This window comes from Arthrobacter sp. Leaf337, assembly GCF_001423745.1.
Classification (GTDB): domain Bacteria; phylum Actinomycetota; class Actinomycetes; order Actinomycetales; family Micrococcaceae; genus Arthrobacter.
Window position 1 is genome coordinate 283,099 of sequence record NZ_LMPC01000029.1, and the last position, 113,493, is coordinate 396,591.

The following is a 113,493-nucleotide window of genomic DNA, read 5'->3' on the forward strand; positions in this document are numbered from 1 at the left end:
TCGGCGATTCCGGACAGCCCAAGGCCCAGTTCCCGCAGCAACAGGATTCGCTGAAGCTGAACGAGAGACTGCTGGTCGTAGTGCCGGTATCCGTTGTGGGCGATCCGGCTCGGCTTTAGCAGGCCGATCTCGTCATAGTGCCGCAGCGTCCGGCTTGTGGTGCCCGCGATCCTGGCGATCTCTTGGATCGACCAGTCCATCTGTTGCTCCTTCCGCGCCAGTGTCCGTCCAATAATCCGACTCTAAAGGTTGACGCTGCGGCAAGGTCAAGAACCGGTTCGACTCCGGGAAGAACGGGGTCGGGTTTTGCGCGAGAGGAGCCTCGCGGACAGGACGACCAGGACGGTCGTTACAGCTCCGGACAGGAGCACCTCGTCGAACGAGAGCCCGTCGATGTTCGGCTGCAGCTCCTCCTCGGTGGCCCAACCGAACCACACCTCGCTGGTGAACAGCCCGATGCCGAAGCACGCGACCACCGCGAACGCCATGGTCCACAGCCGGTGCACCGCTATCCTGCCGACGGCCAACCCGGCGACTACGCCAAACCCAAGGGACAGGGCAAGGAGCAACGCCAAGCCCTGAAGTCCCAGATCCCACTGCACAACGCCGCCTCCCTTCGCCCAGGTCCGTCTCACTCAATCGTCGGCCCGGCACACCCGCCCGAATAGGGGCGGAATGCCCGGGGGTCCCTCCCGCCACGGAATCCGTGACAGTTGGAGGGAAAGTTGGCGGGCTAGTATGTACCCGTGCACGTCCGAGCCAATGAATGGCACCCCTCAGGCAACGTTTCCGAGCAGGCACCTGGCGTCTTTTTCGTCGAAGGACCAGCGTCCAACTGGATCGTGGTTGGCGACGAAACCGGCTTCATGCTCATTGACAGCGGATATCCCGCCGACCGCGCGCTGGTCCTAGGGTCCATCCGCCACCTGGGCTTGCATCCAGCCGACGCCCGGGCGGTGCTGATCACCCACGGCCATGTCGACCACACCGGCTCCGCGGCCTACTTCTCCGAAACATACGGAACGCCGGTCCTGTGCGCCCCGGAAGAACTGGCCCACGTCCAGGGGCGGGAAAAGCACCAGGTCACATTCGGTCAGGTCATCCTCCGGGCCTGGCGGCCCCGCGTCTTCCGCTGGATGGTCCATGCCATCAAGGCAGGATCCCTGACGGCAAAACCTGCAACCAACGCCGAGGCCTGGAACACCGAGAGGCTCCGGAGCCTGCCCGGCAGCCCTGAAGCGATCGTGCTCCCGGGCAACACCCCGGGCAATGCCTCGGTCCTTCTTCCCGAAGCAGAAGTGATCGCCGTAGGTGACTCCTTTGTGAGCGGGCATCCTCTCAGCCGTAGAACCGGACCCCAGATGCTCCACCGGATGTATCACACAGAACCCACAGCGGCGCTGGAGGCGACTCACCTACTGGACGGCGTTAACGCCTCTGTCATACTTCCCGGCCACGGACCGGCACTCCACATGCCCCTTATCGAAGCGCTGACGGCGTTGCGGCACTAGGACACCGGGCCATGTCTCGCATCTTCATCACCGGCTCGACCGACGGGCTCGGCCTCGCCACCGCAAGGACTCTCTTGAATGAAGGCCACGAGGTCTTGCTGCACGCCCGTTCCAAGGAACGCGCCGCCGTCCTCGATGAAATCGCCCCGCAAGCGGCCGGCGTCGTCATTGGTGACCTCAGCAGCGCCGCCGAAACGCGGAGCGTCGCCGATCAGGTCAACGCGCACGGGCGGATGGACGCCGTCGTCCATAACGCCGGCGTCTACCTCTCGTCGGGGCGCGACACGACCCCGGAGGGACACTCTTACACCCTCGCGGTGAACGTTCTCGCCCCCTACATCCTCACCGCCCTGATCGACAGGCCCGGCCGCCTGGTATACGTCAGCAGCGGCATGCACCACGGGGCCGCCGGCAACCTGCAGGACATTGACTGGACCGAACGACGCTGGAGTGCCAGCACCGCCTATTCCGAGAGCAAACTCCACGTTTCCGCGCTCTCCGCCTCGGTGGCCCGCCACTGGCCCGCGGTGCTCAGCAACGCCGTTGACCCCGGCTGGGTACCCACCAAAATGGGCGGCTCCGGCGCCCCTGACGACCTGGCCGAGGGCCACAAAACCCAGGCCTGGCTCGCCGTCAGCAATGACCCCGCCGCCCTGGTCTCCGGAAGTTACTGGTATCACCGCCGGCAGCGGCCGCCAGCGCCGGAAGTTACCGACGCGACGTTCCAGGACAGGCTCACCGACAAACTCGCCGAACTCACCGGCATCACGCTTTTCTGAAGCGCAGCGGCGGCCATGTCCGCAGCAGGCGCTTTTCTGAAGCGCAGCGGCGGCCATGTCCGCAGCAGTCAGATGTCAGTAAACTGGGACGCATGACCGAGCAGGAACCTGCCCCGTTCAGGGCGGCTGTGGCTCCCGACGGCGTGGACACGTCCTTGCGCAGCCCGGAACAGCGGTCCCGCACGTTCGCCGGGATCCTGGCGAACACCGCCCTGGCCAACATCACCACCAGCTACCTCTGGTTCGCCCTGACGTTCTGGGTGTATCTGGAGACGCGCAACGTGATCGCTACCGGCGTGATCGGCGGCGCGTACATGCTGTTGATCGCCCTTTCCAGCATCAGCTTCGGCACCTTCGTTGACCGCTACCGCAAGCTGGCCGTGATGCGTTTCGCAGCCGGCTTCACCCTGGTGATGTTCATACTGTCCGGGGTAATGTTCCTGCTAACACCCGCCACCTGGCTGCTGGACCTGACGCAGCCGTGGTTCTGGCTCTTCACCCTGATCATCCTGGTCGGCGCGGTGGTGGAAAACATGCGCAACATCGCCCTCTCCACCACGGTCACCATCCTCATCGAGCCGGATCGGCGTGCGAACGCCAACGGGCTGGTAGGCATGGTACAGGGACTGATGTTCATCGTCACGTCGGTGCTTTCCGGTCTGTCGGTCGGCCTGCTGGGCATGGGCTGGACGATCGCGGTCGCCTTGGCACTCACGGCGCTGGCATTCGCGCACCTGGTCACGCTGCGTATGCCCGAGGAGGTGCGCGCTGCTGCCACGGACGCACACGGCGGTTTCGACCTGCGGGGTTCCCTCGCCGCCGTGCTGGCCATTTCCGGGCTGTTCGCGCTCATCCTGTTTTCGACGTTCAACAACTTCATCGGCGGCGTTTACATGGCGCTGATGGATCCCTACGGCCTCGAAATGTTCCCCGTGGAGCTTTGGGGGACGTACTTCGCGCTGGGTGCCACAGGATTCATCGTCGGTGGCGCGCTGATCGGAAAGTTTGGACTCGGGTCGAATCCGCTGCGTTCCATGCTCATCGCCGTGATCCTGATGGGCGTACTCGGTGCGGTGTTTACGCTGCGGGAGTGGGCATGGCTCTACATCGCGGGCATCTGGCTATACCTGGTCCTGGTACCTTTTGTGGAGGCCGCGGAGCAGACGGTCATCCAGCAAGTGGTGCCCCTGCACCGTCAAGGCCGGGTGTTCGGATTCGCCATGGCGTTCGAGTCTGCAGCAGCGCCAATCACCGCATTCCTCATCGCGCCAATAGCCCAGGTCTGGATCATCCCTTACGCGCGGTCCGCTGACGGCGCCGCCCAACTGGCCCCGCTGTTGGGCGAGGGCACTTCCCGCGGCATCGCGCTGGTGTTCCTGGTCGCCGGGATTACCATGATCGCGGCCGCGCTGCTGGCGTTCCTGACCCCGGTCTACCGCCGGGTCTCGGCGTCGTATGCGGGTGCGGAAACGTCCGCCACCCCGTGGACGGCGCCGTCAGCCTGAAATCAGGTCCGCGTGCTGCACCGCGACGACGTTCGGGTGGGCCCGAAGCCGGTAGCGAAGGGCGTTGTCCCCGTACGTTTCCAGAATCGGGCTGTTCGTCGGGTCAACCGACAGGCCGCGCGCTTTGACCTGAAACTCAGGGCTCACCGCGAGCTGGGGCATCTTCGCATCCAGCGCCGGGTTATAGAAGAAGGGTAGGGAGATCCTATCGGTGCCGCGAGGCGGCGAGATCACGCGATGCAGGGTCGCCTTGAGGTAACCGTTCGTGGCCAGCTCCAGCATCTCGCCGATGTTGACTACGAAGGCTCCGGGCACCTGAGGTGCGTCGATCCATGTCCCCTGGTACTCGACCTGGAGGCCACCCTTGCCAGGTTCCACCAGAAGGAGCGTCAGCACCCCGCCGTCGCGGTGGGAGCCCACCCCCTGCCCGGGTTCCTCGTGGGATGACCCCGGATAACGCACAACCTTGAGCACCGGGAAAGCCCGTGCGGCGAATGCGTCATCAAAGGCGTCTTCGGGCGCCCCGAGGGACACCGCCAGGGCCCGCAGGAGAGTCAACGAGACGGCACTCAGCCGCTCCATCCACTCGGCGGCGATCCCCCGCATTTCAGGCAGCGCCGCCGGCCACAGGTTGGGCCCTTCGAGGCGCCAATAGTCCGCGACGCCCGGACCCGGCGCCACCGCGGGGCGTTCAACTCCGATGTCGATCTGCTCGCGCCAGTCGACGGCGCCGTCGGTGAGTTCGCCGCCGACGCGGGTGTAGCCACGGAACTGGGGGCTGTGGACATTCTCAATGTGGAGCTTCTGTTCTTCCGGCAATTCGAAGAAGCGGCGGGACACGTCCAGCATGGCGTCCGTGAGCTCCGGCGGGATGCCGTGGCCGGCCAGGTACAGGAAACCGACCTCATGCAGGGCGTTGCGCAGCTCGTCACGGAAGTGGGCAGCCTCCTCCGCGCCCGCGTTCAATCGGGAGAAGTCGACTACGGGCAGTGTTTCGAGTGGCAACGTCTCGAGTCCTTTTCAGCGAACTGGCAACCCCGCGCAATTATCTGCTTCCATGGTACGGCCGGGCCACTGCGTTGGGCAGGCTAGTGACGAATATCTGCGTCCTGACCGGGTTGCTAGAGGTAGTCGCCGGCCCGTTCGCGGGCGATTTCCAGCAGGGTTGAGTGGAACGCCACCTCAGCAGGAGCGTAGACCTTGTCCTCACGCTGCGCCAGCAGTACCCGCCGCAGCGGGGCGGCGGAACCCAGGCTCAGCACCTTTACGTCAGGATGCTGGAGCGCCACGGCGGTCTTGGGCACCATGGCCACACCCATTCCCACGCTGACCATGGCCTGGGCCTCCTGGTAGTCGTTGGCCAGGAAAGCAATTTCCGGCTCGAATCCGGCGTCGTGGGCGGAACGCTGCAGAACCTCCACTACCGGGTGGGCCTCCGCACGCACGATCCAGGACTCGTTGCGCAGGTCCTCCATGCTGACCTGCTCGCGGTCGGCGAGCGGGTGGCTGCGGGCCACCAGGATCACTGTGCTTTCCCGGAAGACCTCTGTTACGCGGACGGAATCGTCCCGGAAGGGGTTCCAGGGGTAGTCCCAGAGCAGGCACAGCCCTGTGACCCCGGAGTGCAGATCCGCCACGAGTTCATCAAAACGTGCGCTGCGCAAGGAAAGCCCGATGGCCGGGTAGCGCTTCTTGAACGTCCGGATGACGAGGGGCAGGAAGGACCCGGCCAGGGTTGGGAAGGTTCCCACGGTCAGTGACCCGCGTTTCAGGCCGGCGATCTGGTCCAGGTCTGACCGGGCTGCCCGCATCTGCCAGACGATCTTTCGGGCGTGGCCGGCCAGCACCTGGCCGGCCTCGGTGGGCACCACACCGCGGGAGCGGCGATTGAGCAGAGGCTGCCCCACCTCCTGTTCAAGCTTGCGCAGTTGCTGTGAGACGGCCGAGGGCGTGTACATCATCAGCTCGGCCGCGGCCGTGATGGATCCCTGCTCCACTACCTCAAGCAGCAACGCAAGCCGCCTTATGTCGAACAAATCCTGCTTCTCATCATTAAGCAACGCTTCACCCTTCTGCAAACTTGGTTCATTCCCTGCCGGGAGACGACTTCAACCCGCGATATCGGTGGCAGTCTCCGGGACGCGGGCTGAAAACAGTGCGAATAATCCCTTGGGCTCTCCATGAATTAAGTAACTCTACATCCCCCCTCGAAAATCCAACATTGTCTAAAATTGTGATCTGGCTCAATCTCTTTTCAGGCCCTCATCCAAATCTGAGGCACGAGGAGAAGTGGGAACCACCATGAAGATCGAAGCGCAATGGATGCGCGGAGGCACCAGCAAGTGCTGGGTGTTCGAAGCAGAGCACCTTCAGGAGGGCGGCACCAGCCTGGACTTGCTGCTGCCGCGGCTGTTCGGCAGTCCCGACCCCCGCCAGATCGACGGCGTAGGCGGGGCCACCTCGACCACCAGCAAAGCCGTGATCCTGCACCGGCCGGTCGGCGACGACGTCGACGTCGAGTACACCTTCGCCCAGGTGGGCATCGAAGAGGCCGCCGTGGACTGGGGCAGCAACTGCGGGAACGGCTCAGCCGTTGTGGGCCTGTACGCCATCGAGAAGGGATGGGTGCTCCCCAGCGGAGACGTCACCCGGATCGTCACCCGCAACACCAACACGAACCAGATCATCGTCCAGCGCGTGGCCACCCCCGGTGGTTCACTGGCCAGCGTTCCGGACGCGCGGATGCCCGGCGTGCCGTTCCCCGGCCACCCTGTGGGGCTCGGTTTCCAGGACCCCGCCGGCAAAACCACAGGTGCGTTGCTGCCCACCGGCGCGGCCACCGACACCATCACCGCGGGGGGAACCCGCTGGACAGTTTCCATGGTCGACGCCGGAGCGCCCGTGGTGATTGTCCGCGCCGAGGAACTGGGCCTGGACCAGGCCCGGTACGACAGCTGGGGCGCCAGCCTGGAGCTACAGCTGGACACCCTGGAGCAGATCCGGCGTCAGGCGGCGGTGCGGATGGGGCTGGCTCGCTCCACCGCTGAAGCGGCACGGGCCATCCCCAAACTCGCCATCGCCGCCGCCCCCGCGGCCACGGATCAGACCTGCGACGTCAACGTCATGATGCTCTCCATGGGCAAGCCCCACCCGGCGCTGGCCATCACCGGCAGCATCGCACTGACTTTGGCGGCCCGCACCCCCGGCACCTTGATGCACGGCATCACGGGTGACGCTCCGGGGAGCACGCTCCGGCTCCGCACCCCTGCCGGAGTGATCGAGACGTGGAGTCAGGAGCATAACGGGACGCTCCTGGTCGGCGTCGACCGCACAGCCCGCACCATCGCCACCACCATCATCCATCTCCCCGAGGTTCCCGGCAGCGCCGTCGCCGCCTTCCTCGCGGGAGCCACTCGCTGAGGAGACCACCATGACCAAGACTGAGAACCGCGCCGCCGCCGCTGCGGCCGAGACCCGGGACAAGGGTCCCAAGCGTCCAACCCGTCGCCGTATCCTACTGGTGGCGGTGGCCGCCGGTTTCGCGATCCTGGCGTTGATTGCCCTCCTGCTGGGGGGTGACATGTTCAGCCCGGCTGCCACCTCGGAACCGGAGCACACCATGACAGCAGTCCAGATCATCCCGCTCGTCATCCTCGTCGTCATGTTCGTCGTCGCCACGAAATGGCCGCTGAACATCGGGGTAATGGGGCTGGTCGCCTCCTTCGGCGTCGGCTACTTCATGCTTGGAATGACCGACAAGGAAATCCTCAAGGACTTCCCTGCCAGCATCGTCCTGACGATCATCGGAGTCACCTACTTCTTCAGCATGGCCCAGCGCAACGGCACCATCGACATCATCGTCCAGTCCTGCGTGCGCCTCGTCAGGGGCAAGACAATGCTGCTCCCCTGGGTCTTCTTCCTGATCGCTGCCGCGCTGACGTCACTGGGCACCTTCTCGCCGGCCGCCGTCGCACTGCTGGCACCGGCAGCCATCGGGTTTGCCTACGAGTCCCGCATCCATCCTGTCCTGATGGGTGCCTTCATCATCAACGGAGCCCACGCCGGCGGTTTTTCCCCGCTGTCCGTGGCCGGTGTGCTGGTGCACGACATCGCCCTTAAGAACGGCTTTCCCATCTCCCAGGGCGCACTCTTCACTGCCAGCTTCGCCCTGAACCTCATTCTTTCCGCCCTGACCATCGTCCTGTTCGCTCTGATCGGCCGTCTCCGCGACGGAATAGGCGGCCAGCAGGCCGACGTCGACACCGCCCGAACCATCCGGCCTCGCGGACAGCAGATCCTCACCCTGGCCCTGATCGCTGTCATGCTGCTGTGCACCCTTGGCTTCCACATGCCGATCGGCTTCGTCGCTCTCTCCGCCGGGCTCCTGCTGGCACTGGTCAACATCAAGGAACACCGGACCTTCATCGGCGGCGTCTCCTGGTCCACCGTCCTGCTGGTGGCCGGCATGATCACCTACGTCTCACTGCTCCAGCATGTAGGCGTCATCGACACGCTCGCCGAGCAGGCCCTGGCGCTGGGCGCACCACTGCTGGTCGCACTGGTCCTCTGCTACGTCATCGGCGTCGGCTCAGCCTTCGCGTCCTCCACGGCATTGCTGACCGCGTTCATTCCGCTGGCCGGTCCGCTGCTGGCCACCAGTTCGCTGAGCGCTTCCGGAACTGTCGCGGCGCTTGCCATCGCTGCCACCGTGGTGGATGTCTCTCCGTTCTCCACCGACGGTGCGCTGGTTGTCGCCAACGCCCGGGAGGACGACCGGCAGCGCGTCTACAAGCAACTGATGGCCTATGCAGGCGGAGTAGTGCTGGTGGCCCCGGCCCTGGCCTGGGTCCTGCTGGTACCCACCGGCATCATGTGACAGGCCCCGCACCTCATCCAACGGCCTGGGCGACGCCGATGAGGGAAATCTGCCTGTCCCGCATACCGCCGGACTCAGCATCCGGCACGCGTGCTGCCGTTCCCGCACTTCATCGCAACAGGTAGCCCGAAAGACGGGCGCGGGAACTGCGCAGCACGCAAAGGAGGCGGGGTGACCACGAGGTCGCCCCGCCTCCACTTTCCGGATCCCCGACAACTGAACCAGAGCTGGCCACTATCGTTCCGGAAAACCACACCGTAGTAGAACCAGACGAGGTGCCCAGGGTCAGTTCCAGCTGAAATCGATTTAGGCCTGGGTAGTCTTCAGCCGTGGAAACAGCGCCTCGGAGTTGTTGCGGTCTATCGCAGCGCGCAGGATGGGGCTAAGCGGGTAGTTCTCGTACTGCGCATTCAGTAACCCGACCGCCATCGACGGGGCGAAGGGAAAGTCAGTGCCGTACGTGATGCGGCCAGGGTCAGCGACCTCGAGCAGGCTGGGTAGCGCGGACGGGCTCGCGGACAGGGCGACGTCGTAGTAAAACCGCCGCAGGATTGATTGCTTCTCGTCTATCAACGCTGCCAACGCGCTGAGGGCAAGCCCTTTGTCGTTGAGCATCGTGAGCAGGATCCTGAAGGCGATGTACGGCACGAACCCGCCCGCGTGGGCCAGGAGGAACTTGATTCCCGAGTACTTCTCCATCGCACCGGACAGGATCAAGCTGATAGCGGTGCGGGTAGTGTCGAGCAAGAAATCCGCGGCGAAGGCGGGGATGCCCGGCACCGCCGGAGCGGGGAGCTCGCCAGGGTGAATGAACACTACGGCGTGCCGGTGGTGCAGGAACTCCAGCAGAGGCACGAAGTCCGGATCGCCGAGGTAGCGGCCCTCGTTGTTGGCCAGCAACACGATGCCGTCCGCATGCAGGCTGTCCAAGGCGTATTGCGCCTCCGCCAGGGCGCCTTCCACGTCCGGCAGCGTAAGTGTCGCGAAGAACCCGAATCGTTCCGGCCGGCTGGCTACGACCTCTGCGCTGTACTCATTGACCTCCCGTGCCCATCGCCGCGCCTCCAGAGCATCCCCAAGGTAGACACCGGGTGTGGACAGGGACAGGATGGCCGTCTGCACATCGTGGCTGTCCATGAACTTCAACGCGGAGTGCTCCGACCAGGACGGCAGGCGCAAACCCCCCGGGCGGATGCCCTTCCCGTTGAGCCAACGCGCATACGCAGGCGGAACGATGTGCTGGTGAGTATCAATGCGGTGCGGCCGACTCATCCAGATCCCCTGCCCAACGTACTCTGTGCGCCGACCCAAGCCCTTCAAAAATCAGCAGATGCCAACAATCTACTCGCTGTCCTCAGGTCCGGCTCTTGTATAAGGGATTTATCTTCCTAGGAGACTTTCGCGTGCCATATTCTGGGCACGCCAGCCTGCGGCCGAAGGTGAACAAGGCGGAAAGCAGGACACAAGACGTTTGGAAGGGACCAGCCATGCTGATCTGCGCAACCTGCGCCGTCGAACGCGACGAACCGGCCCCGGAGCTCTGCCCGATCTGCACCGATGAGCGGCAATACGTGCCCGAGGAAGGACAAAGGTGGCTCACGCTGGACGCGCTGGCGCAGGAGGGCCAGCAGATATCGCTGAAGGAGAATGAGCCGGGACTCATCGGGATCAGGACGGAGCCAAAGGTCGGGATCGGCCAGACCGCCCAGCTTGTGGTGACACCCCAGGGTTCGCTGCTATGGGATCCGGTCGGATATGTCGACGACAACGCTGTGAAGGCGGTCCTCGAGCGGGGCCCGGTCCTGGCGGTCGCCGCCAGCCATCCCCACATGTTCGGTGTGCAGGTCGAATGGTCGCATCGGCTCGGTGGCGTCCCTGTGCTTGTGGCAGTTGCAGACCGGCAATGGCTGGGCCGCACCCATCCGATCATCGAATACTGGTCCGGCAGCCACACCATCGCCGAAGGTTTGGCACTCCACCAGACCGGGGGGCACTTCCCGGGCAGCGCGGTGGTGCACTGGGCTGCAGGAGCGGGCGGCCGGGGAGTTCTGCTGAGCGGTGACAGTGTGTATCCGAATCCGGACCGTCGCTCCATCGCTTTCATGCGCAGCTACCCGAATCATTTGCCGCTTTCCGGTGCGGTGGCCTTGCGAATCGCGGCGCAACTGGAAGAACTTGAGTTCGACCGCATCTACGGCAACTTCAACAATGCAATCGCGTCCGGAGCCAAGGCCGTTCTGCACGATGCAGCCCAACGGCACGCCGCCTGGGCGCGAGGCGACTTCGACTACCTGACCTGAGCGTCCATTTCCCCGTGAGCTCCAGTTTGGTGTCGAGTCGAGGGTCATGCTCCCCCTTACAGTAAGTAGGGTGAGCAGCAGAATCAGCACGTACGAGGCATGGCAGCGGCTCCTTGAGGGCAACGAGCGTTTCGTTGCGGGAGCTTCGCTGCACCCTAACCAGAACGCCTCCCGGCGCAGCGAGCTGGTGAACACCCAAAATCCGTTCGCAGTCATCTTTGGCTGCGCGGACTCCCGCCTCGCCGCGGAGATCATCTTCGACGTCGGTCTGGGGGACGTTTTCGTGGTGCGCACAGCCGGACACGTGATCGACGACGCCGTTCTCGGCTCGCTAGAGTACGCGGTCTCGGTCCTCCATGTCCCGCTGATTGTTGTTCTCGGGCACGACAATTGCGGAGCAGTCACGGCCGCGAAGGAAGCCGTCGAAACCGGGGAGTCGCCCCAGGGCCACATCCGCGACCTGGTAGAACGGATCACACCGTCGGTGCTGAGGTCGATGCGCGAGGACAAGACGGAGGTCAACGACATGGTTGTCGAGCACGTCAAGCAGACCGTCCGCCGGCTGCTGGACAGTTCACGGATGATCTTCGACGCAGTGGACAACTACTCCGCCGCGGTGGTCGGCGTCGCGTACCGGCTGGAAGAGGGCCGGGCGCAGCTCGTCTCCACGGCCGGCGTCCTCTAAAGCCGGCGAGGCCTGCACCTCCCGTGCCCGGCTTGGCCCGCGTCATGCGACGCTTTCCAGCAGCCCGCCCGGGACGGCACGCCGTCGAAATACCCGCCCTTAGAGAAAGCAGCGGCTCCGCACCGTCCCGCGCGCCAAGGGCACGGACCGCCCCCACCACGATGGTGTGGTCGCCGCCGTCGGACTCCTGGTGCAGTTCGCAGTCCACCCAGGCGAGGGCCTGATCCAGCACCGGATTGCCCAGCGGGTGACGCCGAGCTTTCAAGGCCGGTAGACCAAACCAACCACCCGCCCTGCACCGCGTTCAACCGGGGCTGAAACGCACCGACGCGCAACGCAACCTTGCTTCACGGCCAGAAGCCAAGGTAACGAACGAGGACGTGATCCGACGTCCAGGGGAAACGGAACCGACGTGCATTGCTGGCCCGGGGACTCGGGCCCGGCGTATCGTGGACATCGACGGATTGAGGGTGAGCGGGGGCCGCGTCGTATGGCCAACGATGGTGAACGCAACGAAGCGCAGACGGGAAGCGTGGCGCTTGTGACAGGCGCGAGCCGAGGCGTAGGCCGGGGCGTCGCGCTGGGCCTTTTGTCGGCGGGCTTTCGTGTGTACGGCACGGGGCGCTCAATCGACCAGGCGGATCTGCCGAGGGAGGTTCGGCGAGTACGCTGCGACCATCTCAACGACGAGGACACCGCCCATGTCTTTGAAGTGATACGGTCCGAATGCCGCGCCCTCGACCTCGTCGTCAACTGCGCCTGGGGCGGCTACGAGAAGATGGTCGAAGGCGGTGCGTTTACGTGGACTGTGCCGTTTTGGGAGCAGCCGATGCACCGCTGGAGCGGCATGATGGACGCCGGCGTCCGCGCGGCCTATGTTTGTTCGGCGCACGCGGCGCGCATGATGACGCCGCGGCACCGCGGCCTGATAGTCAACATCAGCTTCTGGGCCGCGCAGCGTCACCTCGGCAACACTATCTACGGCATCGCAAAGGCGGCGACGGACAAGATGACGTCCGACATGGCGGTCGAGCTGAAGCCGTTCGACATTCCGGTGATCGCGCTCTACCCCGGCCTGGTTCGAACCGAGGCGGTTCTGGCGGCGGCGGAACGTGGCGCGTTCGATCTCTCGACCAGCGAAAGCCCCGAGTTCATCGGCCGCGTGATCAATGCACTGTTCCGCGACCCGAACCTGATGTCGCGCACCGGCCGGGTGCTCGTCGCCGCCGCTGCTGCGAAGGAGTTCGGCGTACTGGACATCGATGGAAGTTCGCCGCCAGTGCTGACTCTTGCGGACATCTGATTCGGTGACTGGACTGGACTGGGTTGATAGCCCCAGCCCTCCCCCGCGGACCAACTCCTCGATCTTGCGATCCGATGCTGCGTGCTGGCCAGGTTCCTTGAGGTGCAGAATATCCCTATGAGCGATGGTTCGGGTATTTTTGCTCTCGACGCGACCGACCTGGATCCGGAAGCGGGCCGACTCCACGAGGATGGCGTTCGACTGGTCATCGGATCGATGGTGAACGCGGCCGGAATCACGCTTGCCAAGAGCGTCCCGGTGGCCCGGGTTGGCGCCTTCCACCGGGCAGGCATGGGTGCCGCTCCGGTCTGGCATGTGTTCTGCATCGACGGCGAAATCGCCTTCACGGACAGCATCAGCGCCGTTGGTGACCTGCGCCTGAGGATCGATCCCAACGGGTTGCGCAGTCTCGGCGGAGGCCTGGCGTGGGCGCCCGCGGACATGTTCCTCCAGGACGGGAGCCGGGATCCGGCCTGTCCGCGTGGCACGCTGGCCCGCGTCCAGGAGCGGGCCGGGAACGCCGGCTATCAGGCACTCGTGGGCCACGAGCTGGAGTTCGTGCTCGTCGCCGCCGACGGCACGGCGCTCGACGACGCCCCCTGGGCTCCGTACGGGCTGACCGGATTGCTTGACCGCGAGCAATTCCTGGCCGAGTTGCTGGCCGCCCTGAAGGATTCGGGTGCCCAGGTTGAACAGCTTCACGCGGAATACGGCCGCAACCAGTTTGAGCTCTCCCTCGCCCCGAAGGATCCACTCGCGGCAGCGGACACCGTGGTGCTGGCAAAGATCATCATCGGCAGGGTCGCCCGTTCACACAAGCTGCAGGCCTCCTTCTCTCCCGCACCCTTCCCCGGCTCGGTCGGCAATGGCGCCCACCAGCACTTCTCCTTCTCCCGTGGCGGTTCACCCCTCTTCAGCGGCGGCGCCGGCCCGTACGGCATCACCGAGGAGGGCGGAGCCACGATCGGCGGAATCCTCCGGGGGCTTCCCGAGTTGCAGGGGCTGCTCACCGGTTCCATCCTGTCCGGTATCAGGCTCGCGCCCGGAGCATGGTCCGGTGCATTCTTGTGTTGGGGCCTGGAAAACCGTGAAGCATCGGTCCGTTTCGTCGAAGGCGGTGTGGGCAACCCCCACGGTGCCAGCGTCGAAGTCAAGGTTATTGACCCGTCCGCCAACGTATACCTGGCCTCCGCCGCCATCCTTGCCCTCGCGCTCGAGGGCATCACCAGCGGCAGTCGCCTGCCCGATGAAGTTCCCGGCGACCCAACGCGCCTCACCGCGGCGGAACGGCAGGCTGCGGGGATCGGCACCGTGTCGGACTCGCCGTCGGCCATCATCACATCGCTGGCCAACTCCGCCGACGCCCGTCGGCTGCTCGGCAACGAGGTGGTCGACACCACCGTTGCGGTGCGGCGCCATGAGCAGGAGACGCACGGGTCCAAGGACCCCAAGGAACTCGGCGCCCTCTTCCGCCTGGCATGGTCAATCTGATGGCGGAGTCATTCGCCGGGTTTGTCGAGCACGTGAAGCTCATCGACCATCACGTGCACGGCGCGTATGGGGTCGACGGCGACGAAGAACGCTTTCAGAATTCGCTCAACGAGGGCAACAGCGCACTCCTCGCCGAACCCTCGACGGCCTACGACTCCCAGCTGGGGTTCGCCCTCCGCCGCTGGTGCGCCGAGATCATGGACTTGCCCCGGCACGCCACGGCCGAGCAATACTGGAAGCGCCGCACCGAACTGGGCGAACTGGAAATCAGCCGACGGATGACCCGGACTGCCGGAGTCAGTCACTGGCTGATCGATACCGGGTTCAAGACCGGGGCCCTGCTCGATCCACCCGGGATGGCGGAAATTACCGGGGCCACGGTCCACGAGATCGTGCGACTGGAAACCCTCGCCGAAACCCTGATCCAATCGGACCAGGACCCGGGCGGCTACTTGGACGCGTTCACCGGGCTGCTGGCCGGCCTTCCCCCTATTGTTGTGGGAGCGAAGTCAGTTCTTGCCTATCGGACCGGCTTCAAGCACGACCTTAGCCGGCCGGCCGACCGCGACGTCGCTGAGTCCGCGAAAAAGTGGCGGCAGCGGATCGAGTCAGGTGGGGCGGTGCGCCTTGATGACCCCACCCTCATCTGTTTCGGCCTGCACTGCGCCATCTCACTCGGGCTACCACTCCAACTCCACGTCGGATTCGGGGACCGGGAGCTGGACCTTGATAAGGCAAACCCTTTGCTTCTGCTCGAGTTTCTCCGGTCTGTGGAGGCCAGCAAGGTTCCCGTCCTGTTCCTGCACTGCTACCCGTTCGAGCGTGAGGCCGGCTATCTCGCCCAGGCCTTCGACAACGTCTACCTCGACGTCGGCCTGGCGGTGAACCATCTCGGCGTCCGTAGCCGGAGCCTCATCGCGCGCTCCTTCGAACTCGCCCCATTCAGGAAAATCCTCTACTCGTCCGATGCCATCGGCCCGGCTGAACTCCACTACCTCGGCGCGCGGCTGTGGCGCAACGCGATCACAGCCATCGTCGGCCGATGGATTGACGATGACGAGTGGTCGGAGGCAGATGCCCGCCGTGTGGTCCAGCTTGTCGCGCGGGACAACGCCCGAAGGGTCTACGGACTGTAACGGCCATCACCGGACCCGAAGATGGCACCATAGGGATATGGTGCCTGCTCACGGTTTTTCCGGCCTCTTTCGGCGTCCCCAACCCATCAAACCCAAGGCCGGTCAAGAATCGGTGTGGGACTACCCGCGTCCGCCGAGGGTCGAGCCGCGATCCGAACGAGTCACCGTGAGGTTCGGCGGGCAGGTGATTGCCGACACCACCGATGCGGTGCGCGTCCTGGAGACCAGTCATCCGCCTGTCTACTACCTGCCAATGGACGCGTTCCCCGGAGGCGTTCTCGTCCCGGTCGAGGGCACCAGCTTCTGCGAATTCAAGGGAGTAGCGCACTACTTCGACGTCGTTGCCGGCGGAGTCGTCGTTCCCCGTGCCGGCTGGACCTACCCGGAGCCCACCCCTGGCTTCGAGGCGCTCAGCACCCGTGTGGCCCTCTACCCGGCTCACATGGATTCCTGCGAGGTCAACGGCGAGCAGGTGACCTTCCAGGACGGTGACTTCTACGGCGGTTGGATCACCAGGCTGATCGTTGGTCCGTTCAAGGGTGGCCCGGGCACGGCCGGGTGGTGAGGACATCCCTCTTGCGCGCCCGCAGGACTTGCCTGGCTTGTCAGTGCGCTGCGGGCGTTAGTGCTCGGTCCCTGCCGCAGCAGCCTTCCTGGCGTTCTTCTCGGCGTCCTTCTCGGCGCGCAGAGCCTCCGCGTCGTGCTGTTCCGCGGCTTTTTCCTGGTGAATGACCTGAGCGAACAGCTTCTCCATCTCCTTGGCCACGCCGGCCGCTGAGGCCGGGTTCTGACCGGTCACCAGCCGGTCGTCAACCACGACCTTCTCCTCAAAGACATCAGCGGAAACATGGGTGGCGCCCTGTTCCACAAGTCGGTCTGCCAAAAAGAAGGGGATCACTTTGTCCTTCCCTACAGCCACTTCCTCGTCATTGGTGAAGGCGGCCACCTTCCTGCCCTCGACGAGGCGAAGCCCGTTCTCCAGTTCCACGTTCAGCAGGCCGGCCGGCCCGTGACAGACCGCGCCCACCAAGCCGCCTGCGTTGTAGACGCTGGCTACGAGGTTCTGCAGGCCTTCGTTGTCCGGGAAGTCCCACATGGTGCCGTGGCCGCCCACAAGGTATACGGCGTCGTACTGGTCGGGATCAACGACGTCGACGCGGGCGGTGTTGTAGAGACCGGCCCGCGTGGCCTCGTCCTCCGTGAAGGCGACCTGGATGGGATCTTCTGAGTCCACCTCGTCGCGCGGAGGCTGGCCTCCCTGGATGGAAGCGAAGTCGACGAAATGCCCGGAATCCTTGAAGACCTTCCAGGGATGTGCAGCTTCGGCCACGTTGTAACCGGTCTTCTCTCCGGTATCGCCGATCTCGGAAACGCTGGTCAGAACCATGAGGATTTTTTTCATGAAGTGCTCCTTTTGTCTCACTTCCACCCTACGCCCAGACCAATTCAGGCAGGCACAGACGGCGGCCAGAGCCAGAGGACCCCTAAAGCCGGACGCCGGGTAATTCCCTGCGCACGCCCGAGTCAGCCAACCGCTTTCTCGACGAGCGCACGAATCCTGGCTTCCGTCGCAGCATCCAGCGAGGTGATGGTCCACGCGATTGGGTGCATATGGGCATCCTCCTCCCGTGCGGGGTTCACAACTTCGCCAAAGCCGAATGCGATGAAGTCCTTATCCGGCTTGATGTAGCAGATGTCCTTACCGTCCTTCACATAGAACGGCAGTCCCCAGCGCACGTACGCCCACCCAAATCGAAACAGACCCGGCGCAACAGCCCGCGCCCGGGGTAGCGGCTTCTTTCCTGCCGGCAGCTGCCGGTCCTCAGGCAAGCAGGTTGAGCGTGAGTTCCACGGCGCCGAGGAAGAGTGCCAGAACCGACGTGCCAAGCCCGGCCACCAGGAGCAGGCCGGGGTGGGCGAGACCCACCACAACGCGCCGGAGTTGGGGCGAATCCCGCAGGAATCTCTTGGGCAGCCGCGAATCTTCCGGGTTCTGGCGCCAGCCGCGTAGACGGCGCAGGAACCACGCACAGCGCACAATAAGGGCCATCCACAACACCGAGACAACCAAGGGGACGGCAGCCAGGAGCAGGTTGAACCCCAACGACGTCACCTCACGCTCCGAGTTCCCGGCCAGTGCCTGCACCGTTGTGGAAATCGAGGCGCTGGCCACCACGGAGAGGCCCCAAACCATAAACGCTGCCGTCAGCGCGAGGAACCGGACAAAGAAGTGGGCAAGCACCGATTCTTTCTGCGGCTTGAGGTAGCGGCGGGGTGTCGCATGGAGCACGGCCACAGTGCAGGCCAGTGTGGGCAGCGCAGCCATCCCCACAAGCACGTACCAGGTCCAGCCGGCCAGGTCCACGAACTCGTCAACAATGATCAGCAACGCCCAGAATGCCGTCCACGTCCAGCCAGCATGCAACGGATTCCGGACTAGCCAGGCGGGCAGCCGCTGAGGCAGCGGGACAGTCGGCGCGATAGGAGGCCGGGAAACAGGATTCCGTACCCTCCTATTGACGGGCGCAACAGCAGCCGGACCGTCGCCGACCGGGCCGTCCGGCAGGGCCCCGGCATTGCCGTCCGGCGGGTTTTGTTCCCCTCCAGCCATGCTCATGGGCTCACTGTAGCGGGAGGCGGGCCCGCCGTCGTCCGTCGACGCTGTTAGGTACGGCGCAGGGGCAGCGGAGATTCGCTGGGTATCGCTAAACGGGACACCGGATGCCCGCGCCAGGATCTGTCTGCGAGCAATGTGTACTGTACTGATATGGCTTCTCCGCAGACGCTAAGCGAGGCCGAGCGCCGCGTTGTCGCGACTTGGGCCGCCGACTGCGCTGAGCGGGTCGTCGCCCTATTTGAGGCAGAGGCACCGGCGGATGGTCGCCCCCGCGACGCCATCGCCCGAGCCCGGGCCTTCGCTCGCGGTGAGCTCAGTGCCGCCGAAGAGATCCGCCGGCGGTTTGTTGCTGGCCGTGCCGCACGAGAGGTGACGAGCCCTGCTGCGGTGGCTGCCGCCCGGTCTGCAACGCAAGCCGCAGCCGTCGCCCACATGGGCGCGCACGCCTTGGGGGCAGCCGCGTATGCCGCTAAAGCGGCGGGACTGGCAGCGCCCGACCGGTCCCTGACGGTCGACGACGAGGTCCGCTGGCAACTCGAGCACATGACTGCCGAAGTCCGGTCCGCGCTTCGGCAGTTGCCACCGCTGGGTGCGAATTCCGCCGGTCCGCTGGGGTCGGGACTTCTCGCGTCTGGAATCCTTGCCGCGATCATCCGAGCGATCCAGTCCGATCTGGCTCGCCCTGACCACTCTGGCTCCTCCAGCTGAATCTGCTGCCAACAAACCGTCCCGCAGGGTTCAGCGCTTCCCGCCCCCGACACCCGGCACGGACGCGACCTGCTTCATCCACGCCGCGATCTGGCGTTCGTCGATGTCGTCCAAGGATTCGATCTCCACACCCCGCGTCGACTTGCCCATTCCCACCGGTGTTACCGGCGGTACGGGCTCGAGCGCCGCGCCATTGACAAACATGAGTTTTACATGGCCCGCAAAACCGCCGCAGCTGAAGCACCACCCGTCGCCAACCCCGTAGTACGACATACCCCACTTCACTGAGCGCCGGAGGCCGGGCAGCGTCTTTGCCGCCAAGGCATCCACCGTTTCGGCAATGCCGCGCTGCGGCTGGGGCAGGCTGGCGATATACGCGAAGACCGGCTTGTCCCCGACGGCCGCTTTCGCGGGGCTGGCCCTGCCGGTCATGGCTTCCGGCAGCGTGATGGCTGCATCGCCATCTGCCGCTGCGCGCGCGGCCGGCTTTCGGGCTTCGCTCTCGCTGATCTCCCCGCTCGTCATGGAGAGCATTATTCCGCACCAGCGCGAGAAGGCGAAGCGACTATCTCCAGGGTGGCGAGGGCTCCGCCTCCCCCGAGGACCGATCAATGTGGCACGTGCTTCCTGAGCGTTCTCCTTTGGTTCCCAATGACCTCCACTGAGCCCCAGTAATTCTGAGCAGAGCGCTGGGCTAGGCTGAATGGGAAGATTCCCCTGTTGCCGCACTCGGGGGAAATGCCGCTTCGTCAACGGGGGGATTGGGGCAATGATCTGTGTGCCAACAGCGGCGGTGCCGGGGCTGTGAGCTGTTCCGACGTACCGGGGCGTTCAAGAATCAGACGGTCCTGGCTGTGCATCGCCGGGGTGATGAGCGTTGTGCTTGGGTTGAGCATTCGGACGCTCCGTGATGCGGCGTGGACCGGTCCTGCAGGTGATGGCCTGTACGCAGTTCTGGTCTATGTTCTCGTGGCCATCCTGATTCCGTCGAGGTCCAAGGCACTGATTGCCGCCGCAGCCGTCACGGCCTGCCTGATGATCGAGTTGTTCCAACTCACCGGCCTTCCTGCCAGTCTCGGAGAATCCTGGCCACCCCTTCGTCTGATCCTCGGAACCACGTTCGGCGCCGCGGATGTGTTGGCCTATGCCTGTGGCGCTGCCGTGGCGTACGCGGTGGATCGAACGACGGGCACGGTGGTGGACTGCAGCCGCTATCACGGGCCGCTCACGATCCAAAGTTTGGTTCGGCGCTCCGACCCAGCGGTGAGTCCCGTATCAGATCGACGCACAAATCTGACGGACAGGCGATGATTGGAGTGCCGACGTCGGTCGATCACTCGTCAGATCGGAGAAGCCCATGCTCAAGGCCCTGCTATGCAAGCTGAACATTCAGCACGACTGGCACCTCGAACACGCCGAAGACGGCTCCCTGTATAAACGTTGTCAACGTTGCGGCAAAGACGACGACCGTGGAGGCGGCGGAACCGGTGCCGGCGGCGCCTGGGCGGGTCCGGCCGGCATGGGTTAGCGCCGGCTCGAATAAGCCGCACCGAAGGCGTCTACATCCGCAGAGCGGGCGACACCCGCTTCATGCTGGCCACCCCCGAAGCTTTCGTTCTTGCCCTGGGCGGAATCGCTAAGCTGCGTGCCCTCCAACAGGCCTTCGTTACGGCGTTCGCCACGAACTTCACCTTGGGAGCCCTGGTGACTTTCATGGTCACGATCTCCAGTCTGGACCGATCATCGGGGCAACGAAGGAGAAGCACCTCGCAGATGCGGCAGCAGCCCTCGAGCTGACGCTCGGCGACGAAGAAGTGGCCACACTAGAGGCCGCTTACACCCCACGCCAGCCCACGTTCTTCTAATCAGACGATCAGCACCACGTCCCGCCGCCGAACCAAACAAGTCCGGCGACGGGTCGGCCGCAAGGCGATCCGAGGCAATCCAGCCGCACTACGACCCCTATCCGACACCTGAAGGGTGCAGGTTGTGCACACCGGGCTGGTGGGACAAAGGCTTTCCTTGCGGTTCCAGGGAAGCCTCCGTCCAGCAGGACTAGAATTCGACGACGCTCACGGACTTTCCGGTGGCGGCAGACTCGGCCGCTGCGTTCGCCAGGACCAGGGCGGACACTCCGTCCGCGAAGCTGGGCGAGCATGGCGATCCCGTTCGGATCGAGTGGGCGAAGGCCTCCAGTTCCGCGTAGTAGGCCTGGGGGTAGCGCTGGAGGAAGAACGGAAGGTAGGGGTCTGACTCTTCCGTCCCGGAGGCACCGGACTTCCGCACGGTTGTCGGTGCTACGTTGCCGGCGGAAAGCATGCCCTTGGCGCCGAAGGCTTCCAATCGCTGGTCGTAACCGAAGGCGCAGTGACGGGAGTTTGTGATGGTGATCAGCTCCCCGCCGCTGCCGCGTAGTGTCACCACGGCGGAATCGAAGTCGTTCAGCTCAGCGATGTCTTCGCTGAAGACGTTCGATGCGACGGCCGTGACCTCGACGATGTTCGGGACGAAGGAACGTGCCATGTCCAAATCGTGGATTGTCATGTCCCTGAAGATGCCGCCTGAGCCGGCGATGTAGTCGCGTGGGGCGGGTTCCGGGTCGCGGCTTGTGATGGTGAGCTGCTCGAGCTTGCCGATTTCGCCTGCCTCGACCCGGTTCCGTACGGCGGCAAAAGAAGGATCGAAGCGTCGGTTGAATCCAAGCATGATTGGAACGTTGGAGTCTTTGATCTGTTCGCGGCAAGCCAGGACGGTGTCGATGTCCAGATCAATGGGCTTTTCGCAGAGGACGGCGAGGCCCTTGGCGACCGAGCGTGAAATAAGGTCGACGTGGGTGCTTGTGGGTGAGCCGATGATGACACCGTCGAGTCCGGTTTCGGCGAAAACTTCCTCGGGGTCCTGCACCGCCCGCGCGCCGGTCTCCACTGCCAGCCGGCGGGCCCCGTCGATGAAGGGATCGGCGATGAGGACGAGGTCGATGTCCGGGTGGGCTGCGATGTTGCGGGCGTGTACCTGCCCGATGCGGCCGGAGCCGAACAGGGCCAGGCGCAAGCGTCGGTCTTTAGACATGGTGTGTGAACCTTTCAAGTTGTTTGGCGAGGCGTACAGGGGTGTCAGCGCTGGTGATGCGCGCCAGGAAAGCAGCCGATCGCGGTTTCGTACGCCCGCTTGAGGCCTTCAGTGAGGGGGAGGCTGCGGTGTTCGGCGGAGATGATCTCAACGCCCCACGGACCTTCGTACCCGGCGTCGAGGGTCCGTTGAATGAACGTGCGGGTGTCGAAGTCACCCTCGCCGCAGTAGGCGCGGTTGTTGATGGTGTCTTCGAATAGTGTGCCGACGACGTCTTTGTAGCCGTCGTCGATTTCCACAGCGGCAACCCTTTCCATGGGCACGACGTCCCACAGGTCGTTGTGCGACAGGCCGCCCCTGTAGGTGTGCCAGATGTCAACCATGAGTCCAGCAGCTGGGCTGTCGGACTGGGTGACTACTTTGACCGCTTCCTGAGTGGTGCGCAGATGGGAGAAGGGCGTCGCCTCCAGTGCCAGGCGGATGCCGGATTCGTCGGCTTCATCTGCGAGGTCGGAGAAGGCGCTGGCAATGGTCGCGAGGGGAAGCGGGTCATCCGACATGCCGGCGCCGACCTTGATGTGGCGGGCGCCCAGGGCGTTGGCGGCCTCGAAAAGCTCTGCACGGTGGATGTCGGATTCGGCGCGTTCAGCTCCGGTGGCCCACCAACCGTTGAGGAACTCGACCTCCACGATGTCGATGCCAGCCTCCCGGATCAAGCGCGAGAGTTCGGCATATCCGATAGTGTCGCGTACTTGGACCAGGTCCGCATGAACGAGCCCGATGCCGGACCACCCTGTCTGCGCGATCGAAGCGATGCGCTCGGCGATCGGTAAGGGGCTGCGTTCGTCGGTGCGCCCCGGCGCGGCGTCGCCGGCACTGATCCAGCAGGAGGCAATCAGCTGCGGTGTCATCGTGTTCTCCTTGGTCATGCTGATTCCACCTCGATGGAGGCTCCCAGCTCTTTTTCCGAGCGGTAGCAGGCGTCGACAATCCGGGCGACGGCCAGTGCATCCACGACGGGTGCCACAACAGGAGAACCGGTGCGGATACTGTCGACCCACCCGCGCATTTCGGGGTGGAAGTTGCTGATGTTCTCCAGCTCGGGCAGCTCGGAGAACTTATTCGATTCGGTGCGGGCAAACGGGGGCGTGAAGTAGCTTTCGGTCCATTCAGTCCAGCCGGCCTTCCATCCTGCCCGGTCCTGGTCGACATAGACCCGAAGTTTCTGGGGAAGAACGCCAATTTCGACCATCCCGGCGGTGCCGTACACGGAAATGCGTGAGCTCTCGAACCACTCAAGACGATCGTGGCTGTCGAAACTGAACGTCACGGACATGTCCGGGTAATTCAGCAGGACAGCTGCGGAGTCCTCGCGGCTGGTGTCGTCGGAGAGGCGGGCTGACTTGTGCACGCGGGCGTTGACGGAGTCCGGGGCGCCGAACACGTGCACGAGGGAGTCGAGCATATGGCATCCGATGATCCAGAGCGCCCCGCCCATGTCTGCCGGCTGGTTGAGGTGTGCGGTGAGATGCTCACCCACGAAAGCGGCGCCTCGGGCCGAAACACTGACCACATCCCCGATCACGCCGGCCTCGATCAGCTCCTTCGCCTGGCCGATGGACCCGGCCAGGCGCACGTTGTAGCCCACCTGTACGACCAGACCGGGCACGGCCTGCGCTTCGGCCTGGGCCAGCTGCAGAAGGTCCTCGACGGTACCGCCGCCGGGCTTTTCCACGACGACTGATTTCCCGGCCGCCAGTGCCCGCAGTGCATGCGGGACCATGTCCTTGCTTTTGGAGTGAACCATGACCGCATCGATGCGGTCGTCCTGGAGGACCTCGTCGACGGTCCTGGCCTCCACGCCGTACTTCTCGGTGAAGTATGTCAGGCGCGGGTCGTCGTCGGCAGCGGCGACTACTTCGACTCCTTCAATCTCCCTCAGGGCACGAACCCTCGCGGAGGCGTGCGGGTGAGTTATTCCCAGAAGTCCTACGACAATCGGTTTCAAGACATTGTCTCCTGTCGGTTGAGCCCTGAGGCTCGATCGGGATTTTTGTGTGGTTGTGCTTGTTGGCCAGCACTGTCCCTGCTCCGGTGCAGTGATTTACAGGGGCCAACTTGGTGTCATCTAATGGACAGGCTGTCCAGATCATGTCATGCCGAGGATGCGTGGTCAACTATGGCGCGAAACACATCGACGTGATTCGCGGCCCGGAGGGGCGGTGCGCCCAGGTAGTCCGACAGTGCATGCGCCCCCCGGAGAACGAGTTCAGCCATGGGATCGTCGTTAGGGCGCGCGAGGAGCCCTTCGCGCAGTCCACTGACCGACAGCGAGGCGGCCACCTCACCGCGGTGGTTGAAGATCGGCGCGCCGATGGCGGCTATGCCCGGGGTCACCTGATTATCGCTGCGCACGAAGCCCTGCTCCTTGATCTCTTCGAGCTCCGCGTAGAACTCAGATCGGGACCGCCCCCGCAGCCATGGTTCGCCGGTGTTGGCTGAGATCGCGGCGTACTCCTCCCATGATTCGCGCCCCTCGAATGCCAGGAGCGCCCGGGGCGCAGCACCGACGTGCAGCGGAAGTGACTCCCCTAACTGCAGGACACGGCTGTTCACCCGAATCCCATCGATACGCTCAATGCAAACGGCCCGGGTCCCACGTCGGATGCACAAGAAGGTTGTCTCGCCGGTCGCTTCATGGATTTCCCGGAGAATCGGGGCGGCAGCCCGCCGGATATCTGCCCTGCGGGAGAACTCGCCCGAGAGCGCGAGCAGCTTGCTGCCAACACGGTAGGCTCCACGGTGACCGATCTGCTCCACCCAGCCAGCTTCCGCCAAAGTAGCCAGCATGCGGTAGACCGAACTTACGGGCTCCTCGAGGAGTTCGGTCAGCCGGGCCGAGGTGGCGATCCGCTCTTCCGCCAGCGCCGCCATAAGGGCACTGGCCTTGGCGATGACTGCAGGGGTCCGAGTAGCCTCCCGCTCGGACCCCTGCGGCTCTTCGGGTCCGGAGGTATCCCTGGTGTCATTGCCGCCATCTTGGGCCGTAAACGCTGTGATCGCCTGCGCGGCTTCATCCAGCGTTTGCCTGGCGATCGCCGCCTGGCCCAGAACACTTCCCCGAAGTCCGGCAACGGCTATGGCACCGAGCAGGCTGCCGTCGCGGTGGAAAACCGGGACACCAACCGAGGCGACACCTTCTGTTACTTCGCTGTCCTCGACGCTCCACCCGCGCTCGGCCGCGTGCTCGATCTTTTTTCTCAGCGCATCGGCAGTGAGGGGCGTCTGTGATGCGATGCGCCCGTAGGGGCCACTCTGCAACACGGCTGCCTGGAACTCCGCTGAAGCCGAGGCAAGAAGGGCCTGGGACGCTGCCCCTGCATGAAGCGGAATGGTGCGCCCCGGGGCCAGGTCAAGCAGGTTGACATCGGAACCCTCAACTTGGTCGAGGCACACCGCTCCGTTCTCGCGCAGGACACAGAAGTACGCGCTCATGCCCAACTGCCCGCGGACCCAGCGCAGCCGGGAATGTAACTCGGCCCGATCGACGAGGGCATCGGCCGCCGCGTCGCCAAGCTTGAGTAGGGCTGTACCGAGTTCAAGCCTGCCGTCACCCGCCGAACGGATCAGTTTGGCCTGTTCCAATGCTGCAACTATTCGGTAGACGGTTGGCCGCGGTTCCGAGATGACCCTCGCCAATTCCGCCGGCGTAGATTGCCCGATGCGGGCAAGTTCGTCGACCACCTGGCTGGCCTTTTTCAACAACTGAATGGTGCTCATTGACCGTCTCTTCCATTACCCCTCAAGGGCGCTAGCGCTTGAACTCCCCGGCCGCGGCTGACCCTGCCCGAATGTAATGCACGACACCACTAGCTTTCTTAGGTGGTACTGTGCGAACATGTTGTCCACTGTACGGCACTAAGTGCTGGCAGTCACAGACAAAACTAAGGCGCGGCAACCACGACGCGCGGAAGTGGCCCCAAGGGCCACTCGGGCTCCAAAGGAGGAGAACGGTGCAAAAGAAATTTTTCCTGATCGCTGCAACTACCACTGCCGCTTCACTGCTACTGGCGGGATGTGCCGGTGGCGGCGCCGGTTCCGGCGGCGGATCCAACGGCTCGCCCGCGGCACCCAAGGACACCCGGATCGGTGTCTCCCTGCCGAGCCAGGATGAGGAGCGGTGGATTACCGACGGTTCCGCCATCAAGGAGGGCCTGGAGAAGATCGGTTACCAGGTGGACCTTCAGTACGCCAACAACGACATTCCCACCCAGCAGCAGCAAGTGGACCAGATGATCACCCAGGGCGCTGACCTTTTGCTCCTGGCTCCGCTGGACGGGACCGCGCTGACCCCCCAACTCCAGGCTGCCGCAGGTTCTAACATCCCGATCATTTCCTATGACAGGTTCGTCAGGAACAGCGCTGATGTGGACGTCTACGTCACCTTCGACAACTTCAAAGTCGGAGCACAGCAGGCGACCTCGCTCCTCATCGGCCTGGGCGTGCTCAACAAAGACGGATCCGAGGGCAGCGCGAAGGGCCCGTTCAATATCGAACTGTTCGGTGGCTCACTGGACGATAACAACGCGACGTTCGTCTTCAACGGCGGCATGTCCGTCCTGCAGAAATACATCGATAACGGCACGCTCGTCATTACATCGGGGCAGAACAAACTCGCCCAGGTCGCCACGGAAAACTGGTCCCAGCAGAAGGCCCAGGAGCGCATGGACAACCTGCTGACCGCCAGCTACACCGGAGGTCCCGCGCTCCACGGAGTCCTTACCCCCAACGACAGCGTCGCCCGCGGCGTCATCACTTCGCTTCGAAACGCCGGCTATGGCCCGACCCTCACCTCCGGGCAGAAGCCCATGCCGGTAACCACCGGTCAGGACGCCGAGGTCGCTTCCGTGAAGCTGGTCAACGACGACGTCCAGTTCTCCACCGTGTTCAAAGACACCCGCACTCTCGCCGCGCAGGCGGTAAGCGCGGCTGAGGATCTCCTGGCCGGCAAAGAGCCCCAGGTCAACGACACCAAGTCTTACGACAACGGTTCCAAGATCGTCCCCTCGTTCCTCGTGCCCATCCAGCCGATCTACAAGGACAACATCAAAACCGCGCTGATTGACAGCGGCTACTACACCGCTGCTGAGGTTGAAGCCGGCCGCCTTCAGTAGCACCCCGGGAGGGGTGCCGAGCCTTCGCCGGTGCCCCTCCCCCAAACCCTTTCCCTTCAAGACCCCTGATTAGGACGGCGTGCCATGGTAGAACACATCCTGGAAATGCAATCCATTACCAAGTCCTTCCCCGGCGTCAAGGCGCTGTCCGGCGTGTCCCTCGCCGTGGAGCGCGCCGAGGTCCATGCGATCTGTGGCGAGAACGGCGCCGGCAAGTCCACCCTGATGAAGGTGCTCTCCGGCGTCTACCCGGCCGGGAGCTACGGCGGCGAAATCCTCTTCAAGGGGCAAACCTGTTCCTTCTCCGGTATCCGGGATTCCGAACACGCCGGCATCGTGATCATCCACCAGGAACTGGCCCTCGTGCCCCACCTGTCCATCGCCGAAAACATCTTCCTGGGCAACGAGCGCCGCGGCAAGTCCGGACTCATCGATTGGCACAGGACGAACGCCGAGGCCGGCGTGCTGCTGGACTCTGTGGGCCTCCGCGAGGAACCCACCACTCCGGTCGGGCAACTCGGCGTGGGCAAACAGCAGCTTGTGGAGATCGCCAAAGCCCTGTCCAAGGAGGTGCAGCTGCTCATCCTCGACGAACCCACCGCAGCGCTGAATGACAACGACTCCGCCCACCTGCTCGGACTCGTCCGCGATCTGCGCACCCGCGGCATCACGTCGATCATCATCTCCCACAAGCTCAACGAGATCGAAGCGATAGCGGACCACACCACGGTCATCCGTGACGGAAAGACCGTGGAAACGCTCGATATGGCGGACCCCGACGTCAACGTCGACCGGATCATCCGAGGAATGGTTGGCCGCGACCTCGAAGCGTTCTACCCCTCCCGAGACTCAAAACCCGGAGAAGTTGTGCTCCGGGTAGAGGACTGGACAGTGAAACACCCGAGCCAGGACCGCCAGGTTGTGGACCAGGCGACCTTCGAGGTCAGGGCCGGAGAAGTTATCGGGATCGCCGGGCTCATGGGGGCAGGGCGCACTGAACTGATGATGAGCATCTTTGGCCGGTCCTACGGCCGTTACATCTCGGGCCGGGTATTCATGCACGGCAAGGAAACCAGAACCCGCACCGTGGCGGAAGCCATCGAAGCGCGGATTGCCTACGCAACCGAAGACCGCAAGGCTTTCGGCCTCAACCTCATCGACGACATTGCACGTAACATCTCCGGCGCGGCGCTGGGCAAGCTGTCGAGCTGGGGCTTCGTCAATCACCACGAGGAAGCAGCCGCGGCCGAGTTCGCGATGAAATCGATGAACATCAAGGCGCCGAACGTGAAATCCATCGTAGGGAAACTCTCAGGCGGTAACCAGCAGAAGGTCGTGCTGTCCAAATGGCTGCTCACCGACCCCGAGGTACTGATACTCGACGAACCGACCCGCGGCATCGATGTCGGCGCCAAGTTCGAGATCTACACGCTGATCAACAGTTTTGTGGACGCCGGGAAAGCAGTGGTGGTCATCTCTTCCGACCTGCTCGAACTCCTCGGCACCTGCGACCGCATCTACGCCCTTTCTACAGGACGGATCACCGGGGAACTGCCGGCGGCCGATGCCTCCGAGGAACGCCTCATGACACTCATGACCAAAGACAAGGAACTCATCGCATGACCATGACAGCCCCCAAGGGATCCCAAATGGGGAAGGCCTCGCCTCCCGCATCAGTCGTCACCGCCGGCACCAGCGAAATCCGCGAACTGCTCACCCGCAACATGCGCACCAGCGGAATCTACGTCGCACTCGTAGCGCTCGTCGCGCTCTTCGGCGTCCTGACCGGCGGAGCGTCGCTCGGACCGGGCAACATCACCAACATCGTCCTCCAGTACTCCTACATCCTGATCCTGGCGATCGGCATGGTCATCGTGATCATCGCCGGCCACATCGACCTCTCGGTGGGTTCCGTGGTCGCCCTCACCGGAGCCGTCTCGGCAGTGGTCGTCATCCAATACGGCCAGCCATGGTGGGTGGGCGTCATCGCCGCACTCCTAACAGGCCTGCTCATCGGGGCCTGGCACGGCTACTGGGTGGCCTACGTCGGGATCCCGGCTTTCATCGTCACCCTCGCAGGCATGCTCCTGTTCCGCGGCCTGACCCTGGTAGTGCTGGACAACGTCTCGCTCTCCCCGTTCCCTGCCGAGTACGGCCAGATCGCGTCGGGCTTCCTCAACGGTCTCCTGGGCGGTGCCGGTTACGACGTCTTCACCCTTGTAATCTTCGCCATCGCAGTGGCCGGTTACGCATTCAGCCAGTACCGCACCCGCAAGGCGCTCATCAGCTACAACCAGCTGGTCCCGTCATTCCCCCTGTTCATCGCGAAAATCGTCGTTGTCGCCATCGCGGTCATGACCTTCGCCTGGCAGCTGGCCACGGCCCGCGGCATGCCGATCGTCCTGATCATGCTGGCCATCCTGATACTGGCCTACAGCGTCGTGATGCAGCGAAGTGTCTTCGGTCGACAGGTCTATGCCATCGGCGGCAACGTGGTCGCGGCCGCACTCTCAGGAGTCAAGGTCCGCACCGTCAACTTCTGGATTTTCGTGAACATGGGACTCCTCTCGGCCCTGGCCGGCATCGTGTTCTCCTCGCGATCCAACGGCGCCCAGCCCGGCGCCGGCAACATGTTCGAACTTGATGCGATCGCCGCAGCATTCATTGGCGGCGCCGCTGTCACCGGCGGCGTCGGCAAAGTGGCTGGCGCCATGGCGGGCGGCCTCATCATGGCCGTCATGAGCAACGGGATGCAGCTGATGGGCATCGACCAGTCCGTGCAGTCCGTGATCAAGGGCCTGGTACTGCTGCTGGCCGTCGCATTCGACATCTACAACAAGCGCCGCGCCGGCTCACGCTGACCCGCCCGCCCCACCCTTTCCGGAACACCTCGCCTGCGCACAATGTTCAGCGAAAAGAATTTACAAAGGAGCTCACCCCTATGACTCGCCAGTTTGTATACGAAGCCCTGCCCATGCGAGTGCGGTTCGGCGCCAACTCACTCTCGGCTCTCCCCGAGGAACTCGACCAGATCGGGCTCAAGCGGGTCCTGGTCCTCTGCTCCCCAGAACAGGAGGACACCGGCCGGCGGGTGGCCGAGGCACTGGGTGACCGTTGCGTGGGTGTGCTGCCCGAAGCCGTCATGCACGTCCCCAACGAGGTCGCCCAACGCGCCAGCGACGAGGCAGCAAGGGTCGGTGCCGACGGCTGCGTCGCCGTCGGCGGCGGCTCGGCCATCGGACTCGGCAAGGCAATCGCTCTCAAGCACGGCCTTCCGATCGTCGCCGTGCCCACCACCTACGCCGGCTCCGAAATGACCCCCGTGTGGGGCCTCACCACCGACGGGCGTAAGGAAACCGGCCGCGACCCCCGGGTACTGCCCCGCAGTGTTGTCTACGACCCCGAGCTGACCGCAACACTGCCAGCCTCCATGTCGGTGACCAGCGGCATCAACGCCATCGCACACGCCGTCGAGGCCCTTTATGCCCCGGACGCCACCCCGATCATCTCGCTGATGGCCGAGGAAGGCGTCAAAGCCCTCGCCGCCGCCCTCCCCGCGATAGTCGCCGATCCCTCGGACCCAGGGGCCAGGAGCAACGCCCTCTACGGATCATGGCTGTGTGGCGCGTGCCTGGGAGCCACCACGATGTCCCTGCACCACAAGCTGTGCCACGCGCTGGGCGGAACCCTCAACCTTCCGCACGCCCAAACCCACACGGTGGTGCTCCCCCACGCCCTCAGCTTCAACCAGCCGGCAGCACCCGAGGCCACCGCGGCCCTTTCACGGGCCCTGGGTGGCGCGGCCGACCCGGCCGAACGGTTGTGGGAGATCGCAGGCGAACTTAACGCGCCACGGTCCCTCGCCGAACTTGGCATGCGGGAGGAGGACATCCCCCGAATCGCCGAAGAGGTAACCAGCCGCTCCTACGGCAACCCGCGCCCTATCACCTACGACGATGTCGTGGGAATCCTGAACGCCGCCTGGGCCGGAAAGCCGCCAAGCCCCAACCCCTCCGTTTGAGGCACGGAAGCGGCCTCCGGAAACGTCTGAACGATGACCCGCCGGAGGCCCGCTGGCCCGCCCAACCCCCTGAACCTCGAACATCCGGAATCTCGTTCAGCAGAACTACTTAGGAGACCGACCTTGCCCACCATGCGGACCATCGCCCCAGGAATCGAAGTATCTCCCCTGGCACTTGGCACCAACGTCTTCGGCTGGACCGCTGACACCGCGACCTCCCACTCGATCCTCGAGGCCTACATCGAAGGCGGCGGGAATTTTCTGGACACCGCCGATTCCTACTCCTTCTGGGGAGAGGGAAATTCTGGCGGCGAGTCCGAAACCATCATCGGCAAGTGGCTGGCCGGCCGTTCCAACCGGGATGATCTCGTTCTGGCAACCAAAGTCAGCCACCACCCCGACCTCCAAGGGATGGCCCCCAAGACAATCCGTACCGCCGTCGACGGCTCGCTCACCCGCCTCGGCGTCGACACCATCGACATCTACTACGCCCACTTCGACGACCCGGGGACACCCCTGGCCGACAGCATCGCTGCAATGTCCTCGCTGGTGGACGAAGGAAAGGTGCGGTCCCTCGGGATCTCTAACTACTCAGCAGAGCGCATCGAGGAATGGCTTAGAATCTCCGAGCGGGAAGGATTCCACACACCTGTCGCGCTGGAGCCCCAATACAGCCTCATGGAGCGTGGCGTCGAAGCAGACATCCTGCCCGTGGCGATCAAGCACAGCCTGGCAGTCATGCCTTACTACTCCTTGGCCCACGGCTTCCTGACGGGAAAATACGCCGGCACGGCGCCGATCGAGGGTCCTCGAGCCGCCGACGCCTCGAAGTACCTCACGCCTCAAGGACTCCGGGTTCTGGACGTTGTGCGTCTCGTGGCCTCCAATCATAATGTCCAGCCCGCCTCCATCGCCCTCGCGTGGTTGGCTGCTCAACCCGGCGTCGTCGCCCCCATCGCCAGTGCGCGGACTAACGGGCAGGTTCCCCCGCTGCTGGAGGCCATGGACATCAGACTCACCGACGCCGAACTTCAGGACCTCGACGCTGCATCCCAGCCCTTGGTCCGCGCCTAGAGAACCGATTCATTGCCCCCGTCCTGAGAAGCACCACCGCCCCCACCGACAGCGAGGAAATTATCGTGAACAACCAGACCCGAGTCATTGAAACCGGCCCTCATGTAGGCCTGCACCGCGTCTCCGAGGCCCAGCAAAGGGTCGAGGAGAAATTGGTCGAGAATGTGTTGGCCTCCTTCGAGGGCTGCCAGGACCCGAGACTCAAACTACTCATGCAGTCATTGACCCGGCACATCCACTCCTTCATCCGTGAAGTGCGCCTGACAGAAGCCGAATGGAATGTCGCAATCAGCTTCCTGACGGCGGCCGGCCACATCACAGACGACAAACGGCAGGAATTCATCCTGCTCTCCGACGTGTTCGGAGCATCGATGCAAACGATCGCCGTCAACAACGAGACCATTGACAACGCGACCGAGGCCACAGTTTTTGGCCCCTTCTTCGTCGAAGACGCTCCGGAAATCGAGAACGGTGGGGACATCGCCGGCGCCGCTCCCGGCCAGCCATGCTGGGTCGAAGGCAGCGTCAAGGACACCGCTGGCAACCCCATCCCAAATGCGAGAATCGAAGTTTGGGAAGCCGACGAGGACGGCTTCTACGACGTACAGTACTCTGACCAGCGAGTGTCCGGCCGGGCCCATCTCTTCAGCGACGCGAATGGTAGCTACCGGTTCTGGGGGCTGACGCCGACCCCATACCCGATCCCCCACGACGGCCCGGTGGGGGAAATGCTGGAGGCCGTCGGACGGTCACCCATGCGGGCCTCGCACCTCCACTTCATGGTCACCGCGCCGGGCCTGCGGACATTGGTAACGCATATCTTTGTCCGCGGCGACGAACTGTTGAAGCACGACAGCGTTTTTGGGGTCAAGGAATCTCTCATCAGGGACTTCGAAGAACAGGCACCCGGTACGGCTGCGCCCGACGGACGCGACCTCGGGGGCCGGTCCTGGGCCAGAACCCGCTTCGACATCGTTCTCGCCCCATTCACGAGCTGACCGTAGTCACCAGGGGAAGGACAGCAGCTCCTGCCTCCCCTCCCCACATACCTGCTGGGCAGTACCCGCATGCCCACCCTGGATAAGGACAGCCACATGAGCTCCCATCACAAGAGCAGCCCGAGGGTTTCGCTCTTCTGCGCCGCCGCACTGAAGCCGGCCCTAGAAAGCCTCGGCCTGGAGTCCCTCAGCACCGAGATCGGCGCTACCGTGGACATCGTCTACGCCTCAACCAACGTGTTGGTGCAGCGGATCGACGCCGGCGCTCTGCCGGACGTGATGATCGGCATGTCGGCCTCCCTCCAAGCTCTGGCAGCCTCAGGCGTCCTGGCGGCCGGCACCATCGTCCCTTTAGCGAAATCCGGGATAGGCATCGCGGCATGCCCTGGCAGGAAACAGCCGGACATTTCCACTGTCAGGACGCTGGCGGGAACCCTAACCGCCGCCGGCTCCGTCGCCTATTCACGCAACAGCCCCAGCGGGCTGTACTTCCAGACCCTGATCACGAAGCTCGGCATTGCCGACGAGGTGAATTCGCGAGCCACGCTCATCGACCACGGGCCCACCGCGGCAGCTGTCATCGACGGACGAGCAGATCTCGCGGTCCAGCAGATCAGCGAACTCCTGCATGTGCCCGGCGCACGGGTCATCGGCCCGCTGCCGGACTCCGTCCAGCACTACACGAACTTTGCGATTGCTTCCACTGCGCCAGCGGCACGGAAACCGGCGGCTAAAGCACTCACCCGTTTCCTCCTCACCGGGCCGCAGGCCAAGACTGCCTATGCCGATTCAGGCCTGGAAGTTTCGTAGCGGCCAACGCCAAGTCGGGCGCTCCAGTGTGGCCCTAAGGGATCGCGGCGAGATCGGGCTGGCGCGGTCGCCCTCGACTGCAAGTCGCATATACTGGACAGGTTGTTCATGAAAGGCGACATCCTGCCCGGTCCCCCGATTCATGTCGCTTGTGGCGCGAGGCAGTTCGATTCGAGGGGTGCAACCATGACGCAGGCAGCCAAGCTGATTCAGCTGGTGCTCAAGGCTACACAAGTGGTTGATGAAGCGTCCGCCCTCGGCCCCTCGACTCCGGCGGACCTGGCGAAAGCTGTCGACGAACCGCGGCCTTCTGTCTACCGGATCATCAGCGCGCTGGAACAGTCAGGGATTCTCCGCCGCTCCCCGGCCGGGCTCGTTGAATTGGGCATTGGGATCTTGCGATTTGCGGAGGCGGCAACCGACGCCCTCCTCGATCATGAAGCCCTCAATACCTTGCTGGAGGGCATCCAGTCCGAGCTGGGTTTAACGGCGGCATTCTGGATACCGCGCAACGGCACTGCCGTCTGCTTGGAGCAGGTTGATTCCACGGAAGTCGATCTGCACGAGCTCTCATCCGGGCGGATCCTTCCACTCCACGCCGGTGCCGCATCCCATGTGCTACTGGCGTGGCAACCCCCCGAAGTACTCGACGAGCTCCTTGCCCAAGCCCCGTATGCTCAATGGGCGTCAAGGACGCCCATTGACGCCGAGACTCTCCGCCAACTGGTCGCAGACACTAAACGCGACGGCTGGAGAATGGAATCCAATGAGGTTGTCGATGGGATCGCGGCCTTGGGATTTCCCGTATTCAACGCGGACGGCAGCATCTTCGGTGCGTTGACGGCAGCGGGTCTGGTCGACCAAGTGATCAACCAGCAGGAAGAAGCCAAAACCGTTCTCGCGGCTGCAGCGCAGGCCCTGACCGATCTGATGGCGGAATTCAAGCCTGTCCCGACCACTCACGAGTTCAACGCCCCCGAATCGAACGAGTCGGTATTGGCCAAAGCCAGCTCCCTCATGGATGCGCTGGCTGTCGAACGCGTCTCAACCTCCGCTAGACTCGCCGACCTCACAGGCGAACCCATCAGCTCCGTATACCGCATGTTGGGAACCCTTGTTGAGACCGGTTGGATAGAGCAGCTTGGCCACCGCGGTTCCTATCGAATCGGCAGTAAGATGATCTCCCTCGCGGGGAATCTGCTGAACCAACTGGACTTGCGGCGGGCTGCGCTTCCCGTGCTCCGCGAAATCCACGATGCAACCGGGGAAACTGTATTCCTTTGCATCAGGAGCGGTACCCGTGCCGTATGCATCGAGCGGATAGACGGAAAGCGAGTGAACAGTCGCCGCTTGGCCCTTGGAAGCTCTTTGCCCTTGCACCTCGGTGCCGCACCTCGCGCTTTGTTGGCTTTCGACACCCCCAAGGCCTGGGAGGACTACGCTGCGGTCATGGTCCAGAGCTCGGACTTTAGTCTCGGCGCGCGATCCCGAGCCGAATTCTATGGAAAGCTCAAAGAAATCCGCGATGCCGGCTTCGCCCTCAGCGACGACGAAGTCACCTTGGGAATGGCCGCCGTCGCTGCCCCGATTTTTGATCACCGCGGCCATGTGATGGCGTCCTTATCGGTCAGCGGACTACGAGACGGTATCCTCCACCAACCGGATTCCTCACCCAGCATCATCGACCTGGCCTGCGATGGGGCTCGACGGCTTTCAAGCTATTTTGGTGCCCCAGGATCAGGCATCTAGCGGTCCACCCCGCCCTACATCACGGAAAAGGCGGAGCTGCGCCGCTGCATGGCGGATTGAGCGGACATGCCCTCGTGTGACGAGGCACCCCCTTCAAAGCCTCCCGCGCAAATGTCAGGAAGACGGGTCCCACGGCTTAGCCGTGGGACCCGTCTTTGCTGGCCGGGGGTTGCCTGGTCCGGCTTGTGGGAGGTCAGCGGGTAGACGTTCTGGGCGCGCGATCGTTGCTGGCGGTTGCCGGTGCTTTGCCGATGGTGTCCAGGTCTGAGTCCTCGGGACGAACCAACGACGGTGAGGGCCGCTGATGCCGCCCTCACCGCTGTCTGCCTGCCAGCACTCGTAGGCCGGTCGGGTCCTAGGAAACCTTGGACAACTTGGGCTCGGTCGAAGTCGTCTTTGCGGACAGTGACCAGACTGCGGTCATGGCCAGGGCGGACACGATCAGGGGGAGGCCGAAGAGCACGAAGATGTTTTCCGCCTGCCATCCTCCGGCGAGGAGGTAGCCGACGACGACGGGCGAAATGATCGAGACCAGCCGCCCTATTCCGACCATCCAGCCGATGCCTGTTCCGCGAAGTGCAGCGGGGAAGAGTGCAGGGGCGGTGGCGTAAAACCCGGCAACGTTTGCTGAAGTGACCACGCCGAGCACTGCGCCGATGATGATGGCGATTGACGTCTGGTTGAACGCCATCCCGAATACGACGTAGACCAGTGCGGAGACGAGCAGGGACCCGAGGAGCAGGTGCCGGCTGCGCAGGAAGACGGCCAGGACGCTGAAGATGAAGCAGCCGATGATGCCGCCAAAGTTGACCACCAGGCCCATCGTTATTCCCAGGCTGTCGTCACCGGAGGACGTGGCGATGAGTTTCGGGGTCCAGGTGCTGGCGAAGTAGTAGGCTGCGATCATGAGGCCGTAGCCCACCCAAAGCAGGACCGTCCGGGCGGCTATCCGTCCGGACAGCAGGTCTTTGATCCCGCGTTGGGCTTGCTGATCCTGAGGAAGTTCGGGAAGCTCGGCCAGGGCCGGGCGCTGCATTTGCACGAGGATGGCGTTGACTTTGGCTAGGGCGTTGCGAGGGCGCCTGCTGAGCAGGTAATCCAGCGATTCCGGTAGGAAGCGCCACGTCAACGCGAGGATCAGGACGCTGGCGCCGGCGCCGACAACGAACACTGACCGCCAGCCGAACTGCGGGATGAGCGGTCCGGCGATGAAGCCTCCCAGCGTTGCCCCGATGGCGAATCCCGCCGTGTATAACCCGAAGATACTCCCCCGGCGTTTATCTGATGAGTATTCCGAAACAAACACGTTCAGGTTCGCGATCATGCCTCCGATACCGAGACCGGCGAGAACGCGGTACGCCATGAGCTGCACGACGTCCCCGGCGAAGACGGACAGGACCATGCCTGCACTGACCAGGACCAGGGCGACCAGCATCATCCTGCGGCGGCCGATCTTGTCCGAGAACGGCGTTAGAAATAGGGAGCCAGCGGCCATGCCCACGAGGCCGGAGCTGAGCAGGAACCCGAGAGTAACGGGGTCAAGGCTCCAGGCTTTGGAGAGGGACGGCGCTGCGTAGGCGGCGACTGCCACGTCCATGCCGTCTATCAGCATCAGGGCAATGGCGACGGCGACTGCCCGCATTTGGAGCCTGCTCATCGGTGATGAGCGGACTTCGTTGAGGATGTCCATGTTTAGGTCCTTGTAAATTGGCGCACTGAACCGGGCAGCCGCAAGCGGCTGTCTGGTTGCTGGCGTCGTGTCTGGTTGTGGTTGCGGTAGTACGCGGCCGGTACTGCCTTCGGGTTGTTCAGGCGGTTCGGACGCGGACGGGCAGGGATGCCCAGGCCCGCAGGGTGTTGTTGTGGTGCCTGCGGGTTGGTCCTGAAATCTCTATGGAGGTGATCCTCTTGGCCAGGACGCTCAAGATGGTCGCTGCCTCCAGGCGCGCGATGTGCTGGCCGACGCATTGGTGGATGCCGAAGCCGAAACCTAGATGGCCGGAGGGATCCCGGTTCAGGTCGAAAGCATCCGGGTTTTCCCAGCGTCGCGGATCCCGGTTGGCTGATCCGAGGAACATGAGGATCTTGCGGCCTTCGGGGATGAGTGCGCCGCCGACTTCGATGTCCCGTGTGGTGGTCCGGAAGAACGTCTGGACAGGTGACTCGAACCGTACGGCCTCGTCAAAGGCGGTGCGCGACAGGGCGGGTTTTTCGCGCAGCAGGTCCCACTGGTCAGGGTGGGTGGCGAAGGCGTAGAGGACGACTGCCAGGCCATTCACTGTAGTGTCCACTCCGGCCGTGAGCAGCGAGCGGACAATCAGGGGCGCCTGGGCCTCGGTGATGTCTCCCCTGTCCGCGGCGGCCCAGATCTGGGCACCGAATCCGTCCGCCGTCAGGACATCGCGTGCGCATTGGGAGGCTATCGAGGCCGAGAGTCCGGCCACGCGCGGCGCCCCTTTGGCGACGAGCTCGTTTGGCGGGCCGAAGGCGTTGAAGACGTGGTCCCCGTAGGGAAGGAGGTCTTCCCTGCCCGCCTGGGGTATTCCCACGGCGTCGGGAAAGACCCGGAGGGGAAACGCCGCGGCCAGGTCCGTGACGGCATCGAACTCTTTGCCTCTTGCCAGCAGGTCCTCGACCAGTTCCTCAGCGTCGGTGGCCCAGGATTCGCCCAGCCTGCGGATTTCACGGGGCCCGAGGATCTTGGTGAGGACCGCGCGGGGCGCGTCGTGGTGGGGTGGGTCCGCTTCGAGCAGCAGGCTCGGGGGACGCCACGGCTTGTCATAGCGGAAGTTGCTCAGTCCGACGCCGGCCGCGGACTGGAAGGTTTGCCAGTCGGTCAGGGCGGCGTGCACTTCGTTGTAGCGGCCCATCGCGAAGACATCATATTTGTCCAGATGGACCACCGGGCCCGCGGCGCGGAGGTCTGCCTGGAAGGGAAGCGGGTCCTCCAGAACAGGGCCAGGGGCGGCGGAGCCCTGCGGAGCCGGCACTGGCCCCACAGCCGGCCGCGCCAGCGGACGCCCTTTTCTGGTGAGCCCTGCGGACGCTCCATCAGGACCCCGGTCTTCTTTCGGCGTCCCTGACTTCGGTGGCCGCGCGTCCCCGGTCGCCGGCGGTGCGTGTGCGTATGGCGGTCCGCCGCCGCCGACCCACGGCGCAAGCCGACCACGGCGGCGGACCGCCAGCGGTGACCGCCCCGGCAACGGGACGGCCACCTGAAGGATTAGTCTGCGAGAAGTTCGGCTGCATCGGACACCAGCACCGCCGCGCCTTCTTTCAGGAGCCTGTGGCATCCTGCGGAGTTGGCGCTGTGCACGCTCCCGGGGACGGCCGCGACATGCCAGGCAATGGTTTCGGCGTGGTGTGCAGTGTTCGGCGCCCCCGAGCGCCAGCGGGCTTCCACGACACAGGTCACCCCTGCAAGGGCGGCGATGATGCGGTTTCTCTGCAGGAAGGATGCCTGACGGCTGGTTCGTCTCAACGGGGGTTTATGACGCCGAGTTCATCTAGGCGAGCGGCTCAGGCGCCGATTCCCGAGGCTCCCTGGGGTGCGGGACCTGCGGCCATGCCTGCCCACAACAGGTCTGTTGTGGCAACCGTCAGGGCGTCGATGGAAGTTCCATCCAGGAGGTTGCCCGCCGCCAGCACAGCGGCTCCATGCAGGTTCACAAAGCAGACGAGCGCGAGCATCTCGCGGTCCCCTGGCGCCAGCTCCCCGGCGTCCTGGGCTTCAGCGATGAGCGCCCTGGCGACCGCTATGCCGTCTTCACCGATGCTGCGCAGTTCATCGCTGGCGTCAGGATGGTGTTTGGTGGAGTGCATCACGGCCAACAGGACCGGGTGGGCGACCGCGAAGTCCACATAGGCCCTGGCGATCCGGACAAAGCGTGACCGATGGCCTCCGGCGGCTTTGGACGCTCTTGTGATCCGGGCATTCATGCTGCGGAAACCGTCTAGGGCGAGGGCATCGAGAAGCGCCTGCTTGTCACGGAAATGCTTGCCGGGTGCCGCGTGGCTCACACCCAGGTCACGCGCGAGCTGCCGCAGGGAAAGCCCCTCGACTCCTGCTTCTTCGATGACTTCCCTTGCACGGGCCAGCAGCGCCTCGCGGAGCTTGCCGTGATGGTAGGGCTGATCGGTCATGAGATGAGTATAGCCACAAAGTAGTCATTGACTACAATGATGCCAATGTCTACTATGTAGCCATTGGCTACATAGAGTAGCTGCCACACGGAAAGGATTCGACATGACCATGAGCTACACCGGAACCACGGCACTCATCACTGGAGCGAGCTCCGGGCTCGGCGCGGAGTTTGCCGCACGATTTGCAGCGCGCGGGGCCAACCTTGTGCTGGTCGCACGGCGGACCGACAGGCTTGAGGATCTCGCCCGGAAGCTGCGCGACGCGCACGGCATTTCAGTGACTACGCTCTCGAAGGATTTGAGCCGTGCGGGAGCCGGAGCGGAACTCCGCGAGGAGCTTGCCGGCCGGGGCATCCGCATCGACACCCTGATCAACAACGCGGGCTTCGCCACGAGCGGCCCTTTGGTCAAGGAAGACCCCGCGGTCATCGCATCGGAGATCTCCCTCAACGTGGCCTCTCTCGTCGAGACCACGCGGGCATTCCTCCCCGAGATGCTCGCCGCCGGGAGGGGCGCACTCATCAATGTGGCCAGTACCGCAGCTTTTCAGCCGGTGCCTGGGATGGCGGTTTACGGAGCAACCAAGGCATTTGTCCTGAGCTTCACCGAAGCCGTGGCGCATGAGACGAAGGAATCCGGCCTTCGTGTACTCGCGCTCTGCCCGGGGGCTACCCGCACCGAGTTTTTCGATGTACTCGGGAGCCAGGCCGCAGCGGTCGGCCGGCTGCAGGGCGCCAGCGATGTCATCGACACCGCCCTGCGCGCTCTCGATCGCCGCACTACACCCGTGAGCGTCGTCTCAGGCTTGGGAAATCGCCTGCTGGCCGGCATCGCGCAGCGCCTCCCCCGAAACATCGCCCTCGCCATGGCCGGCAGAGCCGTACAGGACTAGTGCTACAGTCGCATTTCGCTTCGCCCTGTTGGTCTTCGCCACGCCCGTATCTTCACAACCCACCGAGGATGTAGCAATGAATCAGACACCCGACGTACTTCGTTATGCCGCCTTTACCAGCACCCCCGACGGGGGAAATCCGGCGGGAGTAGTACTGGACGCAACCCGTCTCGATGACGCCCGGATGCAGGCCATCGCGGCCGACGTCGGGTATGCGGAAACGGTCTTTGTCACGGAGGTGTCGGTTGACGGGGACTCCCGCCGGAACCGGGTGCGGTACTTCTCCCCGATCGCCGAGGTGCCGTTCTGCGGCCATGCCACAATTGCTTTGGCCGTCGCGCTGTCAGGGCGGGATGGCGCGGGGACCTTTGTTTTCGAGACCCTGGTGGGGCCCGTCGTGATCGAGACTGCAGGCCATGGCTCAGCGGTGACCTCATCCTTCACGAGCGTGGAGCCGCGAGTGGCCGAGTTCCCCGACGATGTTCTAACCACCCTGCTCGGATTGCTCGGCATGGGCCGGGGCGAGTTGCACCCGGCGTACCCGCCGATGGTCGCTTTTGCCGGAAACTGGCACCCCATTCTCGTCTTCGCGGAACGCAAGGCCTTTGACTCGTTCGTTTTCGACCCGGATACCATGCGCACACTGATGGATGCGCAAGACTGGGCTGGCACCGTCACGACGCTCTACGAGATGGGGCCGGGCGAATTCGACTCGCGCAACCTCTTCCCGGTGGGCACCATCACCGAAGATCCGGCGACCGGTTCGGCTGCCGCCGCTTTCGGCGGATACCTGCGCCTGCTCTCACTCGTGGAACCGCCAAGCCGCGTGGTGGTGCGACAGGGAAGCCATGTCGGCCGCCCGAGCGTGCTCACCGTCGACATGCCTCCGTCCGGCGGGATCATCGTGCACGGAGAAGCCGTCGAAATCGCTTGATGCGTACGGGACTCCATACCGCGGTGCGATGCTGCTGTCGCGTTTGGGGAACCCTATGCGGGACGGATCTCAAAACTACTTAGAGGCCGCGGGTTTGGCGTGCTGAATCAGCAGCTTCAAGGTAGTTCCACATGACTGTTGTTCCGCCGACAGGCGGAACGGAAAGCTTCGGGTCTGAGCTATGCACCAAGCACATCAGGCGGTGACCAAACAAGGCTGCGTAGGAGGCTTGGCGGGCAAACACGTCCAAAAGCCTATGAGCCCCGACGGGGTCAACAACTGAAAATTCCGCGTAGCCGCGAAGTACCAAGACTAGCCCGGTATCTGCGGCGACGGACCATCCATAAGAACCGACAGCAACCTCGCTCAGGCAATCGTTGAGCGCGTCCAAGCTGCCTCCGTAATAGGCGGGAAATTCGAGGGCCGAAGCGATGTCGACGTGCATTTGCTCCAACTCTTCCCACTCTGCGGCGTCAAGCGAAATGACCCGGTAACCATGGAGGGCAAGCCACTCAGCGGTATCTTCCAGGACCGACTTCTGAAAGAACAAACTAATGAAGCCGTTTTGGACAAGGTACGCGCGCGTAACAACCAAGGACCAGTACCCGGTTCTCGACGAAAATAGGAGTGAAGGTTGCTTGGGTGGCGACTGTCGGGAACATCTGGACACCGCCTCCCAAACGCGTGGAGAACACTTCCCGAAAGCATAGTTAACGAGGGCGCTTGCGTGCCAAGTCCGACCCCGAAACACCCTAGTGTCGGTAGCCATGATCAATCCCAATCATCGTCACCGCCGTGCGGTTATCACCGCGCTTGCCGTGTCCCTCCCCATTGCCTTCCTGGCACCAGCAGGCGCCTCCACCGGGGCACCCACGGCTCCGGAACTGGATCAGCAGACCGCCCGATCATTACAGCCTTCCCACCTGGATCTGGGCGCGCAGGACCTGCCCGAGACGCGCAACGTGACCACTCTGGCCCCGGGCCTTACCCGAACCACAATCACCCGGGGTGCCCCTAACCAGGACTTCTTCTGGACCGCTGAGGTTGCCGTTCCGTCCACCTCCCTGGATCCGGACGCTCCGGCATCAGCGCTGTCCACCCAGGCAAAAGCCGATGAAGTCGCCGACAAGCTCACCGCCGCAGGTGTTGTTGCACGGGTTGAGCATGTCCAGTCACCGCAGCTGGCCGATGCCGGCGGGGACCTCGGCTACCGTGTGCGTGCCGGCCACTTCACGGCCAAAACCGACGGTGCCGCCACTGTCGCCCAGATCCAGGCGGCCGGCTACAAATCCTCAGTGATCTACACCGGCTGGGATGGCGACGAAGGCTCCAGCCAAAACGACCGCGGGCCCTGGAAGCTGGAGGTCCTCACCATTGATCCCAAGGAATTCCGCGGCGACCTTACGTCCTCTTTCGGCCCCAACCTCGAAGACCGGGAAACGACCAGCCAGCTCGCGGCCGCCTCCGGCGCATTGGCAGCGACCAACGGCGGCTACTTCGTCATGGACCCCGCCGCTGGAGCCCCGGGCGATCCCGCAGGCGCCGCGGTGCACGACGGCAAGGTCCTCAGCGAACCCGTCGGGGACCGGCCCTCCCTCGTCATCGGCGCCAAGAACGAGACCTCCATCCAGCGGCTGCAATGGCACGGCACAGTCACCACCCCCGTCAACACGGCAGAGCTCGCCCTGGACGGTCTGAACCGCGTGCCGGGCCTCATCCGCAACTGCGGCGGCACCGACGACACGCCGACGAACCTTCCGCTGCACGACTTCACCTGCACCGACGCAAACGAGATCGTCGCCTTCACCCCGGAGTTCGGCGCTACAACACCGTCCGGTCCCGGACTCGAAGCCCTCCTCGACGCCCATGGCACGGTCACCGCCGTCAACAACACCCGGGGCACCACTGTCCCGGCCGGCGGCCACACCCTGCAGGCCACAGGAGCGGAGGTCGACAAGCTCGCAGCCCTGGCTAAGGCCGGCTCCAAGCTGACGGTCAACACGGATCTGCTCAACGAAGCCGGGAAACCCCTCAAGACCAGCGCCACCACCGACGTGGTCAACGGCGGACCGACACTGGTCCAAAACGGCGAGTTCAACGTGACCGCCAAGCGCGACGGCATGGTGCGCACCGGAGACGGCAACTCCTTCTTCTACGGGTGGGTGCACAAGCGGAATCCGCGCACCATTGCAGGCGTTGACGCCCAGGGCCGTACCCTGCTGGTCACCGCCGACGGGCGCCAGACGACGTCTCTCGGACTGAGCATCAAAGAATCCGCCGACGTGGCCCGGTCCCTGGGCATGGTCAACGCGATCAACCTGGACGGCGGCGGATCAACAACGATGGTCCAGAGCGGTCAGGTCGTAAACTCCCCGTCCGACGCGGCCGGTGAACGCCCGGTCGGAGACGCACTCCTCGTCTTGCCCGGCCGCAAGCCGTAGCCCGGCACAGGCCAAGACGCCGACTTCCCGGACCGGTTGCGCGACGTCGGCTGAACGGTCACTGAAGCTGCCCAAGCAGTACACCCTTACCCCTGCGCTGGCAACAAGGTGACCACTAGCCAGGCCGCTGGAAGCCCCTGCACCTTCACTGGGCAGGGGCTTCCTTATATCTGGGTGGAGAAGCCTCGGGACGCGGGCAGCTACTACTGTCTTAGCCGGTCCTTGACGGCATGTTCGACCAGGATCGGAATATAGTCACGGACCCTGCCGGTGTCCAACGTCCGGTGTTCCTGCTCGACTAGGTCTTCGATGTGTTGCCGCGGCACCGCCGGATACTTTTCGGCGAGCCGGTCCACGACATGGTCAAGTGCCCGCAATTCTTCGATGACTCCCATTGGGAGAGTTTCGGGCCGGCCATCCCCTGATACAAGACTGGTTTTTTCGCCGGGCGGGGTTAACGGCCGGCACCTGCCCATCATCCTGCGGACATCAGCAGGCAACCTTCGCCCACCATCCTTCAAGCATGAGCACCACGACAGACTCGCCCTGCACTTCCAGTCCTGAAAGAACCGCTATCCTCTCGATGGCGGCCCTTTCCTGCGGCGATCAAATTGAAGCCTCCTACAAGGGCACCCTGATGCAACCGCGGCCAGGTCACGGAGATCGCCCCCAGCCAGGAGCTGTTCTGGATCACGGACTACCTCACCGGAAGCCGCCGCCTTCTGGACGTTGTCGAATTCGAGATCGTCCGGCTGGCCAATCCGTCTGCCACCGAAGAGTCGGGCATCTAGACGGGGGTCGTCCAATTTAGCCAGGGATGCTGAAGAAGCGTTTCGGGTCGTCGGAGCCCAGCAAGTCATGGTGGAAGGCGATGGCGTCAACGGGCCGGGTGTCCACAAACAGGACCGCGACCGTCCGGGAGTGGACAATGGTGTAGCGCGTGGGCCCGTCGAGCCAGGAGTGGATGCCGGTGTACTCCTCGACGAACAACCCGTCGCCGAGCAGGCCCCGCTCCTCGAGCAGGTTATAGACAACTTTCCAGGCGAGATCCATCAGGTCATGGATGGCCGCCTCCACAGTTGGAGCCGTCATATCAAGGGTATCCCCGGGTGCCGATCAACGAAAAGTCAACGTTTCTTGCTGGAGTCGTCGATCAGCCACCGCCTTACGGGCGTTGCTGTCGACCAGCTATCCGGCAAGCGTTTTGCGTCGAAGCGGACTGTCCGGTTGGATGATTGTTGTGTCAGCTGAATGGGTGTTCCGGCCAAGTGATCGTTCTGACGCGCAATGGATGGCGGAGTTGCGAGCCGAAGTCATGCGCCCCGACCTGGAACGACTTGGTCGTTATGACCCGGGCCGTGTTCGCAAGCGCTTCCTTGACGCCTTCATTCCCGCGCACACTCGCGTTATCCAAGTCGACGCGGAAGACATTGGGCTCGTGGCACTCCGTCCAGAATCCGATGCTCTATGGCTAGAACACTTCTACCTCGCGCCGGCACATCAGGGACAGGGCATTGGGAGCAAAGTTCTGGCCCAGATCATGGCGGAACGCGATGACAGTCGACCTTACCGTCTTAACGTCCTTCGAGGCAGCCCTGCACGCCACTTGTACGAGCGCCACAGATTCGTCCTCGATCACGAAGATCTCGTCGACGTCTATCTGGAAGCCCCTCCACTCGCGGCTGCACGCTAGCCGATTGACTCACGTGCGGCGGGGCCACGGAGACCGGCCAGCCGAAACGTGTGCCATTCTGCCTCGCGGCTGCGATGCCGGCGTTGACCCGCTCAACGATCAGATCGCGCTCGTACTCGGCGAGGGTGGCGAGCATATTCAGCATCGTGCGCCCGGTCGATGTCGCCGGGTCAATGCCGTCGGCGATCGAGCGCACATGGACGCCGTGGTCGCGCAGCAGGGTCACGGTGTTGAGCACGTCGATCAGCGACCGGCCCAACCGAGCAAAATGGTTGAACCGAACATCAGTGCTGTAGTAGTAGCTGGCTCCGGCGCTGAAGAAAGGGCATAAAGCAAGTCTTCTGTGCGCTCGTCACCGAGTTGCGGTTGGCAACGCTCCGACGATGCCAACCGTGACCAAAGCGCGCACGAGAATGCGAGAACAGGAGACGAATCACCGCGCTCCGCCTGTCACAGCATCTAGGAATCTCCCGAGGAGATCGGCCAGTTCCTCGGGAGACTCCAACTCGAGGTGCTCAAAGACCGAGGCAGTGAAGGGCCCATGGTTGAACTCGGCGTCACCAGACTCCCAAAGTAACAACTCAACGTCCGAGTCAGTAGACAGAGCCACCAGGAGATGAACTGACGGGTTTGCCGCGCCCGGCGGGCCGGACAGAAGCGTGACTTGACCGTGCTGCTCGAGCACATCCCGGTGCGCCGCAACCCAAGTTTCAAGGCGAGCAAGGTGCGTCATCGGCGACACACTACCACGATGCAGGTGGCGGGCGGCATTTGGCTCTGTTGAAACTTCTTATGACTGGTCTCCCGAGACAAGAACTTTGACGCAGAAAGTCTCTCCGAACACCGAAACTGCATTTCCCGTTGCTATGTCTCCCTTAGCGATCAGCGACATAATGCACGATTGCTTTAATTGCTACTTTCCAATCGCCGGAGCCCCACGAGGTTTTCCATCCATAGGACAGTTCTTACCGCTCACTGCGCTTGGGGCAAATTACAACTGAACATTTTGATTCTACGTACATTCATTGGTATCCGGCAAATGGACGGAGCCAAGAGATAACCGACTTTGGCTTTCGCTTCTTGACCGCGGCAGGGCATGTAGATGGATTAGGGTCATCCATTTCGTTTGACTTCGATAAATACGGACCCCTGGAAACGACTACATTTCTTTCAGTTTCAGGATGGATTGCCGATAACGATCTAGGAGATGCCGGAAATCATCTGTACGTGATTGGCGCGGAAGAGTCATGGCAGGCCTTTGCTGTCAATATCATGACAGCATTTGGCGAGTACTACGATCCGTATCCTGTAACCTGGACAGAATTCCTTAGTTTATTCGGAAAGAGGCGCCATTCGATCAGTGGTCGAGTGGCGCCTCCACGTTCCTGTAGACAACCCTGCCAGCCTTGCTGCTTCAGAGGAAATAAGGCCGAACACTATGCTCATGCCGAGTACCCAAAAGTAGAACCTACAATTGCGGCCAGAAAAACAGCAACGGAAAAGGTCAGAACGCTAAACTTGCCCGAAGCAATCCAGGTGCCGATCAGAACCGACACAAATAACGGCGACGCAAGCATTCCAAGAACGACTCCTCGAGTCGTTAAGTTTGCCCTAAATTGAGCAGTCATACTGCATTGTTACTCAAATCACCTCACAAGGTCGGCCATTCAAGCGAGCCGCATCACTAAAACCGATATCCATGCAGCTTTGCGTCGTATCACTGAACCTTATAGTGCCGGTACGGCGGAAGTTCTTTCCGACGCATACTCCGTCACAGTGGTTTCTTCTTCACCATAAGCACCACATCGACATGGGATCCTGGTGTCCAGTCAGGCAGCCTGCGGCCGTCGGGATGGGCCAATGTTAGGGCTACCACTTCGTCAGCGACCCCGTCCTTCGCCGTCACCATCAGCTTGACCTGTGACGCTTCGGCGGCGGAATTCTCTCCAGTGAACATCTCGGCTCCTTTGCTCGTCTTGTTCTCCACAAAGGTTCACTCACGGGTGACCGCCGCCACTACGCAACTCTCAATGGTTGAGAGGAAAACGTGGGACGACTTACGGGAGTGGCGGTGCCGGGTACAGCATCGCCCGGGAAACGGCGCCTGACGCGGCTTGAAGGACTGCGATGCGGGAGCGTGCAGTGTCGTCATTGGGCACAATGATTGCCAGGGCAGCCATCACCTTTCCCGCAGGGGCCCGGACCGGCACGGCGACGCCGGTGGCGTCGGGGGGAACGTGCCCGGCGAGCAATGCATACCCTTGGCGCGCGGTGAGGCGCTCCACGAAGAGCACCTCATCGCCTTCCATGACTCCGAGCTGGATGTGCTGGCCAACGATTGCATGCAGGTCTTCCATGACAGGCATCGCTGCTTCCCGCAGGCTGAGCGTCGGTGAAGCCCGGGAATCGAGCTCCCACATGCGGACCCCGATCCGCACCTTCCGGTCCTCGTCCCGTTGCAGTCAGCCGAAGCTGCCCAATTCCTCCACCAGCCGGGAGGCGGTAGCGATGTGCAATCCGGAACGGCGGGCAATTTCGGTGATGGTCAGCGCGGAATCGCCCGGCCCGAAGGCTTCGACGATGCGGACGACTCGGGAGAGTACAGACTCTCCCCCTTGGGTGCGGGGCATGTTCAATAGCATCCGTGATCGCCTCTCCCCGTGTCGAGCGTCATGGCCACCATCGCTACGCCTTGCGGAGAATCCACTAGCCGTCTTGAACGGCCGGCGGCAAACCTCCCTCATATATCCGTACGGCGAATAGCACATATCCCGATTTACGGCTTCCACGTATACCAAACCTGCCGCAGAGTAGTTCCACGACCTGCAAAAACAGAGCAGCCAGTACGCAGAAGGAATTCAACGTGGAAACTCCCCTGTCCCATCTTGCCCACCTCGAGATCACCACCCCGGACGTCGACGCCTCGGCACGGTTCTACGAGGAAAAGTTCGGCATGCGCATCATCGACCGGGTGGACGGCAACGTCTACCTGCGCTGCTGGGGCGATTACTACCGCTACAGCCTGGTCATTACCGAAGGACCGGAAGCATCCCTGGGCCGGATGGCCTGGCGCACCAACTCCCAGGAAGCCCTCGAAGTGGCCGCCCAGCGCGTCGAAGCAACGGGCGTGCAGGGCACCTGGACCGCCGGCGGCCACGGCTACGGCAAGGCCTATGAATTCAGGGGCCCTTACGGCCACCGCATGCGCCTCTTCTTCGACGTCGAAAAGTTCGTGGCAGAACCCGGTTTCGAGTCCACCTACCCGGACCGGCCGGAGCGACGCAGCAGCCACGCCGCAGCACCCCGCTTCCTGGACCACGTCACAGTCGCCTGCTCGGACGTCCGTGGCTTCGCCAAGTGGTACAACGAAGCCCTGGGCTTCCGCGTCATGGCCTTCGTGGACCTGGACGAAGCACCCATCACCGTCTTCTCCGTCCTGACCACCAACGAAAAGTCCCACGACCTCGGCGTCGTCCTTGACACCTCCACCCGCGCCGGCCGCGTCAACCACATCGCGTTCTGGGTGGACGCCACCGAAGACCTCCTCCGCACTGCGGACGTCATGATGGAAAACGGCACCCCCATGGAATACGGACCCTCCATCCACGGCGTGGGCGAACAGAACTTCCTCTACTTCCGGGACCCGTCCGGCCTCCGTGTCGAGCTCAACTCCGGCGGCTACCGCAACTACGTCCCGGACTGGGAAGCCAACACCTGGAAACCGTCCGAAGGCTCCAACAACTTCTACAAGAACGGCGCCATGCCACACTCCATGACCGAATCCTTCCCGCCGGCCGAAGGCTTCACAGCCACCGAAGAAGGCGCCTCTCCCGAAATGAAGGAAGCCCTGCTGAACCCTTACGCCAAGCAGGGTCGGGGTTAAAACACCATGACCGAAACAACGTACTCCCTTATCCGTTTCCAGGAGCCGGGTGACAGCAAAGCTCGCGTGGGCCTCTTGGTGGGCAGCCGGGTCCTGCCGGTGGACGGTGACATCAACTCCCTGATCGAGCACTGGAACACTACCGAGGGCCGCTTGGACAGCCTGGCCGCGTCTGCAGGTGAGGAGACCGGCCTGGCGCTGGCCGACGTCGAAATTCTTGCCCCGGTGGAGCCGGCCCAGGTCCTGCAGACCGGCGCGAACTACCGCAAGCACGTGATCGACCTCGCCGCCGCACACCGCGAACCGGGCCAGGACGAAGAAGAAGTCCGCGCCACGACCGCCGCCATGATGGACAAGCGGGCAGGCCAGGGCACCCCGTACTTCTTCATCGGGCTTCCGACGGCGATCGCTTCCGCAACGGACGACCTCACCCTGCCTGCCTACTCCAAGTCCCATGACTGGGAACTGGAGCTGGCGGCGGTGATCGGCAGGACGGCCTTCCGGGTCACACCAGAGGAGGCACTGGAGTATGTGTTCGGCTACACGATGGTCAACGACATCACCACGCGGGAGTACGTTTTCCGCAAGGACATGCCCGCGATCGGATCGGACTGGTACCGCGCCAAGAACGCCCCGGGCTTCCTCCCCACCGGTCCGCTGCTGCTGCCGGCCAAGTTCTTCGGCGACCCGCAGGACGTGCAGGTGACCCTGAAGCTCAACGGCACGGCCATGCAGGACGAATCAACGCAGGACATGATCTTCGGAGTGGCCAAGCTGGTCAGCGAGGCCTCCCAGATCATGCCGCTGCGTCCGGGCGACCTCGTACTGACCGGAAGCCCTGCCGGCAACGGCCAGCACTGGGGCCGGCTGCTCCAGGACGGCGACGTCATGGAAGGCACCATCACCGGTCTGGGCACCCAGCTGATCCGCTGCAAGGATGAAGCTCACACTGAAGTCAGCAAGCCGTGACCACCCAGGGCACCGCGCAGGCAACCAACACCGGTTCCGGGGAATCAGCCGATTCCCCGGTGATCCGGCGTGAGGATCCGCTGGGCAGCATCCGGGCCATGGCGGAGGCGCACAACAACTGGGGCCGCTGGGGCGCAGATGACGTCCTGGGCACCCTCAACTTCATCGACGCTGCGAAGCGCGTTGAAGCTGCGGCGCTCGTTAAGACCGGCGATGCGTTCTCGCTCTCCCAGCCGTTCGACACCAACGGCCCGCAAAAAGGCTGGCGGCGCCGCACCAACCCTGTCCACACTATGACGGACACCGGCGTGGACGCCGAACGCGGCAACCAGGGCTTCCCGCACGGCTTCGGCGGCGCTGACGATGTCATTGCCATGCCGCTGCAGTGCTCCACACAGTGGGACGGCCTCGGCCATATCTTCGACCAAGGCAAGGCCTGGAACGGCCGGGCCGCGGGCGACGTGGTCACCTCCGAGGGCGACCTTGTGACCGGCATCGAAACCGCCGCGGCCAAGATCGTCACCCGCGGCGTCCTGCTGGACGTCGGCCGCGCGCTCGGCCCGGAACTGGGAAGGACCGACGGCGAGCTGCCGGACGGGTTTGCCATCACCCCGGAACACCTCGAGCGCACCATCGAACTGCAGGGACCCAACTCCATCGTCCGCCGCGGCGACATCGTGGTGATCCGCACCGGCCAGCACACCCGGGTCCGCCGCGACGGCTGGGGTGACTACGCCGGCGGCCCCGCACCCGGACTGTCCTTCAGCACCGCACCGTGGCTGCACCACAGCGAAATCGCCGGGATCGCCACGGACACCTGGGGCTTCGAAGTCCGTCCCAACGAATTCGACGGCGCCTTCCAGCCCCTCCACCAGATCGCCATCCCCAACCTGGGGCTCTTCCTGGGCGAAATGTGGGACCCGGACGCGCTGGCCGAGGCCTGCGCGGCGGATGGCCGGTACGACTTCATGCTCACCGCTGCACCGCTCCCCATCACGGGTGCGGTCGGATCGCCCGTCAACCCGATCGCCGTCCGGTAGCTTTCAGCTAAACAGCAACAACAATCCACCAGCAGTAACGCCGTCAATACAAAGGAGTCAGCGATGGCAGCAGTACAGAACGTCGGAATCGTGGGGGCGGGAGCCGCGGGACTGACCGCAGCCATCCTCCTGGCCGAGGCCGGAATCGACGTCGAAGTCCTGGAAAAGGCGGACGCTCCGCAGACCCTCGGATCAGGAATCACCCTGCAGGGCAACGCCCTGCGGATCCTGCGCCAGCTCGGGGTCTGGGAGCAGATCGAGGCCAAGGGCTACGCATTCGGTACGCTCGGCCTGCGCGCCCCGGACCCCGCCGGTACCGTGATCGCGGTCCTGGAGGACATGCGGACCGGCGGCGATGACCTCCCCGCCACCCTGGGCATGTACCGCCCCGACCTCACGACCATCCTCCGCGAACGCGCCGAACAGGCCGGCGCTCGCATCAGCTACGGCAGGACGGTCACCGGAATAGCGGACGACGGCGGCTCCGTCACCGTCAGCACCGCCGACGGCGCCACCGCTAATTATGACCTCCTGATCGGCGCCGACGGCCTGCACTCAGCCGTCCGCAAGGCGATCGGCATCGACGTGGAACCTGCCTCCACCGGCATGGGCATCTGGCGTGCCTTTGTGGAGCGTCCCGCGGATGTGGTCCGCACCGACCTCACCTACGGCGGCCCCTGCTTCATCGCCGGCTACTGCCCCACCGGCCCGGACACCATCTACGCCTACCTGGTGGAGAAGGCCCAGGAGCGCAGGCACGAGGACGGCCCTCGCATCATGGCCGAACTCGCCGCTGCCTACGGCGGGCCATGGAACGAGATCCGCGCCAACCTGGACCACAGTGCCCGCATCAACTACACGTGGTTCACCACGCACCTGGTGGACGGGCCCTGGAACCGCGGCCGCACCGTGATCATCGGGGACGCCGCGCACAGCTGCCCGCCGACCATCGCGCAGGGCGCTGCCATGGCACTCGAGGACGCGGCGGTGCTCGCCGAACTGCTGATCAGCGCCGATGACGTCACCGAGACGCTTTGGAAGGAGTTCACCGACCGCCGGCTGGACCGTGCCAAGGCAGTTGTCAACGCCTCCGTCCAGCTGGGCCAGTGGATGCTCGACGGCGTCCGCGACGCCGACGTGCCGGGCCTCATGCACTCGATCTCCAGCATGGTCAAGGAACCCGCATGAGCACCGATCCTGTTGCAAACCCCACGGTGGACATCCACGCCCACATCCTGCTTCCGGCCCTGCAGCAGCTGGTTTCCGACGCCGACCCCGAAGGTTTTGGTGCCCAACAGGCCTTGGAGGTGCGCCGTAACGGCCCGGAGTCGATGGCCGCGTCAGGCCGGATGGTCAAGGAGCGCTGGCCACAGCTGACGGACCTGGACCGCCGGCTGCAGGACATGGACGCCCAGGGCGTGGACGTGCAACTGGTCTCGCCGTCGCCGTCGCACTTCTACTACTTCGCCGGCGAGGAACTGTCGCTTCAGCTGGCCCTGGCCGCCAACCGGGCTGTGCGGGAGTTCGTTGACCGCGCCCCGGAACGCCTCAACGGCCTGGGCCTGGTGCCGCTCCAGCATCCCGGGGTGATGATGGTGGACGCCCTGGAGCACGCGGTGCTGGAGTGCGGGCTGCTCGGCGTGGAAATCGGCTCATTTGCCGCCACTCCCGGCGACCCGGAACGCAGCACCGTTGAACTCTCCGATCCGAGGCTTGAGCCGTTCTGGGCCCGGGCTGAAGAGCTGGGCGCACTGGTGTTCCTGCACCCGTTCGGCTGCTCCCTGGACGAGCGGCTGGACCGCTTCTACCTGGCCAACACCGTTTCCCAGCCGGCCGAAAACGCGGTGGCCCTGTCGCACCTGATCTTCAGCGGAGTCCTGGACCACCACCCGCTGCTGAAGGTCCTGGCTGCCCACGGCGGCGGATACCTTCCCACCAGCCTGGGCCGTTCCGACCACGCGTGGAAAGTCCGGCCGGAAGCACATGGCTGCGCCCAGCCGCCGTCGTCATACCTGAAAAGGCTCCACTTCGACTCCTTGGTCCACAGCGCTGCCGACCTCCGGGCGCTCGTGGCCGCCGCCGGCCCGGAGCAGGTGTTGCTCGGCTCCGACTACCCCTTCGACATGGGATCCGACCTCCCTGTGGACGAAGTGCGCGCGGCCAGCCTTGCCGCGGACGACGAAGCCAAAGTGCTGGCCGGTAACGCCGCTGCCCTTGGCATCACCCCCGCTTCTGTCTCCACCGCCCGAACAGCCTAAGGAAGTTCTATGGTCAAGATCGCTCGCTGGAATCACGACGGCGGGACGCAGTCCGGCTTCGTGGACAACGGAAACTGCTACGCCCTTCCCGAAGGGCAGACTGTCCAAAATTTGCTGGACGCTGGTCTGGCCGAAACCCTCACCATCGCGAGCGAAACCCTCCGTTCCGCCGCGCCGGTGCCGATGCGGCACGTACATCTGCTCGCCCCGCTGGCGCCCGCCACCATCCGGGACTTCGTGGCCTTCGAGGAACACGTCGAAGGCGTGCGGAAAAGCATCGACGGCGTGGCCGGCGTCGTCCCCGAATGGTACGAGGCACCGACGTTCTACTTCACCAACCCGCACACCGTGACCGGCACAGGCGAGGTGATTGGGATTCCGGCGGGCTGCGACGACCTGGACTTCGAAACGGAGGTGGCCGCCGTCGTCGGACGCGTTCCCGGGAGCGACGGCCGGAACCTGACAGCAGCGGAGGCGCACCAGCACATCTTCGGCTACACGGTGCTCAATGACTGGTCCGCGCGGGACCTGCAGCGCCGCGAGATGAAAGTAAGCCTTGGCCCGTGCAAGGGCAAGGACTTCGCCAACACCCTGGGCCCGTGGATAGTCACGGCGGACGAGTTCGAGGACCTGCACGACGCCGAGGGGTTCCTGCCGATCTCCATGGCCGTGGAAGTCAACGGGGAAGCCATCGGGCAGGACCTGCTGTCCAACATGGGCTGGCCCTTCGCCGAGCTCGTTGCCTACGCGTCGCAGGACTCAGTGATGAAGCCCGGCGATGTCCTGGGCTCCGGCACGTGTGGAAGTGGCTGCCTCGCGGAACTCTGGGGACGGAACGGCTCGAAGACTCCCCCGCCGCTCAAGACCGGCGACGTGGTCCGGATGACAGTGGAAGGCATTGGCAGCATCGAGAACACCGTGGGTGAGCGGCGGGATGCCGTTACCCGTGTTCCTGCCCGGACCCGCCCGCGGAACCGGGTTGCGGCTGCGGCTGCTTCAGGGGCCTGAGAGTGGTTTCCTTCCAGCTCGCGGGCAGGACGGTGGTGGTAACGGGGGTCGGCCAGGGTCAGGGGGCTGCCGAAGCGCGGCTGTTGGTGGGGGCCGGAGCCTGCGTCATCGCGACGGACCTCGCGGCTGACACGCCGGCTGAGTTGGCCGCTTTGTCGTCGTCGTCCGGTGGTGCGTTGGTGTACCGCCAGCTTGATGTTGCCGATGCCCCCGGCTGGTCCGGTCTCGCTCAATGGATACAGTCCCGGGGATGGCGGGTGGACGGCCTGGTGAACAATGCGGGAATCACCCGGCGGAGCCGGCTTCTGGATGCCTCGGTGGCCGACCTGCAGAAGGTGTACGAAGTGAACGTTGCCGGAGCTTTGCTGGGAATCCAGGCCCTCACACCCCTCATGAGGTCCGGCTCCGCGATCGTCAACGTGGGTTCGGTCGCAGGACTGACGGCGCACTATCCGGTCGCCTACACCGCCAGCAAATGGGCCCTGCGCGGGCTCTCCCTGGTGGCGGCCACGGAGCTTGGCCCGCAGGGTATCCGGGTGAACACCGTCCACCCGGGTTTCATTGATACGCCCATGACGGCGAGCGCAAAACCGGAGTTCCGGCAGGCCACCCTGGCCGAAATCCCGCTGGGCCGCACCGGAGGCGTGGAGGAGGTGGCCGGCGTCGTGCTGTTCCTGCTCAGTCCTTTGTCCTCCTTCGTGACAGGCGCGGAAATTCCGGTGGATGGCGGCCAGTCGGGCCACGCCGGCGCCAAGTCGGTCTCGGACGCCATGCGTTAGCCCGGCAGCACCGCCGACCAGCCGCCGTCGACCATCAGGTTGGCGCCCGTCACGTAGGACGCGTCGTCCGAGGCAAGGAACAGCGCGCACTTGGCGACTTCTTCCGGCGTGCCAATCCGGCCCAGCGGGATGCTGCCTGCGATGGTTCGCATAGGGTGATCTGCGGCCAGGAGGTTGCCTTCGGTGGCGGCGGTGCGGATCATTCCGGGACTGACGGCGTTGACGCGCAGTCCGTGCGGCGCCCCTTCGGCCGCGAGCTGCTTCGTCATGGCAACCACGCCTCCCTTGGTGGCGGTGTGTGCCAGGCGGCCGTTGGTCATGGAACCGGTGACCCCTGCCGTTGAGCCCACCAGGACAATGGCCGTGTTCCGCGCCTGGATCAGCCGGGGCCAGAAGTACTTCACCGGCAGGAACACCACATCCAGTTCATGCGCCACGTTCCATTTCCAGTCGGCGAACGTGAGCTGCTCCACCGGGGCGAAGCGGGTGACCGCCGCGTTGGCATACAGGATGTGGACCTGGCCGTGGGTTGCGGCCACATCCTGCGCCCATGCCGCCACAGCGCCCTCATCCGTCAGGTCAACCCTGCTGCTGGCCATCCGGCCACCGGCCGCGGTGACCTGCTCAACGGTGGCCGCGGCGCCGTCGTCGTCCATGTCGCAGCCGACCACCAGCGCACCCTCGGAAGCGAAGGCGAGGGCGGCCGCCCTCCCCTGCCCGCTGGCGGTTCCGGTGATCACGGCGGTTTTGCCGGCCAGGCGCTGGCTGGAGACAGGCATGGGTCTTCCTTTCGAAGGGATGTTTCTCCGACTCTCTCAGTGATGCCCGGGATGGGGAACAGCGCGTTTGGTCTACCTGGTATCCGCCGCGTCGATAGTCACCGGGTGGACCGTGACGGGGAAAAGTCCGTGCAGCCGCGAACAGGCCCGCTGCACCACGGAGCGCAACCAGGCGCTCGCGGGGTCCTCCGTCTGGGAGGGGTGCCAGTACATGGCCTCCACAAGGGACGCCTCGGTGCCTTCGGAGAACTCCAGCACCACAATGTCCCCTCCGCGCTGGGCCCGTGCCGCCAGCATCATCGGGACCAGTGCCACCAGATCCGTTCCTTCGACCAGCAGCGGCAGCGACAGAAACCCGGCCACCACGGCTGCCACGCGGCGCTGAACACCGCGGGATTCAAACAGCTTGTCCGCCGGGGTGCTGATGCCCTCACCGAAATAGCCGACGGCGTGAGGCACCGTGGCCAGGTCGTCCAGCGTGAGGCGGGGCTGCTGGAGCAGGGAATTTCCGGAATCAGCCACTGCCACGAAACTGTCCCGGAACACCTGCTTGCTCGTACCCTGCATGTGGTAACCGGTTGGCCCCACCAGAAGGTCAATCTTTGAATAGTCGGCCATTTGGCCCTGGATGCCGGACTTGGCCGTCGGGACGAAGTCCACGGACACGCTTGGGGCCTCCTCCCGCAGAATCCCCCGCAACGGACCAACAATCAGCGCCGCAGCGTAGTCCGACGCCGCAATCACAAATTCCCGTTCGCTCGTGGCGGCGTCGAAACCTGACCGCACCCGGGTGGCCCGCTGGATGTGTAGCATGGCTTCATCTACCAGCGGGACCAGGGATTGCGCAAAGGGCGTGAGGTCGTAGGTGCGGCCGTTCCGGACCAGGAGTTCGTCGTCGAAGTGCCGGCGGAGTCTGGCCATCGCCGCGCTGGTGGCAGGCTGGCTGAGCTGAAGCCTCTCGGCCGCCCGGGAAACGTTGCGTAGCTCCAGCAGGACCTGAAGTTGGGGCAGCAGGTTCAGGTCCAGGTTCTTCATACCCACAGGTTATCCGTACAGTACATCCACAGCACGAATGTCCGCCGGTACCGACCAGGCGGCCACGACCCGAGCATCTTGTCCCGTTAGGCCATCACTTGTTCCGCGAAACGTCGGTCCCTTGCGGCGTCCGGCCGCGTTTGTAGACTGAACGGGGATTCACCTATTCGGTTAGCAGGGGATGGCAATGAAATGGCCACTTTTCGGGAACTCCATCACGCTGCGGCGCCACTCCTGCTGCCCAACGCATGGGATGTCGGATCCGCCTTGGCTTTCGCGACAGCGGGGTTCCCGGCAGTCGGCACCACCAGCTTTGGCGTTGCGGCAAGTGCCGGCCTGCCGGACGGAGGTCGATCCAGCAAGGCAGTAACCACGGCACTCGTGGAGCATTTGTGCCGCCTGCCTGTCCACGTCACGGCGGACATCGAGGACGGCTACTCCGATGACCCTGCAGAGGTTGCGGAACTTGTGGCCCAACTGGCTACCCTTGGCGTGGCCGGGGTCAACCTGGAGGACAGCACGGCCGGGCACCTGGTCGATCCAGCAGCCTTTGCCGACAAGGTTGCCGCCGTCAAGAGACGCAGCCCGGCCATGTTCGTCAACGCACGGGTGGACAACATATGGTTCGGCGAACAGGCCACTGTGGATGCCGTCCTGCTCCGTGCCTCTGCCTACGCCGACGCCGGGGCGGACGGAATATTTGTCCCCGGACTTGTGGTTCCGGAGGACATCCGGACCATTACCGCCGGCATTGGGCTGCCGCTCAACGTGCTGGCGCATCCCTCGCTGACTGTTGCCGAGCTGGGTGCGCTGGGCGTCCGGCGGGTGAGTTCCGGTTCCCTGCCGTACCGCGCAGCAGTTGACGCGGCCGTGAACGTCGTCAGCGCCCTGCGTGACGGCAAGCAATCGCCGGCCGCCACTTCGTACTGGGAGATGCAATCGCGTCTTATGTCATTTAGCCAGCGCCTCGGGGGTTGACTGACCCCCGTTAGCGCGAACCAGCCCACGCCCAAGGCTCCACAACCGGGCGGCACAGATCCGGTGGGGTGGGATTTTACGTCGACGTTGCCGGGAACCTTGTGCGTAATCCTCCACTCCGCAGCCCTCTTCGAGGTGCTGGTTTTCGCCTGTATCGGGATGTATCGTTGAGTATCGTTCGCGTCCCATTAGGAGAGCAGCATGCGTAATTCATACCCTGCGGGCGGATTCGGCGGCCCCAACATCGAGGGTATGTGGCACGCCGTTGAAGAGCTGCGTTCAAGGTTTGAGAATCGCTCCGGCACCCGCGCGGGGCGGGGCGAGGTGCGCTCGGCGGTGCTGGCCCTGCTCGCGGAGCGGCCGATGCACGGCTATCAGATCATCCGTGAAATCGAGGAGCGCAGCAGCGGCAGATGGAAGCCCAGTGCCGGCTCCGTCTACCCCACGCTGCAACTTCTGGCCGATGAGGGGTTGATCCGTGCCGAGGAGTCCAACGGCCGCAAGATCTACTCGCTCACCGAAGCAGGCCGGGAGGAAGTGGCGGGTGCGCATGCATCAGCGCCGTGGGAGTCAGGAGGCCAGGCTTCCGGCACCGGATTCGCGGCACTGCCCAAGGCTGGCCTTGAGCTAGCGCAGGCCGCGTCGCAGGTAGGTCGCACCGGCTCGCCGGAGCAGGTGCAGCAGGCCGTGGCGGTGCTCGACGAGGCACGTCGCCGGCTGTATTCGATCCTCGCCCAGGACTGACGGGGTGACGTCGGTCCGTCGGGACCGGGCGGATCCGGTACCCGGCGCCGGGAGCACCCGCGCCCGTTACCGTCGCATCCTGCGCTTCGCCGCGTGGCATCTCGCGGTGACCTGGTGGTTTGAGCTGTTCCTCCCCCGCGTCGGGCTAGGCAAAATTGCCGAGCGCACCCGGACGACGAGGATGCGGCGCTTCGCGCGGCGCTTCCACGTGCTGGCCGTGGATTTGGGCGGCCTGATGATCAAGGTGGGTCAGTTCCTGTCGTCCAGACTCGACGTGCTTCCGCCCGAGATCACCAAGGAACTTGAGGGACTCCAGGACGAGGTGCCCCCCGTCCCGTTTCCCGCAATCCGACCACTTGCCGAGGCGGAGCTGGGCGCGCCGCTGGACAAGGTTTTCGCCTCAGTCGAAGAGATGCCAATCGCCGCCGCATCCCTCGGGCAGGCGCACCGTGCGCAACTCCTTCCCGCCAATGCCGCCGACGCCGGGCTCCACAGCGTGGTCTTGAAGGTGCAGCGCCCCGGCATCAACGCGATTGTCGACGTCGATCTGGCGGCACTGCGCAAAGTGGCCGGCTGGCTCAGCCATGTGCGTCTGGTGTCCGATCGTGCGGACATGCCCGCGCTGGTCGAGGAGTTTGCGCAAATTAGCCTTGAGGAGATCGACTACCTGCATGAAGCAGCGAATGCCGAACGCTTCGCGACTGATTTCGCCGACGACGACCGGGTTGGTGTGCCCGAAGTCGCGTGGGAGTGGAGCACCCGCCGCGTGCTCGTCCTCGAAAATGTCGCGGCAATCAAGATCACTGATGCGGAGGAACTTCTTGCCGCGGGTATCGATCCGGCTCAGGTTGCCCCGGTTTTCGCCTCGGTCATGTTCGACCAGTTGTTCAGCAGCGGCTTTTTCCATGCCGATCCGCACCCCGGGAACATCTTCGTCACACCGGCTTCCAATGCAACCGCAGGACGCCCCTGGAAGCTGACGTTCATCGACTTCGGCATGATGGGCGAGGTTCCTGCCAGTACCCGCAGCGGCCTGCGGAAGCTTTTGATCGCGGCCGCCTCGCGTGACGGCAAGGGCTTGGTGGCCGCGATCCGCGATGTGGGTGTGCTGGTGCCGTCGGCGGACACGGCCGAGCTTGAGCGGGCAATGACGCATCTCTTTGCCCGGTTCGGCGGGATGGGCTTCGCCGAACTGCGCGAAGTGGACCCGCGGGAGTTCCTCGATTTTGCGGTGGAGTTCGGCGACCTGGTCCGCTCGCTGCCTTTCCAGTTGCCGGAGAACTTCCTGCTCATCATCCGGGCGATGTCACTCACCTCGGGGGTGTGCAGCTCGCTGGATGCCAGGTTCAATCTGTGGGACGCGGTGGAACCCTATGCGGCGCAATTGCTGCGCGACGAGCGTGGAAACATCGTCCAGGACGTGGCCAAGCAGGCGCTCGACGCCGCCGGCGTCGCACTGGGGCTGCCGAAACGCCTGGACGGGCTTCTCACTCGAATCGAGGACGGCTCACTATCCGTGGCCAATCCGCGTCTCGAACGTCAGATGGCACGGCTGGACCGGACGGCGCAGCGAACCGCAGCGGCGCTGGTTTTCGGCGCCCTGCTCATCGCAGGTTCTGTGGTCAGGGGGGACGACACGCTGCTAGGCAACCTGCTGATGATCGCGTCGCTCGTGCCGCTGCTGCACGGGCTGTGGGCGGGACGCCGCGGCCTCTGAGTGAAGTGGTGAGACAAATCGGCTGGAACAGTCCCTGGTGAGCCTTGGAGATGGGCCGCCGGCCGGAGTCTCCTACCATCACGGGACTATCAAAGCCCCCGGCTGCGCCGCTACGACAGTAGGTCCAGCACAGCTGCATCTATTGCCGCCGGTGAGAGTACACGGTCCGCGACCACCTGAGTGGCTCCGGCAATTGTGGCTTGGTGATGCAGAAGCGAGTGGTTGATTTGCAGCTGGGACGTCACCGGCGGCAGAGCCCGCTGGTAAACAACTTCCCGGACCCCGGCAAGGACATCCGCCGACTCCCCCAGGCTACCGCCGAGAACGATGACCGAGGGGTTCAGCAAGCTGACGGCCGTTGCCAGGACGTCTCCTATTTCACGGCCCCCTTGATGCAGCGCGGATATGACTTCGGGCTGACCGTCAGCTGCCAGACGCAAAAGATCTTCACCCGTTCGGGCATCCACGCCGTGCTGGCGAACTTTCCGGACCAGTGCCGGCACTGAAGAAATCATGTCCAAGCAGCCATAGTTCCCGCAGGGGCACGCAAGGTCGCCACCGTTGGACGCGCGAACGTGCCCCAAGCCACCCGTCGCCCCATTGGCGCCAGGCTGCAATCTACCGCCGCTGATAATCGCAGAGCCAATACTCGAATCGACGTTCACGAACATGAAGTTGCCGTGACCGGACCAATGGGCTGTGTGCTCCCCCCGCGCCATCAGATTGACGACGCTATCGACGACAACGGGCACTTGGAGTGACCGTTGAATGAAGCTCTCGAAGTCGAATCCATGCCAGCCGGGCCTGAGTTGAGACCCCGCGTGGTTGTCGGTGCGGTGGCTTGGACCGGACAGCCCGATCCCAACGCCCGCAAGCATTTCGCCCCCGCAGCCGGCAGTTCCCAGAAGTTGCCTGCCCACGGCAATGGCCCGGCCCAAGGTTGCCGGCGGCTCTTGTGCTTGCAGACGCTGGCACTGTTGGTCCGCAAGTACCTTCCCCGACAGGTCTGTCACCGTAACCAGGATCTGGCTGACGGCCATCTCAATGACGAGTACTGCGCGTGCAGACGGGTCAAACGCAACTGTCGCCGGAGGCCGCCCTCCGCTGGACGCCGTCCCCCCACCATCTTTGATGAGCCCCAAATGAAACAAGTCCTCGATGCGGGATTTGACCGTTGAACGCGCAAGACCCGTGTTGCGGGCCAATTCTGCGCGTGTTCTGGACCTGCCGTCCCGGAGAAGTTGAAAGAGCTGCCCAGCGCTGGAAGAGGTACCGGGCCCCCAGGCTAAGCCCGTAGGGCCCGACAACGCCATTGCCTTCGAAAATATGGAACCGGCTTGGGACTCCATGGGCAAGGTCCCGTTCGATTGCTCCCGTGACACGTTATGGCCCGCGCGGTAGTTCAGCCGGCAGCGGACTCGGCCGCGAGACTGATCTCCTCGGCCATTTTTCGGGCGCCACGCACTGCGATGGCTACGCTCATCAGCGTCGGGTTCATCGCCGTAGCCGTCGGAATCAAAGCATTGCCGCCCACCACCAGGTTGTTGTACCCCCACACCCGAGACCACGGATCCGCCACCGAGGTGCCGTCGTCGGTGTCGCCCATGCGCATTGTGCCCTGGTAGTGCAGGCTGGAGCCGTTCGGCATGAGGCGCGGCTCGGCGACGAAGACGCCGAGAGCTTTCCCGGCACGGCGGAGCCGCTCCGTGGCTTGAGCGATCTCCGCGTCTTCCCTCTCGGTGAGCGTGTACTCAATGGTCATGTTTGGGAATCCCCGGTAGTCCGTCTCGTTGTCGTCAAAGGTGACGGCATCCTCGTAGCGGGGGTGCTTTCGCGTCCCGTAGCCCATGTTGACGTAGCCCCAGCGGTTCTCGGAGTACGGGGTTCCCGGCTCCATCGGGAATGGCGTTGTCTCGGTGTACATCACCTGCACGGAGAAAGGGTGCTCCGGCTCGGAGAACGGAATGCGGTTCACGGCAGCGACGGGATCTGCGGGGTTCTGTGCACGCCGGGCCAGTTCGGCCTTGAGGTCCTCTTCGGTGGCGTGCCGCCCCATCTTTTCGGCGTCCAGGGCCACCGTGGAGATAACCACGGGATGCTCAGTCAAGTAGTGCCCGAGCGCCTTCGGCCGAACACCCGATGCCCACAGGAGCTGGGGGGAACGGAAGGCGTCCGCCGCCACGACAACGACGTCAGCTGCCACGAACGACACCTCCCCCGTGCGGAGGTCCTGGACGGTGACTCCGGTGACCCGCCGTCCGTCCAGTTCCACGCGACGGACCAGGGTGAGGTCACGGAGCTCGAACTGCTTCGAGAGCGGGCTGCCCTGATCGATCAGCGGGCCGAGGACGACGTCGGCCCCCGCCCAGCGCACTGAGCCGTCCGGCTGCGGATCGCCGGCCACTGGCAGCGTGCCAACGCCGTAGCCGTCCGGCAGTTCCGCGCCGAACTCTTCATCAAGGAGGGACCTAATGGCTTCACCCACCGCGGAATCAGCGAACGCTGCACTGTGAACGTGCAGCAACTGCTTGGCCTCCTCGATGAGCGCATCCCACTCGTTGCCTGCAATGAACGGGATTTTCTCGCTGAAGGCGGGCGACGGCGTCGCGCAGGTCCAGTGCGCCCCTTGGCCGCCAACGTTGGTGGCCGCCGCCGCTGCGGGGAAACTTGGCGCGTGGGCTGAGCCGGCGCCGCCGAAGTCCAGCAGGTGGGTGCCCTGGCGTGCGGTGAACATTCCCTCGGTGACGGTCCCGGCAGGGATACCGAGCGACTCGCGGTAGGCACCGGCCTGCGGCCCCTGCGATATTTCCCTCGCGCGGGCCTTTTTCGCGGCGTCGGGAATGTTCCGGACGCTCTCACCGGGAACTTCCGTCAGCTGCGGCCCGGCTTCGAACATCACCACCCGGGCGTTCGGGACCTGCTCAAGAAGCACGCGTGCGTAGGCGGAGCCGATGGGCCCGCTGCCGACGATAACGATAGTGGAATTGGACATGATGTCTCCTTTGAAATCAGGCCGAAAGGGATTCGGAAGTTGTGTGGGAAGCGGGAACGGGCTCATCGGAGAGCCAGCCATGGGGAAGCAGGACCGCCGCGATGATTCCTACGGCATAAGTGATTGCCAGGGCGATGAAGATGGGAATGAAGACCGTGCCATAGATCTGCGCGACGCGGGCTTGGACGGCCGGGTCCGCCGCGTGGACCAGTTGGGGGGTAAGCGTGGAGGCGTCAAGGCCCGACGGCAACAGGGCTGCGACACCGAAGCCGATCACCCCGCCAATGACCGCCGTCGCCACTGTTGATCCCACTTGCCGCACCAGGTTGATGGTTGCCGTAATGGTGCCGGTCTGGCTGGCGGGGACAGCGCCCTGGACCACTGCGACGATCAGGCTCATAAACGCCCCGGTGCCCATGCCAACCACACTCATTGCAATCATGGGCACCCACAACGGCAGCCCGACGGGCAGCACGGCCATCGCAAAGAGCCCTGCCGCTCCCAGCGAAGTACCCAGGATCGGGAAGATCCGGTAGCGCCCTGTCCGGCTGGCCAGCCATCCGGTGAGCAGGTTACTGATCAGCATGCCGAACACTGTGGCGATGGGGACAAGCCCGGACACGGTGGCGGTGGCTTGGTATGCCATTTGGAAGTACGTGGGCAGGTACGCAGTGATGGAGAAGAGCCCGACGCCGATAATCGCCGACAGCGCGGTGCCTGCGGCTATGGTGCGGTTGGCAAAGAAGTGGAACGGCACGATGGGCTCGGGAGCACGCCGCTCTACTAGGAAGAAAACGGTAAAGCCCACGATGCTGAGTGCGAGCGCGACAGCGGCAGCGGGACCCGCGGTCCGTTCGGTTGCCCAGGAAACGGCGAGCACGAGCGCAACGAGTGCGGTGGTGAAAACAGCTGCGCCGGCGACATCGAAGTGGCGTGGAGTGGGACCCGGTTCCAGGTGTGGAACCGCGATCAGCGCAAGGACCAGGGCTGCCGCGCCCACGGGGATGTTGATCCAGAAGACCCACTGCCAGCCCCAGTAGTCGGTGATGGCGCCGCCGAGCACGGGGCCAATAAGGATCGCGATGGGGAAAGCAGCGCCAATGATCGCCATGTAGCGCGGCCGTTCCCGCTGCGTGGTGACCTGGGCAATGATGGTCTGGGACATCAGCTGCAGGCCTGCGGAGCTCATCCCCTGCAGGACGCGGGCGGCGATGAGCCAGGTCATGTCGTGGGCGAATCCGCAGGCAAGGGAAGCGGCCAGAAACATGACCAGTGAACCGAGGAAGATCCTGCGAGCCCCCAGCACATCGCCCAGTTTGCCGAGCACCGGCAGCAGCACTGTGCTTGCGAGGGTGTAGCCCACAACGACCCAGCTCATCAGCTGCAGCGCGCCCAGCTCGCCGGCAATGGTGGCCAGGGAAGTGGACACCACCGTGTGGTCCAGGGCTCCGAGGAAGGAGACCGAGAGCAGGGAGGTAACAAGGAGACGTAGTCTCAAAGGTGAAAGTGGCATAGTGATCTACCCGAACGATCGGGCCGTCGACGCGACGTGTTGTGCCTCCGCCGCACCATCACGGCGGAGAACGGGTCCGGAAGGAACCCCGGCGCCACCACCCATGTTACTTCACTTTCGTCAGAAAACAACAAAAGAACGCCGGAATTAGACTCAAAGAACTTACGGAGCACCCAGGGCCCACGTGAGGGCCATGTCCTCCAGCAGCCCCTCCAGATCGGTAGCCGCCACGCCTGAGGCATAGGCGTTAAATGCCCGGCGAAGCGCCAGGCGGGCTGATGACTCATGGTGATCAGGAGCCCTCAACGTTCCATCCTCGGTTGACGTCTCCAGTCGTATCAGTCCGGCAGGCTGGTCCACAGTTACTTCCGTCCTCACCTCACCAAGGGCCATCACCTGGAGCAGGCCTCCGGCTCGAAGACCCCCCACCACCGTCGCCGCAAGAGTGGCGGGAACTGTCCCGCCGGAGGCGCCCTCCCAGTCCAGGAGCGCCATCCTGCCCTGCGCCGTGGCAATATTGGACCGAAGCGCCAACTTCCTCTGGGCCAGGGACCGCTGCCAGCCAAAGCCGTCACGAATCGCGGCATCCAGGGCCGGAGCGGGTGCAGCGCACTCCACCGTGATAATCCGGGCCGGACTGCCTCGCCTTGCCCGGACCGCCTCAGCAACAACATCGGGGCGCAGGCGGGGGCGCTCAACTATCACAGGAATGCCACCCGGCCACGGCTCGGCTTCCACTATCTCGCGCGGGAGCACGCCCGGGTCCGCAACCACTACTGCTGACGCTCCCCCGGCCCGGGCCGCCAGCATGCCCTGCCACCAATCGCCGGATCCGGGCACCACCACCACCGCGCCACTGACGCCATCGGTCAGGGCAGCGCTGAGAGGTAGTTCGGCGACAGCAGCCACATAGGAAGGCAACGCAGTGACGACGCCATACCCTCGATCACCTGGACTCATAGGGGCACTCCTTCAAGAACTTTCGCGGCCGCAGCGTCGCCGAGGTCGATTGCATAATGCGAGTCCGCCAACAGTTCGTCGTACTCCACCGGGGCCACGCCCTCAAGGAGCGACCCAAACAGGCGCCACTCCGTCACGTAGCCGTCTTCCAGATCCCGCGGGTACTCTGTCCAGAGCCCGTCCACGCTTCGTACGCGGGTGACGGCACTTCCGGCATGGACGAAGGCCGGCGGGAAACTAACCTCGATGCGATCGTGGGAGGTTGCGATGCCCATCCGCCAGAGGGCATCGGGTCCTTCCGCAAGCATGGTAAGCGCCAGCTGGACCAGCACGCCCCCTGACCGATAACCCACCACGTAGCCGATGGGCGGAGCGACCCGCGCGTAGACCACTTCGTCGATGCCTGGCGCAACGTCCCTGACGGCGGGAAGATCGTGGATCGCGAGCCCTGTCAGCAACTGCCGCAGGACGCCGGCAGCCACCGCAGGATCGTCCAGGTCGGGACGTCCCCGTCGGGCGGCCATGAAAGGGCCGCCCTCCGTGACCAGCCGGTGGTACCGGTCATTCGGCGGGAGCGCCAGCGTCACGGAGATTGCCTGCACTCTGCCTTCGAGGGCCACAAGGTGGTGCTTTGCGCGCCCCCATGCCCCATCAAACAGATGGTTCGTCCCCACGAGGAGGATGGCGCCTGTGGCCCGGCACGCAGCAATGACCTCTTCGGCCTCCTCCCCACTGGTGGCCAGTGGCTTCTCGCAGAAGATGCCGCGCTTGCCGGCGGCCACGGCAGCCAGGATTTGGCGGGCATGGTCAGCAGGCGGACTGCAGACGGCCACCACATCAACCTCCGGGTCCGCGAGCAGGTCAACCTCTCCTTCCGACCAGTTGGCACCAAGGCGCTCGGCCAGAACCCGGGCGCGGCCGCTCCCGGCATCGGCAATGTGCACCACTTTGAACAGCTCCACCAGCCGCCCCAGCACCGGGAGATGAAGAGCCGCAACCCCCGGTCCGGCCCCAAGGATCCCTACGTTCCACGGCATCATCGCCCTCCTTCTCTTATGTGCTTATTATTCATAAGTAAGAGAGGTTCTGGCTATAGTCGCGCCGCGCCGCACCTTAGTCGGCCACAATGTGTGAGAATTGTGAGCATGACGACAGACTCCACACTCCGCTTTGGGGCACAAACGGATGAAGTGACGAGCCTTTTGCGGATCGTAAACCTGGTACGCACAGGCGAAGCAACCACCCGCCCGGAAATCGGCAAGGTCACCGGCCTGGGCAGGGGCGTCGTCAGTCAACGTGTGGATCAGGCCATTCAGATTGGCTTCCTCGCGGACGGCGAGTTCGGCGCCTCGTCCGGCGGCCGCGCTCCACGGACCCTGCGATTCCGGGCAGAGCAGGGACGAATCGTGATATGCGCCCTCGGTGCGGCCCACATGCGGGTGGGCATAACTGCGCTCGACGGCGACATCCTGGAACACACGCACCGCCCCTGGGATATCGCGGAGGGTCCGGAGAAGACCATCGACGCAGCCTTGTCCCTGGTCGACGATTTGCTCAAGAAGGACCCCAAGGTGCCCGTGTGGGGTGTGGTGGTGGGGCTGCCCGGCCCCGTGGACTTCGCTACGGGGCGGCCCGTGGCGCCACCGATCATGCCGGGGTGGAACGGCTACGACGTCCGCACCCCCTTTGAAGACCGCTTCAATGCACCTGTATGGGTGGACAACGATTCCAACCTCCTTGCCCTCGGGGAACGCGCCCGGCGGCGCGACACCCTGGCGGACCTCATTTACTGCAAAATCGGCTCGGGCATCGGAGCCGGCCTGCTGTCCAAAGGCAGGATTCACCGGGGCGCAAACGGGGCCGCCGGCGACATTGGCCATGTCCGCGTTTCCGATTCGGATGCACAGTGCCGGTGCGGCAAGATCGGCTGCCTGGAAGCGGTTGCCGGCGGCTGGGCACTGGTCCGGGACGCAGAAGAGGCCATCAAGGAAGGGGCCAATACCTCCCTTGCCGCGCTGGCGAAGAAGGGGGCGCTGACACTTGAGGCGATCACCCTCGCAGCCCAAGCGGGAGACTCCCTTGCCATCACTCTCGTCCAAAAGTCGGCCCACGTAGCAGGCGAAACCATTTCGGCCCTCGTGAACATGTTCAACCCCGGCGTCATTGTCATCGGCGGCGCCATGGGCTCCGCCGGCGAGGTGTTCCTGGCCGAGGTGCGCCAACGCGTCTACGAATTGTCACTGCCGCTCGCCACTCGGGACCTCACCATCACCCTTTCCGTCAACGATGAGCGCGAACCCTTGCGCGGCGGCGCCGAGCTGGCCCGCGAGCAGCTATTCGACGTCACCTTCCCCCGCTGGTTTGCAGAGGGCCGGCCGTCACCTGAACGGGCAACTGTTCCGGCATAGTGTTCCACGATTGTGTGCCAGCCGGAGAGCCGGCCTCCCGGAAAAAGGAACTGTCCCGACGCGGCCTGGCAGCTCAGGTCACGTCGAGGGACGCGCTGGGCACCGGTGCCTGGTCGGGATCCAGCCAGGCCTCCAGGCGGAACGGCAGGACCAACGGCGAGCCCGGGCCGGCGTGCAGGTAGGGCACCAGCAGCCGGAAGTCGACGGTAACGGCGTGCGCACCACGGTGAAGTTCGCGCCTGCCGGACAGGACCAGCCTGTCCTGCACGAACCACCAGCCGGACTCTTCCGGGAGTGCACCTGCCGGCACACGTCGCCTCCCCAGTAGCACCGTCAACTCCCCCGATGGCACCGCGACGCAGTCGACCTCCACTGCCAGGCCAGCCACGCTGGACAGAGGCATCGAGCGGATCCACGGAAGTCCCAGCCGGAGCTCAAAGCCTCCCGGCGTGGCCGTCAGCGCATCTTCGCGCAAAGCGGTTTGCAACATGGCTTCCATCCTTTATCCTAAAAGTGACATAAGTTTGTCAATAACAAGCATAAAGGGGAAAGCACCCAAATGGCCCCCGAAATTCCTCCCTACTGGACCCTCTGCGCCAGCTCGTTCAACTGGACTCCGGAGATCACCGCCGCCCGCCGAACAGCCCAGGACATTGTGACTGGCATAGCGGATTCCGTCACGAAAACAATCGAGCTCGAACCTGGCCTGCTGTGGAGGTCCTTTCCCGCTCCCCAGGATGTCGAGGTGGACGAACTGCGGGATTCCCTGGCCGCAAAAGGGGGGCGTGTCAGCATCGTTGGCGCCAGCCTCGACGATTTCACCTCACCCACGGCCCGCCGCTCCCTGCAGGAGCGCCTGGACTTCCTGGTCCCCCAGCTCCACGCTGCCCAGCGGGTGGGAGCCGACGGGATCCGCCTGCCGATCGGCCAGGCCGGCAAGGAACTGCTCACATTGCTGCAACCGTTGCTGCACGAACTCGACCTAGTGCTGTACGAGGAGATCCAAGGGCAGCAGACGCCCTGGAATCCCGCCGTAGCGCCAGCCCTCGATGCGATCGCCGGGTTGGGGGACGATCACGTGCGGGTGCTCGTCGACATCAGCATGCTGATGCCCGCGCTTCCGGTGACGTACCTTGAAGAACTGCGGCGGGGAGGAATTTCCCCGGAACTATTGGGGCGCCTTGAGAATGACTGGCGGGACCCCGCCACCCTCGACGCCGCGGTTGCCCTGCTCCGCGCAGGGAAGGTTCCGCCAGACATCCACACACTTTTTATGAACCTGCTCATCCGCTTCGGCCGCAGCGACCCCGCAGACCTGCAAGGCATTCTTCCCCTCGTGGGCGCCTTCCACCTGAAGTTCTGGGACCTGGACGACGACGGCCACCGGGTTTCGCAGCCGCTGAGCGACCTTGGCAGTCTGCTCAGCAGGGACGGTTTCACAGGTACGCTGACCAGCGAGTGGGGTGGTCACGAGTGGCTGCTGGATGACCCCACGGAGATGACGCGGCGGCACCTGGCGTTGGCGGGGTCCGCCCTGGCCGGGACAGCACAGGCCGGCCGCGCTGTGGTCTGACCTGCATACAAACGACGGCTGACACAGCGGAACGGCCGGCCCGGGAGTTCCCGGACCGGCCGTTCTGCTGTGCACCATATGGCGCTGTGCGCTACTTCGTGCTGAAGGCGGCGTCGAAAGCCGCTGCGGAGGGCTCATAGCTGGAGAGCCGGCGCACGAACGCCAGCGCTTCCGGGGCGCCTTCTAAGCGGTCCATGCCCGCGTCCTCCCACTCCACGGACAACGGACCGCGGTAATCGATGGCATTGAGCATGCGGAGGGCATCCTCCCAGGGCACATCGCCGTGGCCTGTGGAGATGAAGTCCCAGCCGCGGCGCGGATCAGCCCATGGCAGATGGGATGACAGCCGGCCGTTCCGGCCGTTGATGAGGCGCTTCTTCGTATCCTTGCAGTGGACGTGGTAGATGCGGTCCTTGAAGTCCCACAGGAACCCCACCGGGTCGATGTCCTGCCACACCATGTGGCTCGGGTCCCAGTTCAGCCCGAAGGCCTCGCGGTGCCCGATCGCCTCCAGCGTGCGTTGCGTGGTCCAGTAGTCGTAGGCGATCTCGGAGGGGTGCACCTCATGGGCGAACCGCACGCCGACCTCGTCAAAAACGTCGAGGATAGGATTCCACCGGTCCGCAAAATCCTGGTAACCGGCGTCGACCATCTTTTCGGTGGCAGGCGGGAACATCGCCACGTACTTCCAGATGGACGATCCTGTGAACCCGGTTACCGTCTTCACGCCGAGCCTGGCGGCGAGCCGGGCCGTGTTCTTCAGTTCCTCGGCGGCCCGGCGGCGCACCCCTTCCGGATCGCCGTCGCCCCACACAACGTCCGGCAGGATGCCGCGGTGCCGTTCGTCGATGGGGTCGTCACATACGGCCTGGCCCTTGAGGTGGTTGGAGATGGTCCATACCTTGAGGCCGTGGCGTTCAAGTATGTCCAGCCTGCCCTGCACATAGGCGTCGTCATCCCACCGCCAGGGGTCCAGGTGATCACCCCAGCAGGCGATCTCCAGCCCGTCGTAGCCCCACTCGCCAGCGAACCGGGCCACCTCCTCGAACGGCAGGTCGGCCCACTGGCCGGTGAACAAGGTAATTGGTCGTGCCACGTGCATTCCCTCCCTATGCGGCCTGGACGGGGACGCCAGCAGCGACGCGTGTCCAGGCGGAATCATTGTTGGAACTGCGCTCGACGGCGTCGAGCACGCGCTGCACCTTCAGCCCGTCAGCAAACGTGGCATGAGGATCGGTGCCGGACACAATACCCTCGACGAGGTCCTTGACCTGGTGGGAGAACCCGTGCTCGTAGCCGAGCATGTGGCCAGCGGGCCACCACGCCGAAACGTAGGGATGATCAGCTTCCGTGACCAGGATCTTCCGGAAACCCTGGCGGTCGGCGGGTGCCGTGCGGTCGTAGAACTGGACGCTGTTAAGGTCTTCAAGGTCGAAGGCCAGCGCGCCTTTGTCCCCCGAGACCTCGATCTCCAGCGCGTTCTTCCGGCCCGTGGCAAAGCGTGAGGCCTCGAACGATGCGAGTGCTCCTGATTCGAAGCGGCCGGTGAAGATGGCGATATCATCCACGGTCACGCGGCCCTTGCCGACACCGGCAGTACCGGACAGACCCGAACCGGAGTCCAGGAGTGGCCGCTCCTTCACGATGGTGTCGATAACCCCGGACACCTTCTCCAGCTTCAGGCCGGTCACGAACTGGGCCAGGTCGATCGCATGGGCTCCGATGTCCCCGAGCGCACCGGAACCAGCGTGTTCCTTCTGCAGCCGCCACGCCAGCGGCATCGCCGGGTCCACGAGCCAGTCCTGGCGGTAGGAGGCGTGCACGTGGTTGATCCTCCCCACGGCACCTTCGGCGATGAGGTTGCGGAGGAACGTGACGGCCGGAACGCGGCGGTAGGTGAACCCCACCATCGCGCGGATGCCCCGGGCGGCCGCCCGTTCGGCGGCCTCGGCCATCGCTTCGGCCTCCGCCACCGTGTTGGCAAGCGGCTTCTCGCACAAAACGTGCTTCCCCGCCTCAAGGGCAGCGATCGCAATCTCAGCATGGGAGTCGCCGGGAGTGACAATGTCGACGACGTCGATATCGGCCCGGGCAATCACTTCACGCCAGTCTGTGGCCGACTCCGCCCAGCCCCATTTGCTGGCGGCGGCAGCAACGGCGTCGGCGTTCCTGCCCACAATAACCGCCATTTCCGGCTTAGCCGGCAGGTCGAACACCCGCGGTGCCGTACGCCACCCCTGCGAATGGGCGGCACCCATAAAGCCGTAGCCGATCATGGCTACGCGGAGCATCTTCATGCGAGCACCACCTTCCGCTCAACCGCCACCCGGTTGCCCACGTAGCGCATGGGTGCGATCTGCATGTAGAGCAGGCGAAGCGTGAGGATGACTTCGACGTCGATCTCCTCGCCATCATCGGGGATCCGGTCCAGCGGGATGATCACTTCCGGCCTGTCCGCGACAAACCAAAGCGTTTCCCATTGCTCGGGAAGCTCCGCGATGGAGTAGGACCTTCCCTGCAGTTCGAAGCGGAGGGAGTCCTTGGGGATCTGCACGCCGTTGACTGTTGCCGCGACGTCGTCGACGGCGGACAGCCAGAGGCTGCGGTACCAGGGCAGTTGCACCGACACGGCAATGCCCTCCGGGTGCCTGCGGACGTCGGTGTCCTGGAACAGGGAATTGTGAGTTGCCATTGCTTTTCCTTACTTGAACGTGTCGACGAAGGTGTCGTGGGCTGCGGGTGGCACGGGGTCCGGCGTCTGCCGTGTAGAGGGACTGTAGTCGATGTACCGGCCAGCGTTGGTGTACCGTGCCCGCACGCCCGGAGTGCCGGGCTTGACCCATAGCGGGATGATCCGCTCGTCCTCGACGGCGTTGTGCAGGTACATGTAACGGCTGAACGGGTTCTCGATGTCGCCGCGGTCGGTGGAAGACATGAACCCCTCCTCAGGCCGGAACGACGGCGTCTTCGATGGCACGCCGCATGAGCGTGTGCTGTTTCTTGACGAGATCGATCGGATCGGATTCGCCAAGGTCAGCGAAGGCATGCCCCTCCCACTCACTGGAGAGGTAGCCCTGGTAGCCGCCCTCGACGAACTGCCGCACAATCCTGGGAATGTCCATCGCTGGCTCATTGCCGTTTTCGTCGATGTCGTAGAACTTCGCGTGGACGTGGAAGATCTGCGGCATGATGTCCAGCCATTCCTCCGGCGGAACCAGCCCGTGCATATTGAAGGCCAGCCTGGTGAACGGGCCCAGGCGCGCGGGGTCGAAGTTGTTCGCGTTGAGGTAGTCCTCGAATTCCTGGTTGCGTTCCTGCATCGGCAGCGGCTTGCGCCAGATGTCCTGCATGACAGCAAAGTGCTCCTCGGGCAGCCCCATCTGCGTCAGCGTGCGGAACAGCGTCGGGGAAAGGCTGTGCATGGTGGAGCTGAAGTCTGCCGTGAAACCGAGCCGATCGCTGCCCAGCTCCGCGTACATTTCCCGGATCTGCAGGATCTTGGGATCGTTCGGGCCCTGCGGTGCATGGATTTCGTAGCCGAGCTTCTGGTCGTACTTCTCTGCCAGCGGAAGCAGCCGGCGGAGCAGTTCCTTGCCGGCGGAGCGGATCACCACGCGATGGAAACCGAGCCTGTTGGCTGTGCGCAGCTGCGCGGCGAAAAAATCATACTCCTCGTCCGGCGTCATGTCCCGGTCCTTGCGGCGGCCCATGTCCAGGTTGGTGCCCACTGCGCTGGGGGTGAGGCCGTAACGGTCCATGCTGTCACGCCACAAACGAACGAAGTGATCATCGACGTCCGGGTAAGTGCGCAACATCTGGGCGATGTTGAACTCGACGCCAGGACCGAGACCTTCATCGGCCACAGCCTTGATCAGGGTCTCCGGGGTGTAGAGTCCGGCCGCGAACTCCGAGGTGAGCGAATAGAGTGTGATGCCAAGCTCGATACCCGAGCCTGCGATGCCTTCTGACATATTTTCTGATTCCTTCGTTGTCAGCCGCGGACGGGCTGGGCGAGGTGGCTGTTGAGGATGCGGCGGGCTTCCGAGGCGTCCGTGATCATGGCCGAGCCGGCGTTGACGGCGGCTGAACGCTGGACGGCCTGCTCGCCGCGGATGATACTGAACGGGTCCTGCCAGTTGTTCCAGTGCCAGCCTTCGTATTCGCTGGAGATTGCGCCGGAGTAGCCGTTCTCGACCAACTGACGGACCAGGGCACGCACCGGTACAGAGGGCTCTTCGCCGTTCGCGTCGATCCCGAAGAACTTGCCGTGCACGTGGCGCACCCACGGCATGATTTCAAGCCAGGTGTCAATCGGTGCAGGACCGAAAAGCCCGGTTCCGTTGATGCCAAAGTCGATGCCCAGATCGGGCCGGCCGTTGCGGGCCGCCAGGCCGATGAAGGCACCGAACCGCTCGCCGTGGACCTTCTGGGTGTTGGGCGGCCCTTCGGCGTAGAAGCCGTTCCACAGGTCAACCAACTGCCGCAGCAGCTCCTCGGACGCACCGCGCCGGCGGTAGGCCTCCAGCAGCGACGGAGCGAAGCCCGTAACGGTGGCACCCCAGTCGGCGGTGAAACCAAGCAGGGGGGAATCCAGCTTCTCGTAGCGGTCACGCAGGGCCAGGACGCGTTCATGAGCGCCATGCTGGTCCGCATGGACTTCCAGGGCCAGGGTCACACCGTACTTCTCCGCCACGGGCAGCAGGCTTTCCATCGCGTCCGGCGTCAGCGAAATCTGCACCCGGGCGATCGGGAAGCCGAGCCTGGCGGCTACTTCGATCTGCTTCCTCATGTATTCGACCAGCTCGTCGTGGTTCATGAGGCGGTCCCGGCGGATGCCCGTGTCAACGTTTACTGCAAGCGAGGTGGGAACCAGGTCCACCTCGGCGACAAGATCGCGGAACTGCCCGACGAAGTTGTCATCGATCCGGTCCGGGAAGCCCCGCAGGCTGGAGAATCCAATGACTTCGAGCCCGGGACCGAAGCCTTCGGCCGCGACTTTGCGGATCAGGCCGTCGAGCTCGTACTGCCGGGCATGGAAGGCCCGGGTGAAGCTGTAAAGGGTAACGCCCTGGATGGGAGTGCCGAGGCTGGTCATCGCTGTGCCACCTTCATGGTCTTGGTGTCGTGCTCTTCGATGTGCAGCACGCCGTGGTCGGTGATGATGTACGGGATGTAGAGCTTCAGGTCCACGCGGACCTCGTGCTCGGAATGGTTTTCCGCCACGGGAAGGTCGCCGGAAAGGACGGCCGAGTCCAGCGGAAACCACCACTCGCCGGTCTCATCCACGAGCTCCTCGAAGCTGAACGTGCGGTTGTTCATAGTCCAGCGAAGCGAGTCCTCAGGGGCGGCAACGCCGTCCACTGTCAGTGCGGCTCCCGCGATGCACGAGCCCGGCATGGCCCGGTACCAGGGGATGCGGACCTCCACGGCGGTGCGGCCGTCCTGCGTAGTAAGTGTTCCCTGCTCGATAATGCGGTCGGCGATCATCGAGACCTCCTTGTCTGCGGCATGCATTGCCTGCGCTTGGGTGAAGGGGCGGGCAAAAGCCACTTCTTCATTATTTAGACATTCTATTGTCTGATTCAAACATAAGTAAAGACCTGCTCAGACCTGCTGCGATGCGGCGTGCCCCGCGCACTGCGAGCGCCACGGCCGTCAGCGTTGGATTGCAGGCGGTGGCGGTGGGGATAACGCCGTTGCCGGCCACGAAAAGGCCGGGAACTTGCCAAACCTGACTGTCCGGGGAACACACACTCTCGCCGTCGTCCTCCGCGCCCATGCGCGTGGTGCCCTGGTAGTGCAGTGATGCTCCCGGCGGGAGGACGAAGGGGCGATCGTCGAGCGGTTCCCCCACCGCCTTGCCCAGCCGGACAATCTCCTGCTTGGCACGCTCCAGCACGTCGTGGTCCCGCTCGGTGAGGCGGTAATGGATGCGCATAGCAGGCATCCCGTAGGAATCGCGGGCGCCGTCGTCGAACGCCACCCGGTCCGCCCGCTGCAGGTCCTTAGCGCAGAACAGGCCCAGCCCGACGATCGATCCCGGGATGATGGGGTCATCCTCGGCCAGCGGGACGGGGGACGCATCCAGCTGCATGACCTGGCCGTGGAACGGCGCTCCGTCAGTGTACGGAACCCACGACACACCACTCTGTTCGCTAAGCGCACCACCCGCGGCTGCCGGGGCGTGATCGGCTTCGACGTCGCGCAGCCTGCTCGCGAAGACCACCTGCGCCTGGTCGTTGAGGTAGCGGCCCAGCGCGGCGGGCCTGATTCCGGAGGCCCACAGCAGTTGGGGCGTGCGCAGGGCATCCGCCCCCACCACAACGTAACGGGCGGACACGTGATGGGTCCCGCCACTGCGCCGGTCCTGGATTTCTACGCCGGCGGCAATGCCATCCTCCACCAGCACGCGGGTGACCAGCGACTCATCAAAAAGCTCAAACTGCGGGTTTTCGCGGGTCACGTCCCCCATCACGACGTCGGAACCTGACCATACGAGGCCGCCGTCCTCCCGCCGGTGCACGGCGAGCGGCATGGGCTGGACGCGGTAGGCCGGGTCCCGTCCCTCATCAACCGCAACCGTGAGGCGTTCGCGGACGAGTTCCGCGAACGGGGCACCGTCAAAAGCGTGGGTGGTGACGCCCAGCAGCCGATCTGCGTCGTCGAGCAACTGCTCCAAGTCGGGCAGGAACACGATGCGTTCCTGCCCGCCCGGGCGCGGGCAGGCGGCCGTCCAATGGGCAGCCATGCCGCCTACGTTGCTGGACATGGCCGCGACGGGCATCCCGTCCTCGCCGGGAAAGGCGTAGCCGTCCTGCAACAGGTAAGTTCCGGGCCGGGCCCGGCGCTCCCCGCTCTTGACGGCACCGGGTGAGTTCACCGTTTCGGCGCCCGCTCCCGGACCTTCCGAGGCCCGCTGGGCAAGGCTGCGGCGCTCAGGATCATCGATGTTCTTGACGTGCGACCCAGGAGGGTCGCTGACCGTGGGGCCCACTTCGAACATCGCGATGGTGGCGCCGGGCGCTTCCTCGCTGAGGATCCGTGCGTACGCCGACGCCGTGGGTCCGCTGCCAACAATGGCGACGTCGACGGCGGCGGGGTACCTGCTGCTCACCGGCCCGCCACCAGTTCCTGGATCCACCGGACGGACTTTGCCGAGTCTATGGTCGGGTAATACTCGAGCCCGACGGGGCCGGCGTAGCCGCTGTTCCGCAGGTCTGCGAGCCGGGCAGGCCAGTCGATGGATCCCGATCCGGGCTCGCCGCGTCCCGGCGCATCAGCGATCTGCACGTACTTAATTAGGTCGCCGGCGTTGGAGAGCTCGGCGGCCACATCCTCGCCCTCCACAGTTGAGTGGTACAGATCGTAGAGGACCCCGAAGAATGGCGAGTCCACTCCCCGGGCAATGTAAACGGCCTCCGAGGTCCGGTCCAGCAGCGCGCCGGGGTGGTCAACCCGGACGTTCACCGGTTCGAGGACCAGGGTGATGCCGGAGCCCTCAATGTGCGCGACTCCGCGGGTGAATATCTCGATGAGCTCGTCAAGCTGGTCCTGCCGCTTGCGCCCGCCGAACCCGGTGCCGCTGCCCACCACGATCCGGGGGCAGCCGAGCTGCTGCGCTACTGCTACTCCGGCGTCAAGCCCCTCATAGAAGGGTTCGTGGTTACGGGGCGGGATCATGAACTGCATCCGCGGTTCCGCCAGCTGGGCGGTGAGCCGGACTCCGGTTTCCTGGAGCGCATCCTTGAGGGCGGGGATGTCCTTGCCGGTGGGGCCCCACATCTCCACGGCGTCAAAGCCGGCAGCTGCTGCAGCGCGTACCCGGTCAGCAGCGCTTTCGCCTGCTTCTGAAAACAAAAGATCGACATTGGGCGCAAGTTGAAACATGCGGGCCTCCTGGAAGTTGAAAGGGTTGATTGAGAATTGGGGTTGTCGCGGACCGGGTGCACCGTTTTTGGGCGTAGAGGATCGCCACGAAGCGGGGGACGCTGCGCGGTTGTCGCTTGGGCGGGTCAGCCTTTCAGGCCGCCGGAGAATCCCTGGATGAAGCGCTTCTGCGCGAACAGGAACAGCGCCAGCATGGGAATCATGGACACGATCACGATCGCAAAGATCGAATTCCACTCCGACACCAGGGAACCGATGTAGTAGTACATGGCCACCGGCAGCGTCTGGTTGGCCGAGCCGCCCAGGAAGATCAGCGAAGTAAAGAAGTCGTTCCAGACGATGAGCCCGGCGAAGATGGTGACCGTTCCGGTTGCGGGAGCCATCATGGGCAGCACCACCTTCGCAAAAATCTGGGACCTGCTGGCACCGTCAATGGTTGCCGCTTCCTCGTAGTCCGTGCCGAGTCCCCGGAAGAAGTTGGAATAGAGGAAGATCGACAACGGCAGGAGCATGCCGGTGTACAGGATGATCAGGCCCCACGCCGATCCCGTGAGGCCCATGGCCCGCGCACCCATGTAGAGGGGCACTGCGCCGAGCTGGCCGGGGAGGATGATGGCAATCAGGAAGAGGTAGTACGCACCCTTGCTCCAGCGGCGGGTGCTGCGGGAGATGACGTATCCGGTGATTGAACCGAGCGCGATCAGCCCCACGATGCTCCCCGTGGTAATGATGATGCTGTTCACCAGGCCTAGAACAACGTTTGAGTTGCCGGTGGCGGTCAGGACCGCGACAAAGTTGCTGAAGTCTGGGCTTTTCGGCAGTGCCAGGGGCGACGTGGTGTACATCTCGCTGTCCGGCTTCAGGGCCGTGGTCACCAGGAAGTAGAACGGCGCCAGGAAGATCAGCGCCAGGGCCCAGAGCCCAATTTCGCGGAGAAGGGTGAGTTTTGTGTAGCGGAACATGGTTAGTCCTCGGGGTTCGAACGCGTCAGCCGCTGCTGGATAACGGCGAAGAACAGAATGATGGCGGCAAGCACCAGGGCAAGGGCGGCACCGCCGCCGAAGTTGCCGAGCGCAAACGCCTGCTTGTAGACCTGCGTGGCCAGGGTTTCGGTGGCACCGGCGGGTCCGCCGTTCGTCAGGGCCATGATCGGATCGAAGACCCGAAGCCCTTGGACGATTCCCAGCGTGGTGGCAATAGCGATGGCAGGGCGGATAGCCGGCAGCGTGACGTTCCGGAAGCGCTGCCACAGGTTTGCTCCGTCGATGGCGGCCGCCTCCTCGACTTCCACCGGGACGCTGGCAAGTCCGGCCATGAAGATCACCATGGCGAAGCCGGTTGACCCCCAGACAAGGACTACCAGCACTGTCCAGATGGCCCACTGCGGGTCGGCGAGCCATGGTTTGGCGAGGTCGCCGGCGCCGATGGAGGTGAGGAAGACGTTGATGGGGCCGTCGAAGTCGAAGATGTACTTCCAGACGTAAGCCGTGGCCAGCGGACTGAGCACCACGGGCATAAAGAAGAGGGTGCGGAGAATGTACCGCGTCTTCAGCATCCGGTTGAGGCCGAGGGCGATGATGAGCCCGCCCACGTTGCCGAGTAAGACTGAACCAAAGGCCAGGAACATTGTGTTCGTCAGGGCGCCGAGCTTGGTGGGGTCCTTGAAGATGGCTTCGAAGTTCTGCCAGCCCACAACTTTGAACGAGCCGATTCCTGTCCAGTTGGTGAAAGCGAAGAAGCCGCCGATACCGGTTGCCACGTAGTGGATGGCGATGACCAGGACAATCCCGGGCAGCGCCCACCACCAATGTCCCAACTGCAGGCCCGTGCTCCGGGGGCGGGGTTTTTCGCCCGCCCCCGGAGTGCGCCTGCCTCGCAGGGGTGCTTTAGCTGCTTCGCTCTTCGGTTGCATCGTCGCAGTCATGGTAATCCTTGCTTGTCCCTTTGAGTCGTCGGAACTGTGGTGTTCTGAAACTGTCACTGTCCCCAGGCGGTATCCATGGCCTGGAGTACCTGATCGGTAGTTTTCTGTCCGGTGATAAGGCCCTGGACGCCGGTGGCGAGGGCGTCGTACACGGCGGAGTTGGGCCACTGGCTGTTCGGCAGCGGGCCGTACTTACCGTTCTTGATGAGATCGCCGACGTTCTTGTAGGCGCCACCGTTGAAGTCATAGCTGTCCAGGCCGGTGACCGGCAGGGCGCCATCGATTTCTGCGAAGGCCTTGGTCTGCTCAGGCTCTGCCGCCCAGTCGAGGAAGGCCTTGGCGGCATCCTTGTTCTTGGACGCTGCGTTGATGGAAAACGCGTAGTTCGCACTGGCGTACACGAAGCCTTCGGAGCTCGCCTCTGCCGGGAGCGCCCGCACATTAAATTCGGAGTCGGCGGCTGCAGTCTTCAGCTGCTTCCAGCTGGGGCCCGGAATAAAGCCGGCAACCGAGGTACCGCTGGCGAGGCCCTTGGTGATGGCGTCGAACCCGGCACCAGCGGCGCCCTTCTGGAAGCAGCCCGCGTTGTTAAGCTTGCTGACCGCCTCCAACGATGCTTTCCAGCCGTCCGAGCCGGCGAATGTGGTCTCCTTGGCGGCCCGCTTTTCATTCCACTTCGGGTCCTCGGCATAGACGCGGGACGCAGCGAGGGACATCGCCATCAGACCGGTGTTCGGAGCAGCGGAGCCAGCCAGCGCAATGAACGACTTGCCGGACGATGCGAGCGACTTGCACTGATCCTCGAGGGACGCGAAGTCTGATGGGAAATCCGAAATGCCGGCTGCTTTGGCAGATGTTTCGTTGGCCACCAGACCAACCACCGTGATCTCCGGCGCCTGGCCGTAGACCTTTCCGTCAGTCCCAAAGAGAGCCTCGCTACCCTCGGGAACCAGTTCCTTGGCGGCGGCATCCAGCGGCTCCAGGAAGCCTGCCTGAACGAGCGGCAAAATGCTGCGGCCGGTGCCGGAACCCGGTGAGGTCACTACGACATCTGACGCGTTTCCGGCTTGGAGCTGGGTGCGGAGTGTCTGGTCGTAAGAGTCATTGGGCTGCGGGTTGAAGGTGATCTTCACGCCCGGATTCGACGCCATGTACTTCTCAGCCAGTACCTGGAAGGGACTCTCAATGGTGTTGGAGGTGGCAAACGACAGGGTAAATTCCTGAGCGCCTCCTGTGGGGGAGCTGCCGCTGGCGGGGGCCGAACAGCCGGTGAGGACGAGGGCTGCGATCGTTGGTACTGCGAGGGCGCCGACCTTCAGAGCCGAATAGCTACGGTGCTGTGTCATGTCCAGCCTTTCTGACTTCATTGTCTAAGAATTCCGGGGGCCGTGACCCCGGTCACTCATCAGTATGCAGGAGATGTGCTGGAAAAGCACATAAGTCTTGCCGATGACAGACATAAGTTTCGCTGGGGTCACTAGGCGGACATTGCATAGAAACGGGTGATCTCCATCATCCAAAGTATCGATGCCGCTGATACACTGGCTGACTTAGCTCACCGTTGAAAGAATGTCCCACCGTGACGAACCATGTCCTGCTTTCCCGGCTTGACCTGAACCTGCTGATCTCGCTGGATGCGCTCATTACGGAGCGGAGCGTGACGAGGGCGGCAGAGCGGCTTCACCTGAGCCAGCCCGCACTCAGCGCATCGCTTGCGCGGCTTCGGTCCCACTTCGGAGACCCCATCCTGGCCCGCCGCGGCAATGCGTACGAGCTCACGCCATTCGCGCTGCGGCTGGCGGAGCACACCACCACGGCGCTCGAGGCTGCGCGGCGCGTCTTTGAGAGCCAGGCAACATGGGAGCCCAGCGAGTCCGAGCGGGAATTTTCCATTTATGGCTCCGATTACGGCTTCACCACCATTGGCCGGGTCGCCTCCGAGCTTGCAGCCGAGCGCGCACCGGGAGTCCGGTTTCGCTTTATGCTCCACAACCCGATGGTGGTGGAAGATGCCGCTAACCGTCTTCGTTCCGTGGACGGCATGGTCATTCCGCATGGCTTCCTCAGCGGGCTCCCCTACCTGGACCTGTGGAGGGACGGGTGGGTGGCTGTCGTCTCCTCGTCCAATGCTGCCGTCGGCGAGCACATCACCATGGAAAACATCGCCGAACTTCCCTGGGTGATGACCTATCAGACACGCTCAGCGTCAACGTCGGCGGAACGGCAGATCACGCAGCTGGGCGTCGAGCCGCGTGTGGATGTTGTGGTTGAAAGTTTCCAGTCCTTGCCGCACTTTGTGGTGGGGACCAACCGGATCGCAATGATCCAGGCGGCGCTGGTGCCGTTCGCGGTGCGTGTAGGGGGCGTGCGAATCCTGCCACTGCCCTTTGATGCCACACCGCTTGTTAATGCCCTGTGGTGGCACCCCGTACACAACCGGGACTCCGAGCACGAGTGGATGCGGAGCCTCTTCAAAGAGGCCGGGGACATCGTGGCGGCAGCCGCGACGAAGCAAGTCAATTAACGCCTCGATGCCCGCCGCATAACAGGCGGACATCGAGGGATCTACGGCTTGCAGGTCAGGCTGAGGTCAACGCCGTGCGCATACTCCTGCGGATAAGGTCGTGCTGCCTCCGGACCAGTAGCAGCGGGTCCACCTCGCCGAGCTCAGCGAAGGCGTGGCCTTCCCACTCGCTGGACCAGTAGCCGCGGTAGCCGCCCTCGACGAATACCCGGACGAGTTCCGGATAGTCAATGGCGGGCTCGCTCCCCTGCTCATCGATGTCGTAGAACTTCGCATGGACGTGCATGATCTGGGGCATGATGTCAGCCCACTCCTTCGGGCTGACATGGCCGTGCATGTTGAATGCCAGGTGCGCGAAGGAGCCAAGGCGGGCAGGATCAAAGTCCCGTGCCCGCAGGTAGCCAATAAACTCCTCCTGCCGCGCCCTCATCGGGGCATCGGTGGACCAGATGGCCTGCAGCCTCTGGACGGCTTCGTCGTCGAGCCCGGCACGGCGGACAGCGCGGAGGAGCGTCGGAGACATACTGTGCATGGTTGAGGAGAAGTCAGCCACGAACCCCAGCAAGGGTGAATCAAGCTCCGCAAAAACGTCCCGGACCTTCATGATCTCCGGGGAGTTCGGCCCAAGGGGCGCATGAATCTCATACGCAAGCTTGAGCTCAAGGTTCTCGGCGAGTGGAAGGAGCCGGCGAAGCAGTTCGGGTTTGGCGCTCTGGATGCGGATGAGCGGAAAACCGAGCTTCTTGGCGCCGCGGAACAGCGTCTCGGTGAACTCGTATTCCTCATCCGGGGTCATGTCGCGGTCGCGGCGGCGGCCCATATCGAGGTTCGCGCCAAAGGAGCTTGCGGTGAAACCGTGTTTGTCGAAGGCCGCGTGCCACGAGCGTGCGAAGTCATGGGTCACATTGGGATAGGTGGGCAGGACCTGGGATGCCACGATTTCAATGCCGGGGCCAATGCCCAGCTCGGCAACTCGGTTCAGCAGGCCATTGAAGTCGTACCAGCCTGCCCGGAACTCGGCACTCGCCGAGTACAGGGTAAGCCCGAGGGAGAACGGATCCTCCTCGGCCTTCGGCGGAGCCGGAGTGACCGCCGTCGCCAGCTCCGGTGCCGCCGAAGCCCTGTCCGTGGCGGCGAGGTCCAGCGTCTGGTTCACGAAATTGGGAACGTACATGCCGGGACCCCCGTCGGTTCCGGGGGCAATCTGCATGTAGGGCAGTCGCAGTTCCCCGATGAGCTGAACGGAGTGCTGCTCACCGAGCGCGACCGGGTCCTGCCTTTTCACAATGAGCAGGGGATGGTCCTGGAGGTACCAGAGGGTCTGACTTTGACCCGGCAGGTCCGGGAGCGCATAGCGCACACCTCCCAGTTCCAGGGACAGGTCCTCGGCGGGGATGTCCTGGCCGTCAACGGTAAGCCTGAGGCTGGAGACCGAGGAGAGCCACAGGCTCCGGTACCACGGAAGTGTCAGGGCCAGGGCGAAACCCTCGGGGTGGACGCGGAGGCTTGAATCGTCAAGAAGTCCGTTTGGCATGGTTGTTCTCTTCGCTGGGAGGTGGAATGGGTCAGGTAAGTTCGGAGGTGATGCGGCGGATCAGGGCGTGCTGGCGGCGCACTTGTTCGACGGCCCGCCACGGGGTGCGTTCGACTTCGTATTCACTGGAGAGGTAGCCGGAGTAGCCGGAGTCCTTGAGCGCCTTGAGTACGGGCAGCCAGGGAATCTGCTGGTCTTCCAGCTGCTCGTCAATGTCGTGGAACTTCGCTTGGATAAACACCACGTACTGCGCGATGTCCGCGAAGTCGGCAGGATCGACGCCGATGCCGTCAAGGAAGGCGGGCCTCGTCTCGCGGGTCTCCCCTTCGCGCAGCGGGATCGGCCGGTCCTGGAAGATCCCGGTGTCAATGAGCAGACCGAAGTTCTTGGTTCCGGTCCGTTCAATGAGGCTGATGTAGTCCTCGACGACGGGGTGTTTGATCGGCGTGGGCGAGTGAATTTCCGGGCAGATGATGATCCCCAGCTCGTGGGCCAGATCAAGGGATCGTTCCACGGACTCGGCCCAGATGGGATCCGGGACCAGATCACTGGACACCACGCCGATCTTGGGGCGCACGAACCCGAAACCCAGTTGGCTGGCAAGCCTCAGGTCGCGCTGCAGGGCCGCCGCACCCTCGGCAACGGTCATAGTACGGCCCGGGTGAAGCCGCGTGTCGATCCAGGAGCCGTAGTTCGTGGGCTCCAGTGAGTACTTCTCCAGCAGGCCGAACCACATATCGATCCAGGCGCCAGAGGGTTCCGGATAGTTGGGAATGTGTCCCTCGCCGAGGATCTCGACGCCGGTGGCACCTACGTCCGCGACGGCGGCCAGCGCTGACTCCAGGTCCAGGACGGTGCCGTAGTCACCCATGAAGCTGTAGAGGGAAACGCCGTACCGGAAGGTGCCTTCGCCGCCTTCCGGCGCGAGCGTCACCTTGCGGCTGACCCGGTAGGTGCTGGGCTGATGCTCCACCGGGATATAGGACATGCGTAGCCGCAGCTCAATAGAGAGCTCGTGGACGCCCTGTGGCAGCCCTCCGTCGAAAGGAACGGTGACCACCGCGGCTTCCTCAAGGGGCCAGCGCACGCCGTCACTTTCCCAAAGCTGCTGCAGCGTGTAGGTCTGCCCGCCGAACGTCCACAGCGGAACGTCAGGGCCGACGTCGACGACGTTGCCTACGCGTACGGCGACGCCGGCGATGAGGGACGCGGCCATGCCGCGGTAGGAAGGCATCCGGAGGCGGAACTGAAAGCCGGTTACGCGCCTGCCGTCAGTAACATTCCGGAAGCCAACGGACTGGATGAGGTCTCTTTCGAGAAGCATCATTGCTCACTCTCTCTAGGTTCCGAACCAGCCTAACAGCATTAGGTAGGTTTACGACTTAAGTCTGTGAGAATTCGTCCTAACTCGCGGCGAGCTTGACGAACGAACATTCGCCTCCTGGGACTACAGGGCTCGACGGTGGGATCTGGCGGGTTCACAATCCAAGTTGCAGCCATTCACGCAGCGTGCCACCCGGGCCACGGGCGGAAGGAATCGAGCCCGTTGCGCGGACCCCCGAACGGGCCCAACGCCCGCTTCGAAGACCCACGCCCCTGCGCCGCCATTGTGGACGCCCGTAATCGGCAGATCCCCAGTTCATGGCGCGATTGCGGCGGCAGGTCTCCGCGGCGCGAACGGTCGTGGATCAGCTCAATCAGTCGGTCGGCCCGTTCCACCTGTGGGCAAGAGAACGTAGATCTGCCCTGAGATCTCCGAGAGGATTTCGTCAACGGACCTGGAGACGTTGATCGTGGCCGCCATACTGAGGAACATTATCGCGGAGACTATGTGTGCCAGCCTGGCAGCGTTCCGAGGCTCGATCCGGGGGTCCCGCGTCAGCACGTCGGCAATCGCCTCCTCGGTCTGAACGGTGAGGGCGAGGGCTTCGCGGTGGTGGGGTTCGTCGGGATCCCCGAACACGATCTCGCGCAGGTAGGTTCGGCCGTTTTCGATCTGCTTTCGGTTGCACTCCACCACGGGGCGAACGATCGCCATCACGGCCTCTAACACATCCGGGATCGCCTCGGCGGCCGTCCTACCCGTGACGAGCGCATCGGCGTAGGTGGAGTTCTGAACGAGCAGGAGCAGCTCCCCCTTGGTCTTGGCGTACAAGAATAAAGTCCCCGTGCCAATGTCAGCCCTGTCGGCGACCTGCTGGGTTGTGACTTCATCGACACCATGTTCGGCGAAAAGCTCTGCTGCGGCGGCCGTGATGCGGTCGAGCTTGTGCTGCTTGTTCCGCTCACGTCGGCCTACGGGTTGAGGGGCGACTGCCATTACGTGTTCTCCGGGGAATAGAATCTGACCATGCTCAGTTATGAGCACAGTCGGTACCGTGTGGGCTCAGTAGTTTTTATTGTCCCACAGCGGCCGAAAAGGGCCTATCGGGTGGTGCTAACGATCTATCGAATGGAAAGGACCACGCTCATGAGCATGTCCTCTCTCTGGCACCCTCCCACGCCTGATCAGGTGCCATTAAGCCGCAGGCCCTGGCGGCTCCCTTTCAAGCCAGGGCGGGCGGCGGCCTCACCATCAACCCCATCCGCGCCGACCCGTGCGCATTTATCTCAAACAAGAAAGTCCAAGCAAATGCCCTCACTCAATGGAGCAGTCGTCCTCGTCACCGGAGCGAACGGCGGCATCGGAACGCACTTCGTGCATGACGCCCTTGCCCGCGGTGCCAGCAAGGTCTACGCCACTGCCCGCACCCCCCGAACGTGGGAGGACGAGCGCATCGTCCCCCTCACCCTCGACGTCACCGACGTCGCCTCGATCGAGGCAGCCGTCTCGGCGGCCGGCGATGTCACGGTGTTGATCAACAACGCTGGAGCCTCGGTCGCCAGCCCGGGCATCCTCACCCACACTAACGAGGAAATCCGGACCAATGTCGAGACGAATTTCCTTGGCCCGCTGTTCCTCGCCCGCGCATTTGCACCGGTCCTTTCAGCGAAGGATGAGTCGGTGATCATCGACATCCACTCCGCCATGAGCTGGTACGCCGTCGCCGGCATCTACAGTGCCACCAAGGCAGCCCTCTGGTCGGCCACCAATTCTCTGCGCCTGGAACTGGCCTCCGAAGGGGTCCACGTGGTGGGCGTTCACGTCGGGTGGGTCGACACTGCGATGGCTGCGCACACCACCGATCCCAAGACGGACCCGGCCGATCTGGTCCGCACCGTATTGGATGCCGTGGAAGCCGGCGAGTACGAAGTTCTGGCCGACGAGACATCCGTGCAGCTCAAGGCCGCCCTGAGTGGCCCGGTCGAGGCACTCTACCCGGCGTTGCAGGGCACAAACTCCAAGAGCCAGTCATGACAGAACCTCGGCAGGTCGCGCTGGTAACAGGCGCTTCCTCAGGCATCGGCAAAGCGGCAGCAATCGCACTCGCGGCCGCAGGTTTCCAAGTGATCGGAACCGGCCGCAACACCGTGCGATCCACCGCCCCCGCCGGGGTGACCTACCTCGACCTCGACGTGACCAGCGACGAATCGGTCGCCTCGGTGGTCAAGCACGTGATCGACCAATTCGGGAACATCGATTTACTCGTTAACAACGCCGGCGTGGGCGCCACCGGCGCCGCCGAGGAGTTCTCTCTCGCGCAGACGCAGGACGTTTTCGACACCAATGTCTACGGCGTGATGCGGATGACCAAGGCGGTCCTGCCGTACATGCGCGCCCGACGTCGAGGACGCATCATCAACGTCTCCTCCCTCAGCGGGTTCGTCCCCAGCCCGTTCATGGCCGTCTACGTCTCGACCAAGCACGCCGTGGAGGGCTGGTCCGGGTCGCTGGACCACGAGGTCCGCGAGCACGGCATTCGGGTACTGCTCGTCGAGCCCGGCCCGATCAACACCCCGTTCGCAGGCCACAGCGTACAGGCCGACACCCCCATGCCGCTCTACGCGTCGGGACGGCGCACCTTCGACGAGGTGCTGGCGAAGAATACCAGCGGTGGCGACGATCCCGCCGTCGTAGCCAGAGTGATCGTCGCGGCGGCCTCAGACCGGAACCCGAGACTTCGGCGCACCGCCGGCTCGACGGCGGCAAGCATCAGCGCGCTGCACCGCGTCCTGCCGGCCCGAATCTTCGACCGCATTGTCCGCAGATTCAATCGGATGCCGAGCTGACGCTCACCTTCGAACTGACGTTGAAATGCCTGAGGGCCGCAGCAAATGCTGCGGCCCTCACTCTCGGTGGCTGGTGTCAGCGTCGCTGGTTTGCGATGCCGATGTACTCGCCGAGTCGGTATTCCAGGTCCGTGCCGGCCTGCTCTGCAAGCGCCTGGGTGCCTGCGGCGCGAGTGAGGAACCCAGGCAGGGTGAGCGAGTGCGCGAACTCGCTGTAGGCGGCGACGAGGTCTGCATCCGGCGGTAGCGAGGCCCGGTTGATCATCGCCTTGGCCGATGCCAGGGATGTGCGGTCGAAGGACGCCAGCCGAGAGACGATGGCGTCGACGAAGGCATCCAGCTCGGCGTCGGGCAGGGCGCGGGTTACCCAGCCCCATTGCTCGGCGGTGGATGCGTCGTAGTCGGCGCTGGTGAGGATGACCTCCAGTGCCCGGTCACGACCGATGGTGCGTGGAAGCCGCTCGGTGCCGCCACCACCGGGCAGCAGACCACTGCCGACCTCGGGCTGCCCGAAGATCGCCTTCTCGCGGCTGGCGTAGCGCAGGTCGAACGCGAGAGCGAGCTCGTTGCCCCCACCCCGGGTGCGGCCTCGGATGGTTGCGATGGTGATATAGGGGGCCCTGGAAAGCTTCAGGACCAGGTCGGTCCACTTCGGCACTGCTCCCTCGCCGTCGGGGGCGGGAAAGTCCGCGGCTGCGGCGAGGTCGAAGTGGTTGTAGAAGAAGTCGGGCACACTGCTGCCGAACACGACGACTTGGATGTCGGGATCGGTCGCCAACTCTTCGACGATTTCGGTGAGTCGAAGGACGGTCTCGCCGACGATGAGGTTCACCGGCGGGTTCGCGAAGGTGATCTTCGCGACCTGTGGTGAGGTGCGTTCGTAGTGGATGGTGCTCTGCTCGCTCATGTTCTGCTCCAGAGGTTCGATGGATATCGGGGTGGGTAGGAGTTCGTCTATTCCTGGTATTGCGGAAGGATGTCGCCACCGGTGACGTAGGTCAGGGCCGCGGACACGTCGTAGGCGTGGACCGCGGACGCGAACCCCGACAGCCTGTCCGAGAGCGTGGCGACCTCCCCGCCGGCGAAGAACGCCGCCCGCGCGGCTGAGTCGTTGAAGCCGAGGATCAGTGAGGCGTGGAACTGCTGGTCGGTGGGGTTGTCGTGGGCGACGTTCGGCGTGTCCCAGAGCTTCTTATTCCATGGCATGAATACCTGGGTTCGGAGTTCTGTCATCGCGCCCGTGGTAGTGAGCGCTGGCGCAAGTTCGTCGGTGACGAACGTCCGGAACGGGCGGGTGCCGACGGCGTCCCGTTTCCTAAGGTAGATCAGGGCTCTAGCCCCGGTCGTCTCGCCGGGTCCGGCGACGTCGTACCAACGGGTCGAGTTCGGCGGCCCGGCATAGAGCAGGGTGCGCCGGAACACGTTGATCTCGTCTTGGTAGGCGAGACGGGTCTGTCTCCGGCCCAGTAACGGCCAGAGCACGGAGGCGAAGGTGACCTCGGCGACCCCATCGATCCGCCGGTCTGCGGGAATGGCGGTCTCAACGCCAGCAGTGGCGGGCCACAGCCCCGGATTGGTCTCGGCGAGGTGGATCTGGCGATACTCATTGAAACCCGGGGTCGGGGAGATGATCTTGGAGTGGGGGCCCTTCCAGTAGTCCATCCCCTGCTGTCGGGGCTGGTCCGTGCGGATCCACAGCAGGATTGATGATGCGAACGGCTTCCTCGTAAACGGAATCGTGATGGACATTTTGCTCGTCCTGTCAGTGAGTTTCGGCTGCCGGTCAGCGGGCCAGGAACTCGACGGCGACAGGCGCGAACTTGTCGTGGAACTGGAAGATGCCGCCGTGTCCGGAGTCGGGGTAGATGATCAGCTCGGAGCCTTTGATGCGGCTACGCATATCTTCGGAGAGGACCGAGGGCACCATGCGGTCGTTGTCTCCGTTGGCGATCAGGGTGGGCTGGGTGAGTTTCGACAGGTCGGCGGGCGCCGACCGTCCCCACTTCCTGATCGCCTTCAGCTGCGTCTGGAACGCCTTCACGCTGATCGGGGCGTCGCGGTCGACGGTGCGCTCCTGAAGGCGCGTGATGAATGCCTTCGCGGCGGGCTTGCCGGTGGCGTTGCGGTTGAAGAAGAGGAATTCCTTCGCGTCGGACCGGGTCAGCGCGGCACGAAGGATGTCGTAGTAGGTGGTCCCGGCGACCTTGTCGATGTCCTTGCCGCCCCTGGGACCAGTGCCTGTGAGAACGAGCTTCCGGACTAGCTCGGGGTGCTTAAGGACCAGTGCCTGTGCCACCATGCCGCCGAGGGAGAAGGAGAAGATGTCGATCTTCTGGTATCCGAGGGCTTTGATGAACGTGTACGCGTCGTCTGCCATCGCCTCGATACTGTCGGGCACCTGGCCGGTGGAGGCTCCGACACCTTGGTTGTCGAACGTGATGACGTGGTGGTTTTTTGCGATGGGGTCGATGATGCGCGGGTCCCAGTTATCCAGGGTCGCGGCGAGGTGGACGAAGAAGATGACGGGGATGCCTCCCTTGGGTCCGAGTTCTCGGTAGGCGTAGTGCACGCCTCCGGCGCTAATGGCACGGGCAGGCGCTTTGGCGTAGGAGGTGATGACGGGTTCGTTGTCGCGGGCATTCATGACGGTGCTCCTGCAAGGTGGATTGTTGGTCGTTTGGTGATGATGGGGCGTGCTGCGTCTCTGCGCGGTGTTCAGGGGTTACTGATGACGGCCTTGCCGCGGATGCCGCCCTTTTCCAGGCCCTGAAGGGCTTCGATGGTCTGATTGAAGGGAAAGACACGTCCAACGATCGGGCGCAAAGCGCCGCTGTCGATGAGGGCTGTGATCTGGCGCAACTGGTCGCCGCTGGCACGCATAAACAGGAACTCGTAGCTGACGCCCAGCTTCTTGGCTTGGCGGCGTATGCCTGCGCTCAGGGCAGCGATGGCAACGCGCAAAACTGGATTCAGGCCGGCTTCGCGTGCAAATGCCGGGTCTGGAGGCCCGACGATCCCAATCGCCTTGCCGCCGGATTTGAGCACCCGCAGGGACTTCTTGAGGTTCTCGCCGCCGACGCTGTCCAGCACGAGGTCGTAGCCGCTCAGGAGCTGTCCGAAGTCCTGGCTGCGGTAGTCGATGACCGTGTCGGCGCCGAGCCCGCGCACGAACTCCAGGTTGGCGGCGCTTGCGGTGGTCGCGACGGTAGCTCCGAGGTGCTTGGCGAGCTGGATCGCGATTGAACCGACTCCCCCGGCGCCGGCGTGGATGAGGACCTTCTGACCCGGCTGCACATTGCCGCGCTCAACCAGGGCCTGCCACGCCGTCAACGCAACCAGCGGCAGGGAGCCGGCCTCCTCCATGCTGACCGATGCCGGTTTGAGGGCCAGATCGGCTTCGGCGACGGCGATTCGCTCGGCGAAGGTGCCGATCCGGTCCTTGTCGGGGCGGGCATAAACCTCGTCGCCGGACCTGAACGCGCGCACCTTCGAACCGACACGGATGACTGTTCCGGCGACATCGTTGCCTGGAATCAAGGGAAGCGCATAGGGCAGGATCTGCTTGAACTCGCCCGCTCGGATCTTCTCGTCGAGTACGTTCAGCCCTGCGGCCTGGACCTGTACGAGCACATCATGCTCCCCCACTGTGGGCTCGGGGACATCCGATTCCTGCAGCGGACCCTTGTATTCGTTGATGACGAACGCTCTCATGTTTCTTGCTCCTTCTGGGCGTGTGGCGAAGCTGGTTTGGGTTGCCTTAGCTGCGGAGGAAATCCCGGGCCACAGCGACGAACGCCCGGAAGTGTTGGAAGGCGACGCCATGACCGGACTACCGGAACACCAGGACCGGAAGCGTTCGGTAGCTGCCGGGTGAGCACGTTCGCGTTTGCGGACGGCACCATAGGGTCGCTGTCTCAGTAAACGCTGCGCACCGGGCCCGCTCCTCCGAATATAACCGAGTATGCTCAATTATGAGCACGCTCAATTATTCTGTCAAGGGGGGTCGCATGAGGGGTCACGTTGGCCAAAGCCAGGGAGGTGGTCTGGCACTGGCTGGACTCGCACCAGACCAGCAGCCATATTCAGAAATTGCCAGCTTCCTGAGAGTTCATCGCCGGAAGGTCGGGGCGGCGATGGACGCACTCGCCTATTTTGACGCGGTGTTCGTCGCGCTCCCCGCAATGAGTCAGCAGCCGCAGGACCGGCGGATGATGAGCTCTGTGGGGAGGAGCTGGATCTTCCCGGCTGAGTCCTTGTGGGAGAGGGCCGCTTCGAGGACCGCTTCGGCGATCTGATTGATGGGCTGCCGGACAGTCGTGAGCTGAGGCCAGCTGAATTCCGATTCAGAGGTTCCGTCGAACGAGACCACGGCAATGTCATCGGGTATGGAGAGGTCGGCCTCGTGGATGGCTCGCAGGGCGCCAACCGCCAGCAGGTCGGAGCTCGCGAAGATGGCCGTGGGCCTCTTTGGTAGTTCGAGCAGCCGCCGGGTGGCTTCATAGCCGCCTTGCCTGGTGAAGTCAGTGAATTCAGCAGCCCCCTCGGGCAGGCCTGCCTCCCGGAGCGCCTTCTTCCAGCCGTTGTGTCGTGGGTCCGCGCGGGTTGGGTCAATATCCTTGCCCACCAGAATGGCAATATCCTGGTGACCGTGCCCGATAAGGTGCTGCACCCCCAGTGCGGCTCCCTGTTCAAAGTCGGTGCTGACCGTGGGTATGCCGTGCACTGCGCTGGACTGGTCAATGAGCACCCTGGGAATTCCCTGAACCGGCATAGCGGCGACTTCGCTGGGGCTGAGCACCGTGGCGAGGATGATCGCGTCGACCTGACGTGACACGAGATTGAGGGTGTTTTGCCGCTCGGTGTCGGCGTCCGTACGGGAGTTGGCAGCGAGCAGAGCGTAGCCCCGTGCGGCAGCAGCCTGCGCGATGGTGTCCGTGAGTTCAGCGAAGTACGGGTTGGTGCTGTCCGGGACAATCATGCCCAGCAGCCGGGCGGATCCCATAGTCAGAGCCCGGGCGGTTGCATTGGGCTGGTACTGGAGCACTTTGATGGCCTCATGCACCCGTGCCGCAGTCGCTGCCGCGACCGGCTTGGGGCCACCGTTGATGACGTAGCTAACAACCGCCGTACTCACCCCGGCATAGCGGGCAACGTCGGTTCTCGTTATTTTTCCTGATCCGGCTTGTGCCTGCAGACTCGCCATGTAGACCACCCTTTCACTCCATCGTTCACATCATTCTACCCGGGTGGAACGCATTGTCTTTAGATAAATGCCAGCAAATGCAATGTCGATTCGGGTTCTTGCGCGAACGAGTCTACCCGCGTAGACTCGTGTTCGAGCCAATGAGCAGTGATCCTCCTCACGTTCCCCGCCTGACGATATCCAGGCCCTTTTGAACTCTTACAAAAAAACTCCACATCCTCCGAAGGGATCAATGATGATGACCATTCCAAAGCCTCGAAGCGGGGCACGGATCCTCACCGCCGCGGCCACTGCAACCATCGCAGCCATGGCACTGACCGGCTGCGGCGGACCAGGATCAGTCGGTAGCGGTTCCACCGTTGAGGCGGGCTCCGGCGAAGGCACCATTAATGTCTGGGCAGTCGACGGGCAGGCAGCCGAGAACGACGCGTTGAAGAAGATCATCTCGAACTTCGAAAGCGCGCAGAGCAAGATCAAAGTGAATCTCAAACTCTTCCCCTCCGACCAATACACCAAGGCCGTGAACTCTGCGGCGCCGGGTGACCTGCCCGATGTTCTGGACTTCGACGGGCCCACTCTGGCCAGCTTCGTCTACAACGGCAAGATGGCCCCACTTAAAGGCTCCGTATCCGACGCGACCCTGTCGAACCAGACGGACTCCATCACGGCACAGAACACCGTCGATGATGCCGTATATGGAGTAGGCATGATGAACGCCGGCCTCGCATTGTGGGGCAACAAGAGACTCCTGGACACCGCAGGTGTAGCCTACCCGACCACCCCGGAGAAGGCCTGGACAGCTGACGAATTCACGGGCGCCCTGGACAAACTCACCGCAGTGGTCCCGGGAGGCAAACCGCTGGATCTTTCGGAACAGTACGGCTTTGCCGGCGAATGGGGAACCTGCTGCTCGGCCGGGCCCGTCATCTGGTCCGGGGGCGGCACCGTGCTCAAAGACAATAGGGCATCCGGAGCGCTGGACTCAGACGCCAACGTGAAGTCGCTGACAAAGTTCGCCAGCTGGAAGAAATACACCGATCCGAACGCAGACGGGCTGGCATTCACGAGCGGACGCGTCGCCCTCAGCTGGGTCGGACACTGGACCTACCCGACGTACAAGGCCCTGGGTAATGACCTGGTCTCAATCCCACTGCCGAACTTCGGCAAGGGCACCAAAACCGCATCCGGAACCTTTGCCTGGGGCATGGGCGCCGGGTCGAAGAACGGCGCCGCGGCCGGAAAGTTCCTGGACTTCCTGATGACGGACGAAAGCGTCCGCACTTACACCGACGCCAACGGTGCCCCTCCCGCTACGAAGACGGCACTAGCGGCATCCGCCCTCTACGGACCCGGCAAGCAGCTGCAGCTCCTGGGCGATCAGCTGAGCAAGGCCTGCGGCCCGGAGGACCAGATCAGCGACACCTGCGTTAGCGTCACCCGGCCGGTGACCGCGGGCTACCCCGTCGTCACGGACCAGGTGGGCAAAGCCGAGGCCGCCATCTACGCAGGCAAGGACGCCAAGGAAGCCCTGAGCGCGGCCGCCCGCGCCATCGACCAGAACTTCGCCGACAACGACGGATATAAGAAATAGACCTCCGGCAGTCGTCCGGCCGCCGCAACCACCGCGGCTGGCCGGACCCCCGGAATCGCTCCCAGCGAAAGCCTCCATTATGACCACTCAAACGCAACAGATCCAGGCCCCCGCGGCGCCGGTAAAGCGACGGCCGTCCGCCGGCCTTTCCGGACACCGGTTCGCGGGCCCGCTCTTCGCCAGCCCCGCCCTGCTCGGACTCGCAATCTTCCTGGTCGCACCGTTCGTGCTCGCCCTCGTGCTGTCCTTCTACCGCGTCCAGCTCAACAGCCCGCGTCCGGCACGCTTCGTCGGATTCGAACAGTACACCCGCTTGTTCACCGATCCGGACCTGGCAGCAGCCTTTGGCCACGCACTGCTGAACAACTTCACCTTCGCCGTCATTGTCGTGCCCGTGCAGACCGTACTCGCCCTGGCCCTGGCGGTCCTCGTCAACCGCAAACTGCGCGGCATGGTGGTCTTCCGAACCTTCATCTTCATGCCCCTGGTATTCCCGCTGGCCCTGACGGCCGTGATCTGGCGCCTCATCTACTCCCGGGGCGATCAGGGACTCCTCAACGCGATCCTGGGCTTCTTCAGCGGCGGTGGCCTAACCAGCCACGACTGGCTCGGCGATCCCACCACCGCGCTCGGATCAATCATTGTCATGTCGATCTGGCAAAGCGTCAGCTTCCAGATGATCATCGTCCTCGCCGCGCTGCAAAGCGTACCGACCGAACTCTACGAGGCGGCATCGCTGGACCGCGCCAACAAATGGGCGCAATTCCTTAACGTGACGGTTCCCGGCATCAGAAATACCCTGATCTTCGTCGCCCTCATCACCACGATCTTCTCCTTCCGACTCTTCGACCAGGTCTATCTCCTGAGCCGGTCCGGCAGCGTCGACCGCGGTTCGACCGAGACCGTGATGACCCAAATCATCAACACCGGATTCGACAACAACAACGTGGGGCAGGCTGCCGCCATGACAGTCATCTTCATGCTGATCATCACCGTGATCGCAATCATTCAACGCGCAGTTGCGCGCCAGCGAGGAGGCGTCTGATGGCGATGTCCAAGACCGTGAAGCCAGGGCGGCGGGGCGGGAGCATGAAACGCACACGCCGTTGGCAGACCGCACTCCACTACCTGATATTGACAGTTGTTTCGCTGTTCTTCTTCCTGCCCGTCTACTACCTCATCGTGGGAAGCTTCCGCCCCTCTGCCGAGGTACTCAGCGGGATCAGCGGCTTTGTCCCAACGAACTTGTCCCTCGACAACTACACAGGCGTCTTCGAACACCTCGGTTCAGAGGCCACCGGGTACTTCGGACAGTTCGCGGCCGTCTCCATCCTTGTCACCACCGCGGTCGTTGCAGGCAGCCTTGTCGTGAATTCCATGGCCGCCTACTCCTTCGCCAGGATGCAATGGCGCGGGAAGAAGATCATCTTCCTGCTGGTGATTGTCCTGACGATCATCCCGTTCGAAGCGGTCGCCCTGCCTTTGTACTTCATGTTCTCCGGGCAGCGGGACACCATCTTCATCCAGGCGATTCCGTTCATTGCCAACGCGTTCTCGATCTTCCTGTTCTACACCTTCTTCCTCGACGTTCCGGGCGAAATCGAGGAGGCAGCACGTCTTGACGGTGCCGGGCCATTCCGGACGTTCTTCCAGGTCGTGGTGCCCATTACGAAACCGGCGTTTGCCACCGTCGCCATCCTGACCTTCCTGGCGCAGTGGGGATCCTACCTCTGGCCGGTCCTGATGGTCTCGGATCCAACCGTCCGGCCGCTGCCACTGGCGATCAGCATCTTCCAAAACCAGCAGCCACCGGAGTGGGGCCAGGTGCTTGCCTTCGGAACGATGTTCATCGTCCCGGTCCTGGCCGTCTTCCTGGTCTTCCAGCGCTGGTTCGTCGCCAGCATCAGCAGCTCCGCAGTCAAGGGCTAACACTTCCTCCCAAGCGGCCCCGCCCGGGCGGCCACCAACAGAAAAGGTGAATTCACTTGGTTTTCAGTCTTAAGGACTCATGGGTGTGGGACTTCTGGCTTGCCGACGACGGCGGCAACTTCCACATGTACTATCTCCACGCTCCCAAGAGCCTGGGCGATCCTGCTCTCCGGCACCGCAACGCCCGGATCGGCCACGCCACCTCACAGGACCTGACCCACTGGGTCTCGCACGGCGTCGTCCTGCAGCCCGATGACCCGGATGCCTTTGACGCAACCTCAACCTGGACCGGTAGCGTCGTCCAAGGCCCGGACGGCATCTGGCGGATGTTCTACACCGGAGCCCGGTTCTACGAAACACACAACATCGAAGCCATCGGCGTCGCAACCTCCCCGGACCTCCGCACCTGGACCAAGCACCCCGCCGCCGTGATCGAAGCCGACGCACGCTGGTACGAAAAATACGGTGATTCGACCTGGCCGGAAGAAGCCTGGCGGGACCCCTGGGTGTTTGCCGATCCGGCTGGCGACGGCTGGCACATGCTGATCACAGCCAGGGCAAACCACGGCGACGTCGACAACCGCGGCGTCATCGGCCACGCCGTCTCGCCGGATCTGGAGACCTGGGAGGTGAGGCCGCCCCTGAGCCGGCCCGGTGCCGGCTTCGGACACCTCGAAGTGCCCCAGACCACCGTCATGGACGACAGGGCCGTCCTGTTGTTCTCCTGCGGAGTGGACACGCTCGCGGCCAAGAAGGCAGAAGGATTCGGCGGCGGGGGGATCTGGAGCCTGGAAACGGACCAAACCAGCGGACCCTACGACGTCGCATCAGCGGCGATCGTCACCACTGCGCCGCTCTACAGCGGGCGCGTCATACGGAACCGTGCCGGCCAACTGATGATGATGGCCTGCCACGACGCCAACAGCGACGGTTCCTTCGACGGCGTCATCTCGGACCCACTTCCGCTCCACTGGGATCAGGAGCGCGGCGGCCTGACCACGACGCCGACACAACAAACCAACACCGCCAAACCCGTTTAACCCGTGACGGCCCCGACCACCCAATGCATGAGGAGTTCCATGCCAACCGATAACCAGGGCGCGCTCCTGCAGCTGACCGCCGCCGGAGTGACCGTGCTGATAGACGCCACGGCCGGCCAGCTTCCCGCCATCGTCCACTGGGGCCCTGCGCTACCGGCTTTGACTGCCGATCAGGCCCGTGCCCTGCTTGGAGCAAGCGTCCCGGTGGCCGGTTCCAACACCGTCGACCTGCCGCCCCGGCCCGGCCTGCTGCCCGGGCACCACAGCGGCTGGACAGGCCGCCCCGGGTTAAGGGGCTCCTTCGACGGCGCTGGCTGGTCACCCAAGTTCCGCACCCAAACCGTGGCACTGAACGGCACCCCGGTCACAGGATTCACCTCCTCCGGGGCCGGTCTTCTCGAAGTCAGTGCCCTCGATGACGCCGGACGGCTGCGCCTCGACCTGACGCTGGAGCTGCTCCCGGGCGGGCTGCTGCGCAGCCGGGCAGAACTGACCAACCTGTGCGACGAAAAGTACACGCTCGAAGACCTCGCCCTGTCCTACCCGATTCCCGCAGAGGCCACGGAACTGCTGGACTTCGCCGGCAACCACAACTATGAACGGATCCCCCAGCGCGGCACGCTGCGTACCGGCACCCACGTGCGCGAGAACCGCAAAGGCCGCACGGGGGCCGACAGTGCGTTCATCCTGCACGCAGGAACGCCCGGATTCGGATTCGGCCATGGCGACGTCTGGGCCGTCCACACAGCCTGGAGCGGAAATCACCAGCACTATGCAGAACGCGTCTTCACCGGCGAGCAATTGCTCGGCGGCGGGGAGCTGCTCCTGCCAGGCGAAATCCGGCTGGGCCGCGACCACAGCTACATGAGCCCCTGGATCTACGCCTCCTACGGGGCGGGACTCGACGAGGTCGCACACCGCTTCCATACCCACGTGCGCAGCCATACGCCGCGGGTCTCAGCTGATCGACCGGTTAGCCTCAACGTTTGGGAGGCAGTGTACTTCGGGCACGACGCGGACAAACTCATCGACCTGGCCGAGCGTGCCGCCGCCGTCGGCGTCGAACGGTACGTGCTCGACGACGGGTGGTTCGGTTCACGCCGCGACGACACGTCGGGGCTGGGCGACTGGGTGGTCTCCCCCGACGTGTGGCCCACCGGGCTCCATCCTCTGGTGAAATCCGTCCACGATCTCGGGATGCAGTTCGGCCTGTGGTTCGAACCGGAAATGGTCAACCCCGACAGCGACGTCGCCCGAGCACACCCGGAATGGATCATGGCCGCCCGCACCGAATGGCCCGTGGAGTCACGCCACCAGCAGGTCCTCAACCTCGGCATCCCCGAAGCCTACGAACACGTCAAGAAGCAGATCCTCGCCATCCTCGCGGAGTACCCGGTCGACTACATCAAATGGGACCACAACCGCGACCTCATCGAAGCAGGCAACCAGCTCCACGAAGGCCGCCCGGGCGTTCACGACCAGACCCTGGCGTTCTACGCCCTGCTGCAGGAAATCCGGTCCCTGCATCCGGGGCTGGAAATCGAATCCTGCTCATCGGGCGGCGCCCGCGTCGACCTGGGCGTCCTGGAACACACGGACCGGGTCTGGGTGTCGGACAACATCGATCCCCACGACCGGCAGACCATGCTGCGCTGGACCGCGCAGCTGCTGCCGCCGGAGTACATGGGCTCCCACATCGCATCAGGGCGCTCCCACACCACCGGCCGCCAGCACGACCTGGCATTCCGGGCAGGCACCGCGATCTTCGGACATCTCGGCGTCGAGTGGGACCTTGCCCAGGCCTCACCCGAGGAGCTATCAGGCCTGCGCCGATGGATCGACTTCTACAAACAGGAACGCGGCCAGCTGCTCACCGGCGACGTCGTCCGAATGGACGGCCCCGACTCGAACGTTTTGGTTCACGGTGTCGTCAGCAGGGACCGTTCCCGGGCGATCTTCGCGGTAGCCGCGCTCGACGGCCTGTACCCGGATCCTGCCGGACGCCTGAAACTCCGCGGACTCGCCCCGGACGCAACGTACCTGGTGGAACCCGTCTTCCCAGGGACCACGCCCGCCGGGCTCCTGCCGCCCGAATGGTGGGGTACGCCAACAGCCGGCGGCCAGGCGATCGAACGCACTTCCCTGCGCGGAGCCACCCGGGATGACGTGACATTTCCCGGAGCCAGCCTCCCAGGCAGCGTCCTGGCGAAGGTCGGCGTGGCCTCCCCACGGATCCACCCCGACCAGGTGGTCCTCTACCGCATCACCAAGACCGCGTGAACCCATCGCCGACCAGAGCAGCAAAGGGAACCATATGATCACACACATCAAACCGGGTCAGGCTTTGCAGGTCACCGGAAACAGCATCACCCACATTGAGGACGAAGGGTTCGGGTGTGAACAAGTAATGATGGAACTCTGCGGTTCTTCTTTTTCATGGCGTTCCAAGGTCCTGTCAGCCTTTCAGGCCCTGATCGCCCCACATTCACCTGAGCCGTCTCCGCTTACAACGGGAACGTGCCCCTCCTGGGTGGGGGCTACCGAACGGTCCGGCCACAGCATGGAACTCGGAGACTGTCGGAAGTTGCCTGCAGCCTGTCCAACTACGCAGCCAAGGTCGGGCCGCCCCCGGACGGGTTACCCTCCGGCGCGGAGGCGGCCTGCGTAAACGTGCGGGCGGCCCGTGAGCCGGCGGCGGTGCTCGCCGCGATGGTGATGAGGGCTCCGAGAATCATGGCCGCGGCCTCCCCCGGTTCCAACAAATGCAATTGGGAGCCGATTGTGGCAGCGGCAACCGGCACTCCTAACTGGGACGCTGCAAGCATAGCCAGCGGCAGAGGCTGGCCGAGTAGCCGAAGGCTTCCATGGACCAGCAAGGTTCCCAGTCCCAGGCAAATACCGAGGAGAAACATTTTCGGGCTTATCGCAAGGGTGCGCAGATCGAGCGATGCGCCCAGCCAGACGAAGAACACCGGCCCTAGAAAGCCGTCGCTGACGGCGAACAGTTGATGAGCCAGTCGCCTGGGTTCGCCCACCGCTGCAACCACCAGGCCGAAGGAGAACCCGGCCAGCATGATGGACACGTGGCCGGCCACCGCAAGCCCGGAGAGCGCGAAGAGCACAGCAAGTTGGATCCTCAGCTCCAGGGCGAACTTCCGATCCTCGGACAGGTCATGCACCCGTCCGCGCGTGCCGCTGCGCTCCAGCCAGCGAAGTACAAAGAACAAAACCGCCGCGCACGCCGCGACGACGGCTGCCCCAACGGCGGCCCTCGGCGCGTTGGGTGGGTCGACAGCAAGCGGAAGCGCCACAATGCAGGCGATGTCCGCTACCGCCACTTGCGCCGTCGTCGTCAGGACCTTTGGTCCCCTCAGCCGCAACGAATCGACGATCGGCAGGACCAGGGCTGCCGACGAGGAAGCGAGCAGAACAATGTAAAGGGGAGCATGTCCGGTGCCGAACGCAAAGGCAGTGACGATACCGACGACGGCCGCCAACACTGCGGCGATGCCGGCACGCAGCGCGCCCGCGCCCAGTGCCGGGCGGATGGCTTCGTCCCGCACTGGGACATGTGTCCCGGCCACGAACATAACGAGGGCGAACCCTACGTCGGCCACAAAGGTGAACGTGGGGTCCGAGGAGTCGACCAGACCCAACCCCGTGCGCCCGATGGCGATACCTGCCAGTAACTGCCCTAGCACCACGGGCAGATGCCATTTCCGGGGAAGTGCCAGCAGCGGTCCGAGTAGCGCGACCGCGGCGATCAGCGAAAGCTGAAAGAACGACACCTTCCTCCTTCCAGCGGGATTGCGCCTGGCTTGCGGCAGTTACCGCGGCGCGTCAGCCAGTTTTGTTGGAATGTCGCTGTTTTCGTCCGCGTAGTAGCTTGCGCATACCCGATGGTAACCATCGACCGGCCATCATTGCGGGAATCCCTCGGGCCAGCGATGCTCGAGGGGGCGCCCTTGAGCGACGCGACAATGGTGGCAACAACGTCGGCGGATCCGACGCGGAGCGGGTACAGGACGTCGTCCAGGAGGGGGTCGACTTCGACGCGCGACCCGGTTCGGTTCACACCGCCGTCGAGCGGGTGGTTAGGCTGGGTGGATGGCGACAGTTATTCTCGTGCGGCACGGCCGCACCACAGCCAATGCCACTGGAGTGCTGGCGGGTCGGGCCGCAGGCGTCAGCCTGGACCAGATCGGGCGCGACCAGGCGGCTCTGACCGGAGACCGGCTCGCGGCCGTGCCAGTAGTCGGGGTGGTGTCGAGCCCTCTTGAGCGTTGTCAGCAGACCGCCCGGCTCATCCTCGATCGCCAGGCTGGCTCGCCGTATGCGCCGGTCGATCTCGATCTCACCGAGTGCGATTACGGCCAGTGGCAGGGCCGCACGCTCAGTGATCTCGCGACCGAAGATTTGTGGCCGGTTGTCCAGTCGCAACCGTCCGCCGTCGTCTTTCCCGGCGGTGAATCCATGGCCGCGATGCAGGCTCGGTCGGTGGCAGCGATTCGACGTCACGATGCAGCCTTCGAAGCCGAGTACGGGCCAGGGGCCGTGTGGGTGGCGGTGAGTCACGGTGACATCATCAAGTCAATCCTCGCCGACGCGCTCGGCATGCACCTAGACCTGTTCCAGCGGATTAACGTGGGCCCCGCCTCCGTATCGATCGTGCGCTACGGCGCTAGTCGGCCGAGCGTTTACGCGACCAACACCGACGCGGGAGATTTGTCGTGGCTGTCGAACGGCATCCAGTCTGGCGATGCGCCGGTGGGCGGCGGTGCAGGGCAAAAGGCGCCATGAACCTCATATGCCTAGAATACTGACATGCCTACACTTGTTCACGAGTTTGCCTGGCCTGATCGGGTCGTCGTTGGCACCATTGGCCTTCCGGGGGCGCGCACGTTCTACCTGCAGGTGCGGGCAGGGACGCAGATCGTGAGTATTGCCCTGGAGAAGCAGCATTCGGCTCTGCTCGCGGAGAAGATCGACGAAATTCTCGACCAGCTTCTCACCGTCGAGGGCAACCCCCACAGCGTTCCCACCAGTACTCCCATTGAGTTGGTTGACAATGACCAGCTCGAGGCCGTTCAGGAGCAGTTTCGGACTGGCGCCATGAGTTTAGGTTGGGACCCGACGACGGCGCAGGTCGTGATAGAGGCCTACCCGATCACCGATGTCGACACTGATAACAACGACGAATCGCTTGATGAAGACGACGCTGACGTGCCCGAAATGCTGCTGGTGCGGATGCCGGTTGGCACCGCCCGCGCATTTGCTAAGCGCACGCGTGAGGTTGTGGGCGCCGGGCGTCCCGCGTGCCCGCTCTGCGGTTACCCCGTAGACGCCGACGGGCACGTCTGCACTCTGCCCGAGGTCTGATGCCGGCGCCCGACCTGTTCACGGCCGAGCTGACGCTCACTGGGCGCATCACCACGGCGTCGAACGCTACATTTCTGGGCAGCATCGGCGACACGACAGTCGTCTATAAGCCGATAGCCGGGGAGAAACCGCTGTGGGATTTTCCCGACGGCTTCCTTGCCCACCGGGAGGTTGCCGCCTATCTGGTTTCGGAGGTCCTCGGCTGGAACGTGGTGCCACGCACCTGGCTGCGCGATGGTCCGTTCGGCGCAGGGATGGTGCAGCTGTGGCAGGAGACAGACCCCGACCAAAACGCGGTGGACCTCGTTGCGTCGGACGACGTACCGGAGACCGGTTGGAAACACGTCCTCGAGGGTCAGGATGAGAACGGACGGATGGTCGCCCTCATACACGAGGACTCTCCGGTGCTCAGACGCATGGCGGTGTTCGACGTCGTCGTGAACAACGCCGACCGCAAAGGCGACCACATTCTGGCAATGACGGACGGACACCGGCACGGCGTGGACCATGGGCTCACCTTTCACCGTGACCACAAGCTGCGCACGGTGCTGTGGGGATGGCTGGGAGACGCTCTGACCGCCGAGGAACGCGACGGCATAGACCGTGTCAGCGAAGGACTGCACGGTGGGCTGGGCCGGGACCTGGCGGACTTGCTCAGCGCCGAAGAAATCGCATCGCTGGCTTCGCGCTGCGCCCGGTTGCGCCTGGCAGGGCGGTTTCCGGCTCCGAGCGGGGAAATGTCTGCGGTGCCCTGGCCGCTGTTTTAAGGTAATTACGGCTAAGGCTTCGCAGGCTGTGACAAGTTGATGGCATGGATCTTAAGGTAGCGACGGAGCTCGTCATTCCTGAGCACGAGCTCCGCTGGCGATTTTCCTAGGAGCCCAGCCCCGGCCGACTACCCCCTATTCCGAAGGTTTGGGCCATGGGAGACATCAACTGTCACCGGGAATTCACTGCCCAAACGCCCATAACAGCGCGGGACATCACGCTTAAAATCCGCAGCGTCATGTACTCCGCGCCGAAGGTATCCATGAACGGGTAGCAACGAAACAACCAACGACGCAGGAAAGAATCTCCCACCCGATTTGTCTTTGGTTATGTTGCCTCAGCCAGTCACGTCCATGAACAGGTGACACAAAGACAAAACCGCCGGCCGGGGAAGCAAGGAGGCAGCCGACCACAGCAACGGCCACCAACAAAAACGGCCCCCGTCCGGCGCTAGCACGACCCAGTCCCAAGTGTTATGTCTCGGGACATGGGTGACAGTTTTGTTTCAGGTCAACCGTGACAGTTCAGGGGTTCTTGGTGGTGACACTTCTGCCGATCTGATTGGTGGATGAGTGGAGTTGAGCCTGTTGATCCTCGTGTCCGTTTAGCGATCTCGCAGTGGCCGGAAGATCCGCCGCGTGGTGCCGTGACATCGTTCTGTGCCGAGCATGGCATCTCCCGTAAGACGTTTTACGTGTTGCTGGGCCGAGCCCGGGCCGAGGGCCCGGCTGCGGCGTTGGAACCGCGGTCCCGCCGGCCGCGCACGAGCCCGTCCAGGATCAGTGACGAGGCCAAGGAGCAGGCACTGCGGGTGCGGGCGGCATTGGAGCGCTCGGGCCTGGACCACGGGCCGATCAGCGTGTTCGAGAAGATGAAATCCATGGGCCTGGAACCGGTGCCCTCGGTTGCGTCGCTGGCCAGAATCTTCCGTCAAAGCGGTGTCGCGAGGCTGGAGCCGCGGAAGAAGCCCCGGGCCGCATACCGCCGATTCGTTTACCCGGCCCCGAACTGTCTGTGGCAGTTGGATGCGACCGAGTACGTCCTCACCGGCGGCCGTAAATGCGTGATCTTCCAACTCATCGATGACCACTCCCGCTTCGCGGTCGCCTCCCACGTTGCCGCCGGGGAAACATCCGAAGCCGCGATCACGGTAGTGAAGAAGGGCATCACCACGCACGGGGTACCCCAGAAACTGCTCACGGACAACGGGGCCGCGTTGAACCCTTCACGGCGGGGCCGCCAAGGCCAGCTCCTCACGTACGTCACCTCCCTTGGGATCGAGGCGATCACCGGCAAACCTTACAAACCGACCACACAGGGCAAGAACGAACGCTTCCACCGGACCCTGTTCCGGTTCCTGGACAAACAACCCCTCGCCGGGACCCTTGAACAGCTTCAGGAGCACGTCGACGCGTTCGATCAGCTTTATAACACCGAACGCCCGCACCAGGGTTTGCCCGGGCGGATCACCCCGCAACAAGCATGGGACGCCACACCGGTCGCCGAGCCACCACACCCGAAACCTGTCCCGGCCCTCACGCACGACGGGACCCGCGGCGGCGGCCAGGCCACCCGCATCGCCTACCCCAACGGCAGAGTCACGATCAACAGCGTGGTCTACATGATCGGCAGACCCTACGCCCGGCAGTGCATCCACGCGCTCTGGGACACCGAGACAATCCAGTTCTTCGATGACCAGGGCACCCACATCACGTCCTACCCCCGTCCATCGGCCGGAACCAAAACAGTTGGAAACGGCAAGCCTCCAGGACGCACGGTCAAACAACCCACAACCGTCACCAATGTCCTGAAAGAAGAAATGTCACCCATGTCCTGACACAAAACCGTCACCCATGTCCCGAGACATCACACAAAAGCGCCCGTGCACAAAGGCGTGCACAATGTGCACAGGGCGGTTTCCAACGATCGTCGCAACGGCTCTATTTGAAGGGCAACCATATCGCTCGGTTGCCCTTTGCCGGCCTGACCGCGCCCACGACGGCTGCCGGATTACAGTGCCGCAGAAGGCCCCGTGACCGTGAGGTTAACCGGACAGGTTCTATGGGAGTTCTACGGTCGCGCAAACGAGCGGGCCAAAAGATTCATCCGAGACCAGCGTCAGGCCATCGCTTCCTACGCAGAAGAACTTAGATCAAAGTTGCGTGATGGGCGCTGAACTGGTCGCGTGCGATCACGACCGGTCAGATGCCCGGTAAAAGTCGCTATCGCTCTGCGCGACCAATTCCTGGCAACCATTAGCCCCACTCGTTGAATGACCAGTTTTCGTCCCGCTCAGGGTTCCGCCTGTGACCTGCAGAATCCTCTGGGGCGATCAGTTAGGGCGGGCTTGAAGTCTTGGGTGGTTTTCCATCGAGAAAACAACGGCTGCTACTGCGGCGGCCAGAGCTGGGACGTAGAACCAGCCGATGCCTGCGGAGCCGATGACTACGAAGACAACAAGAGCGACAGTAGTGGCGACCGACACTGGAGTCCGCGCGCGTCCAGGTATCAGGAGAGGTAGCGCGGTCAGGGCGACGGGGATGAGTAATGGCACGAAGATGGATGGCCCATTTGTTTCAAGCAGGGTCGAATGGCTAACCTGCTGTGGCCCACCAGGCGTTAAATTTACCTGGGTGTACATGGGAACCACTAATAGAACCAAGGAAGCAACTACCGCGAGTGAGACAGCTAGGAGCTGGCGAACATTCTTAGAATCCAGATGACGTTTCATATGACTCCCGCCCTGAAGCTGTGTAAACCAACGAAAGCATTACTGGAGTGATTCCGCTAGAGGACAGCGGGGCTCGAACAGAACGTCCCGGTAAGGCTTCCTGCAACGGAACGGCAGGTGGTCCTGGATCAGGTTGACATACTCATAGGACGGCACATACCCCACATCCCAGCAAGCAGAGGGCCCGCCAGCAAGGACCCTGAACCCGCCACCCACACAACCGAACAGGCCACCGCGGCGCCAAGCACAAACCGCGGACAGCGTCAGAGGGACCCGCGGAGAGTCAATGTCCACACATTAAAGCAAAAACCCCTCTGACGAGGGGTCATGCGTGCCCGAGGTGGGACTCAAACTGCATTCCAGCCCTTGAGAATCCGGCACTCTCCCGAAAACCTCCGCAATCCGGCCCACTCCGCCACCAGTACGACCCGATCCGAAGCCCAAAGTGTGGACATTGTCCACACTCAAATTTCGTTGGTTTAGAGTCTTTTTTGCTCAGCTGCAAGAGCGGCTTCAGAATCCGAGAACGACGGGACGCCACAAAAGAGCAGGACGGTCGTCCGGCCCTTTCGCCATTATCACGGACCCCCGTAGCCACCGCCACATTCCTCTTCAGTCATCTCATTCACCGAGCGACGAGGCACATGACGGGGCCAGGAATCCGCCAAAACGGCAAGCGCGCAGACCCGGTGGCTGGCGCCTGATGAGATAGGAGTCAATCAACCGGGCGGTGGCGTCGAGCGAGACATCGTTTGGTACCTTCTCGAGGAGATCAATGCCGGTGGTGCCGCGTCTACTTCACCTCATCAGCCACCGAACTGCGGACCGGTCGAACTTGGCCGTATGCCAGAAAGCATTGTGGGGGTGCTTCGCATTGAGTCAGCCGATGGGCCGTCGGCAGCGGCCGGTTGCTGAGGGCCGGAGGAAAGCCGTCACCGGGTACTAGGCGGTCTTCTCCAGGTTTACTGACTGGACGTTCTCGCGTTCCTCCAAGGCTCCGGTTACTGAGGCTGTGAGGCTGTTGGCGATGTGGGTCCGGGCGAGTTCGGCGGCGCCGGCGCCGTCCCCGGCAACGACGAGCTCAAGTATCTGGTGATGCTGGTTAAGGTCGATGGTCCGGGGCTCATCGCCCGAGGGAAGTTCCAGGCCAAGGCGGCGGTAGCGGTCGGACTTGTCCCACAGGTCATCGAGGAGCTTGATCATGACGTCGTTGTGCGAGGCAGCGTAGACGGCCCGGTGGAATTCCCGGTGCACCGTGATCGCGTCCTCGCCCCAGACCCGGGTGACAGGCAGGAGCTTCTCGGCTGCTGAGCGCATTGCGGTGATATCGGCGTCAGTCCGGCGGGAGGCTGCCAGTTCAGTTGCCGACGGCTCCAGAGAGAGACGGACCTCCAGCAGCTCACGAGCCTCCGAAGCACTCACGTCAGCCACACGGGAATCCCGGTGGGTGTCCATGATGATTAGGCCCTCGCTTGAGAGCCGGCGGATCGCCTCCCGCAGGGGGGTAATGCTCATGTGCATGTTGTCGGCCAGTTCGTACTGCGAGACACGCGAGCCCGGGGCCAGGCCGCCGGAGAGGATCAGCTGGCGGAGTTCGTTATACGCCAGACTGCCCTTGCTGGAAAAGACGTTCGTGGTGCTCATCTGTTGCTCCGAATCTCTCACCGAGGCGGCGCCCCGTTGTTCACAGTCTACTGCCTTCGGGACATCTTATAAGAAATTCCCACAGAAGACTTGTGCTCCCCGTCACCCCCGGGCTAACCTTGATCCCAAGGTCTTATAAGATATTTGCTAGAAGGGCTTGTGCCCCTCGTCACCTCGGGTTAGCTTTTGATCCGAATCTTATAAGAAATAAGATACCTACCCAGGAGAGATTCAAAGATGAAAATCGTTTCCGCCCACGTCGGCACCATCCCCATCAGTTCCTCAATCCGGAACGCGTTCATTGACTTCACCAAGATGGACTGCACGATCATCGCGCTCGTCTCCGATGTGTTCGTCGACGGAAAGCCCCTGGTTGGCTATGGCTTCAACTCCAACGGCCGCTACAACGCGACAGGCATCCTGAAGGACCGCATCCTTCCGCGCATCATGGATGCCCCGTCCGAGGACCTTCTGGATGAGGACGGCCAGCTCTCCCCGGAGAAGGCCTGGGACCTGATGATGTCCAACGAGAAGCCCGGCGGACACGGCGAACGCTCAGTCGCCGTCGGCGTCGCAGACATGGCCCTGCACGACCTCGCCGCCAAGATCGCCGGCGTCCCGCTCTACCGGTGGATCTCGGATCACTACGGTGACGGCAACCCGGACAAGGATGTCTTCGTCTACGCAGCCGGCGGCTACTACGCTCCCGGCAAGAGCCTCGAGGACCTGCAGGACGAAATGCGCGGCTTCCTCGCCAAGGGCTACAACGTGGTCAAAATGAAGATCGGCGGCGCCGACCTCGCCGAAGACCTCCGCCGCATCGAAGCCGTGATCGAGGTCCTCGACGGCGACGCTTCCCGCCTGATGGTGGACGTCAACGGCAAGTTCGACCTTGAGACCGCGCTGGAATACGGCAAAGCCATCGACCAGTACGGGCTGTTCTGGTACGAGGAAGTCGGCGACCCGCTGGACTACGCCCTGAACGCCACCCTCTCCGAGCACTACAGAAACCCGATCGCAACCGGAGAGAACCTGTTCTCCCTCCAGGACGCACGGAATCTGGTTCGCTATGGCGGGATGCGCCCGGACCGCGACTTCATCCAGGTCGACCCGGCCCTTAGCTACGGCCTGACCGAATACCGCCGGATCCAGGACATGCTCGCCCAGCACGGCTGGTCCTCACGCCGCTGCATCCCGCACGGCGGACACCAGTTCTCCCTGCACATCGCAGCAGCACTGAAGCTTGGCGGCAACGAGTCCTACCCGGGCGAGTTCCAGCCCACCGGCGGTTTCACCGACGACGCTGTCATCGTCAACAGCCGCGTGGCCCCGGGCGACCTGCCGGGCATCGGGCTCGAAGGCAAGGCCGAGTTCTACAAGGTCCTGCGCGCACTGCACAACTAACCACTGCGGTAGTGCCACGGTCCCGGGCAGCATCACTGCCCGGGGCCGCACCTCCTCCCCTTTTTCTCTGTCTGTCGTGCAAAGGAGCACCCAAGATGTCGTCCCACACCATGCAGAACCCGCAACATTCCGCACCAACCAAGCAGCGGTCCCGGTTCGGCCGGCTGATCCGCGAACTCTGGTTCCAAGTTGTCCTGGGCGCCGTCCTGGGCATCGCCGTCGGGCTGCTTCTTCCGTCCGTCGGTAAACAGCTCACCCCGCTCAGCGACTGGTTCATCGCCCTGGTGAAGATGATCGTCATCCCTGTGGTGTTCTGCGTGGTGTCCCTGGGCATTGCCTCGATGGACAGCCTCCGCAAAGCCGGCCGGATCGGAGTGAAGGCACTGGGCTACTTCCTAGCCCTGTCGCTGGTGTCGATGCTGATCGGATTGGTCGTCGCCAACGTCTTCCGCCCCGGCGAAGGCATGAACATTGACCCATCACAGCTGGACTCCAGCAAGGTTCCCGCAGCCGCCAACAAAGGCTTCGACGGTCTCGAGTTCGTCAGCAACATCATCCCCGAATCACTGTTCGGTGCCCTGACCGGCCACACCATCATCGCCGCACTGATGGTCTCCATCATCTTCGGTGCCGCCATGAACGTCTCCGGCGAAGCCGGCGCGTTCCTCACCAAGGGCATCCAGGCACTCTCCACCGTGATCTTCAAGATCGTCAGCTGGGTCATGCGCCTCGCCCCCATCGGCACGTTCGGTGCACTGGCAGCCGTGGTGGCCAACTACGGCACCCAAAGCCTGCAGCAGCTCGGATACCTCGTCCTGCTGTTCACCGCGACCTGCATCCTCTACGTCCTCGTGGTTCTGGGCATTATCGCCCAGACCTGCGGGCTGAACATCTTCACGGTGATGCGCTACTTCAAGGCAGAGCTGCTGATTGCCCTGAGCACCTGCTCCAGCGAAGCGGTCCTGCCGCAGCTGATCAAGAAGCTCGAAGCCATGGGCGTCGGCAAGTCCACCGTCGGGATCGTGATCCCGTCCGGGTTCTCCTTCAACCTCGACGGATCCGCCGTCTACCTGACCATGGCCTCCGTGTTCCTGGCTCAGGCCGTCGGCATGGACCTCTCCTGGGAACAGCAGCTCGTCATGGTCGGCGTCATGATGCTCACCAGCAAGGGCACCGCCGGTATCGCAGGCGGCGCGTTCATCGTCCTGGCCAGCACCCTGAGCTCCGTCGGCGGCATCCCGCTCGCCGCTCTCGCCCTCATCGTCGGCATCGACCGGCTCCTGAACGAAGGCCGGGTGTTCATCAACGTCCTGGGCAACGTCATGGCAGCCGTGGTCGTCGGCAAATGGGAAAAGGACTACGACCCGGAACAGGCTCGCAAAGCCCTGCACGCCCATGGCCCGAAGAAGATCGAACTCGAAGCAAAGACACCGGCCGCCGCGGAAGCAGACAAGGTCGACGCCCACTAACACCGCATCAGGCAGGGCCGCCGCACACCGCGGCGGCCCTGACCCGCATGAACCCCAAACTGACACTCTTCTGCAGCACATCCCCGCCATCACATGAGGAAAATACCCGCACCATGGCCGCCCGCATCCTGATCACTACCGACTACCTCCACCCCGGAGACTCCGTTGACCAGCTCCTGCGCGAACGCGGTCTGGAACCGGTCTACTCGCCATCCCGGGGGCCACGGACCCTGGAGGAACGCCGCTCGCTGTTCGAGGGCATCTCCGGCGCGATCCTCGCCAGCGAACCGGTCACCGCCGACATGCTCACCGGCGCCGCCTCCCTGAAAGTCATCGCCCGCAGCGGAGTGGGCTACGACTCCATAGACGTACAGGCCGCGGCCGCCCACGGAATCAGGGTCTGCAACGCGCCAGGAACAAACCACCACTCCGTCGCCGAACTGACCATCGGACTGATCATCATGACCGCACGCCACCTCGGCGAGGTCACCACCGCCGTCCGGAAAGGCCACTGGCCCCGGGAAGCCGGCCACGAACTGCGTGGCTCCACCCTGGGCATCATCGGCTACGGCCCCAGCGGACGCGCCACTGCCAGCCTGGGGGTCGCCCTCGGCATGACCGTCCTGGTCAGCACCGCCTACCCCGACCCCGACAACACCGCGGTCCAGTTCGCCGACCTCGACACCGTCATCCGCGACGCTGACTACCTCTCCCTGCACACCCGCTCAGGCCAGGGCACAGGCCCGGTTATCGACAGGACCCGGCTGAACACGATGAAACCCACCGCAGTCCTCATCAACACCGCCCGCGGCTCACTCGTGGACGAAGAAGCCCTGGCCAAGGCACTTAACAACGGCACCATCGCCGGCGCCGCCCTGGACGTACTCGAGAGCGAACCCCTGCCCGGCGACAGCCCCCTCCGGGGCCTGGACAACCTGCTCATCACCTCCCACCTCGCCGGACAAACGACCGAAGCCCGGACACGGGCCGGCATTGCAGCCGCGCACGCCGTCATCGACGTCCTCGAAAACCGTCAACCGGCACACCCCGTCGACCATTAACCCCACACACCAACACAGACGAAGAAGGACCCTCATGTCGAAACACCACCGCATCGCAGTCATTCCCGGCGACGGAATCGGCACCGAAGTCGTGCCCGAAGGGCTCCGCGTCCTGGACGCCTCAGCCTCAGCCTTCGACCTCAACCTCACCTACGAACAATTCGACTACGCCTCGGCCGACTACTACACCCGCCACGGGAAAATGCTGCCCGACGAATGGTTCGAGGAACTAGACCAGTTCGATTCCATCTTCTTCGGCGCCGTCGGCTGGCCCGACGTCGTCCCAGACCACATCTCGCTGTGGGGCAGCCTCCTACAGTTCCGCCGCCACTTCGACCAGTACGTCAGCCTCCGCCCCGTCAAACTCCTGCCCGGCGTGCCAAGCCCACTGACCGGCCGGGACCCGGGCGACGTCGACTTCTACGTCGTGCGCGAAAACACCGAAGGCGAATACTCCAGCATCGGAGGCAAGATTTTCGAAGGAAACGACCGCGAAACCGTCATCCAGGAAACCGTCATGACCCGCACCGGCGTAGACCGGATCCTCAAATACGCCTTCGACCTCGCCCAGAGTCGGCCCAAGAAACACCTGACCTCCGCCACCAAGAGCAACGGCATCTCCATCACCATGCCCTACTGGGACGAACGCGTCCAGGAAATGGCCAAACACTTCAGCGACGTCAACGTAGA

The 113,493-nt window shown here is 63.9% G+C and carries 107 protein-coding genes and 2 pseudogenes (2 of these 109 cut by a window edge); 54 read left to right on the plus strand and 55 right to left on the minus strand.

What is annotated here, in order from left to right; genetic code table 11:
- Together ASF98_RS20985 and ASF98_RS20990 are read right to left on the minus strand one after the other, a co-directional pair.
- Window positions 1-200 carry the 5' portion of a MerR family transcriptional regulator gene (locus ASF98_RS20985; RefSeq protein WP_055806271.1) on the minus strand. 559 nt of this gene lie to the left of the window's left edge, so only the first 200 of its 759 coding nucleotides appear in the window; its start codon is at window positions 198-200; the stop codon falls past the left edge of the window.
- A gap of 66 nt (window positions 201-266) precedes the next feature.
- Window positions 267-602, minus strand: coding sequence for a hypothetical protein (locus ASF98_RS20990; protein WP_235506107.1), 336 nt, complete (start codon window positions 600-602; stop codon window positions 267-269).
- A gap of 144 nt (window positions 603-746) precedes the next feature.
- Here ASF98_RS20990 and ASF98_RS20995 point away from each other — a divergent pair, with 144 nt between their 5' ends.
- From ASF98_RS20995 to ASF98_RS21005, 3 genes are all read left to right on the plus strand, one after another.
- Window positions 747-1,511, plus strand: a complete 765-nt coding sequence (locus ASF98_RS20995; RefSeq protein ID WP_055806276.1) for an MBL fold metallo-hydrolase — start codon at window positions 747-749, stop codon at window positions 1,509-1,511.
- A gap of 11 nt (window positions 1,512-1,522) precedes the next feature.
- Entirely contained in the window at window positions 1,523-2,290 is a 768-nt protein-coding gene (locus ASF98_RS21000; protein WP_055806279.1) for an SDR family NAD(P)-dependent oxidoreductase, read from the plus strand.
- Between the two features lie 92 nt (window positions 2,291-2,382).
- Window positions 2,383-3,795, plus strand: a complete 1,413-nt coding sequence (locus ASF98_RS21005; RefSeq protein ID WP_055806282.1) for an MFS transporter — start codon at window positions 2,383-2,385, stop codon at window positions 3,793-3,795.
- Here ASF98_RS21005 and ASF98_RS21010 read toward each other — a convergent pair.
- Together ASF98_RS21010 and ASF98_RS21015 are read right to left on the minus strand one after the other, a co-directional pair.
- Window positions 3,787-4,800, minus strand: coding sequence for an isopenicillin N synthase family dioxygenase (locus ASF98_RS21010; RefSeq protein WP_055806285.1), 1,014 nt, complete (start codon window positions 4,798-4,800; stop codon window positions 3,787-3,789). The genes ASF98_RS21005 and ASF98_RS21010 overlap by 9 nt on opposite strands.
- A 116-nt stretch (window positions 4,801-4,916) precedes the next feature.
- Window positions 4,917-5,855, minus strand: a complete 939-nt coding sequence (locus tag ASF98_RS21015; protein ID WP_055806694.1) for a LysR family transcriptional regulator — start codon at window positions 5,853-5,855, stop codon at window positions 4,917-4,919.
- 241 nt (window positions 5,856-6,096) lie between these two features.
- On the opposite strand from ASF98_RS21015, the gene ASF98_RS21020 reads away from it, so the two are divergent.
- Complete coding sequence (locus ASF98_RS21020) at window positions 6,097-7,215, plus strand: PrpF domain-containing protein (protein ID WP_055806697.1); 1,119 nt, start codon at window positions 6,097-6,099, stop codon at window positions 7,213-7,215.
- Window positions 7,216-7,225: 10 nt separating this feature from the next.
- Complete coding sequence (locus ASF98_RS21025) at window positions 7,226-8,671, plus strand: SLC13 family permease (RefSeq protein ID WP_055806287.1); 1,446 nt, start codon at window positions 7,226-7,228, stop codon at window positions 8,669-8,671.
- A gap of 306 nt (window positions 8,672-8,977) precedes the next feature.
- On the opposite strand, the gene ASF98_RS21030 is transcribed toward ASF98_RS21025, so the two are convergent.
- On the minus strand, window positions 8,978-9,943 hold the full coding sequence (locus tag ASF98_RS21030; RefSeq protein ID WP_055806700.1) for an amidohydrolase family protein: 966 nt from the start codon (window positions 9,941-9,943) through the stop codon (window positions 8,978-8,980).
- Between the two features lie 215 nt (window positions 9,944-10,158).
- Here ASF98_RS21030 and ASF98_RS21035 point away from each other — a divergent pair, with 215 nt between their 5' ends.
- Both ASF98_RS21035 and ASF98_RS21040 read left to right on the plus strand, forming a co-directional pair.
- Window positions 10,159-10,971, plus strand: a complete 813-nt coding sequence (locus ASF98_RS21035) for an MBL fold metallo-hydrolase (RefSeq protein ID WP_055806289.1) — start codon at window positions 10,159-10,161, stop codon at window positions 10,969-10,971.
- A 46-nt stretch (window positions 10,972-11,017) separates the two neighbouring features.
- Window positions 11,018-11,656, plus strand: a complete 639-nt coding sequence (locus tag ASF98_RS21040) for a carbonic anhydrase (RefSeq protein WP_200939419.1) — start codon at window positions 11,018-11,020, stop codon at window positions 11,654-11,656.
- Between the two features lie 160 nt (window positions 11,657-11,816).
- Here ASF98_RS21040 and ASF98_RS25100 read toward each other — a convergent pair.
- Window positions 11,817-11,888: pseudogene (locus ASF98_RS25100) on the minus strand (flavin reductase family protein); the annotation flags it as partial.
- A gap of 258 nt (window positions 11,889-12,146) precedes the next feature.
- Between ASF98_RS25100 and ASF98_RS21045 the strand changes: the two are divergent.
- From ASF98_RS21045 to ASF98_RS21060, 4 genes are all read left to right on the plus strand, one after another.
- The gene (locus ASF98_RS21045; protein ID WP_055806295.1) at window positions 12,147-12,959 is read left to right on the plus strand and encodes an SDR family NAD(P)-dependent oxidoreductase; all 813 of its coding nucleotides are present in this window, start codon (window positions 12,147-12,149) and stop codon (window positions 12,957-12,959) included.
- Between the two features lie 117 nt (window positions 12,960-13,076).
- Window positions 13,077-14,450 carry a glutamine synthetase family protein gene (locus tag ASF98_RS21050; protein WP_055806298.1) on the plus strand — a complete coding sequence of 458 codons (1,374 nt, stop codon included), beginning with the start codon at window positions 13,077-13,079 and terminating at the stop codon, window positions 14,448-14,450.
- On the plus strand, window positions 14,450-15,586 hold the full coding sequence (locus ASF98_RS21055; protein ID WP_055806703.1) for an amidohydrolase family protein: 1,137 nt from the start codon (window positions 14,450-14,452) through the stop codon (window positions 15,584-15,586). The genes ASF98_RS21050 and ASF98_RS21055 overlap by 1 nt, the downstream gene beginning before the upstream one ends.
- Window positions 15,587-15,623: 37 nt before the next feature.
- Window positions 15,624-16,151 carry a DUF427 domain-containing protein gene (locus tag ASF98_RS21060; RefSeq protein WP_055806300.1) on the plus strand — a complete coding sequence of 176 codons (528 nt, stop codon included), beginning with the start codon at window positions 15,624-15,626 and terminating at the stop codon, window positions 16,149-16,151.
- A 57-nt stretch (window positions 16,152-16,208) separates the two neighbouring features.
- Here the strand turns inward: ASF98_RS21060 and ASF98_RS21065 are convergent, their stop codons facing one another.
- The 3 genes from ASF98_RS21065 to ASF98_RS21075 all read right to left on the minus strand — a co-directional run bounded on the left by ASF98_RS21065 (window position 16,209) and on the right by ASF98_RS21075 (window position 18,203).
- A complete protein-coding gene (locus tag ASF98_RS21065) occupies window positions 16,209-16,988 on the minus strand; it encodes a type 1 glutamine amidotransferase domain-containing protein (RefSeq protein WP_055806303.1) in 780 nt (259 codons plus the stop codon).
- Between the two features lie 122 nt (window positions 16,989-17,110).
- On the minus strand, window positions 17,111-17,323 hold the full coding sequence (locus tag ASF98_RS21070) for a DUF1801 domain-containing protein (RefSeq protein ID WP_200939420.1): 213 nt from the start codon (window positions 17,321-17,323) through the stop codon (window positions 17,111-17,113).
- An 85-nt stretch (window positions 17,324-17,408) separates the two neighbouring features.
- Window positions 17,409-18,203 (minus strand): hypothetical protein, encoded by a 795-nt coding sequence (locus tag ASF98_RS21075; protein WP_235506108.1) that lies wholly within the window; start codon window positions 18,201-18,203, stop codon window positions 17,409-17,411.
- A gap of 150 nt (window positions 18,204-18,353) precedes the next feature.
- On the opposite strand from ASF98_RS21075, the gene ASF98_RS21080 reads away from it, so the two are divergent.
- Complete coding sequence (locus ASF98_RS21080; protein WP_055806306.1) at window positions 18,354-18,911, plus strand: putative immunity protein; 558 nt, start codon at window positions 18,354-18,356, stop codon at window positions 18,909-18,911.
- Between the two features lie 30 nt (window positions 18,912-18,941).
- Here the strand turns inward: ASF98_RS21080 and ASF98_RS24955 are convergent, their stop codons facing one another.
- A complete protein-coding gene (locus tag ASF98_RS24955) occupies window positions 18,942-19,436 on the minus strand; it encodes a DUF1801 domain-containing protein (RefSeq protein ID WP_235506109.1) in 495 nt (164 codons plus the stop codon).
- A 345-nt stretch (window positions 19,437-19,781) separates the two neighbouring features.
- Between ASF98_RS24955 and ASF98_RS21090 the strand changes: the two genes are divergently transcribed.
- Window positions 19,782-20,222 (plus strand): ribosomal maturation YjgA family protein, encoded by a 441-nt coding sequence (locus ASF98_RS21090; RefSeq protein ID WP_055806309.1) that lies wholly within the window; start codon window positions 19,782-19,784, stop codon window positions 20,220-20,222.
- 744 nt (window positions 20,223-20,966) lie between these two features.
- Here the strand turns inward: ASF98_RS21090 and iolG are convergent.
- The 4 genes from iolG to ASF98_RS21115 all read right to left on the minus strand — a co-directional run bounded on the left by iolG (window position 20,967) and on the right by ASF98_RS21115 (window position 25,760).
- Window positions 20,967-21,980: an inositol 2-dehydrogenase gene (gene iolG / locus ASF98_RS21100; RefSeq protein ID WP_055806314.1), complete on the minus strand. Its 1,014-nt coding sequence runs from the start codon at window positions 21,978-21,980 to the stop codon at window positions 20,967-20,969.
- Between the two features lie 44 nt (window positions 21,981-22,024).
- Complete coding sequence (locus ASF98_RS21105; RefSeq protein ID WP_200939421.1) at window positions 22,025-22,909, minus strand: sugar phosphate isomerase/epimerase family protein; 885 nt, start codon at window positions 22,907-22,909, stop codon at window positions 22,025-22,027.
- On the minus strand, window positions 22,906-23,988 hold the full coding sequence (locus tag ASF98_RS21110; RefSeq protein WP_055806317.1) for a Gfo/Idh/MocA family protein: 1,083 nt from the start codon (window positions 23,986-23,988) through the stop codon (window positions 22,906-22,908). The genes ASF98_RS21105 and ASF98_RS21110 overlap by 4 nt, the downstream gene beginning before the upstream one ends.
- A gap of 146 nt (window positions 23,989-24,134) precedes the next feature.
- The gene (locus ASF98_RS21115; RefSeq protein WP_082506985.1) at window positions 24,135-25,760 is read right to left on the minus strand and encodes an IclR family transcriptional regulator; all 1,626 of its coding nucleotides are present in this window, start codon (window positions 25,758-25,760) and stop codon (window positions 24,135-24,137) included.
- Window positions 25,761-25,993: 233 nt separating this feature from the next.
- Between ASF98_RS21115 and chvE the strand changes: the two genes are divergently transcribed.
- From chvE to ASF98_RS21155, 8 genes are all read left to right on the plus strand, one after another.
- Complete coding sequence (chvE, locus tag ASF98_RS21120; protein WP_055806320.1) at window positions 25,994-27,154, plus strand: multiple monosaccharide ABC transporter substrate-binding protein; 1,161 nt, start codon at window positions 25,994-25,996, stop codon at window positions 27,152-27,154.
- An 84-nt stretch (window positions 27,155-27,238) separates the two neighbouring features.
- The gene (mmsA, locus tag ASF98_RS21125; RefSeq protein ID WP_055806323.1) at window positions 27,239-28,777 is read left to right on the plus strand and encodes a multiple monosaccharide ABC transporter ATP-binding protein; all 1,539 of its coding nucleotides are present in this window, start codon (window positions 27,239-27,241) and stop codon (window positions 28,775-28,777) included.
- A 26-nt stretch (window positions 28,778-28,803) separates the two neighbouring features.
- Window positions 28,804-30,015: a multiple monosaccharide ABC transporter permease gene (gene mmsB, locus ASF98_RS21130; RefSeq protein WP_200939432.1), complete on the plus strand. Its 1,212-nt coding sequence runs from the start codon at window positions 28,804-28,806 to the stop codon at window positions 30,013-30,015.
- A gap of 80 nt (window positions 30,016-30,095) precedes the next feature.
- Window positions 30,096-31,175, plus strand: a complete 1,080-nt coding sequence (locus ASF98_RS21135) for a maleylacetate reductase (protein WP_055806326.1) — start codon at window positions 30,096-30,098, stop codon at window positions 31,173-31,175.
- A gap of 132 nt (window positions 31,176-31,307) precedes the next feature.
- Window positions 31,308-32,249 carry an aldo/keto reductase gene (locus ASF98_RS21140; RefSeq protein WP_055806329.1) on the plus strand — a complete coding sequence of 314 codons (942 nt, stop codon included), beginning with the start codon at window positions 31,308-31,310 and terminating at the stop codon, window positions 32,247-32,249.
- A 110-nt stretch (window positions 32,250-32,359) separates the two neighbouring features.
- A complete protein-coding gene (locus tag ASF98_RS21145) occupies window positions 32,360-33,247 on the plus strand; it encodes an intradiol ring-cleavage dioxygenase (RefSeq protein ID WP_055806716.1) in 888 nt (295 codons plus the stop codon).
- Window positions 33,248-33,343: 96 nt separating this feature from the next.
- A complete protein-coding gene (locus ASF98_RS21150) occupies window positions 33,344-34,057 on the plus strand; it encodes a substrate-binding domain-containing protein (RefSeq protein WP_055806331.1) in 714 nt (237 codons plus the stop codon).
- A gap of 186 nt (window positions 34,058-34,243) precedes the next feature.
- The gene (locus ASF98_RS21155) at window positions 34,244-35,806 is read left to right on the plus strand and encodes an IclR family transcriptional regulator (protein WP_055806718.1); all 1,563 of its coding nucleotides are present in this window, start codon (window positions 34,244-34,246) and stop codon (window positions 35,804-35,806) included.
- A 355-nt stretch (window positions 35,807-36,161) separates the two neighbouring features.
- Here the strand turns inward: ASF98_RS21155 and ASF98_RS21160 are convergent, their stop codons facing one another.
- From ASF98_RS21160 to ASF98_RS21175, 4 genes are all read right to left on the minus strand, one after another.
- Window positions 36,162-37,496 carry an MFS transporter gene (locus ASF98_RS21160; protein WP_055806334.1) on the minus strand — a complete coding sequence of 445 codons (1,335 nt, stop codon included), beginning with the start codon at window positions 37,494-37,496 and terminating at the stop codon, window positions 36,162-36,164.
- 118 nt (window positions 37,497-37,614) lie between these two features.
- Entirely contained in the window at window positions 37,615-38,796 is a 1,182-nt protein-coding gene (locus ASF98_RS21165; protein WP_235506110.1) for a cytochrome P450, read from the minus strand.
- Between the two features lie 233 nt (window positions 38,797-39,029).
- Window positions 39,030-39,287, minus strand: coding sequence for a DNA-processing protein DprA (locus tag ASF98_RS21170; RefSeq protein WP_055806337.1), 258 nt, complete (start codon window positions 39,285-39,287; stop codon window positions 39,030-39,032).
- Window positions 39,288-39,325: 38 nt separating this feature from the next.
- Window positions 39,326-39,949: a TetR/AcrR family transcriptional regulator gene (locus ASF98_RS21175; RefSeq protein ID WP_055806340.1), complete on the minus strand. Its 624-nt coding sequence runs from the start codon at window positions 39,947-39,949 to the stop codon at window positions 39,326-39,328.
- Between the two features lie 103 nt (window positions 39,950-40,052).
- Here ASF98_RS21175 and ASF98_RS21180 point away from each other — a divergent pair, with 103 nt between their 5' ends.
- Both ASF98_RS21180 and ASF98_RS21185 read left to right on the plus strand, forming a co-directional pair.
- Window positions 40,053-40,841, plus strand: a complete 789-nt coding sequence (locus ASF98_RS21180) for an SDR family NAD(P)-dependent oxidoreductase (protein ID WP_055806343.1) — start codon at window positions 40,053-40,055, stop codon at window positions 40,839-40,841.
- 76 nt (window positions 40,842-40,917) lie between these two features.
- The gene (locus ASF98_RS21185) at window positions 40,918-41,775 is read left to right on the plus strand and encodes a PhzF family phenazine biosynthesis protein (RefSeq protein WP_055806346.1); all 858 of its coding nucleotides are present in this window, start codon (window positions 40,918-40,920) and stop codon (window positions 41,773-41,775) included.
- Window positions 41,776-41,854: 79 nt separating this feature from the next.
- On the opposite strand, the gene ASF98_RS21190 is transcribed toward ASF98_RS21185, so the two are convergent.
- On the minus strand, window positions 41,855-42,370 hold the full coding sequence (locus ASF98_RS21190; protein WP_055806348.1) for a barstar family protein: 516 nt from the start codon (window positions 42,368-42,370) through the stop codon (window positions 41,855-41,857).
- 172 nt (window positions 42,371-42,542) lie between these two features.
- Here ASF98_RS21190 and ASF98_RS21195 point away from each other — a divergent pair, with 172 nt between their 5' ends.
- Window positions 42,543-44,216: a phosphodiester glycosidase family protein gene (locus ASF98_RS21195; protein WP_055806725.1), complete on the plus strand. Its 1,674-nt coding sequence runs from the start codon at window positions 42,543-42,545 to the stop codon at window positions 44,214-44,216.
- Window positions 44,217-44,419: 203 nt separating this feature from the next.
- Here ASF98_RS21195 and ASF98_RS21200 read toward each other — a convergent pair whose 3' ends face one another.
- Window positions 44,420-44,611 (minus strand): three-helix bundle dimerization domain-containing protein, encoded by a 192-nt coding sequence (locus ASF98_RS21200; protein WP_055806351.1) that lies wholly within the window; start codon window positions 44,609-44,611, stop codon window positions 44,420-44,422.
- Window positions 44,612-45,023: 412 nt separating this feature from the next.
- Complete coding sequence (locus tag ASF98_RS21205; protein WP_055806353.1) at window positions 45,024-45,308, minus strand: hypothetical protein; 285 nt, start codon at window positions 45,306-45,308, stop codon at window positions 45,024-45,026.
- Window positions 45,309-45,531: 223 nt separating this feature from the next.
- Here ASF98_RS21205 and ASF98_RS21210 point away from each other — a divergent pair, with 223 nt between their 5' ends.
- A complete protein-coding gene (locus tag ASF98_RS21210) occupies window positions 45,532-45,909 on the plus strand; it encodes a GNAT family N-acetyltransferase (RefSeq protein WP_235506122.1) in 378 nt (125 codons plus the stop codon).
- A gap of 28 nt (window positions 45,910-45,937) precedes the next feature.
- On the opposite strand, the pseudogene ASF98_RS24960 reads toward ASF98_RS21210, so the two are convergent.
- Window positions 45,938-46,171: pseudogene (locus ASF98_RS24960) on the minus strand (recombinase family protein); the annotation flags it as partial.
- A gap of 719 nt (window positions 46,172-46,890) precedes the next feature.
- Between ASF98_RS24960 and ASF98_RS24350 the strand changes: the two are divergent.
- On the plus strand, window positions 46,891-47,529 hold the full coding sequence (locus ASF98_RS24350; protein ID WP_156372496.1) for a hypothetical protein: 639 nt from the start codon (window positions 46,891-46,893) through the stop codon (window positions 47,527-47,529).
- Window positions 47,530-47,680: 151 nt separating this feature from the next.
- On the opposite strand, the gene ASF98_RS24580 is transcribed toward ASF98_RS24350, so the two are convergent.
- The 3 genes from ASF98_RS24580 to ASF98_RS24585 form a co-directional block, all read right to left on the minus strand.
- Window positions 47,681-47,866 (minus strand): hypothetical protein, encoded by a 186-nt coding sequence (locus ASF98_RS24580; protein ID WP_055806361.1) that lies wholly within the window; start codon window positions 47,864-47,866, stop codon window positions 47,681-47,683.
- A gap of 100 nt (window positions 47,867-47,966) precedes the next feature.
- A complete protein-coding gene (locus ASF98_RS21225; protein WP_200939422.1) occupies window positions 47,967-48,347 on the minus strand; it encodes an IclR family transcriptional regulator domain-containing protein in 381 nt (126 codons plus the stop codon).
- Window positions 48,348-48,371: 24 nt separating this feature from the next.
- A complete protein-coding gene (locus ASF98_RS24585; RefSeq protein ID WP_200939423.1) occupies window positions 48,372-48,539 on the minus strand; it encodes a helix-turn-helix domain-containing protein in 168 nt (55 codons plus the stop codon).
- Between the two features lie 233 nt (window positions 48,540-48,772).
- Here ASF98_RS24585 and ASF98_RS21230 point away from each other — a divergent pair, with 233 nt between their 5' ends.
- From ASF98_RS21230 to ASF98_RS21260, 7 genes are all read left to right on the plus strand, one after another.
- Window positions 48,773-49,792, plus strand: coding sequence for a VOC family protein (locus tag ASF98_RS21230; protein ID WP_055806364.1), 1,020 nt, complete (start codon window positions 48,773-48,775; stop codon window positions 49,790-49,792).
- A gap of 6 nt (window positions 49,793-49,798) precedes the next feature.
- Window positions 49,799-50,761 (plus strand): fumarylacetoacetate hydrolase family protein, encoded by a 963-nt coding sequence (locus ASF98_RS21235; RefSeq protein WP_055806367.1) that lies wholly within the window; start codon window positions 49,799-49,801, stop codon window positions 50,759-50,761.
- A complete protein-coding gene (locus ASF98_RS21240) occupies window positions 50,758-51,801 on the plus strand; it encodes a cyclase family protein (RefSeq protein ID WP_055806369.1) in 1,044 nt (347 codons plus the stop codon). The genes ASF98_RS21235 and ASF98_RS21240 overlap by 4 nt, the downstream gene beginning before the upstream one ends.
- A gap of 63 nt (window positions 51,802-51,864) precedes the next feature.
- Window positions 51,865-52,989, plus strand: a complete 1,125-nt coding sequence (locus tag ASF98_RS21245) for an FAD-dependent monooxygenase (protein WP_055806372.1) — start codon at window positions 51,865-51,867, stop codon at window positions 52,987-52,989.
- On the plus strand, window positions 52,986-54,059 hold the full coding sequence (locus ASF98_RS21250; protein WP_055806375.1) for an amidohydrolase family protein: 1,074 nt from the start codon (window positions 52,986-52,988) through the stop codon (window positions 54,057-54,059). The genes ASF98_RS21245 and ASF98_RS21250 overlap by 4 nt, the downstream gene beginning before the upstream one ends.
- A gap of 9 nt (window positions 54,060-54,068) precedes the next feature.
- Window positions 54,069-55,067 (plus strand): fumarylacetoacetate hydrolase family protein, encoded by a 999-nt coding sequence (locus tag ASF98_RS21255; RefSeq protein WP_055806377.1) that lies wholly within the window; start codon window positions 54,069-54,071, stop codon window positions 55,065-55,067.
- Between the two features lie 2 nt (window positions 55,068-55,069).
- Window positions 55,070-55,846: an SDR family NAD(P)-dependent oxidoreductase gene (locus ASF98_RS21260; protein WP_055806380.1), complete on the plus strand. Its 777-nt coding sequence runs from the start codon at window positions 55,070-55,072 to the stop codon at window positions 55,844-55,846.
- Here the strand turns inward: ASF98_RS21260 and ASF98_RS21265 are convergent.
- Together ASF98_RS21265 and ASF98_RS21270 are read right to left on the minus strand one after the other, a co-directional pair.
- Window positions 55,843-56,625 carry an SDR family NAD(P)-dependent oxidoreductase gene (locus ASF98_RS21265; RefSeq protein ID WP_055806383.1) on the minus strand — a complete coding sequence of 261 codons (783 nt, stop codon included), beginning with the start codon at window positions 56,623-56,625 and terminating at the stop codon, window positions 55,843-55,845. The genes ASF98_RS21260 and ASF98_RS21265 overlap by 4 nt on opposite strands.
- Before the next feature lie 72 nt (window positions 56,626-56,697).
- Complete coding sequence (locus ASF98_RS21270) at window positions 56,698-57,660, minus strand: LysR family transcriptional regulator (RefSeq protein WP_082506988.1); 963 nt, start codon at window positions 57,658-57,660, stop codon at window positions 56,698-56,700.
- A gap of 192 nt (window positions 57,661-57,852) precedes the next feature.
- Here ASF98_RS21270 and ASF98_RS21275 point away from each other — a divergent pair, with 192 nt between their 5' ends.
- From ASF98_RS21275 to ASF98_RS21285, 3 genes are all read left to right on the plus strand, one after another.
- On the plus strand, window positions 57,853-58,638 hold the full coding sequence (locus ASF98_RS21275) for an isocitrate lyase/PEP mutase family protein (protein WP_055806389.1): 786 nt from the start codon (window positions 57,853-57,855) through the stop codon (window positions 58,636-58,638).
- A gap of 201 nt (window positions 58,639-58,839) precedes the next feature.
- Window positions 58,840-59,382, plus strand: a complete 543-nt coding sequence (locus ASF98_RS21280) for a PadR family transcriptional regulator (protein ID WP_055806393.1) — start codon at window positions 58,840-58,842, stop codon at window positions 59,380-59,382.
- Between the two features lie 4 nt (window positions 59,383-59,386).
- Window positions 59,387-61,099 (plus strand): ABC1 kinase family protein, encoded by a 1,713-nt coding sequence (locus ASF98_RS21285; RefSeq protein ID WP_055806396.1) that lies wholly within the window; start codon window positions 59,387-59,389, stop codon window positions 61,097-61,099.
- A 110-nt stretch (window positions 61,100-61,209) separates the two neighbouring features.
- Here ASF98_RS21285 and ASF98_RS21290 read toward each other — a convergent pair whose 3' ends face one another.
- The 5 genes from ASF98_RS21290 to ASF98_RS21310 form a co-directional block, all read right to left on the minus strand.
- On the minus strand, window positions 61,210-62,139 hold the full coding sequence (locus ASF98_RS21290) for an ROK family protein (protein ID WP_326950922.1): 930 nt from the start codon (window positions 62,137-62,139) through the stop codon (window positions 61,210-61,212).
- A 362-nt stretch (window positions 62,140-62,501) separates the two neighbouring features.
- The gene (locus tag ASF98_RS21295; protein WP_055806402.1) at window positions 62,502-64,091 is read right to left on the minus strand and encodes a GMC oxidoreductase; all 1,590 of its coding nucleotides are present in this window, start codon (window positions 64,089-64,091) and stop codon (window positions 62,502-62,504) included.
- A gap of 16 nt (window positions 64,092-64,107) precedes the next feature.
- The gene (locus tag ASF98_RS21300; protein WP_055806405.1) at window positions 64,108-65,604 is read right to left on the minus strand and encodes an MFS transporter; all 1,497 of its coding nucleotides are present in this window, start codon (window positions 65,602-65,604) and stop codon (window positions 64,108-64,110) included.
- Between the two features lie 162 nt (window positions 65,605-65,766).
- The gene (locus ASF98_RS21305) at window positions 65,767-66,564 is read right to left on the minus strand and encodes a hypothetical protein (protein ID WP_055806408.1); all 798 of its coding nucleotides are present in this window, start codon (window positions 66,562-66,564) and stop codon (window positions 65,767-65,769) included.
- Entirely contained in the window at window positions 66,561-67,601 is a 1,041-nt protein-coding gene (locus ASF98_RS21310) for a Gfo/Idh/MocA family protein (RefSeq protein WP_055806727.1), read from the minus strand. Before ASF98_RS21310 ends, ASF98_RS21305 begins: the two co-directional genes overlap by 4 nt.
- Before the next feature lie 108 nt (window positions 67,602-67,709).
- Between ASF98_RS21310 and ASF98_RS21315 the strand changes: the two genes are divergently transcribed.
- On the plus strand, window positions 67,710-68,972 hold the full coding sequence (locus tag ASF98_RS21315; protein ID WP_055806410.1) for an ROK family protein: 1,263 nt from the start codon (window positions 67,710-67,712) through the stop codon (window positions 68,970-68,972).
- Between the two features lie 73 nt (window positions 68,973-69,045).
- On the opposite strand, the gene ASF98_RS21320 is transcribed toward ASF98_RS21315, so the two are convergent.
- Window positions 69,046-69,462, minus strand: coding sequence for a DUF6379 domain-containing protein (locus tag ASF98_RS21320; RefSeq protein ID WP_055806730.1), 417 nt, complete (start codon window positions 69,460-69,462; stop codon window positions 69,046-69,048).
- A 69-nt stretch (window positions 69,463-69,531) separates the two neighbouring features.
- On the opposite strand from ASF98_RS21320, the gene ASF98_RS21325 reads away from it, so the two are divergent.
- Window positions 69,532-70,545 carry a hypothetical protein gene (locus ASF98_RS21325; RefSeq protein ID WP_055806413.1) on the plus strand — a complete coding sequence of 338 codons (1,014 nt, stop codon included), beginning with the start codon at window positions 69,532-69,534 and terminating at the stop codon, window positions 70,543-70,545.
- Window positions 70,546-70,636: 91 nt separating this feature from the next.
- Here ASF98_RS21325 and ASF98_RS21330 read toward each other — a convergent pair whose 3' ends face one another.
- The 12 genes from ASF98_RS21330 to ASF98_RS21385 all read right to left on the minus strand — a co-directional run bounded on the left by ASF98_RS21330 (window position 70,637) and on the right by ASF98_RS21385 (window position 81,702).
- Complete coding sequence (locus ASF98_RS21330; RefSeq protein WP_055806733.1) at window positions 70,637-71,641, minus strand: sugar phosphate isomerase/epimerase family protein; 1,005 nt, start codon at window positions 71,639-71,641, stop codon at window positions 70,637-70,639.
- Window positions 71,642-71,654: 13 nt separating this feature from the next.
- Window positions 71,655-72,842: a Gfo/Idh/MocA family protein gene (locus tag ASF98_RS21335; RefSeq protein ID WP_200939424.1), complete on the minus strand. Its 1,188-nt coding sequence runs from the start codon at window positions 72,840-72,842 to the stop codon at window positions 71,655-71,657.
- Window positions 72,839-73,237, minus strand: a complete 399-nt coding sequence (locus tag ASF98_RS21340) for a C-glycoside deglycosidase beta subunit domain-containing protein (protein ID WP_055806416.1) — start codon at window positions 73,235-73,237, stop codon at window positions 72,839-72,841. The genes ASF98_RS21335 and ASF98_RS21340 overlap by 4 nt, the downstream gene beginning before the upstream one ends.
- 9 nt (window positions 73,238-73,246) lie before the next feature.
- Window positions 73,247-73,480: a hypothetical protein gene (locus ASF98_RS21345; protein ID WP_055806418.1), complete on the minus strand. Its 234-nt coding sequence runs from the start codon at window positions 73,478-73,480 to the stop codon at window positions 73,247-73,249.
- Between the two features lie 10 nt (window positions 73,481-73,490).
- Window positions 73,491-74,516 (minus strand): sugar phosphate isomerase/epimerase family protein, encoded by a 1,026-nt coding sequence (locus ASF98_RS21350; RefSeq protein ID WP_055806421.1) that lies wholly within the window; start codon window positions 74,514-74,516, stop codon window positions 73,491-73,493.
- 20 nt (window positions 74,517-74,536) lie between these two features.
- Window positions 74,537-75,640, minus strand: a complete 1,104-nt coding sequence (locus tag ASF98_RS21355) for a sugar phosphate isomerase/epimerase family protein (RefSeq protein ID WP_055806423.1) — start codon at window positions 75,638-75,640, stop codon at window positions 74,537-74,539.
- Complete coding sequence (locus ASF98_RS21360) at window positions 75,637-76,032, minus strand: C-glycoside deglycosidase beta subunit domain-containing protein (protein WP_055806739.1); 396 nt, start codon at window positions 76,030-76,032, stop codon at window positions 75,637-75,639. Before ASF98_RS21360 ends, ASF98_RS21355 begins: the two co-directional genes overlap by 4 nt.
- 70 nt (window positions 76,033-76,102) lie before the next feature.
- Window positions 76,103-77,659, minus strand: a complete 1,557-nt coding sequence (locus tag ASF98_RS21365; RefSeq protein ID WP_055806425.1) for a GMC oxidoreductase — start codon at window positions 77,657-77,659, stop codon at window positions 76,103-76,105.
- Window positions 77,656-78,432 (minus strand): TIM barrel protein, encoded by a 777-nt coding sequence (locus tag ASF98_RS21370; RefSeq protein ID WP_055806428.1) that lies wholly within the window; start codon window positions 78,430-78,432, stop codon window positions 77,656-77,658. The genes ASF98_RS21365 and ASF98_RS21370 overlap by 4 nt, the downstream gene beginning before the upstream one ends.
- 125 nt (window positions 78,433-78,557) lie before the next feature.
- On the minus strand, window positions 78,558-79,394 hold the full coding sequence (locus tag ASF98_RS21375) for a carbohydrate ABC transporter permease (protein ID WP_055806432.1): 837 nt from the start codon (window positions 79,392-79,394) through the stop codon (window positions 78,558-78,560).
- 2 nt (window positions 79,395-79,396) lie between these two features.
- Complete coding sequence (locus ASF98_RS21380) at window positions 79,397-80,356, minus strand: carbohydrate ABC transporter permease (RefSeq protein ID WP_055806435.1); 960 nt, start codon at window positions 80,354-80,356, stop codon at window positions 79,397-79,399.
- Window positions 80,357-80,409: 53 nt separating this feature from the next.
- A complete protein-coding gene (locus ASF98_RS21385) occupies window positions 80,410-81,702 on the minus strand; it encodes an ABC transporter substrate-binding protein (RefSeq protein ID WP_055806742.1) in 1,293 nt (430 codons plus the stop codon).
- Between the two features lie 233 nt (window positions 81,703-81,935).
- On the opposite strand from ASF98_RS21385, the gene ASF98_RS21390 reads away from it, so the two are divergent.
- Window positions 81,936-82,880 (plus strand): LysR family transcriptional regulator, encoded by a 945-nt coding sequence (locus ASF98_RS21390; RefSeq protein WP_055806438.1) that lies wholly within the window; start codon window positions 81,936-81,938, stop codon window positions 82,878-82,880.
- Between the two features lie 55 nt (window positions 82,881-82,935).
- On the opposite strand, the gene ASF98_RS21395 is transcribed toward ASF98_RS21390, so the two are convergent.
- The 3 genes from ASF98_RS21395 to ASF98_RS21405 all read right to left on the minus strand — a co-directional run bounded on the left by ASF98_RS21395 (window position 82,936) and on the right by ASF98_RS21405 (window position 86,734).
- Entirely contained in the window at window positions 82,936-84,414 is a 1,479-nt protein-coding gene (locus ASF98_RS21395; protein WP_055806440.1) for a C-glycoside deglycosidase beta subunit domain-containing protein, read from the minus strand.
- A gap of 31 nt (window positions 84,415-84,445) precedes the next feature.
- Window positions 84,446-85,738, minus strand: coding sequence for a C-glycoside deglycosidase beta subunit domain-containing protein (locus tag ASF98_RS21400; protein ID WP_055806743.1), 1,293 nt, complete (start codon window positions 85,736-85,738; stop codon window positions 84,446-84,448).
- 369 nt (window positions 85,739-86,107) lie between these two features.
- Complete coding sequence (locus ASF98_RS21405) at window positions 86,108-86,734, minus strand: TetR/AcrR family transcriptional regulator (protein ID WP_055806443.1); 627 nt, start codon at window positions 86,732-86,734, stop codon at window positions 86,108-86,110.
- 312 nt (window positions 86,735-87,046) lie between these two features.
- Between ASF98_RS21405 and ASF98_RS21410 the strand changes: the two genes are divergently transcribed.
- Window positions 87,047-87,772, plus strand: coding sequence for an SDR family oxidoreductase (locus tag ASF98_RS21410; protein WP_055806445.1), 726 nt, complete (start codon window positions 87,047-87,049; stop codon window positions 87,770-87,772).
- Window positions 87,769-88,584 carry an oxidoreductase gene (locus ASF98_RS21415; RefSeq protein ID WP_055806448.1) on the plus strand — a complete coding sequence of 272 codons (816 nt, stop codon included), beginning with the start codon at window positions 87,769-87,771 and terminating at the stop codon, window positions 88,582-88,584. Before ASF98_RS21410 ends, ASF98_RS21415 begins: the two co-directional genes overlap by 4 nt.
- 76 nt (window positions 88,585-88,660) lie before the next feature.
- On the opposite strand, the gene ASF98_RS21420 is transcribed toward ASF98_RS21415, so the two are convergent.
- The 5 genes from ASF98_RS21420 to ASF98_RS21440 all read right to left on the minus strand — a co-directional run bounded on the left by ASF98_RS21420 (window position 88,661) and on the right by ASF98_RS21440 (window position 93,787).
- Complete coding sequence (locus ASF98_RS21420) at window positions 88,661-89,491, minus strand: enoyl-CoA hydratase/isomerase family protein (RefSeq protein ID WP_055806451.1); 831 nt, start codon at window positions 89,489-89,491, stop codon at window positions 88,661-88,663.
- A 47-nt stretch (window positions 89,492-89,538) separates the two neighbouring features.
- Window positions 89,539-90,333 (minus strand): strictosidine synthase, encoded by a 795-nt coding sequence (locus tag ASF98_RS21425; RefSeq protein WP_082506989.1) that lies wholly within the window; start codon window positions 90,331-90,333, stop codon window positions 89,539-89,541.
- A gap of 34 nt (window positions 90,334-90,367) precedes the next feature.
- Window positions 90,368-91,228, minus strand: a complete 861-nt coding sequence (locus ASF98_RS21430) for an alpha/beta fold hydrolase (RefSeq protein ID WP_055806452.1) — start codon at window positions 91,226-91,228, stop codon at window positions 90,368-90,370.
- A gap of 71 nt (window positions 91,229-91,299) precedes the next feature.
- Window positions 91,300-92,295, minus strand: coding sequence for an NADP-dependent oxidoreductase (locus ASF98_RS21435; protein ID WP_055806455.1), 996 nt, complete (start codon window positions 92,293-92,295; stop codon window positions 91,300-91,302).
- Window positions 92,296-92,770: 475 nt separating this feature from the next.
- Window positions 92,771-93,787, minus strand: coding sequence for a LacI family DNA-binding transcriptional regulator (locus ASF98_RS21440; protein WP_055806749.1), 1,017 nt, complete (start codon window positions 93,785-93,787; stop codon window positions 92,771-92,773).
- Window positions 93,788-94,022: 235 nt separating this feature from the next.
- Here ASF98_RS21440 and ASF98_RS21445 point away from each other — a divergent pair, with 235 nt between their 5' ends.
- From ASF98_RS21445 to ASF98_RS21465, 5 genes are all read left to right on the plus strand, one after another.
- Window positions 94,023-95,378, plus strand: coding sequence for an extracellular solute-binding protein (locus ASF98_RS21445; protein ID WP_055806458.1), 1,356 nt, complete (start codon window positions 94,023-94,025; stop codon window positions 95,376-95,378).
- A gap of 79 nt (window positions 95,379-95,457) precedes the next feature.
- Window positions 95,458-96,423: a carbohydrate ABC transporter permease gene (locus ASF98_RS21450; RefSeq protein WP_055806461.1), complete on the plus strand. Its 966-nt coding sequence runs from the start codon at window positions 95,458-95,460 to the stop codon at window positions 96,421-96,423.
- 44 nt (window positions 96,424-96,467) lie between these two features.
- Window positions 96,468-97,307, plus strand: a complete 840-nt coding sequence (locus tag ASF98_RS21455; RefSeq protein ID WP_235506111.1) for a carbohydrate ABC transporter permease — start codon at window positions 96,468-96,470, stop codon at window positions 97,305-97,307.
- Between the two features lie 56 nt (window positions 97,308-97,363).
- On the plus strand, window positions 97,364-98,347 hold the full coding sequence (locus ASF98_RS21460; RefSeq protein ID WP_055806467.1) for a glycosyl hydrolase family 32: 984 nt from the start codon (window positions 97,364-97,366) through the stop codon (window positions 98,345-98,347).
- A 39-nt stretch (window positions 98,348-98,386) separates the two neighbouring features.
- Window positions 98,387-100,627 carry an alpha-galactosidase gene (locus ASF98_RS21465; protein ID WP_055806470.1) on the plus strand — a complete coding sequence of 747 codons (2,241 nt, stop codon included), beginning with the start codon at window positions 98,387-98,389 and terminating at the stop codon, window positions 100,625-100,627.
- 323 nt (window positions 100,628-100,950) lie between these two features.
- On the opposite strand, the gene ASF98_RS21470 is transcribed toward ASF98_RS21465, so the two are convergent.
- Complete coding sequence (locus tag ASF98_RS21470) at window positions 100,951-102,135, minus strand: cation:proton antiporter (RefSeq protein WP_055806473.1); 1,185 nt, start codon at window positions 102,133-102,135, stop codon at window positions 100,951-100,953.
- A 319-nt stretch (window positions 102,136-102,454) separates the two neighbouring features.
- Here ASF98_RS21470 and ASF98_RS21475 point away from each other — a divergent pair, with 319 nt between their 5' ends.
- From ASF98_RS21475 to ASF98_RS21490, 4 genes are all read left to right on the plus strand, one after another.
- Entirely contained in the window at window positions 102,455-103,147 is a 693-nt protein-coding gene (locus tag ASF98_RS21475; protein ID WP_055806476.1) for a histidine phosphatase family protein, read from the plus strand.
- A 24-nt stretch (window positions 103,148-103,171) separates the two neighbouring features.
- Window positions 103,172-103,726 carry a DUF3090 domain-containing protein gene (locus ASF98_RS21480; RefSeq protein WP_055806479.1) on the plus strand — a complete coding sequence of 185 codons (555 nt, stop codon included), beginning with the start codon at window positions 103,172-103,174 and terminating at the stop codon, window positions 103,724-103,726.
- The gene (locus ASF98_RS21485) at window positions 103,726-104,493 is read left to right on the plus strand and encodes an SCO1664 family protein (protein ID WP_055806481.1); all 768 of its coding nucleotides are present in this window, start codon (window positions 103,726-103,728) and stop codon (window positions 104,491-104,493) included. Before ASF98_RS21480 ends, ASF98_RS21485 begins: the two co-directional genes overlap by 1 nt.
- Before the next feature lie 569 nt (window positions 104,494-105,062).
- Complete coding sequence (locus tag ASF98_RS21490) at window positions 105,063-106,331, plus strand: IS481 family transposase (protein ID WP_055806484.1); 1,269 nt, start codon at window positions 105,063-105,065, stop codon at window positions 106,329-106,331.
- Between the two features lie 1,836 nt (window positions 106,332-108,167).
- Here the strand turns inward: ASF98_RS21490 and ASF98_RS21495 are convergent.
- Window positions 108,168-108,869, minus strand: coding sequence for a GntR family transcriptional regulator (locus tag ASF98_RS21495; RefSeq protein WP_055806487.1), 702 nt, complete (start codon window positions 108,867-108,869; stop codon window positions 108,168-108,170).
- Between the two features lie 237 nt (window positions 108,870-109,106).
- Here ASF98_RS21495 and ASF98_RS21500 point away from each other — a divergent pair, with 237 nt between their 5' ends.
- The 4 genes from ASF98_RS21500 to ASF98_RS21515 form a co-directional block, all read left to right on the plus strand.
- Window positions 109,107-110,273 carry a mandelate racemase/muconate lactonizing enzyme family protein gene (locus ASF98_RS21500; protein ID WP_055806490.1) on the plus strand — a complete coding sequence of 389 codons (1,167 nt, stop codon included), beginning with the start codon at window positions 109,107-109,109 and terminating at the stop codon, window positions 110,271-110,273.
- 95 nt (window positions 110,274-110,368) lie between these two features.
- A complete protein-coding gene (locus ASF98_RS21505) occupies window positions 110,369-111,742 on the plus strand; it encodes a cation:dicarboxylate symporter family transporter (protein ID WP_082506991.1) in 1,374 nt (457 codons plus the stop codon).
- A gap of 113 nt (window positions 111,743-111,855) precedes the next feature.
- Entirely contained in the window at window positions 111,856-112,803 is a 948-nt protein-coding gene (locus ASF98_RS21510; RefSeq protein ID WP_055806493.1) for a phosphoglycerate dehydrogenase, read from the plus strand.
- A 34-nt stretch (window positions 112,804-112,837) separates the two neighbouring features.
- Window positions 112,838-113,493, plus strand: partial view of a tartrate dehydrogenase gene (locus ASF98_RS21515; RefSeq protein ID WP_055806496.1) — the 5' portion only. 424 nt of this gene lie beyond the right edge of the window; 656 of the gene's 1,080 nt are visible here — the first part of the coding sequence; its start codon is at window positions 112,838-112,840; its stop codon lies off the right edge, out of view.

What these genes read in the sequence shown, in the direction of transcription:
- ASF98_RS21000 (WP_055806279.1), top strand. Translation starts at nt 1,523, where the DNA reads ATGTCTCGCATCTTCATCACCGGCTCGACCGACGGGCTCGGCCTCGCC.
- ASF98_RS21005 (WP_055806282.1), top strand. Translation starts at nt 2,383, where the DNA reads ATGACCGAGCAGGAACCTGCCCCGTTCAGGGCGGCTGTGGCTCCCGAC.
- ASF98_RS21020 (WP_055806697.1), top strand. Translation starts at nt 6,097, where the DNA reads ATGAAGATCGAAGCGCAATGGATGCGCGGAGGCACCAGCAAGTGCTGG.
- ASF98_RS21025 (WP_055806287.1), top strand. Translation starts at nt 7,226, where the DNA reads ATGACCAAGACTGAGAACCGCGCCGCCGCCGCTGCGGCCGAGACCCGG.
- ASF98_RS21030 (WP_055806700.1), bottom strand. Translation starts at nt 9,943, where the DNA reads ATGAGTCGGCCGCACCGCATTGATACTCACCAGCACATCGTTCCGCCT.
- ASF98_RS21035 (WP_055806289.1), top strand. Translation starts at nt 10,159, where the DNA reads ATGCTGATCTGCGCAACCTGCGCCGTCGAACGCGACGAACCGGCCCCG.
- ASF98_RS21040 (WP_200939419.1), top strand. Translation starts at nt 11,018, where the DNA reads ATGCTCCCCCTTACAGTAAGTAGGGTGAGCAGCAGAATCAGCACGTAC.
- ASF98_RS21045 (WP_055806295.1), top strand. Translation starts at nt 12,147, where the DNA reads ATGGCCAACGATGGTGAACGCAACGAAGCGCAGACGGGAAGCGTGGCG.
- ASF98_RS21050 (WP_055806298.1), top strand. Translation starts at nt 13,077, where the DNA reads ATGAGCGATGGTTCGGGTATTTTTGCTCTCGACGCGACCGACCTGGAT.
- ASF98_RS21055 (WP_055806703.1), top strand. Translation starts at nt 14,450, where the DNA reads ATGGCGGAGTCATTCGCCGGGTTTGTCGAGCACGTGAAGCTCATCGAC.
- ASF98_RS21060 (WP_055806300.1), top strand. Translation starts at nt 15,624, where the DNA reads ATGGTGCCTGCTCACGGTTTTTCCGGCCTCTTTCGGCGTCCCCAACCC.
- ASF98_RS21065 (WP_055806303.1), bottom strand. Translation starts at nt 16,988, where the DNA reads ATGAAAAAAATCCTCATGGTTCTGACCAGCGTTTCCGAGATCGGCGAT.
- ASF98_RS21075 (WP_235506108.1), bottom strand. Translation starts at nt 18,203, where the DNA reads ATGAGCATGGCTGGAGGGGAACAAAACCCGCCGGACGGCAATGCCGGG.
- ASF98_RS21080 (WP_055806306.1), top strand. Translation starts at nt 18,354, where the DNA reads ATGGCTTCTCCGCAGACGCTAAGCGAGGCCGAGCGCCGCGTTGTCGCG.
- ASF98_RS24955 (WP_235506109.1), bottom strand. Translation starts at nt 19,436, where the DNA reads ATGACGAGCGGGGAGATCAGCGAGAGCGAAGCCCGAAAGCCGGCCGCG.
- ASF98_RS21090 (WP_055806309.1), top strand. Translation starts at nt 19,782, where the DNA reads ATGAGCGTTGTGCTTGGGTTGAGCATTCGGACGCTCCGTGATGCGGCG.
- iolG (WP_055806314.1), bottom strand. Translation starts at nt 21,980, where the DNA reads ATGTCTAAAGACCGACGCTTGCGCCTGGCCCTGTTCGGCTCCGGCCGC.
- ASF98_RS21105 (WP_200939421.1), bottom strand. Translation starts at nt 22,909, where the DNA reads ATGACCAAGGAGAACACGATGACACCGCAGCTGATTGCCTCCTGCTGG.
- ASF98_RS21115 (WP_082506985.1), bottom strand. Translation starts at nt 25,760, where the DNA reads ATGAGCACCATTCAGTTGTTGAAAAAGGCCAGCCAGGTGGTCGACGAA.
- mmsA (WP_055806323.1), top strand. Translation starts at nt 27,239, where the DNA reads ATGGTAGAACACATCCTGGAAATGCAATCCATTACCAAGTCCTTCCCC.
- mmsB (WP_200939432.1), top strand. Translation starts at nt 28,804, where the DNA reads ATGGGGAAGGCCTCGCCTCCCGCATCAGTCGTCACCGCCGGCACCAGC.
- ASF98_RS21135 (WP_055806326.1), top strand. Translation starts at nt 30,096, where the DNA reads ATGACTCGCCAGTTTGTATACGAAGCCCTGCCCATGCGAGTGCGGTTC.
- ASF98_RS21140 (WP_055806329.1), top strand. Translation starts at nt 31,308, where the DNA reads ATGCGGACCATCGCCCCAGGAATCGAAGTATCTCCCCTGGCACTTGGC.
- ASF98_RS21150 (WP_055806331.1), top strand. Translation starts at nt 33,344, where the DNA reads ATGAGCTCCCATCACAAGAGCAGCCCGAGGGTTTCGCTCTTCTGCGCC.
- ASF98_RS21155 (WP_055806718.1), top strand. Translation starts at nt 34,244, where the DNA reads ATGACGCAGGCAGCCAAGCTGATTCAGCTGGTGCTCAAGGCTACACAA.
- ASF98_RS21160 (WP_055806334.1), bottom strand. Translation starts at nt 37,496, where the DNA reads ATGGACATCCTCAACGAAGTCCGCTCATCACCGATGAGCAGGCTCCAA.
- ASF98_RS21175 (WP_055806340.1), bottom strand. Translation starts at nt 39,949, where the DNA reads ATGACCGATCAGCCCTACCATCACGGCAAGCTCCGCGAGGCGCTGCTG.
- ASF98_RS21180 (WP_055806343.1), top strand. Translation starts at nt 40,053, where the DNA reads ATGACCATGAGCTACACCGGAACCACGGCACTCATCACTGGAGCGAGC.
- ASF98_RS21185 (WP_055806346.1), top strand. Translation starts at nt 40,918, where the DNA reads ATGAATCAGACACCCGACGTACTTCGTTATGCCGCCTTTACCAGCACC.
- ASF98_RS21195 (WP_055806725.1), top strand. Translation starts at nt 42,543, where the DNA reads ATGATCAATCCCAATCATCGTCACCGCCGTGCGGTTATCACCGCGCTT.
- ASF98_RS21200 (WP_055806351.1), bottom strand. Translation starts at nt 44,611, where the DNA reads ATGGGAGTCATCGAAGAATTGCGGGCACTTGACCATGTCGTGGACCGG.
- ASF98_RS21205 (WP_055806353.1), bottom strand. Translation starts at nt 45,308, where the DNA reads ATGACGGCTCCAACTGTGGAGGCGGCCATCCATGACCTGATGGATCTC.
- ASF98_RS21210 (WP_235506122.1), top strand. Translation starts at nt 45,532, where the DNA reads ATGCGCCCCGACCTGGAACGACTTGGTCGTTATGACCCGGGCCGTGTT.
- ASF98_RS24580 (WP_055806361.1), bottom strand. Translation starts at nt 47,866, where the DNA reads ATGTTCACTGGAGAGAATTCCGCCGCCGAAGCGTCACAGGTCAAGCTG.
- ASF98_RS24585 (WP_200939423.1), bottom strand. Translation starts at nt 48,539, where the DNA reads ATGCCCCGCACCCAAGGGGGAGAGTCTGTACTCTCCCGAGTCGTCCGC.
- ASF98_RS21235 (WP_055806367.1), top strand. Translation starts at nt 49,799, where the DNA reads ATGACCGAAACAACGTACTCCCTTATCCGTTTCCAGGAGCCGGGTGAC.
- ASF98_RS21245 (WP_055806372.1), top strand. Translation starts at nt 51,865, where the DNA reads ATGGCAGCAGTACAGAACGTCGGAATCGTGGGGGCGGGAGCCGCGGGA.
- ASF98_RS21250 (WP_055806375.1), top strand. Translation starts at nt 52,986, where the DNA reads ATGAGCACCGATCCTGTTGCAAACCCCACGGTGGACATCCACGCCCAC.
- ASF98_RS21255 (WP_055806377.1), top strand. Translation starts at nt 54,069, where the DNA reads ATGGTCAAGATCGCTCGCTGGAATCACGACGGCGGGACGCAGTCCGGC.
- ASF98_RS21265 (WP_055806383.1), bottom strand. Translation starts at nt 56,625, where the DNA reads ATGCCTGTCTCCAGCCAGCGCCTGGCCGGCAAAACCGCCGTGATCACC.
- ASF98_RS21270 (WP_082506988.1), bottom strand. Translation starts at nt 57,660, where the DNA reads ATGAAGAACCTGGACCTGAACCTGCTGCCCCAACTTCAGGTCCTGCTG.
- ASF98_RS21275 (WP_055806389.1), top strand. Translation starts at nt 57,853, where the DNA reads ATGGCCACTTTTCGGGAACTCCATCACGCTGCGGCGCCACTCCTGCTG.
- ASF98_RS21280 (WP_055806393.1), top strand. Translation starts at nt 58,840, where the DNA reads ATGCGTAATTCATACCCTGCGGGCGGATTCGGCGGCCCCAACATCGAG.
- ASF98_RS21290 (WP_326950922.1), bottom strand. Translation starts at nt 62,139, where the DNA reads ATGGCCGTCAGCCAGATCCTGGTTACGGTGACAGACCTGTCGGGGAAG.
- ASF98_RS21295 (WP_055806402.1), bottom strand. Translation starts at nt 64,091, where the DNA reads ATGTCCAATTCCACTATCGTTATCGTCGGCAGCGGGCCCATCGGCTCC.
- ASF98_RS21300 (WP_055806405.1), bottom strand. Translation starts at nt 65,604, where the DNA reads ATGCCACTTTCACCTTTGAGACTACGTCTCCTTGTTACCTCCCTGCTC.
- ASF98_RS21305 (WP_055806408.1), bottom strand. Translation starts at nt 66,564, where the DNA reads ATGAGTCCAGGTGATCGAGGGTATGGCGTCGTCACTGCGTTGCCTTCC.
- ASF98_RS21310 (WP_055806727.1), bottom strand. Translation starts at nt 67,601, where the DNA reads ATGCCGTGGAACGTAGGGATCCTTGGGGCCGGACCGGGGGTTGCGGCT.
- ASF98_RS21315 (WP_055806410.1), top strand. Translation starts at nt 67,710, where the DNA reads ATGACGACAGACTCCACACTCCGCTTTGGGGCACAAACGGATGAAGTG.
- ASF98_RS21320 (WP_055806730.1), bottom strand. Translation starts at nt 69,462, where the DNA reads ATGTTGCAAACCGCTTTGCGCGAAGATGCGCTGACGGCCACGCCGGGA.
- ASF98_RS21325 (WP_055806413.1), top strand. Translation starts at nt 69,532, where the DNA reads ATGGCCCCCGAAATTCCTCCCTACTGGACCCTCTGCGCCAGCTCGTTC.
- ASF98_RS21335 (WP_200939424.1), bottom strand. Translation starts at nt 72,842, where the DNA reads ATGAAGATGCTCCGCGTAGCCATGATCGGCTACGGCTTTATGGGTGCC.
- ASF98_RS21340 (WP_055806416.1), bottom strand. Translation starts at nt 73,237, where the DNA reads ATGGCAACTCACAATTCCCTGTTCCAGGACACCGACGTCCGCAGGCAC.
- ASF98_RS21345 (WP_055806418.1), bottom strand. Translation starts at nt 73,480, where the DNA reads ATGTCTTCCACCGACCGCGGCGACATCGAGAACCCGTTCAGCCGTTAC.
- ASF98_RS21350 (WP_055806421.1), bottom strand. Translation starts at nt 74,516, where the DNA reads ATGTCAGAAGGCATCGCAGGCTCGGGTATCGAGCTTGGCATCACACTC.
- ASF98_RS21355 (WP_055806423.1), bottom strand. Translation starts at nt 75,640, where the DNA reads ATGACCAGCCTCGGCACTCCCATCCAGGGCGTTACCCTTTACAGCTTC.
- ASF98_RS21360 (WP_055806739.1), bottom strand. Translation starts at nt 76,032, where the DNA reads ATGATCGCCGACCGCATTATCGAGCAGGGAACACTTACTACGCAGGAC.
- ASF98_RS21370 (WP_055806428.1), bottom strand. Translation starts at nt 78,432, where the DNA reads ATGTTTCAACTTGCGCCCAATGTCGATCTTTTGTTTTCAGAAGCAGGC.
- ASF98_RS21375 (WP_055806432.1), bottom strand. Translation starts at nt 79,394, where the DNA reads ATGTTCCGCTACACAAAACTCACCCTTCTCCGCGAAATTGGGCTCTGG.
- ASF98_RS21380 (WP_055806435.1), bottom strand. Translation starts at nt 80,356, where the DNA reads ATGACTGCGACGATGCAACCGAAGAGCGAAGCAGCTAAAGCACCCCTG.
- ASF98_RS21385 (WP_055806742.1), bottom strand. Translation starts at nt 81,702, where the DNA reads ATGACACAGCACCGTAGCTATTCGGCTCTGAAGGTCGGCGCCCTCGCA.
- ASF98_RS21395 (WP_055806440.1), bottom strand. Translation starts at nt 84,414, where the DNA reads ATGCCAAACGGACTTCTTGACGATTCAAGCCTCCGCGTCCACCCCGAG.
- ASF98_RS21400 (WP_055806743.1), bottom strand. Translation starts at nt 85,738, where the DNA reads ATGCTTCTCGAAAGAGACCTCATCCAGTCCGTTGGCTTCCGGAATGTT.
- ASF98_RS21405 (WP_055806443.1), bottom strand. Translation starts at nt 86,734, where the DNA reads ATGGCAGTCGCCCCTCAACCCGTAGGCCGACGTGAGCGGAACAAGCAG.
- ASF98_RS21410 (WP_055806445.1), top strand. Translation starts at nt 87,047, where the DNA reads ATGCCCTCACTCAATGGAGCAGTCGTCCTCGTCACCGGAGCGAACGGC.
- ASF98_RS21415 (WP_055806448.1), top strand. Translation starts at nt 87,769, where the DNA reads ATGACAGAACCTCGGCAGGTCGCGCTGGTAACAGGCGCTTCCTCAGGC.
- ASF98_RS21420 (WP_055806451.1), bottom strand. Translation starts at nt 89,491, where the DNA reads ATGAGCGAGCAGAGCACCATCCACTACGAACGCACCTCACCACAGGTC.
- ASF98_RS21425 (WP_082506989.1), bottom strand. Translation starts at nt 90,333, where the DNA reads ATGTCCATCACGATTCCGTTTACGAGGAAGCCGTTCGCATCATCAATC.
- ASF98_RS21430 (WP_055806452.1), bottom strand. Translation starts at nt 91,228, where the DNA reads ATGAATGCCCGCGACAACGAACCCGTCATCACCTCCTACGCCAAAGCG.
- ASF98_RS21435 (WP_055806455.1), bottom strand. Translation starts at nt 92,295, where the DNA reads ATGAGAGCGTTCGTCATCAACGAATACAAGGGTCCGCTGCAGGAATCG.
- ASF98_RS21440 (WP_055806749.1), bottom strand. Translation starts at nt 93,787, where the DNA reads ATGGCGAGTCTGCAGGCACAAGCCGGATCAGGAAAAATAACGAGAACC.
- ASF98_RS21445 (WP_055806458.1), top strand. Translation starts at nt 94,023, where the DNA reads ATGATGACCATTCCAAAGCCTCGAAGCGGGGCACGGATCCTCACCGCC.
- ASF98_RS21450 (WP_055806461.1), top strand. Translation starts at nt 95,458, where the DNA reads ATGACCACTCAAACGCAACAGATCCAGGCCCCCGCGGCGCCGGTAAAG.
- ASF98_RS21455 (WP_235506111.1), top strand. Translation starts at nt 96,468, where the DNA reads ATGAAACGCACACGCCGTTGGCAGACCGCACTCCACTACCTGATATTG.
- ASF98_RS21465 (WP_055806470.1), top strand. Translation starts at nt 98,387, where the DNA reads ATGCCAACCGATAACCAGGGCGCGCTCCTGCAGCTGACCGCCGCCGGA.
- ASF98_RS21475 (WP_055806476.1), top strand. Translation starts at nt 102,455, where the DNA reads ATGGCGACAGTTATTCTCGTGCGGCACGGCCGCACCACAGCCAATGCC.
- ASF98_RS21480 (WP_055806479.1), top strand. Translation starts at nt 103,172, where the DNA reads ATGCCTACACTTGTTCACGAGTTTGCCTGGCCTGATCGGGTCGTCGTT.
- ASF98_RS21485 (WP_055806481.1), top strand. Translation starts at nt 103,726, where the DNA reads ATGCCGGCGCCCGACCTGTTCACGGCCGAGCTGACGCTCACTGGGCGC.
- ASF98_RS21490 (WP_055806484.1), top strand. Translation starts at nt 105,063, where the DNA reads ATGAGTGGAGTTGAGCCTGTTGATCCTCGTGTCCGTTTAGCGATCTCG.
- ASF98_RS21495 (WP_055806487.1), bottom strand. Translation starts at nt 108,869, where the DNA reads ATGAGCACCACGAACGTCTTTTCCAGCAAGGGCAGTCTGGCGTATAAC.
- ASF98_RS21500 (WP_055806490.1), top strand. Translation starts at nt 109,107, where the DNA reads ATGAAAATCGTTTCCGCCCACGTCGGCACCATCCCCATCAGTTCCTCA.
- ASF98_RS21505 (WP_082506991.1), top strand. Translation starts at nt 110,369, where the DNA reads ATGTCGTCCCACACCATGCAGAACCCGCAACATTCCGCACCAACCAAG.
- ASF98_RS21510 (WP_055806493.1), top strand. Translation starts at nt 111,856, where the DNA reads ATGGCCGCCCGCATCCTGATCACTACCGACTACCTCCACCCCGGAGAC.